113 protein-coding genes, 4 pseudogenes and 3 riboswitches (1 of these 120 cut by a window edge) are annotated in these 115,343 nt (G+C 31.4%); of the genes and pseudogenes, 11 read left to right on the top strand and 106 right to left on the bottom strand.

What is annotated here, in order from left to right:
* Nucleotides 1–5: 5 nt before the first annotated feature.
* The 11 genes from ABDZ93_RS17065 to ABDZ93_RS17115 form a co-directional block, all read right to left on the bottom strand.
* Entirely contained in the window at nucleotides 6–857 is an 852-nt protein-coding gene (locus ABDZ93_RS17065) for a YitT family protein (protein WP_343827711.1), read from the bottom strand.
* A gap of 229 nt (nucleotides 858–1,086) precedes the next feature.
* Nucleotides 1,087–1,269, bottom strand: a riboswitch (cobalamin riboswitch).
* 229 nt (nucleotides 1,270–1,498) lie between these two features.
* Nucleotides 1,499–2,287, bottom strand: coding sequence for a pseudouridine synthase (locus ABDZ93_RS17070; protein ID WP_343827712.1), 789 nt, complete (start codon nucleotides 2,285–2,287; stop codon nucleotides 1,499–1,501).
* A 332-nt stretch (nucleotides 2,288–2,619) separates the two neighbouring features.
* Nucleotides 2,620–3,390, bottom strand: a complete 771-nt coding sequence (locus ABDZ93_RS17075; protein WP_343827713.1) for a CsxC family protein — start codon at nucleotides 3,388–3,390, stop codon at nucleotides 2,620–2,622.
* A gap of 769 nt (nucleotides 3,391–4,159) precedes the next feature.
* A complete protein-coding gene (locus ABDZ93_RS17080) occupies nucleotides 4,160–4,945 on the bottom strand; it encodes a CsxC family protein (protein WP_343827714.1) in 786 nt (261 codons plus the stop codon).
* Nucleotides 4,946–5,258: 313 nt separating this feature from the next.
* Nucleotides 5,259–6,050: a CsxC family protein gene (locus ABDZ93_RS17085; RefSeq protein ID WP_343827715.1), complete on the bottom strand. Its 792-nt coding sequence runs from the start codon at nucleotides 6,048–6,050 to the stop codon at nucleotides 5,259–5,261.
* Nucleotides 6,051–6,341: 291 nt separating this feature from the next.
* Nucleotides 6,342–6,956: a GNAT family N-acetyltransferase gene (locus ABDZ93_RS17090; protein ID WP_343827716.1), complete on the bottom strand. Its 615-nt coding sequence runs from the start codon at nucleotides 6,954–6,956 to the stop codon at nucleotides 6,342–6,344.
* 24 nt (nucleotides 6,957–6,980) lie between these two features.
* Nucleotides 6,981–7,544 (bottom strand): GNAT family N-acetyltransferase, encoded by a 564-nt coding sequence (locus tag ABDZ93_RS17095; RefSeq protein WP_343827717.1) that lies wholly within the window; start codon nucleotides 7,542–7,544, stop codon nucleotides 6,981–6,983.
* A gap of 873 nt (nucleotides 7,545–8,417) precedes the next feature.
* On the bottom strand, nucleotides 8,418–9,023 hold the full coding sequence (locus tag ABDZ93_RS17100; protein WP_343827718.1) for a methyltransferase family protein: 606 nt from the start codon (nucleotides 9,021–9,023) through the stop codon (nucleotides 8,418–8,420).
* Between the two features lie 201 nt (nucleotides 9,024–9,224).
* Nucleotides 9,225–10,358, bottom strand: coding sequence for a PQQ-dependent sugar dehydrogenase (locus ABDZ93_RS17105; RefSeq protein WP_343827719.1), 1,134 nt, complete (start codon nucleotides 10,356–10,358; stop codon nucleotides 9,225–9,227).
* 156 nt (nucleotides 10,359–10,514) lie between these two features.
* Complete coding sequence (locus ABDZ93_RS17110) at nucleotides 10,515–10,889, bottom strand: phage holin family protein (RefSeq protein WP_343827720.1); 375 nt, start codon at nucleotides 10,887–10,889, stop codon at nucleotides 10,515–10,517.
* A 127-nt stretch (nucleotides 10,890–11,016) separates the two neighbouring features.
* Nucleotides 11,017–11,952, bottom strand: a complete 936-nt coding sequence (locus ABDZ93_RS17115) for a DUF5692 family protein (RefSeq protein WP_343827721.1) — start codon at nucleotides 11,950–11,952, stop codon at nucleotides 11,017–11,019.
* Nucleotides 11,953–12,523: 571 nt separating this feature from the next.
* Between ABDZ93_RS17115 and ABDZ93_RS17120 the strand changes: the two genes are divergently transcribed.
* A complete protein-coding gene (locus ABDZ93_RS17120; protein ID WP_343827722.1) occupies nucleotides 12,524–13,849 on the top strand; it encodes an MATE family efflux transporter in 1,326 nt (441 codons plus the stop codon).
* 216 nt (nucleotides 13,850–14,065) lie between these two features.
* On the opposite strand, the gene ABDZ93_RS17125 is transcribed toward ABDZ93_RS17120, so the two are convergent.
* The 20 genes and pseudogenes from ABDZ93_RS17125 to hypB form a co-directional block, all read right to left on the bottom strand.
* On the bottom strand, nucleotides 14,066–15,502 hold the full coding sequence (locus ABDZ93_RS17125; RefSeq protein WP_343827723.1) for a carbon starvation CstA family protein: 1,437 nt from the start codon (nucleotides 15,500–15,502) through the stop codon (nucleotides 14,066–14,068).
* A gap of 105 nt (nucleotides 15,503–15,607) precedes the next feature.
* Nucleotides 15,608–16,309, bottom strand: a complete 702-nt coding sequence (locus tag ABDZ93_RS17130; RefSeq protein WP_343827724.1) for a LytR/AlgR family response regulator transcription factor — start codon at nucleotides 16,307–16,309, stop codon at nucleotides 15,608–15,610.
* A gap of 4 nt (nucleotides 16,310–16,313) precedes the next feature.
* Nucleotides 16,314–17,987 (bottom strand): LytS/YhcK type 5TM receptor domain-containing protein, encoded by a 1,674-nt coding sequence (locus tag ABDZ93_RS17135; RefSeq protein ID WP_343827725.1) that lies wholly within the window; start codon nucleotides 17,985–17,987, stop codon nucleotides 16,314–16,316.
* Nucleotides 17,988–18,198: 211 nt separating this feature from the next.
* On the bottom strand, nucleotides 18,199–19,713 hold the full coding sequence (xylB, locus tag ABDZ93_RS17140) for a xylulokinase (RefSeq protein WP_343827726.1): 1,515 nt from the start codon (nucleotides 19,711–19,713) through the stop codon (nucleotides 18,199–18,201).
* A 25-nt stretch (nucleotides 19,714–19,738) separates the two neighbouring features.
* Nucleotides 19,739–20,776, bottom strand: coding sequence for an NAD(P)-dependent alcohol dehydrogenase (locus tag ABDZ93_RS17145; RefSeq protein WP_343827728.1), 1,038 nt, complete (start codon nucleotides 20,774–20,776; stop codon nucleotides 19,739–19,741).
* A gap of 229 nt (nucleotides 20,777–21,005) precedes the next feature.
* Nucleotides 21,006–21,992, bottom strand: coding sequence for a sugar ABC transporter substrate-binding protein (locus ABDZ93_RS17150; protein ID WP_343827729.1), 987 nt, complete (start codon nucleotides 21,990–21,992; stop codon nucleotides 21,006–21,008).
* 68 nt (nucleotides 21,993–22,060) lie between these two features.
* Nucleotides 22,061–23,077 (bottom strand): ABC transporter permease, encoded by a 1,017-nt coding sequence (locus ABDZ93_RS17155; protein WP_343827905.1) that lies wholly within the window; start codon nucleotides 23,075–23,077, stop codon nucleotides 22,061–22,063.
* 13 nt (nucleotides 23,078–23,090) lie between these two features.
* Nucleotides 23,091–24,587, bottom strand: a complete 1,497-nt coding sequence (locus ABDZ93_RS17160; RefSeq protein WP_343827730.1) for a sugar ABC transporter ATP-binding protein — start codon at nucleotides 24,585–24,587, stop codon at nucleotides 23,091–23,093.
* Between the two features lie 280 nt (nucleotides 24,588–24,867).
* Nucleotides 24,868–26,472: a response regulator transcription factor gene (locus tag ABDZ93_RS17165; protein ID WP_343827731.1), complete on the bottom strand. Its 1,605-nt coding sequence runs from the start codon at nucleotides 26,470–26,472 to the stop codon at nucleotides 24,868–24,870.
* The gene (locus tag ABDZ93_RS17170; RefSeq protein WP_343827732.1) at nucleotides 26,459–28,279 is read right to left on the bottom strand and encodes a sensor histidine kinase; all 1,821 of its coding nucleotides are present in this window, start codon (nucleotides 28,277–28,279) and stop codon (nucleotides 26,459–26,461) included. The genes ABDZ93_RS17165 and ABDZ93_RS17170 overlap by 14 nt, the downstream gene beginning before the upstream one ends.
* Nucleotides 28,276–29,805, bottom strand: a complete 1,530-nt coding sequence (locus ABDZ93_RS17175; RefSeq protein WP_343827735.1) for an ABC transporter substrate-binding protein — start codon at nucleotides 29,803–29,805, stop codon at nucleotides 28,276–28,278. Before ABDZ93_RS17175 ends, ABDZ93_RS17170 begins: the two co-directional genes overlap by 4 nt.
* A gap of 284 nt (nucleotides 29,806–30,089) precedes the next feature.
* Nucleotides 30,090–30,461 (bottom strand): PH domain-containing protein, encoded by a 372-nt coding sequence (locus ABDZ93_RS17180; protein ID WP_343827736.1) that lies wholly within the window; start codon nucleotides 30,459–30,461, stop codon nucleotides 30,090–30,092.
* A gap of 300 nt (nucleotides 30,462–30,761) precedes the next feature.
* Entirely contained in the window at nucleotides 30,762–31,499 is a 738-nt protein-coding gene (locus ABDZ93_RS17185) for a ferritin-like domain-containing protein (protein ID WP_343827737.1), read from the bottom strand.
* A gap of 167 nt (nucleotides 31,500–31,666) precedes the next feature.
* The gene (locus ABDZ93_RS17190) at nucleotides 31,667–31,858 is read right to left on the bottom strand and encodes a CooT family nickel-binding protein (RefSeq protein WP_343827738.1); all 192 of its coding nucleotides are present in this window, start codon (nucleotides 31,856–31,858) and stop codon (nucleotides 31,667–31,669) included.
* Between the two features lies 1 nt (nucleotide 31,859).
* Nucleotides 31,860–32,273: a DUF3842 family protein gene (locus ABDZ93_RS17195; protein WP_343827740.1), complete on the bottom strand. Its 414-nt coding sequence runs from the start codon at nucleotides 32,271–32,273 to the stop codon at nucleotides 31,860–31,862.
* A gap of 128 nt (nucleotides 32,274–32,401) precedes the next feature.
* On the bottom strand, nucleotides 32,402–32,911 hold the full coding sequence (locus ABDZ93_RS17200; protein WP_343827741.1) for an energy-coupling factor transporter transmembrane component T family protein: 510 nt from the start codon (nucleotides 32,909–32,911) through the stop codon (nucleotides 32,402–32,404).
* Nucleotides 32,907–33,466 (bottom strand): annotated as a pseudogene (locus ABDZ93_RS17205) (energy-coupling factor ABC transporter permease); the annotation flags it as partial. The pseudogene ABDZ93_RS17205 and the gene ABDZ93_RS17200, both read right to left, overlap by 5 nt.
* A gap of 173 nt (nucleotides 33,467–33,639) precedes the next feature.
* Nucleotides 33,640–34,626, bottom strand: coding sequence for a DUF5692 family protein (locus ABDZ93_RS17210; RefSeq protein WP_343827742.1), 987 nt, complete (start codon nucleotides 34,624–34,626; stop codon nucleotides 33,640–33,642).
* 67 nt (nucleotides 34,627–34,693) lie between these two features.
* Nucleotides 34,694–37,372 (bottom strand): FAD-dependent oxidoreductase, encoded by a 2,679-nt coding sequence (locus ABDZ93_RS17215; protein ID WP_343827743.1) that lies wholly within the window; start codon nucleotides 37,370–37,372, stop codon nucleotides 34,694–34,696.
* A 240-nt stretch (nucleotides 37,373–37,612) separates the two neighbouring features.
* A complete protein-coding gene (gene hypB / locus ABDZ93_RS17220) occupies nucleotides 37,613–38,284 on the bottom strand; it encodes a hydrogenase nickel incorporation protein HypB (RefSeq protein ID WP_343827744.1) in 672 nt (223 codons plus the stop codon).
* Nucleotides 38,285–38,551: 267 nt separating this feature from the next.
* On the opposite strand from hypB, the gene ABDZ93_RS17225 reads away from it, so the two are divergent.
* On the top strand, nucleotides 38,552–39,154 hold the full coding sequence (locus ABDZ93_RS17225) for a TetR/AcrR family transcriptional regulator (RefSeq protein WP_343827745.1): 603 nt from the start codon (nucleotides 38,552–38,554) through the stop codon (nucleotides 39,152–39,154).
* Nucleotides 39,155–39,223: 69 nt separating this feature from the next.
* Here the strand turns inward: ABDZ93_RS17225 and ABDZ93_RS17230 are convergent, their stop codons facing one another.
* The 4 genes from ABDZ93_RS17230 to ABDZ93_RS17245 all read right to left on the bottom strand — a co-directional run bounded on the left by ABDZ93_RS17230 (nucleotide 39,224) and on the right by ABDZ93_RS17245 (nucleotide 41,975).
* The gene (locus tag ABDZ93_RS17230; protein WP_343827746.1) at nucleotides 39,224–40,150 is read right to left on the bottom strand and encodes a diguanylate cyclase domain-containing protein; all 927 of its coding nucleotides are present in this window, start codon (nucleotides 40,148–40,150) and stop codon (nucleotides 39,224–39,226) included.
* A complete protein-coding gene (locus ABDZ93_RS17235; protein ID WP_343827747.1) occupies nucleotides 40,143–40,778 on the bottom strand; it encodes a chemotaxis protein CheC in 636 nt (211 codons plus the stop codon). Before ABDZ93_RS17235 ends, ABDZ93_RS17230 begins: the two co-directional genes overlap by 8 nt.
* Complete coding sequence (locus ABDZ93_RS17240) at nucleotides 40,771–41,142, bottom strand: response regulator (RefSeq protein ID WP_343827748.1); 372 nt, start codon at nucleotides 41,140–41,142, stop codon at nucleotides 40,771–40,773. The genes ABDZ93_RS17235 and ABDZ93_RS17240 overlap by 8 nt, the downstream gene beginning before the upstream one ends.
* A 78-nt stretch (nucleotides 41,143–41,220) precedes the next feature.
* Nucleotides 41,221–41,303: riboswitch (cyclic di-GMP riboswitch) on the bottom strand.
* 138 nt (nucleotides 41,304–41,441) lie between these two features.
* The gene (locus ABDZ93_RS17245) at nucleotides 41,442–41,975 is read right to left on the bottom strand and encodes a GNAT family N-acetyltransferase (RefSeq protein ID WP_343827749.1); all 534 of its coding nucleotides are present in this window, start codon (nucleotides 41,973–41,975) and stop codon (nucleotides 41,442–41,444) included.
* 609 nt (nucleotides 41,976–42,584) lie between these two features.
* Here ABDZ93_RS17245 and sstT point away from each other — a divergent pair.
* Nucleotides 42,585–43,817 carry a serine/threonine transporter SstT gene (gene sstT / locus ABDZ93_RS17250; protein ID WP_343827750.1) on the top strand — a complete coding sequence of 411 codons (1,233 nt, stop codon included), beginning with the start codon at nucleotides 42,585–42,587 and terminating at the stop codon, nucleotides 43,815–43,817.
* A 161-nt stretch (nucleotides 43,818–43,978) separates the two neighbouring features.
* Here the strand turns inward: sstT and ABDZ93_RS17255 are convergent, their stop codons facing one another.
* From ABDZ93_RS17255 to ABDZ93_RS17280, 6 genes are all read right to left on the bottom strand, one after another.
* Complete coding sequence (locus ABDZ93_RS17255; protein ID WP_343827751.1) at nucleotides 43,979–44,587, bottom strand: acetate uptake transporter; 609 nt, start codon at nucleotides 44,585–44,587, stop codon at nucleotides 43,979–43,981.
* Nucleotides 44,588–44,706: 119 nt separating this feature from the next.
* Nucleotides 44,707–45,822 (bottom strand): hypothetical protein, encoded by a 1,116-nt coding sequence (locus ABDZ93_RS17260; protein ID WP_343827753.1) that lies wholly within the window; start codon nucleotides 45,820–45,822, stop codon nucleotides 44,707–44,709.
* Between the two features lie 4 nt (nucleotides 45,823–45,826).
* Nucleotides 45,827–47,038: an ABC transporter permease gene (locus ABDZ93_RS17265; protein ID WP_343827755.1), complete on the bottom strand. Its 1,212-nt coding sequence runs from the start codon at nucleotides 47,036–47,038 to the stop codon at nucleotides 45,827–45,829.
* Nucleotides 47,038–47,904, bottom strand: a complete 867-nt coding sequence (locus tag ABDZ93_RS17270) for an ATP-binding cassette domain-containing protein (protein WP_343827756.1) — start codon at nucleotides 47,902–47,904, stop codon at nucleotides 47,038–47,040. Before ABDZ93_RS17270 ends, ABDZ93_RS17265 begins: the two co-directional genes overlap by 1 nt.
* Before the next feature lie 101 nt (nucleotides 47,905–48,005).
* Nucleotides 48,006–49,121: a sensor histidine kinase gene (locus ABDZ93_RS17275; protein ID WP_343827757.1), complete on the bottom strand. Its 1,116-nt coding sequence runs from the start codon at nucleotides 49,119–49,121 to the stop codon at nucleotides 48,006–48,008.
* Nucleotides 49,111–49,800: a response regulator transcription factor gene (locus ABDZ93_RS17280; protein ID WP_425544802.1), complete on the bottom strand. Its 690-nt coding sequence runs from the start codon at nucleotides 49,798–49,800 to the stop codon at nucleotides 49,111–49,113. Before ABDZ93_RS17280 ends, ABDZ93_RS17275 begins: the two co-directional genes overlap by 11 nt.
* Nucleotides 49,801–50,022: 222 nt before the next feature.
* Here ABDZ93_RS17280 and ABDZ93_RS17285 point away from each other — a divergent pair, with 222 nt between their 5' ends.
* Complete coding sequence (locus ABDZ93_RS17285) at nucleotides 50,023–50,391, top strand: YmaF family protein (protein ID WP_343827759.1); 369 nt, start codon at nucleotides 50,023–50,025, stop codon at nucleotides 50,389–50,391.
* A gap of 75 nt (nucleotides 50,392–50,466) precedes the next feature.
* Here the strand turns inward: ABDZ93_RS17285 and ABDZ93_RS17290 are convergent, their stop codons facing one another.
* The 26 genes from ABDZ93_RS17290 to pdxR all read right to left on the bottom strand — a co-directional run bounded on the left by ABDZ93_RS17290 (nucleotide 50,467) and on the right by pdxR (nucleotide 76,809).
* Nucleotides 50,467–51,225, bottom strand: a complete 759-nt coding sequence (locus tag ABDZ93_RS17290) for a class I SAM-dependent methyltransferase (protein WP_343827760.1) — start codon at nucleotides 51,223–51,225, stop codon at nucleotides 50,467–50,469.
* Between the two features lie 215 nt (nucleotides 51,226–51,440).
* Nucleotides 51,441–52,184: an ABC transporter permease gene (locus ABDZ93_RS17295; RefSeq protein ID WP_343827906.1), complete on the bottom strand. Its 744-nt coding sequence runs from the start codon at nucleotides 52,182–52,184 to the stop codon at nucleotides 51,441–51,443.
* On the bottom strand, nucleotides 52,171–52,902 hold the full coding sequence (locus ABDZ93_RS17300) for an ABC transporter ATP-binding protein (protein ID WP_343827761.1): 732 nt from the start codon (nucleotides 52,900–52,902) through the stop codon (nucleotides 52,171–52,173). The genes ABDZ93_RS17295 and ABDZ93_RS17300 overlap by 14 nt, the downstream gene beginning before the upstream one ends.
* Before the next feature lie 60 nt (nucleotides 52,903–52,962).
* Nucleotides 52,963–53,727 carry a MerR family transcriptional regulator gene (locus ABDZ93_RS17305; RefSeq protein WP_343827762.1) on the bottom strand — a complete coding sequence of 255 codons (765 nt, stop codon included), beginning with the start codon at nucleotides 53,725–53,727 and terminating at the stop codon, nucleotides 52,963–52,965.
* Between the two features lie 361 nt (nucleotides 53,728–54,088).
* Nucleotides 54,089–54,673, bottom strand: a complete 585-nt coding sequence (gene clpP / locus ABDZ93_RS17310) for an ATP-dependent Clp endopeptidase proteolytic subunit ClpP (protein WP_343827763.1) — start codon at nucleotides 54,671–54,673, stop codon at nucleotides 54,089–54,091.
* Nucleotides 54,670–55,104: a helix-turn-helix transcriptional regulator gene (locus tag ABDZ93_RS17315; RefSeq protein ID WP_343827764.1), complete on the bottom strand. Its 435-nt coding sequence runs from the start codon at nucleotides 55,102–55,104 to the stop codon at nucleotides 54,670–54,672. The genes clpP and ABDZ93_RS17315 overlap by 4 nt, the downstream gene beginning before the upstream one ends.
* A gap of 290 nt (nucleotides 55,105–55,394) precedes the next feature.
* Complete coding sequence (locus tag ABDZ93_RS17320; RefSeq protein ID WP_343827765.1) at nucleotides 55,395–55,706, bottom strand: hypothetical protein; 312 nt, start codon at nucleotides 55,704–55,706, stop codon at nucleotides 55,395–55,397.
* Between the two features lie 188 nt (nucleotides 55,707–55,894).
* Nucleotides 55,895–56,863 carry an alpha/beta hydrolase gene (locus ABDZ93_RS17325; protein WP_343827766.1) on the bottom strand — a complete coding sequence of 323 codons (969 nt, stop codon included), beginning with the start codon at nucleotides 56,861–56,863 and terminating at the stop codon, nucleotides 55,895–55,897.
* 363 nt (nucleotides 56,864–57,226) lie between these two features.
* A complete protein-coding gene (locus ABDZ93_RS17330; protein WP_343827907.1) occupies nucleotides 57,227–58,132 on the bottom strand; it encodes a helix-turn-helix domain-containing protein in 906 nt (301 codons plus the stop codon).
* A 364-nt stretch (nucleotides 58,133–58,496) separates the two neighbouring features.
* Nucleotides 58,497–60,293, bottom strand: coding sequence for an ASKHA domain-containing protein (locus tag ABDZ93_RS17335; protein WP_343827767.1), 1,797 nt, complete (start codon nucleotides 60,291–60,293; stop codon nucleotides 58,497–58,499).
* Nucleotides 60,294–60,295: 2 nt separating this feature from the next.
* Nucleotides 60,296–61,315, bottom strand: coding sequence for a methylcobamide:CoM methyltransferase MtbA (locus ABDZ93_RS17340; RefSeq protein ID WP_343827768.1), 1,020 nt, complete (start codon nucleotides 61,313–61,315; stop codon nucleotides 60,296–60,298).
* Nucleotides 61,316–61,330: 15 nt separating this feature from the next.
* Nucleotides 61,331–61,987: a corrinoid protein gene (locus tag ABDZ93_RS17345; protein WP_343827769.1), complete on the bottom strand. Its 657-nt coding sequence runs from the start codon at nucleotides 61,985–61,987 to the stop codon at nucleotides 61,331–61,333.
* Nucleotides 61,988–62,043: 56 nt separating this feature from the next.
* Nucleotides 62,044–63,114 (bottom strand): uroporphyrinogen decarboxylase family protein, encoded by a 1,071-nt coding sequence (locus ABDZ93_RS17350; RefSeq protein ID WP_343827770.1) that lies wholly within the window; start codon nucleotides 63,112–63,114, stop codon nucleotides 62,044–62,046.
* 35 nt (nucleotides 63,115–63,149) lie between these two features.
* On the bottom strand, nucleotides 63,150–64,019 hold the full coding sequence (locus ABDZ93_RS17355; RefSeq protein WP_343827772.1) for a uroporphyrinogen decarboxylase family protein: 870 nt from the start codon (nucleotides 64,017–64,019) through the stop codon (nucleotides 63,150–63,152).
* Nucleotides 64,020–64,037: 18 nt separating this feature from the next.
* Nucleotides 64,038–64,949, bottom strand: coding sequence for a CobW family GTP-binding protein (locus tag ABDZ93_RS17360; protein ID WP_343827773.1), 912 nt, complete (start codon nucleotides 64,947–64,949; stop codon nucleotides 64,038–64,040).
* 601 nt (nucleotides 64,950–65,550) lie between these two features.
* Complete coding sequence (locus ABDZ93_RS17365) at nucleotides 65,551–65,826, bottom strand: helix-turn-helix domain-containing protein (RefSeq protein ID WP_343827774.1); 276 nt, start codon at nucleotides 65,824–65,826, stop codon at nucleotides 65,551–65,553.
* Nucleotides 65,827–65,909: 83 nt separating this feature from the next.
* A complete protein-coding gene (locus ABDZ93_RS17370) occupies nucleotides 65,910–66,641 on the bottom strand; it encodes a Type 1 glutamine amidotransferase-like domain-containing protein (RefSeq protein ID WP_343827775.1) in 732 nt (243 codons plus the stop codon).
* Between the two features lie 615 nt (nucleotides 66,642–67,256).
* Nucleotides 67,257–68,126: a cation diffusion facilitator family transporter gene (locus ABDZ93_RS17375; protein WP_343827776.1), complete on the bottom strand. Its 870-nt coding sequence runs from the start codon at nucleotides 68,124–68,126 to the stop codon at nucleotides 67,257–67,259.
* Between the two features lie 116 nt (nucleotides 68,127–68,242).
* Nucleotides 68,243–69,253: a DUF4037 domain-containing protein gene (locus ABDZ93_RS17380; protein WP_343827777.1), complete on the bottom strand. Its 1,011-nt coding sequence runs from the start codon at nucleotides 69,251–69,253 to the stop codon at nucleotides 68,243–68,245.
* Between the two features lie 385 nt (nucleotides 69,254–69,638).
* Entirely contained in the window at nucleotides 69,639–70,211 is a 573-nt protein-coding gene (locus ABDZ93_RS17385) for a GNAT family N-acetyltransferase (protein ID WP_343827778.1), read from the bottom strand.
* A gap of 47 nt (nucleotides 70,212–70,258) precedes the next feature.
* Entirely contained in the window at nucleotides 70,259–71,482 is a 1,224-nt protein-coding gene (locus ABDZ93_RS17390) for an alpha/beta hydrolase-fold protein (protein WP_343827779.1), read from the bottom strand.
* A gap of 20 nt (nucleotides 71,483–71,502) precedes the next feature.
* Entirely contained in the window at nucleotides 71,503–71,664 is a 162-nt protein-coding gene (locus ABDZ93_RS17395) for a hypothetical protein (protein WP_343827780.1), read from the bottom strand.
* 75 nt (nucleotides 71,665–71,739) lie between these two features.
* A complete protein-coding gene (locus ABDZ93_RS17400) occupies nucleotides 71,740–72,585 on the bottom strand; it encodes a GNAT family N-acetyltransferase (protein ID WP_343827781.1) in 846 nt (281 codons plus the stop codon).
* Nucleotides 72,586–72,675: 90 nt separating this feature from the next.
* A complete protein-coding gene (locus ABDZ93_RS17405) occupies nucleotides 72,676–73,362 on the bottom strand; it encodes a phosphatase PAP2 family protein (RefSeq protein WP_343827783.1) in 687 nt (228 codons plus the stop codon).
* Between the two features lie 357 nt (nucleotides 73,363–73,719).
* Nucleotides 73,720–75,027: a Na+/H+ antiporter NhaC family protein gene (locus ABDZ93_RS17410; protein WP_343827784.1), complete on the bottom strand. Its 1,308-nt coding sequence runs from the start codon at nucleotides 75,025–75,027 to the stop codon at nucleotides 73,720–73,722.
* Nucleotides 75,028–75,152: 125 nt separating this feature from the next.
* Nucleotides 75,153–75,262, bottom strand: a riboswitch (SAM riboswitch).
* Nucleotides 75,263–75,390: 128 nt separating this feature from the next.
* Nucleotides 75,391–76,809, bottom strand: a complete 1,419-nt coding sequence (gene pdxR, locus ABDZ93_RS17415) for a MocR-like pyridoxine biosynthesis transcription factor PdxR (protein WP_343827786.1) — start codon at nucleotides 76,807–76,809, stop codon at nucleotides 75,391–75,393.
* A gap of 161 nt (nucleotides 76,810–76,970) precedes the next feature.
* Between pdxR and ABDZ93_RS17420 the strand changes: the two genes are divergently transcribed.
* Nucleotides 76,971–77,444 (top strand): pyridoxamine 5'-phosphate oxidase family protein, encoded by a 474-nt coding sequence (locus ABDZ93_RS17420; RefSeq protein WP_343827788.1) that lies wholly within the window; start codon nucleotides 76,971–76,973, stop codon nucleotides 77,442–77,444.
* Nucleotides 77,445–77,709: 265 nt separating this feature from the next.
* Here ABDZ93_RS17420 and ABDZ93_RS17425 read toward each other — a convergent pair whose 3' ends face one another.
* The 22 genes and pseudogenes from ABDZ93_RS17425 to ABDZ93_RS17530 all read right to left on the bottom strand — a co-directional run bounded on the left by ABDZ93_RS17425 (nucleotide 77,710) and on the right by ABDZ93_RS17530 (nucleotide 96,963).
* Nucleotides 77,710–78,564 (bottom strand): AAA family ATPase, encoded by an 855-nt coding sequence (locus ABDZ93_RS17425; RefSeq protein WP_343827790.1) that lies wholly within the window; start codon nucleotides 78,562–78,564, stop codon nucleotides 77,710–77,712.
* Nucleotides 78,565–78,799: 235 nt separating this feature from the next.
* A complete protein-coding gene (locus ABDZ93_RS17430; protein WP_343827792.1) occupies nucleotides 78,800–79,084 on the bottom strand; it encodes a sigma factor in 285 nt (94 codons plus the stop codon).
* A 68-nt stretch (nucleotides 79,085–79,152) separates the two neighbouring features.
* Entirely contained in the window at nucleotides 79,153–79,395 is a 243-nt protein-coding gene (locus ABDZ93_RS17435; RefSeq protein WP_343827793.1) for a hypothetical protein, read from the bottom strand.
* A gap of 788 nt (nucleotides 79,396–80,183) precedes the next feature.
* The gene (locus ABDZ93_RS17440) at nucleotides 80,184–80,684 is read right to left on the bottom strand and encodes a hypothetical protein (protein WP_343827794.1); all 501 of its coding nucleotides are present in this window, start codon (nucleotides 80,682–80,684) and stop codon (nucleotides 80,184–80,186) included.
* A gap of 230 nt (nucleotides 80,685–80,914) precedes the next feature.
* Nucleotides 80,915–81,772 carry an AraC family transcriptional regulator gene (locus ABDZ93_RS17445; protein WP_343827795.1) on the bottom strand — a complete coding sequence of 286 codons (858 nt, stop codon included), beginning with the start codon at nucleotides 81,770–81,772 and terminating at the stop codon, nucleotides 80,915–80,917.
* A gap of 111 nt (nucleotides 81,773–81,883) precedes the next feature.
* Complete coding sequence (locus ABDZ93_RS17450; protein ID WP_343827797.1) at nucleotides 81,884–82,576, bottom strand: radical SAM protein; 693 nt, start codon at nucleotides 82,574–82,576, stop codon at nucleotides 81,884–81,886.
* Between the two features lie 102 nt (nucleotides 82,577–82,678).
* Nucleotides 82,679–83,215 (bottom strand): hypothetical protein, encoded by a 537-nt coding sequence (locus ABDZ93_RS17455; RefSeq protein ID WP_343827798.1) that lies wholly within the window; start codon nucleotides 83,213–83,215, stop codon nucleotides 82,679–82,681.
* A gap of 29 nt (nucleotides 83,216–83,244) precedes the next feature.
* Complete coding sequence (locus ABDZ93_RS17460; protein ID WP_343827800.1) at nucleotides 83,245–83,514, bottom strand: hypothetical protein; 270 nt, start codon at nucleotides 83,512–83,514, stop codon at nucleotides 83,245–83,247.
* A 328-nt stretch (nucleotides 83,515–83,842) separates the two neighbouring features.
* On the bottom strand, nucleotides 83,843–84,043 hold the full coding sequence (locus ABDZ93_RS17465) for a hypothetical protein (RefSeq protein WP_343827801.1): 201 nt from the start codon (nucleotides 84,041–84,043) through the stop codon (nucleotides 83,843–83,845).
* A 326-nt stretch (nucleotides 84,044–84,369) separates the two neighbouring features.
* The gene (locus tag ABDZ93_RS17470) at nucleotides 84,370–85,188 is read right to left on the bottom strand and encodes a protein-glutamine gamma-glutamyltransferase (RefSeq protein ID WP_343827802.1); all 819 of its coding nucleotides are present in this window, start codon (nucleotides 85,186–85,188) and stop codon (nucleotides 84,370–84,372) included.
* Nucleotides 85,185–86,180: a hypothetical protein gene (locus ABDZ93_RS17475; RefSeq protein WP_343827803.1), complete on the bottom strand. Its 996-nt coding sequence runs from the start codon at nucleotides 86,178–86,180 to the stop codon at nucleotides 85,185–85,187. Before ABDZ93_RS17475 ends, ABDZ93_RS17470 begins: the two co-directional genes overlap by 4 nt.
* Before the next feature lie 335 nt (nucleotides 86,181–86,515).
* Nucleotides 86,516–86,629, bottom strand: a pseudogene (locus tag ABDZ93_RS17480) (TetR family transcriptional regulator); the annotation flags it as partial.
* Between the two features lie 227 nt (nucleotides 86,630–86,856).
* The gene (locus tag ABDZ93_RS17485) at nucleotides 86,857–87,699 is read right to left on the bottom strand and encodes an EFR1 family ferrodoxin (protein WP_343827804.1); all 843 of its coding nucleotides are present in this window, start codon (nucleotides 87,697–87,699) and stop codon (nucleotides 86,857–86,859) included.
* Between the two features lie 56 nt (nucleotides 87,700–87,755).
* On the bottom strand, nucleotides 87,756–88,901 hold the full coding sequence (gene hgdB, locus ABDZ93_RS17490) for a (R)-2-hydroxyglutaryl-CoA dehydratase subunit beta (RefSeq protein WP_343827805.1): 1,146 nt from the start codon (nucleotides 88,899–88,901) through the stop codon (nucleotides 87,756–87,758).
* A gap of 2 nt (nucleotides 88,902–88,903) precedes the next feature.
* Entirely contained in the window at nucleotides 88,904–90,385 is a 1,482-nt protein-coding gene (hgdA, locus tag ABDZ93_RS17495) for a (R)-2-hydroxyglutaryl-CoA dehydratase subunit alpha (RefSeq protein ID WP_343827806.1), read from the bottom strand.
* A gap of 109 nt (nucleotides 90,386–90,494) precedes the next feature.
* Nucleotides 90,495–91,277 (bottom strand): (R)-2-hydroxyglutaryl-CoA dehydratase activase HgdC, encoded by a 783-nt coding sequence (gene hgdC / locus ABDZ93_RS17500; protein ID WP_343827807.1) that lies wholly within the window; start codon nucleotides 91,275–91,277, stop codon nucleotides 90,495–90,497.
* A 15-nt stretch (nucleotides 91,278–91,292) separates the two neighbouring features.
* A complete protein-coding gene (locus tag ABDZ93_RS17505) occupies nucleotides 91,293–93,083 on the bottom strand; it encodes an acyl-CoA carboxylase subunit beta (RefSeq protein ID WP_343827808.1) in 1,791 nt (596 codons plus the stop codon).
* A gap of 55 nt (nucleotides 93,084–93,138) precedes the next feature.
* Entirely contained in the window at nucleotides 93,139–93,942 is an 804-nt protein-coding gene (gene gctB / locus ABDZ93_RS17510) for a glutaconate CoA-transferase subunit B (protein ID WP_343827809.1), read from the bottom strand.
* 14 nt (nucleotides 93,943–93,956) lie between these two features.
* Nucleotides 93,957–94,985, bottom strand: coding sequence for a glutaconate CoA-transferase subunit A (gene gctA, locus ABDZ93_RS17515; protein WP_343827811.1), 1,029 nt, complete (start codon nucleotides 94,983–94,985; stop codon nucleotides 93,957–93,959).
* Between the two features lie 77 nt (nucleotides 94,986–95,062).
* Nucleotides 95,063–96,211 carry a sodium ion-translocating decarboxylase subunit beta gene (locus tag ABDZ93_RS17520; RefSeq protein ID WP_150845107.1) on the bottom strand — a complete coding sequence of 383 codons (1,149 nt, stop codon included), beginning with the start codon at nucleotides 96,209–96,211 and terminating at the stop codon, nucleotides 95,063–95,065.
* Between the two features lie 15 nt (nucleotides 96,212–96,226).
* Nucleotides 96,227–96,634, bottom strand: coding sequence for a biotin/lipoyl-containing protein (locus tag ABDZ93_RS17525; protein WP_343827812.1), 408 nt, complete (start codon nucleotides 96,632–96,634; stop codon nucleotides 96,227–96,229).
* Between the two features lie 44 nt (nucleotides 96,635–96,678).
* Nucleotides 96,679–96,963: an OadG family protein gene (locus ABDZ93_RS17530; RefSeq protein WP_343827813.1), complete on the bottom strand. Its 285-nt coding sequence runs from the start codon at nucleotides 96,961–96,963 to the stop codon at nucleotides 96,679–96,681.
* 503 nt (nucleotides 96,964–97,466) lie between these two features.
* Between ABDZ93_RS17530 and ABDZ93_RS17535 the strand changes: the two genes are divergently transcribed.
* Nucleotides 97,467–98,342 (top strand): AraC family transcriptional regulator, encoded by an 876-nt coding sequence (locus ABDZ93_RS17535; protein WP_343827814.1) that lies wholly within the window; start codon nucleotides 97,467–97,469, stop codon nucleotides 98,340–98,342.
* A 106-nt stretch (nucleotides 98,343–98,448) separates the two neighbouring features.
* Nucleotides 98,449–98,859 (top strand): PaaI family thioesterase, encoded by a 411-nt coding sequence (locus ABDZ93_RS17540; RefSeq protein WP_343827815.1) that lies wholly within the window; start codon nucleotides 98,449–98,451, stop codon nucleotides 98,857–98,859.
* A 107-nt stretch (nucleotides 98,860–98,966) separates the two neighbouring features.
* Here ABDZ93_RS17540 and ABDZ93_RS17545 read toward each other — a convergent pair whose 3' ends face one another.
* Both ABDZ93_RS17545 and ABDZ93_RS17550 read right to left on the bottom strand, forming a co-directional pair.
* A complete protein-coding gene (locus tag ABDZ93_RS17545; RefSeq protein ID WP_343827816.1) occupies nucleotides 98,967–100,214 on the bottom strand; it encodes a sodium/glutamate symporter in 1,248 nt (415 codons plus the stop codon).
* Between the two features lie 270 nt (nucleotides 100,215–100,484).
* Nucleotides 100,485–100,832: a helix-turn-helix transcriptional regulator gene (locus ABDZ93_RS17550; protein WP_343827817.1), complete on the bottom strand. Its 348-nt coding sequence runs from the start codon at nucleotides 100,830–100,832 to the stop codon at nucleotides 100,485–100,487.
* A 435-nt stretch (nucleotides 100,833–101,267) separates the two neighbouring features.
* Here ABDZ93_RS17550 and ABDZ93_RS17555 point away from each other — a divergent pair, with 435 nt between their 5' ends.
* Complete coding sequence (locus ABDZ93_RS17555) at nucleotides 101,268–101,906, top strand: CPBP family glutamic-type intramembrane protease (protein ID WP_343827818.1); 639 nt, start codon at nucleotides 101,268–101,270, stop codon at nucleotides 101,904–101,906.
* 277 nt (nucleotides 101,907–102,183) lie between these two features.
* Here ABDZ93_RS17555 and ABDZ93_RS17560 read toward each other — a convergent pair whose 3' ends face one another.
* From ABDZ93_RS17560 to ABDZ93_RS17605, 10 genes and pseudogenes are all read right to left on the bottom strand, one after another.
* Nucleotides 102,184–103,308: a radical SAM protein gene (locus ABDZ93_RS17560; RefSeq protein ID WP_343827819.1), complete on the bottom strand. Its 1,125-nt coding sequence runs from the start codon at nucleotides 103,306–103,308 to the stop codon at nucleotides 102,184–102,186.
* Between the two features lie 249 nt (nucleotides 103,309–103,557).
* Nucleotides 103,558–104,454, bottom strand: a complete 897-nt coding sequence (locus tag ABDZ93_RS17565; RefSeq protein ID WP_343827820.1) for an ATP-binding cassette domain-containing protein — start codon at nucleotides 104,452–104,454, stop codon at nucleotides 103,558–103,560.
* Nucleotides 104,451–105,476 (bottom strand): ABC transporter ATP-binding protein, encoded by a 1,026-nt coding sequence (locus tag ABDZ93_RS17570; RefSeq protein ID WP_343827821.1) that lies wholly within the window; start codon nucleotides 105,474–105,476, stop codon nucleotides 104,451–104,453. The genes ABDZ93_RS17565 and ABDZ93_RS17570 overlap by 4 nt, the downstream gene beginning before the upstream one ends.
* A gap of 71 nt (nucleotides 105,477–105,547) precedes the next feature.
* Complete coding sequence (locus tag ABDZ93_RS17575) at nucleotides 105,548–107,095, bottom strand: ABC transporter substrate-binding protein (RefSeq protein WP_343827822.1); 1,548 nt, start codon at nucleotides 107,093–107,095, stop codon at nucleotides 105,548–105,550.
* Nucleotides 107,096–107,183: 88 nt separating this feature from the next.
* Entirely contained in the window at nucleotides 107,184–108,095 is a 912-nt protein-coding gene (locus ABDZ93_RS17580) for an ABC transporter permease (protein ID WP_343827823.1), read from the bottom strand.
* A complete protein-coding gene (locus ABDZ93_RS17585; RefSeq protein ID WP_343827824.1) occupies nucleotides 108,064–109,071 on the bottom strand; it encodes an ABC transporter permease in 1,008 nt (335 codons plus the stop codon). The genes ABDZ93_RS17580 and ABDZ93_RS17585 overlap by 32 nt, the downstream gene beginning before the upstream one ends.
* A 419-nt stretch (nucleotides 109,072–109,490) precedes the next feature.
* Nucleotides 109,491–110,133, bottom strand: a pseudogene (locus ABDZ93_RS17590) (phage portal protein); the annotation flags it as partial.
* A complete protein-coding gene (locus ABDZ93_RS17595) occupies nucleotides 110,106–110,831 on the bottom strand; it encodes a hypothetical protein (RefSeq protein WP_343827825.1) in 726 nt (241 codons plus the stop codon). The gene ABDZ93_RS17595 and the pseudogene ABDZ93_RS17590, both read right to left, overlap by 28 nt.
* Nucleotides 110,832–111,257: 426 nt before the next feature.
* The gene (locus ABDZ93_RS17600; RefSeq protein ID WP_343827826.1) at nucleotides 111,258–112,046 is read right to left on the bottom strand and encodes a PhzF family phenazine biosynthesis protein; all 789 of its coding nucleotides are present in this window, start codon (nucleotides 112,044–112,046) and stop codon (nucleotides 111,258–111,260) included.
* Between the two features lie 70 nt (nucleotides 112,047–112,116).
* Nucleotides 112,117–112,578: a GNAT family N-acetyltransferase gene (locus tag ABDZ93_RS17605; protein WP_343827827.1), complete on the bottom strand. Its 462-nt coding sequence runs from the start codon at nucleotides 112,576–112,578 to the stop codon at nucleotides 112,117–112,119.
* Between the two features lie 249 nt (nucleotides 112,579–112,827).
* Here ABDZ93_RS17605 and ABDZ93_RS17610 point away from each other — a divergent pair, with 249 nt between their 5' ends.
* Both ABDZ93_RS17610 and ABDZ93_RS17615 read left to right on the top strand, forming a co-directional pair.
* Complete coding sequence (locus ABDZ93_RS17610) at nucleotides 112,828–113,154, top strand: hypothetical protein (protein ID WP_343827828.1); 327 nt, start codon at nucleotides 112,828–112,830, stop codon at nucleotides 113,152–113,154.
* A gap of 98 nt (nucleotides 113,155–113,252) precedes the next feature.
* Complete coding sequence (locus tag ABDZ93_RS17615; RefSeq protein ID WP_343827830.1) at nucleotides 113,253–113,579, top strand: hypothetical protein; 327 nt, start codon at nucleotides 113,253–113,255, stop codon at nucleotides 113,577–113,579.
* A gap of 76 nt (nucleotides 113,580–113,655) precedes the next feature.
* Here ABDZ93_RS17615 and ABDZ93_RS17620 read toward each other — a convergent pair whose 3' ends face one another.
* Both ABDZ93_RS17620 and ABDZ93_RS17625 read right to left on the bottom strand, forming a co-directional pair.
* Nucleotides 113,656–113,847 (bottom strand): hypothetical protein, encoded by a 192-nt coding sequence (locus ABDZ93_RS17620; RefSeq protein WP_343827831.1) that lies wholly within the window; start codon nucleotides 113,845–113,847, stop codon nucleotides 113,656–113,658.
* Between the two features lie 189 nt (nucleotides 113,848–114,036).
* Nucleotides 114,037–114,198 carry a hypothetical protein gene (locus tag ABDZ93_RS17625; protein WP_343827832.1) on the bottom strand — a complete coding sequence of 54 codons (162 nt, stop codon included), beginning with the start codon at nucleotides 114,196–114,198 and terminating at the stop codon, nucleotides 114,037–114,039.
* A gap of 23 nt (nucleotides 114,199–114,221) precedes the next feature.
* Here ABDZ93_RS17625 and ABDZ93_RS17630 point away from each other — a divergent pair, with 23 nt between their 5' ends.
* Nucleotides 114,222–114,350, top strand: a complete 129-nt coding sequence (locus ABDZ93_RS17630; RefSeq protein WP_343827908.1) for an Arm DNA-binding domain-containing protein — start codon at nucleotides 114,222–114,224, stop codon at nucleotides 114,348–114,350.
* Here the strand turns inward: ABDZ93_RS17630 and ABDZ93_RS17635 are convergent.
* The 3 genes and pseudogenes from ABDZ93_RS17635 to ABDZ93_RS17645 form a co-directional block, all read right to left on the bottom strand.
* Complete coding sequence (locus ABDZ93_RS17635) at nucleotides 114,303–114,425, bottom strand: hypothetical protein (protein WP_343827833.1); 123 nt, start codon at nucleotides 114,423–114,425, stop codon at nucleotides 114,303–114,305. The two genes, ABDZ93_RS17630 and ABDZ93_RS17635, sit on opposite strands and share 48 nt — an antisense overlap.
* 52 nt (nucleotides 114,426–114,477) lie before the next feature.
* A pseudogene (locus ABDZ93_RS17640) lies at nucleotides 114,478–114,768 on the bottom strand (ATPase); the annotation flags it as partial.
* A gap of 234 nt (nucleotides 114,769–115,002) precedes the next feature.
* On the bottom strand, nucleotides 115,003–115,343 hold the 3' portion of the coding sequence (locus ABDZ93_RS17645; protein WP_343827909.1) for a recombinase family protein. Its footprint extends 283 nt past the window's final position; the window shows 341 of its 624 coding nt (coding positions 284–624); the start codon falls outside the window, past its right edge — the gene reads right to left on this strand; its stop codon occupies nucleotides 115,003–115,005.

Below are 115,343 nucleotides of genomic sequence, written 5' to 3' on the forward strand. Positions count from 1 at the left end.
CTCACTTAATAACTTATACTTTTAAATCCATAGCCAAATACTTCACATATATTATTTACTGTAATAAAGGCCTTTTTATCTATTTCATTAATATACTTTCTTAGTCGTATAAACTCCCTTCTTCCTATTACTACAACAATTATATTTTTATCATCTTCTGTAAATCCACCCTTGCCATGATAAACAGTAACACCTCTATCAAGCTCTGTAATAATGAATTCTTTGATTTTCATATATTCCTCACTAATTATGGTAACTTCTTTACTCATGTTAATGCCTTCTATTATCCTATCAATAACGAAACCATTTATAATTACACCTAACATTGCATACAAAGAGAGCTTAGGACCAAAAGCAAAAGCAGCCATAAAAGTAATACTTAAATCTGACAATAATACTCCCTTACCTAGATCAATGTGAAAAAATTTATTTAATACCTTTGCTATAATATCCGTACCACCTGTAGAAGCATTCTGATTAAACACAATTCCCATTCCTGCGCCGGAGATAAGAATTCCAAAAATAAGTTCCAAAAATAAATCTCCAGTAATCGATTGCTTTATCATTACTGTTTTCTCAAAAGTTAGAACCATAAAAGATATACCAAAGCTTGCATATATAGTCTTAGCTCCAAAGCCTCCTCCTATAAAAACAAATGCTACAATAAAAAGAATAATATTAATTATAATCATGATTACACCAACTGGAATAGAAGGTATAAAGTTATTTAGAACAATAGCTAAACCATTTGCACCACCTGTGGCTAGATTATTAGGCATTAGGAAGAAGTACATTCCCGCAGCTACCATAATCATTCCTATATTAATCAATAAAAACTCTTTAAATTTTTTTTTCATATTAAAAATCCTCCTTTAAATTCTAAAAAAGTACTAATAAAATTTATTAAACACTTGAATTTTTATTGATACTTAGCCATAGTGCTTGAGTACTATTCTTCCTATCCAAAGAAAAAAGCCTCTTAACTCAATTGTTAAGAGGCACAAGAAACAAACTAAAAATTTTGTATGAAAATTATACTTTACATACAATTGTCTCATTATGACACCCCCTATCTACCGTAGAGCTAACGATGTATTAATAAAGGCAGGTCTTCTGACTTTGGTTCATAGTTGCTTCAGCCTTCCCAACATAAGTCAGTGGCACTAAATGAAGCTTCTCCCCATTACAGCGGCGGGACCGTCCAGGATTTTCACCTGCTTCCCTTTTAAACAAAGTGCAAAACTTTGTACCTCTATTTATTATATTTATTTTTCACTCTATTCTAATATATACTGTATTTCAATTTATTTCAATATTGTAAATTTATAAAAAATGAAAATGTCTTTAGATAAATATCTACAAGACTAAAATACTTCCTCCACTTAATCTGTATGATCTGAATTCTGTTTATTTGCTACTATCCACCATAAGATGTTAGCACTATCATGATATCATAAAATCCTTCCTCTAGAAATAATTGCCTTGTTTTTTAACAATCTTAATTTAACTTTCCCAATACTTTTTGAATTTCCTCTTCTGTCAACATTCTATATTGTCCCTTTTTAAGTGTTTCATCTAACATTAATCCACCTATGGAAATTCTCTTTAGATATACCACATGACAGCCTACTCCTTTTAACATACGTTTAACTTGGTGTTTACGTCCTTCAGAAATTGTAAGATATCCAGAGACAACTGGCTGATCATAACGGCTTGAATCCATATTATAAAATTCTCTAATATTAGTCTCCAGTTCTAGCTCTTTGTAATTTCCGCATTTAACTACTTCTATTTTTGCTGGTTTCGTTAATGCTTCATTTTCTCCAATGGAAATTCCCTTTTCTAGCAGCTCTCTACCTTCTTTATCTAAAGAACCCAATGCCCAGAAAAAATATGTCTTTTCAACATGTTTTTGTGGATACATTAACTGATGATCAAAACTTCCATCGTTAGTAAGCAACAATAATCCTTCTGTATCTTTATCTAATCTACCAACATGAAATACTCCATTCATGTTAACCTCATGAAAAAAGTCAAACACTGTTTTATTATCAGCATCCTTTCTTGCAGTAATACATCCTGCAGGTTTATGAAACATATAATACACCTTTTCTCTATAAGCAACTACTTTATGAAGATACTCAATAATATCAGTACTCTCCTTAATTTCTATTGCAGGTTCTGTTATCACTTCCCCATTTACTTTAACCTTACCTTCTTTAATATAATCCCTACTTTTTTTACGTGTCTCAACGAATGACCCTGCTAAAAATTTATCTAATCTCATGTTTATCCTCTTCTTTTCGTTTGTAAAATTATTTTAGTTCCCTTATCCTAAGTAAAATAGTAACTATATTAATATATAATACTTTCATCTATGAGTAAAGATGTTCATTTCTTAATTGAATCATTTTTGCACTATCATAGCATTCAATTACAATGTAGATTTTAAATCAATATGCAATATAAATTAATGAATATTTATCTCTTCTTAAAAACAGACCCAAAACCTCTCTTAGTAGGCTTTAGGTCTGTTTTATATTATCAAATAATAGAGTGAATTTTTAGATCTATATCTATTTAATAATATTAAACTTTTAGATTTATATTATTTAATAATTATAGTGCTGTAATTTTTACCTGTTGTTCTTGTAATACTTTTAGTGTTAAATTTACTACTACTTTTTCTGTAAGTTGAGTGAATATTTGCTCTGTAGGAACTATGCAACTTAAAGTTGGATTTGTGTAAATATCAACTTCAGCAATATCTGCTCTTACTAATTCAGCAAAAGGTTTTTCATTAAAGAATTCTGTAGAGAAAAAACTCTGATCGCAATGATTACGTCCAATTACTGGATCTGAACAAGCATCGCAACCTTGAAGTTTAGCTGTAAAAAATGCCAATTCACTTGGAGTGGTATTTTCAACAAAAATCGGTTCTCTAATGAAATTAATTCTTGTTGTAAAATTAAAAGGAACTTCAACTGTGCAATATCTTATATCTCCACAAACATTTGGAGTTTCAATTATACTACAAGTTTTGGTTGCATACTCAATATTATTTCTTATAAAACCTTCTATAAATAGTATTCCAGTATCAGGTTGACACTCTTGAAAAAATGGAATAATACGAGATTGAGTTAAAAATACATTCTTTTTAATTCGTTTAATTTCCATAGCTGGTTGGTCTAATGTGATAGTAGCTTCAACAGGAATGGTTATGTTTATCTCTGCTAATACAACTGGAATCTTAACAAATACAGGTCCAGATTTAATAACAACAGGTGTTACAGGAATTTGTTTAGTTAATAATTGTACTTTAGAAGTAATAGTTACACAAGGATCTGCTACCCATTCATAATCACTAGTATTTTTTTGGCTATCATTCATTATAAGATTTCCTCCTTCTCTATATAATTGTCAGTGTAAAGCTTTTTACACTAATTCTTTTTTAAATTATTTTTTAAATCTATATATCAATGGCTCTATTGTTTTTTGTATAAAAAAACAACGTCCCTTTTTTTGTTATAATTGAATCGCAAAACAAATCAAAACATCCAAAGGAAAGGACATTGTTATGGATTCAATTATAACTTATTTATTTACTTATAATCAACATTTAATTTTAATTATTTTCAATTAATTACTTTTATAGCTAATCATATTCCCTTGAAGCAGTTAGTCTTCGATGATTCCGTCAGTCCAGAATATCAGAAGTTTAAGATTGATAGACTTCCTAAAATAATTCAATTTGAAAAAGTAGACTATAAACTACTCTTGTTTACTACGAATATAAGTACAATAAAGTAATTAAGCCAGTAAATCGTAGAAATTGAGTTACAATTCCAAAGGAAAATTGCTGTTCTAAATGCAGTGCTACTCATCATTATATCTATGATGACAACGACAATAATGGTCAATATCAGTGTAAAGTGCGTGGACAAACCTTCAGTCAAGATTTAGCTCCAAAGCTTATAAAACTTCAATGCCCTTGAAATGAAAAAGACCATAAGCACTTTCGTTTACATAAGTGTATTAACAGATAACTTTTCTCTTAAAAACAGACCCAAAACCTCTCTTAGTAAGCTTTAGGTCTGCAATATATCATTTAATAAGATTAATTTTTTTATTCAATTCTTAGATTTACAATTTTTTATAGTTATAGTGCTGTAACTTCTACCTGTTGTTCTTGTAATACTTTTAGTGTTAAATTTACTACTACTTTTTCTGTAAGCTTAGTAAACATTTGCTCTGTAGGAACTGTACAACTTAAAGTTGGATTTGTGTGAATATCAACTTCAGCAATATCTGCTCTTACTAATTCAGTAAAAGGTTTTTCATTAAAGAATTCTGTAGAGAAGAAACTCTGATCGCAAGGATTACGTCCAATTACTGGATCTGAACAAACATCGCAGCCGTGAAGTTTATCTGTAAAGAATTCTAATTCACTCGGAATTGTATTTTCAATAAAAATTGGTGGTCTAAGGAAAGCAATTCTTGTTGTGAAATTAAAAGGTACTTCAACTGTACAATGTCTTATATCTCCACAAACATTTGGAGTTCCAGCTGTCCTACAAGTTTGAGTTGCATACTCAATATTCTTTCTTATAAAACCTGCTATAAATAATATTCCAGTATTAAATTGATCATCTTGAGAAAATGGAATAATACGAGATTGAGTTAAAAATACGTTCTTTTTAATTCGTTTAATTTCCATAGCTGGTTGATCTAATGTGATAGTAGCTTCAACCGGAATAGTTATATTTACTTCTGCTAATACAACTGGAATCTTAACAACTGCAGGTCCAGGTGCAATAACAATAGGAGTTACAGGAAGTTGTTCAGTTAGTGATTCTACTTGAGTAGTAACAGTTGCACAAGGATCTGTTGCACAATGATCTGTTACACATCTATTATTATTTATATTTATTTTATTATCATTCATAATAACATTTCCCCCATTTTTATTTAATTAAACTATAGTTAGTGAGACCTTATACTACATAATATACGAATTTCTACTTTCTGTTCATATATAAATAAAAAAGTTTCTTCTATCTAATAAATGGAGTTGCAATTATCAAGTTATATCTATTTACCTTATAAGGCAAAAGCTCCTCGATAACACTAATATTAAGTATTGTCGAGAACATGCTGGTAGAGATAACTTTTCTCTTAAAAACAGACCCAAAACCTCTTTTAGTAGGCTTTAGGTCTGCAATATATCATTTAATAAGATTAATTTTTTAATTCAATTCCTAACATGTTGCTTGTGTTGCTTGTGTTGCTGTAATTTCTACCTGTTGTTCTTGTAATACTTTTAGTGTTAAATTTACTACTACTTTTTCTGTAAGTCGAGTAAACATTTGTTCTGTAGGAAGTGTACAACTTAAAGTTGGATTTGTGTGAATATCAACTTCAGCAATATCTGCTCTTACTAATTCAGTAAAAGGTTTTTCATTAAAGAATTCTGTAGAGAAGAAACTCTGATCGCAAGGATTACGTCCAATTACTGGATCTGAACAAGCATCGCAACCTTTAAGTTTATCTGTAAAGAATTCTAATTCACTCGGAATGGTATTTTCAATAAAAATTGGTGGTCTAAGGAAAGCAATTCTTGTTGTAAAATTAAAAGGTACTTCAACTGTACAATGTCTTATATCTCCACAAATATTTGGAGTTCCAGCTGTCCTACAAGTTTTAGTTGCATACTCAATATTCTTTCTTATAAAACCTGCTATAAATAGTATTCCAGTATTAAATTGATCATCTTGAGAAAATGGAATAATACGAGATTGAGTTAAAAATACATTCTTTTTAATTCGTTTAATTTCTATAGCTGGTTGATCTAATGTGATAGTAGCTTCAACCGGAATGGTTATATTTACTTCTGATAATACAACTGGAATCTTAACAACTGCAGGTCCAGGTGCAATAACAATAGGAGTTACAGGAAGTTGTTCAGTTAGTGATTCTACTTGAGTAGTAACAGTTGCACAAGGATCTGTTACACATCTATTATTATTTATATTTATTTTATTATCATTCATAATAACATTTCCCCCATTTTTATCTAATTAAACTATAGTTATTGAGACTTTATATACTACATAATATACGAATTTCTACTTTCTGTTCATGTATGAATAAAAAACACTTATGATAAATCTCTGTTATAATTGATTTCTCACACAACAATTACATCAAGGAGATATGCATAGATGTTTCAGAATTCAATTATATAAGACGAACTATCAATAATTAAGCGTTTAGTTTCAATTATATATCTTTAAACATAAAAATCCCTTTCTATAATAACTTAATCAATAAATTTATTAATATTACTTAATTTTATTTCCTTGTTCATTTTTACTGAGTTTATAATAATAATATTCTTTATTTTCAATCTCTATATTACCCATTAACCTAAATCCACATTTCTGTATTACCCTATTTGAAGGTGTATTATATGTCAATGCTGTTGCATTTAACACATCAATATTAGTATTCTCAAACATATATTTAATTAATCCTTGTACCGCTTGAGTTGTATACCCCTTACATCTGTAATATTTTGAAATAGCATAACCTATCTCTCTATTTGGTGGTGGCAATTCATCTTTTAAACCAGAACAAATCCAACCGATAAGCTCATTTGTCTCCTTTAATATAATTCCTAATCGTAGAGCATGTCCTTTAATATTAGGAACATTGGGTACCGCTTCTAAAAACTCATTATTCTCATTAAGTTCATAGTTAATTAACCATTCTCTACGTTTCTCTTTTGTTGCTATCCAATCAGGTAAAAATTCTGTTATCTCAGGCTGTAAGGTAAGAGCATATATTTCATCCAAATCCTCCAATTGAAACTCTCTTAATATAATATCCTTGCATTCTATCGTAAAGACCTTTTTTGAACTTATATTTTCGTAATTTGTAACTTTATTTTCATACATATAATTATCATTCCTTCCTTGTTATTATCTTTCCATTTCTAAATATTCTTCTTTTGTAAGTAAATAATATGGTTCTCCATTATAGAAATCGAACTCTTCAGATAATCCACTAACTAAATGTTGAAATTTAAATCCGAGCTTTTGTATAACTTTATTTGAAGCTATATTTTCTGGCTTTGCTAAAGCAATAATTCTTTGAAGTCTAATTGTATTAAAGCAATAATCAATTAATGCAGTCATAGCTTCAGTTGCATACCCATTCCCCCAGTAATCTTGCCCAATCAAATAATATATCTCCTTTTCTGGATAGAAACAATCAAGAATTCCAACTCCACACCAACCAATAAATTTACCTGTATCTTTCAAAAATATTGCAAAAGAATATTTAAAGTCATCCTTAAAGCCAGTTTTATAAGAATCAATCAGCCATTTAAATAACCCTTCATATTCTTCAAAAGACATAACATCCATATCCAGATATTTAAATAACTCTTTATTCTGCATTAATTGAAAAGATCCTAATAAATCATTCTCAATATAGGGTCTAATTACTAATCTATTTGTTTCAATTCTCATTTTTTTAATCATATTAAAAAACTCCCTTTTATTATTTTTTGTTATTCTCCTATTTAAAAATTTATTGGCATAAACTCACCCCTTACAAAAAATAAAAAGGCTGTAATGAAATTAGATTTCATTTACAACCTTAGTAGAATTATTATTATTCTATGCAATATAGATAGATAAAAGCTTATTTATTGCATAGAAAAGCCATACGTTAAGTATGGCATTTAATAACAAACAACTATAAAAATATGCATATTAAAAGAATATAAATAAATCACTATATTTCTTTTAATAATATAAATTTATAAAAGGTATAAACGCAAAAACTATTCCTTAACATTGTTTATCTCAAAAATGTAACCTTAATAGACCTATTCATAATACAAATTTATATGCATAATAATTAAAACTGTAGTAAATAAAAACAGTAATAATAAATTACATCCTAAATAAACTTGTATAACCAACAAGCAAAAAACATTTTTAAGATTGGTATTAAATTATATTACCTTACAACGTTTAGAATTAGTTTTTTCATACAATTGTCCTCATATAAATATATTAAGTATATTTTACATTATTATACTTATATTGTCAACAAACCTGTATATTTAATCTATGCAATTCACATTGAATATGCATGACTATTATTTCGTATTTTCTTAGTTATTATATATAAATCTCACCGCATTTGATCTTCATCCTGGGTCCTTTCTCAAAAGTCACAACATGATTCTTCATCCTTGTTTTTAACATTATATCCATAAAAATTGACCTTTCATTAAAATCTATTATTTAATAAATGAAAAAAGAGATTAGATTACTCTAATCTCCATATAACTGACTGATAACATTAACCTTATTCCTCTTCATCACCAAATACCCTTATGCTTCTCAAAACAATAGATACCTTGGTGTCTTATTTACATATTCATTATATTCATTTTTAAATACTTCTTTCATATGCTTTTCTTCTTGAAGTATTTGTAGATGTATACCAGTTACAACTAATATAGCCACAACTACTGTCATAAGATTTAAATGGGTAATTGCAGTTCCGATAAACATCAAGTCCATTCCAACAAAGTCTGGATTCCTGCTAAATCTGTAAAGCCCTGAAGTTACAAGTGAGGTTTTTGTTGATTTATCTATACCTGCTCTCCAAGAAGTTTTCATGAAAACCATAGCCAATATAAAAAGTGAAACTCCTATTAATGTAATAACCACTCCAAGAATGCTTACTGTAAAACTTTTACCAAGTCCAACAAACCACTTTTCTGTAAATGATGAAAATAGGGCACTAAAAGTCCAAATCCCTATCCCTGCAAAAGTCACTGCTTTTAGAAACTTTTCAATAATAAGAATTTCTTTACTTTTTATACCTTTCCCAAAAACATTGGCTTTAATGTTGTTTTTCTTTGATAATATTATTAATTTTCCTATATATGAAATTCCAAATATACATAGTAATACAAATGAAACGCTCTCTATTAACCCCATAATTATTCCCACCTTAAAAATTACTTTTTACTACTATTATTTATATGAATATATATTCATTTGTTCATATATAACATTATATTCTCAACTATAATTTGTGTCAATAAATTTTAGTAAAAATTTATTATATAAAGGAAAAACACCCTGTAAAACAATAGGTGAAAACTATACATTACATTGTCAAGGGTAGAGTTAAAATTGTTATGCGTCTTTTGGCTCATTTTTACTTGTTTCCTTAATTGGAATGAGATGAATAATTCTATCATCACCTATATTAGGATTACCTCTACCATCTCTATTACTTGTTGTTAGGTAAATTGATCCATCTTTCCCCTGAATAATATCACGTAAGCGTCCATACCTATTCTTTAACCATGACTCTACACTGTTTACTTTCGTTCCTTTTCCATTCAATGAAATAGTAAGTAGTTGTTCTCCACGCAAAGTAGCAACTAGTAATCTTCCTTGCCAAATTCCTTGATCTACAAAGGCTATACCAGAAGGTGCCCATGTCTCTTCTTCGCTGTGTATTAATGGCTTTTGCACTATAACTTCCTTAGAGTCTTCATTTCCTTGAACCAGAGGCCATCCATAATTAGCTCCTGGCTGTATAATATTTATTTCATCATGAGCCGTCTGCCCATGCTCAGATGCATACAAGATATTTCTTGGATTCCACGTTAAGCCTTGAGGGTTTCTATGACCTAAGCTATAAATAGGTGAATTGACAATCGGATTATCTTCAGGAATGCTACCATCTAATTCTATTCGTAGTATTTTCCCTGCTGTACTTGTGATATTTTGAGCCAATGCAGAATTACCTGCATCCCCCGTTGTAATATATAATTTACGATCTGGACCTATCTTTATTCTTCCTCCATTATGAATACGACCACCAGGAATTTTATCTATAAGAACTCTGTCAATAGATGCCTTGTTATTCTTTTCAACCAATCTTACAACACGGTTATAAATTTGATTACCTTCTTCATATGAATGCATAACATACATATAATGATTTTGGGAATAATTTGGATCTAGTGCAATTCCCATCAAACCACCTTCTCCTTGACTTACAAATGGTGCACTAAATATAATCAGTGGTTGTGGAAGAAGTTTACCATCTTCAATGATTCTAATTGCTCCAGACCGCTCTGTAAAATATAGTTTACCTTCATTGCTTATATCTATAGCCCAAGGCACATATAAATTTTCAGCAACAACTTCAATTTCATATGGAAATTCCCTTGATATAACTCCCTTTGATTTCACTTTGGATGCATTACTACCACGCAATATCATATTAGATAAAACATTGTAAATCTTTCTTTTCATACCCCTATCCTCCAAAATTAAATAAATGACATCTCAATACACACTTTATTTATATTATTATATATTTGTCTTAATGATCTATTTTTTTACATAAATAAAAAGAACCCTATTTCTAGAGTTCTTCCCTTAGTCATTTTAATAAAATGTACTTAAAAATTACATTGCTCTTGATGGAAATACAGCGTCTAATACTCCAATAACTAGAGCTGCTAATATTGCTCCTATGATGGATACTCTCATATGTGGCACCAAAAATTGCGCAAAATATATTATTACAGCTGCAATAATAAAACCTTTTACACCCTTTCCAAAAGGTGATGCATCAACTCCCATAAATGCTTCTACAAGATAATCTATTCCCGTTATTACAACTGCTGCAATTAAATATGACCATAAACCATAAATGCTAAATCCTGGAGTTAAAAATGATGTTATCCCTAAAATAATTGCAACTAATATCAATCTTCCTATCCATCTTAAAATACTATTTCCACTTGAACTTTCTTTTTTTGTCTCATTATTATCTGTCATATGAATTCCTCCTTTAATAGAAATTATTATTAATTAAAGGTATTATGCCCATAAATTTTAAAAATCATTCAAGAAAGTCTAGTTATAAAAAAATTGCCGCCATATAAATTTTATGGCGACAAATCTATTATCTATTTTCTTCAACGACCTTCTTATACGCTTTTGTTTCTACAAAGATTTCATTTTTTAGTGGATTAAGTTTATTTTTGTGAATCTTATTAAACTGATAAACTACTAATCCAACATTTGCTATTAAGGATAATAAACTTAAAACAAAAAACGCTTTTGGATTATGTGTAGTAGCTACGGGCGCTATACGATCCGCAAAGGAAGGTACTGTCATAATAAACATAATCCACAAGGCAAGTGTCTGTGCACGATGTTGGAGCCATGCTCCTTTTTTGATAAAGAAAGCAGGTATGGTGCAGGAAAGCAACAATGCCAATCCACAATAAAATGAATGATCTGCTATACAATTATATGTGTATGCAAAATTCCACAAATCATAAGCTATGATCCAAGGCCAGATCATGTCAGGCCAAATCATATCTTTTGTTTTGTCTTTAGAAATAAAAATGCCAACCCATCCGCAGATGGCGATGATGTTAAGTAATCCAGCTATACCATTCATAATATTCCATGGTCCTGACATTACCCAAAGATTATCTACATATGCTCCATTCCATGCTCCATATGTAAAGCATTGAAAATCACGTATAGCTGCTTCAAGGATGTTAATTGCTAAAATAAGTGGTGGAAAGCATAATACCCACTTCTTTTTAGCAAGTGATGGAATATAGCGAATGGCCATAAATCCAAGACAACCTGCCAGTGCTGAATATGTTTTTACCCAGTTAAACCAAGTGCCCGTGCCATATTCATTTCCTGGAGCTGCAGTTGTTGGCCAAACAAAAATGGTTAGACCTATAGGAACAATTAAAAAAAGTATAATTCCGCCCCATTTTGTTGAACGACCAAGCTCATTAAAAGCCATTAAAGCAAAAAGAATAAAAAGCCAAATGGCCCAACCTGTAAAACTGGTTGTTTCATAAAAAAGACCCATAGTATTTCCCCCCTAAAAATAATACTTGACATAACTCTAATATGTATGTCCATCACAAACAATTCAACATGTATATATTTGTAATTATCATGTCTTTACTTGTTATCTAAGTAATTATATTACATATTGACTCTTTGGTCAAACATTTGTAAAGTTCTCAACTATTCCCACCACACCTAAAAAACTTAACTACATAAATTGGTATACCTTATCAATTGCTTCTGTTATCAATTGTATTGTTTTAAAAAGCCTTCAAACCGCATGAACAAAACAACTATTTAAATAGTTTCATATTTTTATATATAAATAGTTCCCTATATAAATATTTATATATATACCTAGTTTCATATATGTCTTTTTCTCTATATAACTATGAGCATATTTACCTTGGTTACCCATTATTTATGAGATTCATGTAGATTATTAATCCTATATACTTCAATTATTTGATTTATATGCTAATCTATAATACTATAATATTAAAATAAAATTAATTAAGGAGATGATCCCATGATTTTTGCAGATAGTTTATCCCTTCTTTTTTAGATTATAAAAAAAGAAGGGTGATAAAATGATATATGAAAAATTTAATAATATAGATTCAAAAAAGTTTAATAAAATGGCTTTACCGTTAATCTTAAACTCTGTAACAGCTATGATAATTGGACTATGTGACCAAGCTATGGTTGGAAGAATATCCTTAGAATCCTTTGGTGCAGTTGCTCTCATTACATCTACAATAAACAGTATTACTGGTGTTCTTGGTATGACTTCTATTGCTTTTAACATCTTAGGTTCTAAATACAAGGGGAAAAAAGATACAATAGCCCTATATGAGAGTTTTGCTATAAACTTGATAATTAGCTTAGTTACTGGTTTAGCCTTTTTTATTCTAACCTTATTATTTGGCAGAACTATTCTTCAAAATCTTTATAACCTAAAAGGTACAATATTGAATGAAGGTGTAAACTATCTTTATATATTCAGTCTTTCTGTAGGACTTAATATGATACTTTTTACATTTTCATCTTATTTGAAAATTGTTAACAACACAAAATATATACTTTATGCAAATGTTACATCCTCTGTTTTGAATGTAGTATTTGATTATATATTTATCTTTGGACATCTTGGTTTCCCTAAAATGGGTATGAAGGGAAATGCATTTGGTTCTGTTCTCGCACTTGCTGTAGGAATTGTAATTTATTTAATTAAAACTAAACCTTTAAAGCTCTTAAAAGATTTACACATAAATTTAAAAGAAGTTGTTAATGATACTTTAAAAGTTTCCATGCCTCTTATGGGGCAAGAAATATTAGAATCAACCTTAGTTATAATAATTATAAATTCAATACTATCTCATATAGGCATCTTAGAAGTTTCTGTCTATAACCTGTTATCCTTAATAATAAGTATAGCCTTAATGCCAATGTACTCCTATTCCCAAACTTCACTAACATTTGTTAGCGAAAGCTTGGGAGCATGTGACAAAACCTCAATTAATAAGACGCCCAAAATATGCATGATTTTTACGTTGATTTTATACTTTATAATTGCAATAATAGTATTTTCATTAAATCATTGGATTTTTAGAATTATAACTAATGATTTAATTTTAATTAAATCATCATCTAATTATATAGGTCTTGCCTTGATTGTTAACGTTTTTAATATACCAAACACTATTTATAAGTATAGTCTTCAAGGCATAAGGTATGAAAGATGGGTGTTTATTTCATCAATGCTTATTAATTTTATTGGAATAAGTCTAATATTTATATTTTCAATATTATTGAAGTTAAATTTATATGGTATCTACCTTGGTTTACTGATAAATTTCATAATTCTCTCAATCACTTTCTACAATAAATATAATAAAGCATATATTACAATATAAAAATATAAACCATAAATTAAAGCTCACATAATTGGAAATTCAAATATGTGAGCTTTAAACTAAGTAAACTGTTTTATTTATTGTAATATAATCTAAAACATAAATAGTATTATAAAAGTGCGTAAAAAAGTACCTACAAACTAAACACTTATTATGTGTCTATTCTATAGGTACCAGTTTACTACATTAGTAGCCTTTTTTATTTTATAAGGAATTCTACATTTTTCCTTTTACTTTTGTTTCTACTTTTTTTGCTGCCATTAAGAAAATTACCATTGCTACAATTGCACCTATAATTCCTATTGGATATGAAATACCTTGAGAAAGCTTAAAGCCTTCTGGTGCAATTAAAATATAAGATGTACATACCGCTGTCATAAATGTAGCTGGTATAGTGGCAATCCAATGTTTTTTACCTTTAGTAACCAAGTACATACCTGCTGTCCATAATACTATAGTAGCTAAAGCTTGATTAGACCATCCGAAATATCTCCATACTATTCCAAAATCCATCTTAGTTAATATAAACCCAATCACAAATAAAGGAATACTAATTATAAATCTATTTTTAATTGGTCCTTGATCAAATTTAAATATATCAGCTATAGTTAATCTTGCACTTCTGAAAGCTGTATCACCAGAAGTTATAGGACATGCCACAACTCCAAGTATAGCTAGTAATCCACCAACTTTTCCAAGTAAGCTTCCACAAATTTCATTTACTACCCAAGCTGATGTATGACCGTCTATTGCCATGGTAGCATTTAATTCTGCTACTCCACCAAAGAAGCTCATTGCTGCAGCTGCCCAAATTAATGCAACTACACCTTCTGCTATCATTGAACCATAGAATATTTTTCTACCCTGTTTTTCACTAGTTATACATCTTGCCATTAAAGGTGATTGTGTCGCATGGAACCCTGAAATAGCTCCACAAGCAATAGTTATAAATAACATTGGGAATATTGGGTTTTTATCTGGGTTTGAATGCATATTAATCAAATTAGCTGGTATTACTTCTGGTATATTATATCCCCCGAAAATTAGGGCGCCACCAACACCAATAGCCATAACTAATAAGCAAATTCCAAATATAGGATATATCTTTCCTATAAGCTTATCTATAGGAACTATTGTTGCAATAATGTAATATGCAAATATAATGTATATTAATAATGTAATGTTTAATCCTGTTAATCCTTTTAAAATACTTGCTGGTCCAGTTACAAATACAACTCCTACAAGAACTAAAAGTATTACTGAAAACACTCTCATAAAATTTTTAAAGCCTTTTCCAAGATATTGACCTACAACTTCAGGAATGCTTGTCCCATCATGCCTTACAGAAAGCATACCAGAAAAATAATCATGAACTCCGCCTGCAAATATACATCCAAAGACAATCCACAAAAATGCTGATGGACCCCACATTGCCCCTGCAATTGCACCAAATATAGGACCTAAACCTGCTATGTTAAGAAATTGAATTAAGAAAATCTTGTATGCAGGCATTTTAACAAAATCTACTCCATCCTCTAACCTTACAGCAGGAGTTTGAATTTTTTCATCTGCCCCAAAAACTTTTTCTACAATTGCACCATAAATAAAATAACCTATAATAAGAGCAATAATCGCTAAAATAAATGATACCATTTGGACCCCTCCTAATTAATTATTTATTAACAAAATTATAATATGTTTTTTAGGAGTTAATACGATTTCATACATGAAAAAACAAAAAAAGCACATCAAGTGCTTTTATATGCCCATTATTTGCTTAAACTCACCTATATTGTTTCTACTTACGGGTATATCAACTTTCTCGCCTTGTAGTTTTAACATAAAAGTGTTATTAAACCATGGAACTATCTCTGTAATTTTATTAGTATTAATTATGTATGATCTATGACTTCTATAGAAGTGTTCTTTGGGAAGTCTTTTGTAAAAATCTGAAATACTACAATTTACACTGTATTGTACTCCATTTATATAAATTAAAGTTTCTCGTTCCTTTGCTTCACAATATGAAATATCCATTATATTTTTTACAATCATCTTATTATCTTTCCAAAGGGTTATTTTATTGTTTATACTTTTTTTATCTGAAAGTTTCTCAATTTTCTTTAATGTACTAACTATACGTTCTTCTGAATAAGGCTTTAATATATAGTCATAAGCCTGAATTTCAAAGGCATCTACAGCATAATCTTTATGCGCTGTAATAAAAATGATAAGAGATTGCTTTGGAAAGTGATTAATAATTTTACATAATGCAATGCCATCTAGTTTTGGCATATTAATATCCAAAAAAATAATGTCTGGTTTATTTTCTTCAATGTATTCTAAAGCTTTAATGGAATCATCAAATTCACTAACTATTTTAATATTACTAAAATTATTTATGAAATACTTTAGTTCTTCTCTTGAAGGCGATTCATCATCAACAATAATACAGTTCATATTATCACTCCCTTATTTTACTCACATTGAAACTGATTCTAGTACCACTTTGCAATGTTTCTATTTTTAATCCTTCACCATAAATGTATTTTAATCTATTATGAACATTTGAGATGCCAATTTTATTTTCCTCCATTTTACCTTCATAGACTTTTTCTATAATCTCTTTTGAAATTCCAACTCCATCATCTTCAATCGCTATCATAATGTTGTTCCCGCAAATTTTTTTGATTTCAATTGTCACTGTACCTTCGCCTTTACCTTTCAAAATACCATGTTTTATGGAATTTTCAACTATTGGCTGAATAATAAGACTTGGAATCTTAACATCTAAATCATCTTCAATATTATAAATTATCTGAAGTTTTTCTCCAAACCTTGCCTTTTCTATCTCTACATATGCTTTAACCTGCTCTAATTCTTTATATATATCTACAGGATTTTCTCCTATATCTAAATTATACCTTAAGTAGGTAGATAAATTTATAATTAACTCTCTTGCTCTATTTGGATTAAATCTGATAAATGAGATTATAGTATTTAAAGCATTAAATAAAAAATGAGGATTAATTTGAGATTGTAGTGCCCTTATTTCAGCCTTATTCGCCATATTTTTCAGCTCTCCAAGTTTACTTATTTCTAGTTGAGTAGAAATAATTTGGGATAAGCCTAGAGCTAAATTTATATTTCTAAAGGAAATAGCATTGTCAGTACAGTAATATATTTTTAATGTACCTATTACTTCATCCCCTTCCTTCAAAGGAGCAATAATTGCAGATTTCAAACTGCAATTCAAGTTAGGACACTCTATCTGCTTTGCATTTGTTAAAGAAAGCAAATTTCCTTCTTTAATAACTTTTTTTGTTGCTTCTGTTATAATCCTCTGCCCTTTTATATGGTGGTCAGATCCTACACCTACATGAGCTAATATTTTCTCTTTGTTCGTTATAGATACAGCATCTGCATGGATTGATTCCTTTATTATTCCACATATCTGTTCTAATGAATTTTCATTCATTTCTCTAAAATAAGGTAAGGTCTTATTTGCTATCTCTAAAGCAATTTGTGCTTGCTTTGCTGCAATTTCTTCCTTTTCTTTAAGTATTTTTTGAATTATCAATATTAAAATTGCAATTCCAATAGCATTAGCAAAACTCATAGGAAAATATATACTCTTTACAATGGTTAAAGCACTGCTAAACGGATGTGCCATTGTAAGAATTAAAATCATTTCTAAAATTTCAATTAAAAGTCCTCCAAATAACCCATAAAACCACTTGTTATTTTCATTTGATTTACTATATATTGTGCCTGCAACTATTCCTGAAATTATAGTGGTTATTGTACATGGTATCGATGTAATACCTCCAATATCTACAAGCAATCTATGAATTCCAGCTATAATACCCGCCATTGTCCCTACAAAAGGCCCACATAGTATTCCCCCTGTCATTACCCCAATAATTCTAGTATTAGCAATGGCCCCATTAACCTCTGTTCCTGTGTAGGTTCCTAAAATTCCAAAGGCTCCAAAAATAATTGAAAGCACAATTAAATCTTGCTTTTTAAATCTATCCTTTTGCACAATTTTCTTAAAGCTTCCTACCCTTGAAACAAAAAAAGCAATAAGAATTATATAACCTAAGTTGTTAGTAAGATTTCTTAGCAATTCAACCATTAATATTAACTCCATTCCACTAAATACATATTGTAAAAATGTCTCTTACATATTTCACTAATTATTTTTTCAAATATCTAAATAAGTTTCTATAAATATTATATACAACATTCCACAATATATAAAGATATTAAAAGGTTAATCAAATAAGAAGGAGCACCCCTAAGAGGTACTCCTTCTTAAATTCTTAAGATATAGGACAATTAATGTATTATAATAATTCAAAAGTTCCCTTGAGATCATTATATATCTTCTTGTAAATCTCATAATACCTTTTATATACTAGGGAATTTTCTTCTTTTGGATATTGTATGCTATTTTCAGAAATTGCTATGCTACAAGCCTCGTTTATATCCTTGTATACGCCTGTTCCAACTCCTGCAAGCAATGCTACCCCTAAGGCTGGTCCTTCTGATGACTTATTTGTAGATACTTTACAGTTAAACATATCTGCTAATATTTGACGCCAAAGCTCACTTTTTCCGCCTCCACCTGATACCATCACATTGGTAGGATTCATTCCTGTGTCTTTAATGATTTCCATACAATCTAAAAGTGAATAGGATACTCCTTCAATTACAGCTCTTAGCATCTCATTTTTTGTATGAGCAGCTGAAAGTCCAAAGAATACACCCTTTGCCTTAGGATTCAAGTGTGGTGTACGTTCTCCCATTAGATATGGAAGATATATTACTCCCCTTGAACCTGCAGGTACTTTTTCTGCTTCTTTAGTCATTAGTACATAAGGATCAATTCCCATATATTTTGCCACTTCAATTTCATTAGTACAAAAATTATCCCTAAACCATTTTAGTGAAAGTCCTGCACCTTGAGTTACTCCCATCATATGCCATGCACCTGGTACCGCATGACAAAAGGTGTGTACTCTTCCTTTTTCATCAATTATAGGTTCATCTAAATGAGCAAATACTACTCCTGAAGTACCTATAGTTGAAGATATTTGTCCACTTTTTATAATACCATTTCCTATTGCACCGGCTGCTTGATCTCCTGCTCCACCTACTACAGGTGTATTCTCTTTAAGACCAGTAAGCTCAGCAGCTTTTTTATGAACCTTTCCACTGACTACAATTGATTCATGTACATCCCCTAAATACTCTATAGGAATATCTAAAGCATTAAGAACTTCCTTAGACCAGCACCTATTTTTAATATCTAAAAGCTGCATACCTGAAGCATCAGATACCTCCGTAGCAAATTCACCTGTAAGCATATATCTTATATAATCTTTTGGTAATAATATTTTCCTACATTTTTCATATATTTCAGGTTCATTATTTTTAACCCAAAGTATTTTAGATGCTGTAAATCCTGTAAGGGCAGGATTTGCTGTAATATCTATTAATCTTTTTTCTCCAACTTTTTCTGTAATCTCAACACATTCTTTAGCTGTACGTTGATCACACCATATAATAGATTTTCTTAATACATTGCCATCTCCATCTAACATAACTAAACCGTGCATTTGCCCAGATAAACCAATACCACTGATGGATTCCGGATTTATATTACTATCTTTTATAACCTGATTAATTGTTATACAAACTGCCTTCCACCAATCTAATGGATCTTGTTCTGCCCAACCAATCTCTGGCTGATATAATGGATATTCTGCTGTAGAAGAGGAAATAGGATTTCCTCCCCTATCAAATAGCACTGTTTTAGTACCCGAGGTTCCAATATCTATGCCTAATAAGTACTTCATATTCTAGCCACTCCAATCAAAACTATTATAGCTTAATAACTGCCTTTACTACATCATTTTTATTTTCTATAACATAGTCAAAGGCTTCCTTTGTCTCACTAAAATCAAATTCATGAGTAACTATTCCATTAACATCAATTTTTCCATCAGAAATTGCTCCTATAGCTGCTGGATATATATTTCTATATCTGAATACACTTTTTATTTCAACTTCTTTAGTCATAATTTGCATGAAATCAAACTCAATTATATCCTTTGGTGCAAGTCCTACTAATACGATAGTTCCACCTCTTTTTACTAAGTAAGGTGTCTGCTTTATTGTGTGCTCTGATCCTGCTGTTTCAATAACAACATTTGCACCAGCATTATTTGTTATCTCATTTATTACAGCTAATACATCTTGATTTTTAGCATTTATAACTTTAGTTGCACCTAATTTTAGGGCATAGTCTAATCTCTTATCTATAACATCTACAACAATAACATTTGTAGCGCCATATGCCTTACAAGCTAATAAAGTTACTAGACCTATACAGCCTGCACCTAAAATTACAACTGTATCCCCTAATTTCACACTTCCTTGTGATACAGCATGTAATCCTACTGCTAAAGGCTCAACTAAAGCACCCTCCTTAGTTGATACATTGTCTGGTAGTTTAAAACACATATTTTCTGGATATGTTATATAGTTCATTAAAGAACCATGATATGGTGGTGTTGCTAGGAACTCCACGTCTGGGCATAGATTATATTTACCACTTTTACAAAATTCACATTGACCACAAGTTTGACCTGGCTCTAATGCAACTCTATCTCCAACTTTTAAATTCTTAACTCCAGGACCTACCTGAACTATTTCTCCAGCACATTCATGACCTAAAATAAAGTCTCCATCTACTATGAAGTCTCCTATTCTACCATGCTCATAGTAATGTACATCTGAACCACAAATTCCTACATATTCTAATTTTATAAGTACTTCTTTATCCTTTGGAGCTGAAACCTCAATATCTCTTGTTTCCATATTATGAGTTCCACACATATATACTGCCTTGTTTATCATCTTTATTCCTCCTAAAGCATCTGAAAATAAATAATAAGTCAAAGATTGGAAGTATATTTTGAGTTAGACAATGAAACAGGTTCCGCAGATAGTAGCACTATCTAAGGGTTCTGTTGACGCAGTATAACACAAAATAGACGAGCATTCCGGTTTATTTATTTTTTGAAAATGCCTAAATTAATTTCAACTATAGACCTTGCACAAAGCTGTACAAGGTCTACATTTTTTATTAGTCTATATTACCTGCTTTTTTATGAATTTCTATAAACTCATCAGCGTTATCCTTTGTGATTAATGGACAATCTACCATTATAGTATCACGCTCTACTTTACCAGTCATAACATCATATGTTAGCTTAACAGCTTTTTCTGCAAGCTCGTAAGCACTTTGAAGGGTAGTTGATGTCATTTCACCATTTTTTATAGCTAAGCAAGCTTCAGCTGTTCCATCAACACCATAAGATAATATATTTGTCTTTCCAGCTGCTTTAGCTGCTTCAAGAGCTCCTACACACATGTTATCATTCATAGATATTATTGCATCAATTTCTCCATGAGTTTGAATCCAGTCTTCCATTAATCTCATTGCTTCATCTTTGTTCCAGTTTGCAATTTGCTCATCTAAGATTTTAACGTCTGGTCTCTTAGCAAAGAACTCTTTTTCCCATCCTTCACGTCTCTTATCAGAATGCATGTTACCTGCTGGTCCCATAAGAACTACAACTTTTCCATTTTTAGGGACCTGTTCTAAAGCTAGCTTTGCATTTTTAGCAGCTTGATCAACTGGATCTGCATCTACTGCAGCTGCTCTATCATTATCATTAATACGGTTATTTACTGTAATAACCTTAACCCCTTTGTCCATAGCTGCCATAGCTGGTGCTACTTGTGCTTCAGAATCAAATGGTTGAAGAAGAATCGCATCATATTGTTTTGTAACTGCATTCTCAATATGAGATGCTATAACTTCATTCTTACTATCTCCATCAAATATATCTACCTGTACGTCCTTATAGTTTGCAGCTACTTCATCCTTTACTGCATTTGCAAGCCAGGCAGCAAAAGAATCTCCTTGTGCTCTTGCAATATATGCAACCTTATAAGTCTTTTCACCATCTGCAGCTGACTCTTTCTTTGTAGTATTAGAACATCCTACCGTAAGTGATAGTGCCAATATTGATGACATGGCTAAAGCTAATATTTTTTTTGTTTTCATAGCAATTGTCTCCCCCTAATAATATTATTTTTGATTTTATTTTAATTTTTACTTTAACTTGATTTAGATTAAACAGAAGTTGCTTTGCTTTCTACTACGTTTTTACCTTTGGTTTTATCATCAATACTGCCTAGTTTTCTGCTTTCTCTTTTGTTTTTAGATTTTATATCGTAAATTACTGCAAAAGCAATAATTACTCCCTTTACTACTTGTTGCATATAAGATTGTATTCCTACTAGGTTCATTATATTGTTTAAGAATCCCATAATGAATGCCCCTGCAAGAGTTCCACCTGCAGTTCCAATTCCCCCAGTGAAGCTTGTTCCACCAATTATTGCGGCTGTCATTCCTTCAAATTCTGCTCCTATACCTGCATTAGGAAGTCCAGCGTTAACACGAGACATAAATAATACTCCTGCAATTCCAACAAATATACCATTTATAAGATAAGCTTTCATCTTAGTTTTATTTACATCTATTCCTGAAGCTCTTGAAGCCTCTTCACTACCACCTACAGCATAAACACATCTACCTAGCTTTGTATGTTTTAAAATGTACCAAGTCAAAAGAGTAATTCCAGCCATGAATATTACAGGAATCGGAATAAACCCTATAGAATTTTGTCCTAGGACAATAAAGTCTCCTATTTGATAAATATTTTGTCCATTAGTAAATAAAAGAGCTGCACCTCTTGCTACAGTTTGCATAGCTAATGTGGCAATAAATGGAGGTGCTTTAAACTTAGTTACCATTATCCCATTAATAAAGTTACAAAGAACACCTACAAGTACTCCAACTAGCACTGCTATTTCTAAAGAACCCGTAGCCTTAAAAGCAGCAACGGAAAGCAAACCTGACAAAGCCAGAACTGAACCTGCTGATAAATCTATAAGACCACATATAATTAGAATTGTTTCACCAAAAGCAATAATAGTTGTTATAGATATTTGTCTTGATATATTTGTTAAGTTTTCTGTTGATAAAAATACAGGACTGATTAAAGAACATGCCATAAACATAGCAAGTAATACAATGTAAATACTATATTTACTTGAGGTTCTTGACCATTTATGTCTAACATCTATCATCTTCATCCTTCTATTCCCCCCTTGTAGCTAATTTCATAATAGCTTCTTGTGTTGCGTTTTCTCTATCTATTTCTCCAGTTATTTTTCCAGATGCCATAACATAGATTCTATCGCACATACCTATAAGTTCTGGCAATTCGGAACTTATTATTAATACTGCTCTGTTTTCTTTTGCAAGTTCTGTTATAAGTTTATATATTTCGTACTTTGCTCCTACATCGATTCCTCTTGTTGGCTCATCAAGTATAAGAACATCTGGATTTCTAAGCATCCACTTTGCAAATATTACCTTTTGCTGATTTCCTCCACTTAGAGAATCAATGGAGGTTTCTAAATTAGGACTTTTAACCTTCATTCTTTCACATATATTTGATACACTACTAATCTCTTTTTTACTATGGAGATGACCCTTATAAAAGAATTTCTCTAAATTAGATATGGATACATTTTCAGTTATACTTCTAATTCCTACAATTCCATATCTCTTACGATCTTCTGACAGCATAACAATGCCATTATTAATACTATCTTTTACATTTTTAATTTTTACTTCCTTACCCTTGACTTTAATTTCACCTGAAAGGTATGGATCTAGTCCAAATATTGTTCTAGCCACTTCACTTCTACCTGCTCCCATAAGACCTGCGAAACCTACAATTTCTCCTCTTTTTACATGGAAATTGATATCATCAAAATACTTACCATCAGTTAATCCTTTAACCTCTAACATGGTTTCTCCAATTTTAATATCTTCCTTAGGGTAAGCATTAGTAATTTTACGACCTACCATAAGAGAAATAACCTTGTCTATATCTAGTTCACTGGCTGGCTTAGTATCAATAACAACTCCATCTCTTATAACTGTTATTTCATCAGCTATTTTAAAGATTTCTTCCATCTTATGGGATATGTATATTATACTAACACCTTTACTTTTTAACTCAGCAATTTTTTCAAATAGAACTCCTACCTCTTTTCTAGTAATTGCAGATGTAGGCTCATCCATAATAATAACCTCTGAATTATAGGACATAGCCTTTAGTATCTCTAGCATCTGTATATCTGACACTGTAAGATCTTTAAACTGAGTTGTTGGAGAATATGGTAAATTTTCTTGTTTTAGTAGTTCTTCTGTATCTTTTCTAATCTTCTTCCAATTGATTTTCCCCAGTTTATTTACTGGCTCTCTTCCTAAAAATATACTTTCTTCTATGGTGATTTCAGGTATATAATTTAACTCTTGAAATATCATAGAAATACCATGCTTACGAGCTTCAATAGGATTCTGTATCTTAACTTCTTTACCATCTATATGAATGCTTCCACCATCAGGCTGGTATATTCCATTTATTATCTTCATAAGTGTAGATTTTCCTGCTCCATTTTCTCCACAAAGCACATGAACTGTTCCCTTTTTAACGGAAAAACTTACATTAGCTAATGCAGTTACCCCAGGAAAAAATTTCTGTATACCTTTTAATTCTAGCTTTGGTATATTGCTCTCCACCTTTATCCCCCCTTGTAAACTTTTAATTTCAATCTATGGCTTAATTATAATAAAAAAGTTATTAACCCATAATGGAAAATAACCTTGGTTTTGTGTAAATTATTCTTACCTAATTTTTCACAAAGTTTTTTGTGCAATATATTAATTTTTTTGTGTAATATATTAATATAGTTGTGTAACATATTTATATATTTTTCAACATTTTTCTCGCTAATACTACTATTTTATAAAAAAAACACTACTTAACATAGTTAAATAGTATTTATGTGCTACACTTTATTTATTTTTGTATGCTATCTTTGTATTGACCTACAGTTAATCCTGTTACCTTTTTAAAAGTCTTATAAAAATACTGTTGATCCGTAAATCCTACCTTTTGATAAATCACTTTCATACTATCTTCACCTTTAATAATCATTTCCTTTGCCTTATCTATACGAAGATTGATAATATAAGAAGAAATATTTATCCCTGTCTCCTTTTTAAATAAAAATGATATATATTGTTTAGATAGATTAATATGAACAGCTATATCTTCTAATGTAACTTTGCTTGAATAATTTTTCTCAATATACTCAACAACTTTATTTATTATATATTTAGAGTTCTGATCATCCCTTATTCGTAAAACTAACTGAGATATCTCATCTATAAACTTACACATTAATTCTGATATAAACATAATTTTAGTAGAATCCATAATTTTATTGTAATACCCCTGATATAAAGTCTCATAATCATTTCCTTCAAAGTACTCCTCATACTTCTCTAGTATACTAACAACAATATTGCAGTACATAAGCTTACATGTTAACTCTGATATTTTACAACTTTTTATTTCCTTCTCTATATAAAGAATATAATTTTTGCCTTCCTCTATGCTTCCTTCTTCTATAAAATTTATAAGAACACCCTTGGAATGCTTTTCGAATTTCAACATATTTATATCCTTAAGTTCTCTATTTGCCCTTGTTTCTAATGTAGAACTTAAGGGTAAATAGAATATGTCTTTACTTCTTTCCACAGATTCCTTAAATTTATTTGGAAATTCCCTAAGATTATCAAATATAGGCGTATAGATTACATCTAACTTAATATTAAAGTATTGAATTACAGTGGCTTTTATATATTTAATTACCTCCTGTACCTCACTATTTTTAATATCTTCCTTGGAAATGAAATATAAAAACCCATCTCCCTGTCCCTTTACAAGACATTGTATTTTCTCTTTAGAAAATATCCATGTTATAATCTCTATCATAGCATTTTTCACATTTTTACTTTCTTTTCCTTCAATAGAAATAGCTATATCCGTTGATTCAGGAAACAAACCTAAAATAGAATATTTCCCTCCATTAATATTAAAATCCACCTGTTTAAACCCCTCAAGGTCTATCTCTTCAAAGGAACTTGAACCATCTATAAGATACTCTATAAGCTGATTTTTAGTCTTCATTAAAGTTTCACTAGCCTTATCCTTACCTAACTCTCCATTATCCATATCATCTAAATTTCTCTTTACCTCTAGCATGGTACTTATTAGTTCCTCATCCTCTACCTCTGACTTAAGAATATAATTATTAGCTCCGCACTTTAATGCTTGTCTTACATTTGTAAAATCATCATAGCAGGTCAACACAAGTATTTGAGTTAAGCTATCTTCTTTCCTTACTTCTTTGGTTAACCATAAGCCATCCTTCTTAGGCATTTTTATATCTGTTATAATCACATCTGGGTTATATAGCTTATACATCTCATATGCCTTTTCACCATTTGGAGCCTCACCTATAACTGTAAAGCCTATGCTATTCCAATCTATTGTGGATTTTAACCCTACTCTCACAAGAACCTCATCATCTACAATTAAAACCTTATATACTTTCATCACCCTCTTTATCTATTAAAAAGTCACCAGCAGATTTACTCATTATAATTCTAGGAACCTCTACCTTAACGTAAGTACCTAGTTTACTTCTATTTCCTATGTTAATTCCATATTCTTCGCCACAATAGAGCTTTATTCTTTGATTTACATTATTTAATCCAACTTTACTAAATTTGTTTACATCCTTTTCTTTACTAAAGATTTTTTCTATATCCTCATCACTAATTCCTGGTCCATTATCTTTTACAAGAATAATTAAATTATCCTCTTCTATACATGCTTTTATAGATATTTCTAATGGTTCCTCTTCTTCATCTTCCCTAATACCATATATCAAGGAATTTTCTACAATGGGCTGTAAAATTAGTTTAGGTATTGTACACTTAAGGCATTCTTCATCAATGTTATAGATAATGTTAACTTTTTCATTAAACCTTAAGTTTTGTATGTTTATATAATTTCTAACATAATCTATCTCATCCTCTAAAGTGATCATTTCCTTTCCTAAGTTTATACTTACCCTTAAGAGTTTTATTAGAGAAGTTACTGCATTACTTACAGATTTATCACCCTGTATCTTAGCCATCCATTTTATAGTATTTAAAGTGTTATATAAGAAATGTGGATTAATTTGTGCATGCAATGTCTCAAGTTCTAATTCTTTTTTAAATCTTTCCTCTTCCACTAGCTTATCAACAACTTCATTCATCTTTCCAATCATATTATTAAAACTATTTCCAAGTTCCCCTAGCTCATCAGTTCTATCCACATTTATGCGTACATTTAGATCTCCATCTTCAGCCTTCTTCATCATATTTTTCATACTCACCATAGGCCTTGAAATTTGTGACGAAAAGAATAAACAAATTAGTATAGTTATAATTACATAGATTGTTCCACCTATAAGCATATATCGTTGCATATTTGTAATTTCTTTGTATAGATATTCTTTAGATATAATCTTTACAATTTTCCAATTCGCCGAGGGAATATTTGAATATATACATACCTTTTCAATATTATCATCGGTAAACTCTATTGAACCCACATCTTTATTGGATGATAGCACTTCTAATGCATAATTTTTATCTCCAATATTCTTCCCTATGATTTCCTTATTGGAATGACTAATAATCTGACCTTTGGAATTACAAATAAATAATTCGCTACTTTCTTCTGTGATAAGACTTTTATAAGAATCCTCTAATATTGTTTCATCCATATCTATAAATATTATTCCCATGTCCATTAAGCTATTTAAATCTATTACCTTTCTTCCTAAAGAAAAATAATTCTTAGGAATTTCTCCCGACAATATCTTAACTCTAACAGGAATTGTATCAAACCAAACTAACTCTCCATGTGTTTTATTAATATTATTAATATCAATTTCCTCTTGCACATAAGTTTTAATAGCACCCACATCATAAGTTTTATCTTTAGTTATAAGGGTTATACTTTCCACCTCTTCATTTGTAGTACAAAAATTCCTCAGTATATTATTTACGTCCTCATGACTTTGCATTGATGAATCTTTCAAGTTTTCTATAAAATCTCTATTATTAACAACCATATCTGATAAGTCTGCAATGCTATCAATTATGAAATCAATATTACTTCCTGCCTCATATACAGATTGTTTTGCAGATTCACTATACTTTGTAGTAATAATAGATTTCATCACATTGTTATAAATAATATATATAAATCCAATAGGTATAAATATTAATAGAATAAAAATAACTAATAACTTATTTCTAAAGCTCTTTTTAATCCAAGAGGCTTTCATTTTATCTCCACTCTTCATTGTAGTAAACTCAACTCTTCAAATATTTTATCTGCTACCACCTTAGGATCCAAATCATTGTTAACCATATCTCTTACGTTGTTAATAATTATTTGTTCTACAAAATAGAAATTACTTATCTTAGATCTAAAATATACATTATCCTCTTTCCAAACCTCTAATAGTGCAGGTAAGTGATTTAAATTACTTATTTCATTTGTACTACTTTTTACATTCTCTATGATGTTCTGTACATCCTTGCTATTATATACAGATTTTCTTGGTGGCATGCTTCCACCCTCAGGTTCCCATAAAACCATACTTTGTGTCTGCGGAGCTGTAGCCCAAACTATAAATAACCAGGCAGCCTTCTTTTCAATTTCTGTAGCATTGCTATTAATACCTATGCCTGCTCCTCCATATATATTTGCACTTCTTACATCTCCATAGGGCAATATGCTATAGCCAACCTTACCTGCCACCTTAGATATATTAGGATTTTCCACTACAGCCCCATTCTCATCCCAGTTTGCCATCATTGCAATTTCACCATTTTTAAATGCCTCTGCAGTATCTGTCCAATTCCAATTAATGCTCTCTGGTGCCCCTACTTCTACCATTTGCTTGTACATACTTAATCCATCTTCAAATCTATCATTTTGTACTGAAATCATTTTAGGGTTTTCTACTCCTAATGTATTAACATAGGGATCATCAAAATAATTTCCTCCATAGGATGCAAGGACATTAGAAAAATCACAATATACTGAATTATGCAGTTGAGCCATCTGTGCACTTCCATATTTAACTTCTTCATCTGGAACATTTTCATCGATCCACTTGGAAACAATGCAATATCTTTCCCAAGTAAAATCTTTTCCTCCTGGAGTCCAATCAAATCCATTCGCAGCCATAAATTGATCTCTATATTTTTCAAAAATATCTTTTCTATAAAAGAAAATCATAGTTGTAGTATCAAAAGGTATAGCACATAACTTAGTCTTATCACCAAAATAGGATAAAATATTTACTTGATTATCAAAGAAATCCTCCATTCCACCTGGTATATGAGGCATCTTAGGATCATTATTATATAAATTTAAATCCTCTAGATTATTGTAAAACCTGTTAAGAGTTTGATATGGATCTACATAAACAAGTTGAAACTTTCCTCTCTCAGATATAAAATCATTGTTTATCTTTTTTATCATTGTAGTATAATCCATTGGTCTAATATTTACTCTAATACCAGTTTTCTCGGTAAAGTTTCTACATTCCCTAGAAAGAATATTAGCATTTATATTATTTTCTACCACAAAATTTAAGGTAGTACCTTGAAATTCTCTCCAATCAAATCCTTCTGGTGTTTCTATATTAGGTAATTCATTATCCCATGGATAAAAAGGCGCTTTAAGCTTATTATTAATTAATTCATCATCTTTAGCCTTAGCCATTATTATGTTTTCGCTATAAGTAGTAAAGCAAATCATCACTGCAACCATAATTACAATGAAAATATATATTCCTTTATTCCTAATAATAATCACCTTCCTCTTCCGTTGTTATATGAAATACTATTCCATTTAGCTACATTATACATAATAATTCTACATATTTAAATGATTAAATCACTATTTTTTTATAAAAATGCTACTCAATTAAAAAATATTTAAAAAGAACCCCCTTAATGAGAGTTCTTAAATTAACTTATTTTCTTTTAATGAATCTAGTAATAATTCTTCAATTTTGTTTAAAGGTATACCATTTCTAAATTTAACATACATAGCAAAAACTGCAGCATAAAACCTAGCATATACCTGTCGAATTTCTTCTATTTCAAAAGTGCATTTGCTATTAACATATCCAATTTACGAATATCTACTCCCTTTTGAAGGTTTACTTTGATTTGACCTGCTCTAGTCCATAATTCAACTTCAGCATTAAGATCAAAAAGCTTCCCTGCATTTTCAGTAGACCACATATTAATAGAAGAATAAGGTAAAGAATAAACCTCTACTTTTTTACCTGTAAGCCCTTGTGCATCTCTTACAATTAGTCTTTTATTAGTAAAAATTGCGCTGTCACGGAATGTTTTATAAGCAGCAACTGCCACTTCTCCTTCCACCAATAAATTGTTAACGTCATTTGGAATTGGGCATTCAGATACTAGTGTCCATGTTAATATGCTTTGTGTTTCTGCCATTTTGTTTACCTCCTATATGTAAATCATTATCTATATTTACTATTCTACTTACACTTAAAAAACCCTTCCTCAATAAATCTTTTTTTATCAATGTTTATTGAAAGTATAAGGATTGTATTTCATCGACTTATCTATTTTTATTTATAAAAATAATAGTACTATTAACAAAAGCCTCCAAACCTGCATGAACAGAACAACTAGCTTAATATATTAAAACCAGCTTGCATTTCAAATCATCAAAAAATAAAATGCGATAACTTAAATACTAAGATATCACATTTTACTTTTTAGCTTCATACTCTAGTAATAATAGTAACCTCTTGCCATTTTACTTTCTGCAAGCAGTTTAGATACACCTGTCCTTTCCCACTCTTCTACCTGTTCAATGGCTTCCTGAGGAGTTTTTCCCAGACCAACAAGGACACCTGATAGGATAAATTCTTGATATAAGTGTTCAGGATTAATCCCTTCTCTAGCTTCTGCTAAAGCACGAGTTACTAATGGAGTTATATACCTTACCCAGTCGTCTGGCGTAAATTTAGAAGTATCCTGCATTGAGCGTCTATTCATAGATGGAATCTCCATACTTCTGTTTAAAGTAAACAGATAATTATATTTTGAAGAGTGCTTTATTTCATCTGTAATTATATCAAATAAGACATCCCTGTATGGTCCCATCCCCAAATTTTTTCTAATATCCCTATATCTTTCTACTGCTCTTAGCTCTCCAAATAAAGCTTTTTTAATACCATCTATATACGACTCTGGTCTTTCAAAGGTTTCATTCTCTACGGTCGGAACATCCATACCTGTAAAGTCCCTATAAATTTTTCTAAACTCTCTATTATGTCTACGTTCATCATCTCTTATAGAAGTTATAATATCTTTTTCTTCCATAGTAGGTGCTACACTTATAAGATAATCATAAAAAAGTTCATCTTCCCTTTCACCTTGAACTGCTTCTTTTATTCCCTCAAGTGCCTCTTGTAACTGAGGGCTATACATCATTGGTTCCTCTACTCTAGGTTTAATATACACTGAAATTTCCTCCAGAAATAATAATTCAATAATATATTATGTTATATATATATTATTGTGAATTTAATTTGAACTTTTTAGATTTTATATCACCTTATACACTTTTAATTTTAGTAGGCTGTGTAACTCTTTAAATAAAAGAACATCTTTATAAATAAACAAAATTCTTACTCTTCCTCGAGAACAATACGATGCTCAACAAGAGCCATTTCCTTTATTTTTGCTTTTACAATTTTTCTCTCACTGAATATATTTTCAAGTAAAATACCATATTCACTTGGTACAACCTTATCTACAGATTCTAACAATAACTTCTCTTTTCCTTCCTTGTCAATAAAATAAACATTTGCTTCACACATATCATTCACCTCTCCAAGCTTTAATTATTTCAATGGCATCATCTATGTAATGTGGAAGTGGCTTATTTTCAATACCAGTAACTACTACATTACATCTGTTCAATGGAATTAGTACTTTTTTCACAGGACTTTCTGCTATAGCTTTCGCCATAGATGGTGTCAGTTCACCCAGTAATGAATTTGCACATATTATACCTATTGGTCCCAAGATTACATCCACCTTGGAAACATTATAAACAATAGCATTTTCACCTGTGGCACCCTCGTTAGCACCAGCTTTCATCATTAACGAAGTTGCCAACGAGTTTGTTCCCAATGCAACAATTTCAATTCTATCTTCAAATTCTCTCCTGAATTTTTCAACAATAGCTTTACCTATTCCCCCACCTTGTCCATCTATAACTGCAATTCGCATTTTATCCCCCCAATTATAAGACTTACATTTACATTATACCAAATAAATAGGCATAATTGTTGGGTTTATATGGTATAGAAATCATTTTTTGAAGCTCCACAGATAGGACAATTCTGAAGATGACTCATCTATTTAATCACCCCCGTAATTAATGAACCTATAAGCATAGGTATATTGTAAATTCTTGCTGTAATGAAAAATAAACTCCATCCTGCTAAATAAGCAAAGTCATTAAAGTTTAATTTTGCGACATCTCCAGTATTATACTCACCTGTAAAGCCCCTCAAATTCATAGACTGATACACCCGTTGTCCCCTATCCAATGTCCTAAGTATCAACTGTCCTACAAAAGAGCCCAAAACACTTCGATGTATGCCCTTTTGCCCAGGTGACCTAAGGGAATATGCTCTCATCATTCTAGAAACTTCTTCTACCAGCATGGATATATATCTGTATGTTAATAATAGCTGCAATACAAATATTTTAGGAATTTTCAGCATACGTAATGCCACAGCCAACTTATCCATTCCTGTAGTTGTAATTAATAAAATACTAACCATCACTGTTAATCCACATTTTATAAAAATAGATAAAAATGTTACCCATCCTCTTGAAATAACAACCCCTCCCAAAACCATTGTATTTTGAAGATGCAAACCAAGAAAGTGCACTACCTACTAATACTACTCCAATTACAAGTCTTATTATTATCTTTTTCATGGATATATTCCCAAGAGCTTCTCCTTTAGCTTCCTTTTCTATAATTTCTGGTCTAGCTCTCCATACAAAAGTAACAATTTCTGATGTGACAAGCCCTTCCGCCACTCCTATCGCTAGGTGTATTGGTTGCATTAACAATAAAAAGGTTCCAAAAGGCAATTCAGTCTTTCCTGATAAAAGTGTCTGAAGTATAACGCTGAAAGCTCCTATTTGCAAACCAACCAAAGTAGATGCCATTGAGGCTCCAAAAATTTTCTTAGAAGTAATCCCTTTGCGTGTAAACCATTTATAAATTAAAGGATATGCTATAAAGCATATATAAAATCCAAGGTAAATACATTACTCCCATCAAAGGAATTTTCTTTTCATCCATATCATTTGAATTTTTTAATTGAATAAGTTGTAACTCCTGTTGTGGCAGCTAACATAGTTCCTCCCACCACCGGCAAAATCAAAGCATCAACCATGTGCATAATATCCGCTCTTTTACAAAATAAAATGACCCAAAAAGGTAAGTATATATACTTAGCCCTTCATGGGTCTGATTTTCATTAATTCTTAAAATTTTTATTAATATTTTGAAACCTTCATGGTTTCTATTCATGTATTAATATAACATATTATACTAATTCTGTAAATAATTACTTTACATCATCATCTTGATTTCTTTGAACTTATCAAGGTCAGTGTAGAGCTCCTCCTTATAAGGATTTCTCCTAGTTTTCTTCATTTTATATATCATATAAATAAATACTGCTATATTACTTGCAAGGGCTATTGCACCTAAAATTGTGTAAATTGTAGGATTGTAAGTTGATTTAACTACAAACATTCCTGTATCCTGAAAATTTGGAAAAGTCTGAGCGAACATACACCATATAGCTAAAGTTTGAGCTCTATGCTGTAGCCAAGCTCCCTTTCCAACTGTAAAAGCACAAAGAGTTGGTGCAAGAAGTAATGCAAAACCTGCATACCAAGAATGAGTAGGTATGCAATTATAAGTGTATACAAAATTCCATAAATCATATGCTATAATCCAGAACCATAGCATATCAGGCCATAGCATATCCTTACTTTTGTCCTTTTTAGTTTCTTTCCTAATTACTATTCCAAACCAACCAGTTATGGCAATAATATTTAGTATACCTGCAACTGCATTCATATAGTTCCATGGACCGCCCATTACACCTATTACTTCCCCTTCAATAGCACCGGAATTCATCATCCAATAGGTGGATCCTACCTCAATATCCCTTACAACTGCCTCTAGAATATTAATAGCAAGAATTAGTGGTGGAAAACATAAGGCAATTTTATTATCAGCTAGTCTCCAAACAACCTCACCAGTGATTTTATCTTTTTTCTCAATATGACGAATGCACCAAAAACCAATACATCCTGCTGTTGCAGAATAAACTTTAGCTAAATGGAACCAGTCAGTATAGGTAACATCTTTTAAAACAGTCATCCAAATAATTGTTAAAATAATTGGCAAAATAACAAAGCTAAAAAATCCTGCCCATTTCTGTCTTCTAGAAAATTCATTAAATAGAAACAAGCCTGCAAAAACAACAAACCACATTCCCCATGCAGTAAAAAATGTTGCTCCTTCAACGTAATTAAATTCAAACATTTTATTCACCCTCTACCCCTTTTAAAATTAAAAATTACTTTATTAACTTTTCTATTACCCAAATAAATTATTTAAAGAGTTTTTTTACCTTTTTAGTTGTAATTTTTACCTTACGCTTAAGAACTTGTTTTATAACTACTGGTTTTAGATCCTCATAGGCTACACCCTCACCATCATATTTTCTTACAAGGGAAATAGCATCAAACTTACATTTAGTTGTACATTGACCACATCCTACACAAAGGAATTCATCTACAACCGTTGCACCACAGCTAAGACAACGTTCTGTTTCCTTTTTAATCTGATCTTCAGTAAAGGTTCCACGTAAATCTTTGAAGGTTTTTCTTGATTTGCTTCCATCCACATGACCTATGCTTTGTCTAGGAGTACAGTCATATCCTTGAAGTTCTAGGTTATCTTTATTTAAAGCATGATATTCTTTTCTGTCACGACCAATAATCAAACTTTGTCCTGGCTGAACATAACGATGAATTGAAATTGCACCTTCTTTACCTAAGGCAATAGCATCGATGGCAAACTTTGGTCCTGTTAATGCATCACCACCAGCAAAAACATCAGGCTCACCTGTCTGTAATGTAACTGAATCTGCCTTAATGGTATTATTTCTATTAAGTTCAATTTTGCTATCTGCTAAAAGTTCACCCCAATCCATTCCTTGCCCTATTGAAAGCAATATAGTATCAGCTTTAACTATTACAGTATTATTTTCATCATAAGATGGATTAAATCTTCCATTTTCATCAAATACAGAAACACATTTTTTGAATTCTACCCCAGTAGCACGACCATTTTCAACAATAACTCTCTTTGGCCCCCAAGAATTATTGATTTCAATATCCTCTGATAATGCTTCTTCAATTTCTTCTGGAAGGGCAGGCATTTGTTCACGACTTTCTAGACAGTACATTTTAACTTGTATATCCCCAATTCTAGTAGCTGTTCTTGCAACATCAATAGCAACGTTACCTCCACCGATTACGATTACATTACCTTCAAGTTTTAGTTCCTTACCTAAGTTTACATCTCTCATGAAGTCGATCCCTGTAATAACATTTTCCGAATTTTCACCTTCTATACCAAGCTTTCTTCCAGTGCAAGCACCTATTGCAATATAAAAAGCTTTAAATCCTTGATTTCTTAACTCATTAAGACCTACATCTTTTCCAACCTCAACGCCTGTCTTAAATTCAACACCTAATTCTTTCAATATATTGATTTCTGCATTTATAACTTCTTTTTCAAGTCTGAAAGCAGGTATTCCCAGGGTCAACATTCCACCAAGAACCTCTTCTTTCTCAAACACAGTTACATTATAACCATCAATAGCTAAGTAGTATGCACAGCTAAGGCCTGAAGGACCAGCTCCTACTACTGCAATTTTTTTACCATACTCGTGTCTACGCTTAGGCACATATCGGTGATCAATATTTAAATCTTGGTCTGCAATAAATTTTTTGATTTCATCAATAGCAACTGGATCATCAATATCCCCTCTAGTACAATCTGTTTCACATTTTCTTGGACAAATACGTCCGCATACTGCTGGAAATGGATTTTCTTGTTTGATAAGCTCAAGAGCTTCCCTATACCTTCCCTGAGATGCAAGTTTAACATAGCCTTGAACAGCAATATGAGCTGGGCAATTGGTTTTACAAGGACTTGTACCCGTATCAACTACATCTTTCCTATTTATTCGATAATCAGGATTCCATTTATCAGGACCCCAATCTGTATCCCTAGGGGTTTCTGTTCTTTTTATCTCAGTAGTAACTGGTGTTTTGGAACATAATTTTTGACCTAATTGTAGTGCATTAACAGGACAATTTTGAACACATTCTCCACAAGCAACGCATTTATCTTTGTCCACTTTAGAAACATAGTTTGAGCGTACCATATCAGCATTAATGAACATACTAGCAGTTCTTAAAGATAGACATGAACATCCACAGCAATTACAAATAGCATGAGTTTTACCTGAACCATCCAAATTAGGTATCTGATGCATTAAACCATTTTCCTCTGCTCTCTTAATAATTTCAAAGGCTTCTTCTCGAGTAATCTGTCGACCTCTCTTTGTACGTATATAATATTCTGCAGCATGCCCCATCTGAATACAAATATCTTCCTTCAGGTGACCGCAACCTTCTCCCATAGCTTCTCTTGCTGTACGACATGAACAATCAGCAACTGAGAAAATATCATTGTCATTAAGATATTTAGAAACTTCCTCATAGGATGCTCTTCTTGTTTCACCTTCAATAGCATGTTCTATAGGAATAACACGCATAAGACCTACCCCTACAGGAAAACTACCCGCTGTCTTAGGTCCTCTTACTCTTCCATAAGCTTCAAAAGCTCTGGGAATTTGAGGATACTTTTCAACATTCTTTTTATTGTTAACCATCATTTCCATGATGCCGGGAACCCATGTCTCATACCAAAATGTATCTACTCCATCAATTTCATTTACAAAACAAACACCTGCATCTGCTAATTCTAACAAAAGTTCTGTTGTTCTTTCTACAGATTTGCCACATAAAGGAGCAACATCTTTAGCTGTAACTTTTTTACGTATTTCCATACAAAGTACTACTTCGGCCATTTCCTCTGTAACAACAGGTTCAAGAATCATATACTCCGGATCTGTAGTTTTTATTTCATTTTTCGAGCCACGTTTCTTATTGCTGATGTGATTTGCAAGATCAAGTACCTTTTCCTTGACCATATATTATCCCTCCCAATAATAATTATATGTGAGCCATAACCCAAAATATAAACACTAATGTTACAATATATTATAAGTATGGCAAGTTTCTTTATTAGTAATAAGTATATGAAAATAGTCAGCACTTTTAGGTTTATTAAGTTATTAAAACAAAAGTAACTGAAATGAGCTGATTATTATCTATGGTCAAAATCACACAAAAATCGTTTTACATTTTTAATATTATGAATATTAAAAAAATTATTTATCCTTCCAACTATTTACTTGTGTACGTATCCAGTCAACCCATTCACCAATTCCATCTCCATTTTTAGCTGAGATTGGAATAACTTTAATATTGGGATTCAGTTTTTTTACTCTCTCTTTTACTGCCTCTAAATCAAATTCAAAATAGTCTGCTGCATCCATTTTATTAACTAATAAAACATCAACTATAGAAAACATTAAAGGATATTTTAAAGGTTTATCATCCCCCTCAGGTATGCTTAGAATCATAGCATTTTTAGATGCACCAGTGTCAAATTCCGCTGGACACACCAAATTACCGACATTCTCTAATATTACAAAATCAACATTTTCAGTTCCAAGCCCCTCTAAACCTTGTCTAGTCATATCAGCATCAAGATGACACATTCCTCCTGTGTGCAACTGAATTACTTTAGCACCAGTCTGTGAAACCTTATGTGCATCAACATCTGAATCAATATCAGCTTCTAAAATACCAATATTCATTTCATTTTTCAAAGCCTCAATTGTTCTTAAAACGGTCGTCGTTTTCCCAGAACCAGGTGATGACATGAGATTTAATAAAAAGACCCCATCTTTTTTTAAATCCTCTCTAAGTAGTTCTGCCTGACGGTCATTGTTGTCAAAAACATTTTGCTTGATTTCTAAAACTTTATATGCCTCCATATAACCTCTCCCCCATTTCATACTTAATTTAGGTTATTTTATTGAAGTAGCCTCTAATATATAATTACCAGCTATCCCACAATATAACATAACAGTTGTTATGTTTATGATATAATACATATTTTCCTTTGTCAATGAATTAACATTCAAAATAATAAATATATTGCGAAAATATTAAATGCTATATTCTTTAAACAATAGTACTGTGATAAAGGAAAACCTATATTGTAAAATTATGATATACTATTTATAAATGGGGTGAATAATATGGACGCTAATCAACAAAATCAAAAAAAACAACGTATTTTAGATGCCGCAATTAGTGTATTTATAGAAAATGGCTTTGAAGAAACAAGTTTGCGTGAAATAGCCTCAGCTGCTGGTCTTACTACTGGTGCCATATACCATCATTTTAAGAATAAGGACGAGCTATTCTACCATGCAGTAAAGGAAGCTACGTACTTTGCTCAAAAGCTCTCTGAAAAAGATGAAAGTAGTAATCTTAAAAGCACTGAAAATATGTTAAATGAAATTAGTAATAAAGTTAGAGAACGTATGTCAAAAGTTAATGAGCAACGCCTTTTAGTTCTATTAATAGGTTATGTGTTATCAAAAGGTGGATCTCTTAGTGAAAGCCTTAAACAAGATTATAATGAAATAATCAACAAAGTAGCAGATATGTACTTTTACGCATTTGGTATTGAAAATGAAGACTATAAAAAAAGTCTTGCTACTATTTTAATAGCAGCACTAGATGGTATTGCAATGCAATATTCCCTTGGGGTATTAAAGCAGGAAGATGAAAAGTTTAAGGACACCTTTGTTAATTTTTTTGTAGAAAGCATTCCTGCATTTATGCAAAAAAAATAAACTCTAAGCTAAGTTACATAAAACAAGGATACTTGTAATCTCTACACAGTACCCTTGTTTTTACTATTATTAAAAGAAATAGTATCCATCCCCACCTAGTTTTTTAGCTTTATACATTGCTCTATCTGCTTCTAATATTAGTTCATCAATATCATTAGCCTCATCGGGTAATATACTAATACCTATGCTTAAAGATATTTTTATTTGCTCTTCTTTACAATATAAAATTTCAGTACTATTATTAATTCTGGAGGCTACAGCTTCGCAATCATGGTAACTCTTTATAGAATGTAGCAATATTAAAAATTCATCTCCACCAAATCTAGCAATTATATCCCCATTTCTAGTAGATTCTTTTAATATTTTAGCTACATGAATGAGAACCTCGTCACCTTTTTTATGTCCATATGTATCATTTATATATTTGAATTTATCAACATCTATAAACATAAGCCCTAAAAGACTATTATTTCTTTTAGCATTATTATAAAATTCATCTGCCATTTTATAAAATAATGTTCTATTTGCTACACCTGTTAGTCCATCATAATAAGCTAATTTATTAATAGTTTTTTCCTTTTCCTTTAATTCTTTATTTAAAATATATAATTCATTCACATATTTTTTTAGTTGATCGATACGTAAAAATTGATTAGTCACATCAATAAATTCAATAAGTATAAAATTCAAATTATCTTTCTCTATTCTACTTATCTTTAAATTTAAATTTTTATTATTACTTAGCAAATCTTTATGCATTGCTGCTGAAAAAAATATTTTTCTTCCATCATTGACTATGCACTTCATTGTATCTTTAAAATAACCTTTATTCAGACTTGGAATAATATCATATATACAGCTATTTATTACCTTATCCTCACTAATATGAGTTAAACATTCCATATAGCTATTCCAAAATAAAACTTTTAAATCTTCGTCTAATATTATTATTCCTTCATCTATACTATCTAATATATTATATAAAATTCTATCCACAGAAATCATCTTCTATCATTCCTACTTTATTTAATAATTGACTTAATGAACTTAAAGTAAGATTAATTATTATAGCACCTGCTATTTCTGAATTGTCTATTTTAAAGGTTATATATAGCATCAAAATATGCTCATACTCTTTGCTCTTTATATTTTTTTCAAAATCTACTTTATTAAATACGTTAACTTCTGGTAAAGTATAATTTAATCTTAATTTTAGATAATTTCCTATTTCTCCAATTATTGAATTTAATATTATATTACCAATTTCCTTTATAATATCAAAATCTATATCAGTAAAATTCATATTACTTAGTTGATTTTCATCATTTTCATTTAAACACAGGTCTATAAATGTTCTCATTTTATCTGCTGGAAATATTAAACTTGCCTTTCCTCTCAGTTCATCTTCAAATGCTATAGAGGATACCATTATAGTTCCTTGCATTACTTGTGGAAGATAATCATCTATTGCTATTGTTTTTTCATTTAAACTTAAAATTTTCAAATTTGGTACATTTAATAATATTTTTTTATTTATTATTTCAGACAGTATACTCGCTGATTTACCAACACTTATATTAAATAACTCTTTTAATATATCTTCTCTTTCTACTCTATTATTCATTTCGAACATTCCTTATTATCTCACATATAGATTTGGCTTTTTCTTCAGTAAAGGGCTTGTTTATAAATTCTATTACCCCATATGATTCTATTTCTTCTTTTATACTTTTTTGAACATCTGCAGAAACTACAATTATTTTTGCATTAGAATCATACTCATTTATTAGTTTTATCAGTTCTCCTCCATTTAATTTAGGCATTAATAAATCCACAAATGTATAATCAGGTTTAATACTTTTGTACTTTTCTAATCCTTCTTCTCCATCCTTTGCAAAATAAGTGTTTACACCATCTAAATATTTTACAATTAAGTTACCTATTATTTTTTGAGAAAAAGTAGAATCATCAATAATTAAAATATTCATTTTTACATATACCTCCTATGTTTAGTTATGTAATAATTCATCAAATATAAAATTAAAACCCTATATTCATAAAATTATGAATATAGGGTCGGTTGCATCACTAACTCCATACATATAAGATGCCCAAACTAAATATGTATTTCACAGTTTCCCTTGTATTTTAATCCAATTTAAATTATAACATTTAAATATTATCATTTAATATAAACTGTTTCAATAGTTATTTATCTTAATTTTCAAAGTTATACTTTAATTGGGTTAGTTGACTAATCTTTTATTTGCTCATGCATGTGTCATTTTTATAATGAAAACTCTAATTGATAATCTCTTGTGTCATTTTCATATAGTTCTTGATTTATTTCCTCCGCTTCTTTACATCCTATTGAAAAATAAAAAGCAATTGTTTCTTCAGCAGAACCTGCACAAATATAAATTTTATCTGCTTTCCACTCTCTTGCAACATTTGCAGAAAGTATGAATAACCTTTTGCCTATTCCTTTATTTCTACATTCTAAAGTTATGAAAAGTTGATCTAATAAAACATAATTAAATTTTTCACCAAAAAATTTACGGTTAACTGTTGAAAATCCCAATAATTTGTTATTCGTATCAAAAGCACCAATGGCACTTCCACCACTTAAAATAGTTTTTTTCAACTCTCTAAGATGGTATTCATACCCATTTGGCCAATCACAATCATGATAATTGATTTCCACTAATTTACGGTTTCCATCCACCTCTCTCCATGCCTTTCCTATATATTGAGATGGATTCATTTTGTTTATATGCTCACATTCTCCTAATTCTAATTTTCTATATATAACATTTGACATACTTTTACCTCCCCATATTTATGTATAGTAACCTTGACTATATAATACTTTGAACTCTTTAGAAATTACCTTTTTCTATTAAGTTCTTTACAATAACTCTACTTTTTCATCTTTTATTTACATAATACACATATTCAAGTAAAAAGCCAATAACTCAAGCTTTAATGCTTGAATTTATTTTTCCTGCATACTTTAGTAAAATCTTCGTTTTCGATTAAAGTTTTATTTTGAGTGAATAATTAACGAAGTACTATCCTAAAATAGTATTGATATAGGTAACTATATGTTTTAATAATGCTTGTCTAAAGGTAAATTCCTGCATTCAAAGTGATTTTATTAAAATTTTGAATTTAATCATATTCACCTTTAGATTAGATTTACACTAATTTTAATGATAATTTCAAAATAAATTATACTTTCAAATTATTTATTTTATAGGACATTTATGTAAAGGTGTCCATTAATTAATTGAAAATTCATATGCTTTTCCACTTCACATTAGTGAAGATTCATGATAAACTTATTTTTACCAAAGTATTTCCTAGTAACAAATTTAAATTCACTTCACCTTACTTAGTTTTTATCTTACGTAATAGGAGGAAAAATATTATGAAAAATCTAATGAAGAAATGGAATAAATTAAGTTTAGTAAAAAGAATAATTATAGGCCTAATCATTGGTATTATATTGGCGGTAACCATTCCTGATGTTGCAAAGCCATTATCAATTTTTGGTTCTTTATTTGTCGGTGCTTTAAAAGCCATTGCACCTATACTAGTATTATTTTTGGTAACGGGAGCCATTTCACAACACAAAAGTGGTCATGAAACCAATATGAAAACTGTTATCATTCTTTATCTTTTAGGAACATTCTTAGCAGGACTTGTTGCTGTTATTGCAAGCTTTATGTTCCCAGTAAGCCTAACCCTTGTAGCTGGTGTTGAAAACATCACGCCTCCTGGTGGTGTGGTGGAAGTTCTTAAGGCATTACTATTAAACTTAGTTGATAATCCAGTAAAAGCACTTTTTAATGCAAATTACATCGGTATATTAGCTTGGGCAGTAATTCTAGGATTCGCTTTGAAAAATGCAGCTAATTCTACAAAATTAATTATTTCTAATATTTCTGATGCATTATCTCAAATGGTTGTATGGGTTATAAGCTTTGCACCCTTAGGAATCATGGGTCTAGTAGTTGATACTATTGTTACAAGTGGAATAGCTTCACTACTTAGCTATGGAAAATTACTTTTACTTCTGCTTGGTTGTATGGTCTTTGTAGCTCTTGTTGTAAACCCAATTATGGTGTACGTAGCTATTCGTCAAAACCCATACCCACTTGTATTTAAATGCTTAAAAGAAAGTGGAATTACAGCATTCTTTACACGTAGTTCAGCTGCTAACATTCCTGTAAATATGAGTTTATGTGAAGAACTAGGTTTAGATAAAGATACTTACTCAGTATCAATTCCATTAGGTGCTACCATCAACATGGCTGGTGCAGCTATTACAATTTCTGTTTTGACTCTTGCAGCTGTTCATACTCTTGGTATCCAAGTAGATGTTGGTACAGCAATAATTCTTAGTGTACTTTCTGCTGTAAGTGCTTGTGGTGCTTCCGGAGTTGCTGGTGGATCACTATTACTTGTTCCTCTAGCATGTAGCTTATTCGGAGTTCCAGGTGACATTGCTATGCAGGTAGTTGGTGTAGGATTTATCGTAGGTGTTATACAAGATTCAGCCGAAACTGCACTTAACTCATCCACAGATGCACTGTTCACAGCAACAGCTGAATTTAGTAAATGGCGTAAAGAAGGTAAAAAAATTAATATTACTAAATAAAATTTAAATGTAGTGCAATTTTTACACTTATAAGTAAAAAAGCCTCCTAAGAATAGTCTATAACCTATCCTAGGAGGCTTTAAAACCTTATAAACAACTAAATTCCACTTAACATATCAATAATATATAAAAAGGTGATGAAAAAATTCATCGCCTAAATATTACTTCTTAAATATTCCAAAAGGTTTTCCAACAGGTAAAAATACTCTTCCAAAATGAGTATTTAATACTGCAGCTGCTGAACCATAGAATGATACTAAAGCTATTCCTAACTCTGAATAAGCAGCTAGTATATGTGTTCCATGTTCCATTATTCCAAAAGTCGTTAGCGTAAGTCCTAAGAATAGGAAATCTATCAACACAAATATTGTAAATAATACCTTATGAGTTTCCATAGCTCCTATAGTCATAAATATTGTAAATATTAAATAACCTAAATAAGCAACTCCTAATTGATTTATGTCAGCTTTAGCCGCTAACTCTGGTCCAAATACTCCATTTTGAATTAACCAGGTAAAACCTACTGCATACCAGAAAAATGCATAAGCTCCGAAAGCTGTTGCTCCAAAAGTATTATTGTGCTTAAAATCATTTATACAAGCAAATAATTGTGCTGTTGCTCCTAAAAATATTGCCCATGGTAATACTAAAGATACTCCATCTGTTAATCCTAACTTTTGAGATGATGCTACTAATGTTACCATTGCTAGTCCAAATAAACCTAGTGCCGACGGATCAGCTACCACTACTTTAACCTTTGTTTCCTGCATAATACCCTCCTAATTTACGTTCACATAAATTTCATACTTTAAAACAATAACAAATATATTGGGTATTGTCAATAAAAATAAAGTTAGTGATTATGTGTTTATTTTCTTTGCATTTATTTCTAAACTTCTTTTTTATTAATAGCAATGCTTAGTGCTATTACAGATAATATAAATGTAATTGACACTCCCACCATAATGCCGTATGGTTCCCAGATTCCAAAATCAATGGAAAATCCTGTCATGCTAAGTGGTATCTGAGAGCTTGCCATAGGTATTGAATTTAGTAAAAATTTTATAAAGTTTGTTGATAGTGATTCAAATTTACTTGCAACCATAAAAAATATGCTTAAACTAACACCTGAAGCTATAGCTATGGTAGTTTTCTTTGTTTTGAGAGAAATATATCCCATTAAAGTTGACAAAGCAAGAATCCCAAGGATTTCTGCTAGTACCATCACCATGATGGCTTGTCCTATGGAAAAATTTCCAAAAGAAAATAGGCTAATCATCTTAAAACTACTTTTTAATGCTTTTAATCCCACAGTAGAACTGATGATTCCTACTGTTCCCAAAGTAACAATCAGAGTCAATAAAATCCCATAAAAAATTACTGGTAAAATTCTAATAATCATATTCTTTTTATAAGCTTTAGTAGTTTTAATAATTTCCATACTCTCATCTTCAAAACTATCAGAATAAGTTTCTGAGGCAAAGAATGTTACCAAAAATAAAATGATTGTAAAAATTATTTGTATATTGCTAATAGCAATTGAATAAGTGTGGTATCCAAAATATTGCACAAAGGGAATTTTCACTTCATTTAATTTGCTCATTCCTGCTTCTTGTTCTTCTATTGGAAACCTTTTAAGTAAGGTTTTAAATTTATTTCTCCAGCAATTATAGAATTCCTTAGCATATTTATCAGGGTAATTTGAGATTTTACTTTCTGTGTATAAAACTCCTTGATAACTATTTACGAGACTGTCAATTATCGAAATTTGTGATTCATAATAGTAATCTTGAGATTTTTCATCTCTCACTTTCTCTAAGACTAAAAAAAGATTCTTCTCTGTAATGTCTCCCTCATAGGAAACCTCTCCTTTTAAATTAGAAACAATATCTTTTTCATCATTTACTATTATAAAATTCAAACCTAAAGTTATAATTAAAATACCTAATATAGAAAACAATACGTATTTTGTACATAAGCGACGCTTCATTTCTAGTAAAAACATAACTTTACCTCCTAACGTACTTCAATGAACTCATTATCCAACTGATAAGGAACGTCAACAAGCTAATGATCAAACTAAATGTTAAAGACAAAATCACTTTACCAAATGCGGAAACTACAGGAACCATAGTAAATTTAGAGAATGAAAATACCAAACTGCCTGGTAATATTAAACTCATTGCTTTCAATATTGGATTATTTAAATTCATCATAGCAGATAATAAAAATCCACTTACAAGGACTAGCACGGAAATGCTCATTGCTGTTGATTTTTTCTTACTTATAGATGAAATTAAAGTCGCAAATGCAGAAAATGTAATTATTCCAATTAGTCCCAACCTAATCATCTTTCCCATTACTTCACCTAAATTATAGGGTACAATAGTTGTTGTCCATAACTGAGCTGATGTTTCAAGGGCATTTGCTGGAAGATAATGCTTTAAAATTGCTATATATGTTCCCATTCCAACCATATATATTAAAAGCCCCATAATAATTGGTATGAAAAGTTTAGCAGATAATAGTTTATTTCTTCCCCCTTTTGTTGTAGATATGATTTCATCCAATCCACATTCCTTATCTTTTGCAATGATTCCACTGGAAAAAAAACCTACCATGATTAAGAGCACAAAAGCAAAGAGCTGAATATGTTCAATGCCATTTCTCCATGCTTCAAAACCACCGTAGTAAGTATATGGTTTTTCTACATCCTCCCACATTTTATAAGCTAACTCTCTTTCAGCTTCATTTTTTGTATTTCCATAAATTAAATTTTTATAATATAAATTTTCATTTTCATAAAAACGAGAACCAAAATCCACAGAAAATTTTTCAGCTTCGGGAATGTCATCTCCTGACATTTTTTTAAGTCTATAATTTTGCATAACTAATGTATCTGCATAAACTGCTAATTTCAACAAATCATCATTCATAATAATTTCATTTTCATCATTTATGGAGTTCAAAAAAACTTCACCACTTCTTTGAAAATTATCAACAGTCATTTTTCCTGCATATACATTTCTGTCATTTGCAGCAACTTCTATAGCTGCTGTCCCTTTAAGACCTTTATAGCATCCGGTCATCATGAATCCTTCCGTTTGTCCTCCTATAATAAACCATGACCATAATCCCCCAAGAATAATAGAACTTAAAAGGTAACATATAAATCTCTTGGCACTCATTTGACGTTTCAGTTCAGAAATAAATAGATCCATTATTGAACCTCCTTTACTTTTGAAAGATAGAAGTCATTTAAATTAGGCTTCACCTTAGTACTATTTTTAAGTGGTGACTCAGAAATATAACGAATTGTCACTAATCCATTTCCTTCATTACGAAAATTCATGATGCGATATTGGTGTTCTAATCTGTGCATTTCTTCTTCTTTTACAACTGTTTCAAAAACCATACCATCAATAGAATTGATTAAAGTATGACTTTCTCCTGATTCAATGATTATTCCTTTTTCCATGAGTATGAGATAGTTTGCAATAAATTCTACATCGGATACAATATGAGTCGAAAGAATAATAATCTTTTCCTTACTTATTGTTGTTAAATACTGGCGAAATCTTCTTCTTTCTTCAATATCTAAACCCGCTGTGGGCTCATCAACAATTAATATATCTGGATTATTGAGCATAGCTTGGCAAATACCTACTCTTCTTTTCATTCCACCAGAGAGTTTATCTACTTTTTTATGTTTTGCATCAGATAGATTAAATTGTTCAAGCAAATCTGTAATACGTTTATGTCTTGTGGTTTTGTCAATCCCCTTTAGCGAACCTATATAATGTAGAAAATCTTCTACACTTTGACTCTTATCATATCCGAAATGTTGAGGTAAATATCCTATTCTCCCCAAATATTCCCCACCCAAACTAGAGATTGTGTCACCATCAAAATAGATTTCTCCTTGATTAGGCCTTAGATTCCCTACCATCATTCTCATCAATGTTGTTTTTCCAGCACCATTAGGTCCTAAAAGCCCCCATATACCCGGTGTAAAATTAAAATCAACACCTTTTACAGCCTTTAAATCTTTAAATTCTTTTGTTACTTTATTAATCCTTAATTCCATTTTTAGTCCTCCTAAAAAATAAATAAACCCTTGTCTTATCATTAGTCTATCAATGATAGGACAAAGGTTTATTCACCCTTTATATAGGTTTTATAAAGATTTTATAAAGATTTTGGTAAATTAATACTAAAGGTTGTATGACCATTTACGCTTTCTGCATTTAATGTTCCATCATGTCGCTGGACAATCTCTTTGGCAATAGCAAGTCCTAGTCCTGAGCCTGATGATTGACTCCTTGCTTTATCTCTACGATAGAACTTTTCAAATATTAGTTTAAGTTCTTGATCAGATATGATATCTCCATGATTTTCTACAGTTATCCTGGTTATTTCCGGCTCTTCTTTACCTGTAATTTTAATAATAGAATCTTTATTACTATAGCTAATAGCATTTTTTAGAAGATTAGTCAAAACTCTTGCCAAAAGGTTACCATCACCATATATTCTAAACTGTGGTGACACATTTAAATTCATCTGTAATTCTTTTGGCTTGAGCAGAGGATAAACCTCGTCTGTTACCTGCTCTAAAAAAAATTCTCCGTGAATTTCTGTTTTATTTAAAGGAATCTCTTGAAGATTAAATCTTGTAATATCGAAAAACTGATTAGTTAATTCCTCTAAATGATAAGCTTTGTCCAGGACTTTTTTTAAATAATCTTTCCGAACTTCTTCTGTAACTTCAGATTCTTCCAAAATATTCAAATAGCCAATAATACCGGTTAATGGTGTTTTTAAATCATGAGCCAGATATGTTACCAAATCATTTTTCTTTTGGATTTCCATTTCCTTTTCTTGTTCTATTCTTGCTTTTTCATTTAAAATTGATTTAATCTCCACGTCAATAAGCTTTAGCTCTTGAACCTCAGTGGGATTCTTATCATCTTGAAACTGACGGAGTCTCTCCTCCACTTGAGTTACTACTTTCTCATTTTCACGATTTCGGGATATTTTAGATGCTAAATAAATACTAATTTCCACTGTAAAAAAAACTGTAATAGTTATAAATGTTAATATGTCTCTTAATCTATCCCATCTAAAAGTTCCTCTTATTGCAGTATGATTATTATAATTCAATACTTCTTCTCTATCATCAAGCAAACTTCTTACAAAGTATTCCGCAACACTACCTTCCAGGTAAGTATCAATAAACAACAGTATGAGTATAAAAACTATAAATGCGATAATATAATAATTCCATTTCCATTTTTTATGCTTCAATGATATAACCTACCCCCCATACTGTTTTAATATATTCTGGTTTTTCAGAAGAATCTCCCATTTTTTCTCTTAGATTCCGAATGTGAACGGTAATAGTATTTGTCGATTTGGAATAATACTCATCCTCCCAAATAAAATGAAACAATTCCTCTCCACTTAAAACTTCTCCTTTTCTCTGTAATAAAACTTCTAAGACTTTAAATTCCGTTGGTGTAAGCTTAATATCTCTTCCATTTATATTTACTTGTTTGCTTTTTTGATTTAAAGTGAGGCCTTTATGATAAATCCTCTCTGTATCAGTTGTATTTTCAGCATACTCTTTATAACGCCTCAATTGTGCCTTTACCCTAGCAACCACTTCTAATGGATTAAAAGGCTTTGTAATATAATCATCAGCACCATAGCTTAAACCTAATATCTTGTCCTGATCTGCATTTTTAGCTGTAATCATGATAATGGGGTAATGGTATTTTTTGCGAATACTTTTACAAATGCTTAGTCCATCAGTATCCGGAAGCATTAAGTCTAAAATAATAAGATCAGGTTGCTTAACCAGTTGTTTCATGGCTTCAGCTCCATTTTCAGCCTCCCATATCTCATAGGATTGCCCTTCTAAATAAACTCTTAATATATCTCTTATGTCTTCATCATCTTCGATGATTAAAATTTTCTCCATAATATCACCACCTCTTATTATATACTACATAACCTACGTATTTATTAAGAAATAATAAAGATATAGTTTAAGCAATATAAATTATAGCTCAATTTATTCATACTAATTTAGCTGGATTATGGATTATTCTATACAACTTTTCTTAACATTGTAACTTTTTAATTACCTTCTCATACTATATAGTATGACAAGATAACTTGTCCGTTTCAAAAAGGGGGACTCTTTATGTACGAACGAACAGAATATAATGAAGATAATTACGAAGACCGTGATTACAAATGTAAACGTCAGACTCACGTACACGAATATCTAGGTAGTACAAGAATTGCTGAAAGAGAGGAAGATCCGCACAACCATCGTTTTGCTGGAGTTACTGGCGAAGCTGAGCAACGCGGTAATAGCCATGTTCACAGACTTCGAGGAAATTCTGATTTTTATGAAAACCATTTCCATACAGTTGCAGCTACAACTGGTCCAGCTATACCTGTTGGAGGCGGTAGACATGTGCACTTTGTTTCTGGCACAACATCTTGTAACGATGGTCATATGCATAATTTTATTTTTGCTACACTAATTGAAAACCCTATTGGTTAGTGTTATTGTATATTGAGCTGTCATACGTGACAGCTCTTATTTGTATTATTTTAAAATTAATATAACACCCTATTTCTATTTTATAGCAACAGCTTCAAAAGTAATTATCTGTTCAGAGTTTGTTGGATACTGACCAAATTTGTAATCTGAAGAAATCACAATATTTTTAAATCCTATACTTTCAAGTATTAATCTAAACTCTTCTACCCCATACCATCTCAATGGAAAACGCTCTAATTCGGTTTGCAAAAGTACCCCTTCACGCCACTTTTCATATCGACCATGGGAAATAGTATATTGATTTATATAGTCAACTTCTACAATCTTATTTTCTAATGTGATTATATCTCCATTAGAACATTCCAAAGTTTTTGTGGAAACTGTACCTTTTGGAATATCAGTTTGCAAAAATATATCAACAATTAATCTACCACCATTAGACAAATGCTTATAAAAGTTTTGTAATGCTTTTACTGAATCTGCTCTTTTATGTAGTAGCAGAAACGTTCCCGTTGGTACTATAATAGCATCATATTTTGTATCTTGTGAAAAAGACTCCATCTTAGCTTCAAAAAGTTTAGGATTCAAACCTCTTTCTTTACAGTTATTCTCACATATATTTAACATATCTTTTGAAATATCAAATGCATCCACATTTAATCCTTTTTCTAAAAGAGGAATTAATATACGACCAGTTCCTGTTGCAGGTTCAAGAATAGCGCCTTTGCACGACTCTAATCTATTCATGTAAAATTCTACATCTCCAAAAGAATGACCTATAGGCTTATCCATATCATATACTTCTGAAGATAATCTACCATAATAACTTAACATTTTTTATCACCTTTCTTCCTTGATTTATTCTAAATATTTATTTTAGGCTATCCCTTACATTGACCTTTTACTAATACACTTTTAAATATCTTTCCTATAATTCAATGCAAAAACCATCTTCCCTTCCTCCATAGGGTAATTTTATTATAACAACAACTTTAAAAGGAAGCTGTTCCTGTTTTGCTAAATATTGATAATATAATCCCTCTTTAATTTTATTCCCATTTGAAAAATCTAAGGGCTACCCCTGTACATACTATTGCAAGGGCACTCATTACAATAATAGGTATCATCACACTATCTATCATCAAATTAAGAGAAGCAGACTTTAGAAGTTTTATTCCCTGTGTTAAGGGTAAAATATCTGCAATTTTTTGAAGTGCTGTTGGCATAATCTCATAAGGTAGCGTTGCTCCTGAAAAAATCAACATAGGAAAATATAATACACTTGCTACAATACTTGCTACCTTTATATTTGGAGCAATGCCACCTACCATCATGCCTATGCTAAACATGGATACCATTACTAAGAAGTATGAACTTAAAAACTTAAGCCACGAACCTTTAAATTGAAAATCAAAGAAAATCCTTGCTGTAGCATAAATAAGTATAAGGGAAGCAATAGAGTAAAGTGCATAAATAACTACCTGCACCACTAAAATCATAGCAGGACTTATAGGTGTTACCTGAAATCTCTTTAGAATTTTTTTATGACGATAATCAGACACTACTAACGGTAATCCCATCACGCCCCCTGCACATATTGCAATGGTGGTAATGGCTCCGAATGACTGCTCTAAAAATGTATATTCAGCACCATGAAATGCAGGCTTATTTCCATAAATAATACCAAGTAGAATTGTTACAACTATGGGCATACAAATTGCAAATATAAACATATCCATACCTCGCAGTGACAATTTCAACTCAGTTTTTAGCATTGTTCTAAATGCTTTCATCATTAACTTCCTCCTCATCTGCATACCACAAATATGCTTTTTCTAATTTTTCAAAGGGACTGCCTTTAATTGCTTCCTGTACTGTGCCACAGAAAATGCATGTTCCCTTTTTTAGAATACAAATCCTATCACATAATGTTTCTACCTCATCCATAAAATGAGAGGTCAAAAAAATTGTAAGCCCTTTTTCTTTTAAGTCTAATAAACACTTCCATACATCTCTCCTAGCTTTTGCATCCAACCCTGTTGTCAGTTCATCTAAGAACACAACTTCTGGATTAGAAATTAAAGCAAGTATAATGAATAATCGTTGTTTTTGCCCTCCTGAAAGCTCACTCACTTGGCTTTTACATTTATCCGAAATACCAAATTGTTTTAATAATTCTGTGTACTCTAAAGGGTGTTTGTAAAGAGCCTGTGTAACTTCACAAAGTTCTTCCACTGTTATCTTGTCTTGATAATTTGATTCTTGAAATTGAACTCCAACTCGCTGAAATAATTTTTTTCGCTCCCTTTGAGGATTCATTCCTAAAATCGAAATGGATCCATAATCAAATTTCTTTGTACCTAAAATACATTCAATAGTTGTGCTTTTCCCAGCTCCATTTGCACCAAGCAATCCAAACACTTCGCCACGTTTTACTGATAAGCTCACATTATTTATGGCCTGTACATTTCCATATGCTTTGCATAAAGCATCAATTTTAATTGTTTCCATGTCTATAAACCTCCTATTCTTTACTACACAAAAAGAATAACACCAGAAAAAAGTCTGGTGTTAAACTGTAGAGTTCATATTAAGTTTTTCTTGCATTACTTTTAATTGACTTAGAATACAATTTGCATTTGCTTCTGCATTACTTAGTGAAGTAAGAAGCTTATCACAGGCTGTTACAATATCTTCATTTCTTTGAGGCGTATTAATAACTTCTCGTATATCAATTTCTGAGTTACTGTATGTTGCATTTATCATACGTAAAATTGCTGCAAGTGAGTAATTGGCACATCGCAAAGAACGTATTATCTTCAATATTTGAATATCATTTTTCGTATATAGCCTATATCCATTCTGTTTTCTTTTTACAGAAAGTAGTCCATTCATTTCCCAGTTTCTTAATGTATCCATGGTAACTTGAAGATACTCTGCTGTTTGCTTTCTTGTCATAAAAATATCATTTTCTTCACTTCCTATGCCTGAAAGTAGTTTTTTTGTAATTTCAATAGCTTCTTCCGCATTTTTCTGCTCCACATTAACCTGATTTATATAGTCATTGGTACATATGATTGCTTTTCGAAACTCACCCTTAGCAGACAATTTAATAATATTAATTATTTTTTTCCTAAGACCGCTTTGCAATACCTCAACTTCAAGTGCAGTCCTTGCAAGCCTAAATTGTTCAATATGAAAATCTGTAAAAACTCTATATCCATTGGATAGTCTCTGGGTTTTTGGTATTAAATCAAGTTTTTCATACATTCTAACAGTGTTAGGATGTACTCCAATTATTTTTGCTACTTGCGCTGTCTTATATTTATTTCCCATGAAATACTCACCTCCATTTAACTGTATCATAACGCAAATTCAAAGTCTGGTGTTATAGTGGATAGTTTATCCGATGACTACCCACTCTTTACTCCCATCTTCTTCAAAGTGGGAGTAAAGAGCGGCTACGACCCTAGATAACGATTTCCCCTAAAGGACAACGAATTCTAAGTATCGAAAATACTGATACTTAGAATTCTGTTAGTAACCTTCAGAGAGAGTAAAAACTCCCTCTGAAGCAAAGAACTCTGTTTATTGTAATCTTCAAAGTTTTAAAAAAGTTTACTTATGAGGAGAATTAAATGATGCTACACTTAAATAAGAGTGAGTATATTTGTATGCATAAGTCTAATTGCAAATATTATTTTTCCATTTCTATTACTTTATCTATAAGGCCATAAACTATTGCCTCTTCTGCAGACATAAAGTTATCTCTATCTGTATCCTTATCAATTTCTTCTACTGTCTTTCCTGTATTTGCTGAGAGAATACTATTCAATCTTTTTTTATTTCTTAGGACACGCTCTGACGCAATTCTAATATCTGTGGCTTGACCTTGTGCTCCTCCTGATGGTTGGTGAATCATTATTTCTGAATTAGGTAGCGCAAATCTCTTACCCCTTGTTCCACCAGACAGTAAAAAAGCACCCATGCTAGCTGCCCTTCCAATACAAATTGTAGATACATCACATTTAATGTACTTCATGGTGTCATATATAGCAAAACCTGCTGTTACAGAGCCTCCAGGGCTGTTTATATATAAGTAAATATCTTTATCTGGATCATCAGACTCTAAAAATAATAATTGGGCAACCACTAAACTTGCTGTGGTATCATTTACTTCTTCTCCAAGAAATATTATTCTATCTTTTAAAAGTTTTGAATAAATATCGTAGCTTCTCTCTCCAAGACCTGTTTGTTCAATAACATAGGGAATTGAACTCATGCCACCTTCACCTCACATTTTATATTAAAGTTTCCATAGGAAACCTTTCCTTTATGTTGTAATATCTTAGAATTAACTACATACTTCAATTGAATTGGCCAAAATTCCTTATTCCTCCTGTAGCTTTGAGGTGATTCCAAATATAATCGCTTAAAGGCTAGAGAAAAAGCTTGTTGTGACCCATAACCAGTGGCAAAAGCTATTTCAATAATGGTTTTTTCAGTGTAAATAAGTTGTCTAGCAGCATCTGTAAGCCTTCTTCTTTGAATATATTGATGGATTCCACAACCAACTTCATTGGTAAACATTCTACATATATGATATTTTGAATATCTTGAAATCTCCGCAATTCTATCTAAATCTAAATCTTCTGCTATATGATTTTCAATATAATTAACAATTTTTGAAATGATTTCCGAATTGGTACTCATTTATTCACCCTCTTTGTAAAGTTTATATCTTATACCTATTATATCAATTTTAAATATTGATTTCTTAATATAAATTGCTATTTTTATAAATTTATTGAAATATTAAGAGCCGATACTTTGTTTGTATCTGCTCTCTTCTATAGTGTTACACAATATTTTTCTTCTAATTTATTTAGTATTATGTAAATTATGATAGTTTAAACTATTGAAAGCGCCTTAAATCCATAGTATGTCTTTGAAAAAAGGCACTACAAATTAAGACGCTTTTCTTTACATTTTTTTCTATCCTATTAACCTAAAAATTCAAGGTTTTCTATATAGTCTGAACGAATTGCCTTTTGTAGAATAGTAAAATCAATTTCATTCTTCAACTCATCCAGGGACAGTGGATATTTTATTCCACAGGTTTCACATTCTATATATTCCTTGGATATCTCTTTTTCTCGATTATCAAATAAAAAGGGTACTGTTTTCGCCCTTTTAGTAGTTTCATCGAAATTTTGCGAATTAATTTTATAGGTATATAAATAAGTTGCTTCCCGTTTAATAATGAAATTTTCTCCATTACATTTAGGACAAGTTAACGGTTTTTTTAAATCCATTAAAAAACTTCCTTCCACTTGGTTATCTAAATTTATCTAACTATTTAATAGTATTTGAAATAATATGATAACTATTCATAAAAGGTATATAAAAAAAGCAATGGTGTTACTTTTTAAATGTTAAAGGAAAAAGCTTAAGGATGTTGTCCAATCTAATAGTGGACAAGTAACAATTATTGTTATGCAATTTAAAGAACACACTGGCGATTATGTATGAAACTTAATGCCTTATTTAATTTATCAGGTAAGTCTTGTGGAATAGCATGTCCTATTCCTTTATTTACATAGAATTCATAGGGAAGATCAACTTCTTTAAATACTTTAATCATTTCTTCTTGCTCTTTCCATGGTATTATAACTTCTCCTTCCATAAATATACCCCTAACCCCTCTTTCAGCTGCAAGCTTAACATTCTCCTTAATAAATGATTCTGGAAAATCTGGACCTATGGCAATAAATCCTTTTATGGGAATAACATTAGCAAATGTAATATCTAAGGCTGTTATTGCTCCCCCTGAAAATCCTCCAATTATTACACACTCCTCATCAATGGAATATTCCTGTAATATTAAATTATAACATTCTTTGATATCATTCCTTGAAATAAGTGGATTCATTGTCCAACTGAAACCATTATGACGATATAATTGTGAAGATTGAACATATACAACGATAAAATCTTCCTTTAAAAATTCATCAGGCTTCCAGTATTCACTAAATTCACCTATGTTTCCAGGATCACCATGTAATGCAATAAATAATGGATACCTCTTTCTTTCAATGTAATTAATAGGTAGATTGACAGCATATTTAAATCTAGCCTTTTCTCTAGCCTTTGTTAATAATGAATCATTTTTATTCTTAAGATCAACATACCTTATATCTTCTTTCAAATGAACCTCATCAAAAATATCATTATCACATGCAAATCCTTTATTAAGAAGATATGATATCACATTAATAGATTCTTCATACATTTCTTCATGAGAATAGAATTCAGCTTTTGAAATCATTATTTCAAATAAATACTTATCAAATTCCTGCTTGGGAAGATATTCTGATGCATGTTCTAATAAATTTAGGGCTTCTCTGTATTTTTTCTGGTTATAAAGAGTTGTAATTTTACCTTCAAATTCCCAATACTTGTTATATTTCATACTTAATTCTCCTTTGACCGATATCTAAATATTTTGACATTGTTTATATTAATAAATTCTGATATAAATTTCATTACAATACTTATTTATTGTTTCTATAATTTTCATAGGATATTTTTCTTAAGATAACCACGTTGCTGGCAGTTCCTCTAATCCATTATGTATTTTGAATAGTTTAAGGTCCGACATACTATACCTTCCATCGCTGGAAACTTTTTTTAATTCTCTTCTATTATATCACATCCGTATATTTCCTAAATGTATGTGGATTATTTTCTCCCCTATGCATAAACAAATACGTACAACAAAAGCACCAAGATTTTATTATCTTAATGCCTTAAAAGTAGTTGTTGTATCCAATATTTAGTTTATTGCTTTAACAGGACGTGCTTCAATATACCCTCTGTACCCCATTGGTGCAAGCTGAAATCTTGGTGCAGTTTCTGGTGCCCACTGATATCCGTAAACAGCAGGATCAAATTTTTCAATATGATTCCATACTTCACCAATTGCATCCATGAAATCATCATCGTTATAGGATTCACCTTGAAAAATCATTAGTTTACAAGGTGGCAATTCTATGAGTTCATATCCATTTGGAATATCATTTGTGTAGTCAATGGGAACTTCTACACCTTGCACATATTGTGATGTTCCTTCTTTAATAAGATGCTTTGGAAGCCACATTCCAATGGGCTCATATATGGCTTCTTTTACACTTGAAAGTACTGACCATACATCACAACCTACTTCCTCACAGTATTCAAAATAACCAGTTGCTTTTTTCCCTCGCCTTAACAAAACTTTTCGTGAAGGACGCTCAATAACCTGTACAAATACAGATTTGGTGTTATTGTTATCACTCATCTTTTTTCCTCCTTTATGAAATGCTCGGTAGGTATCAAAAACTTTCTGAGGCATAAATAGTTTTATTGGTGGTGTGCATTGACTATATTTACTTGGTGGCATCCCAAATTCCTTTGAAAATGCTCTTGTAAATCCCTCGTGAGAATCAAATACAAAATCCATTGCTACATCTATAATCTTTTCATTACTATCACGCAGTGTTAAAGCCGCTTTAGTAAGTCTTAATGCACGAATGTACTCAAATGGTGCCTTACCAGTAACTTCTTTGAACAGTTTTGCAGCATGCCATGGTGAATATCCTGCTGCAACAGCTAGTTCTTTTAACGTAATTTTTCTTAAAATATTCATATCAATATACTCTTGCATGTGTTGTACCGCCATAATAGTTTCAGCCTCATTCATTCTTCCACCTCCAATATCTAAAGTATATATCATAAAGAATTTTATTTCTTGACCTTCATTGCTAATAAAAAAGAGCATTTTTGCAATTTGGCATGACCACACCCGTATATCACAGTTCTCTTTAAAACTATCAATAGATTTTATTGACTTCATAAATGTTTTTAATAATACTATTTCCTTATTCATCTGTTTTATAGTATTTCTTAGGCATCTGAAAATAAATAACAAGTCAAAGATTGGAAGTATATTTTTAGTTAGACAAGGAAACAGGTTTCGCAGATAGTAGCACTATCTAAGGGTTCTGTTGACACAGTATAACACAAAATAGACGAACATTCTGACTTGTTTATTTTTTGAAGATGCCTTATTTATCTCCAAATATAAGACACTGTGAAAATAATTTTTCATAACCCTCTGAGGCTCCAAGTTCCATGTATTCCATTTCACCTGCTAATACCTCTATTTCTTTCTTAACTTTAACAGACATAAGTGCCATGTATGCTCCAGTTTTAGAAGAATTCCCTACATATACCAGTTTATCCTTTACCTCTTCTGGCAAGATTCCTGTTCCTACAAGGCTATCTGCTGGAAGGTGAGCACCAAATTGTCCAGCTATCATCACCTTATCTAATTCATTCATATCAATCCTAGCCTGTTTTAACAAGGCGTAAAATCCTGAAAGCAGAGCTCCTTTTGCTAATTGTACCTGACGAACATCTCCTTGGGTTATTAGTAGCTGTTCTGGAGTACTTTTTAAAAGAAATTCTCTCTTATTCCCATTTAATTGTATCATTTTATATCTATAATCAGATTCTTCTAGCTGCTCTTTTTTTATAAATGCTCCATTGTTTTTTACAATTCCTGTTCTAAGAAGTTCTTTCACTGCTGCTAGTATACCACTTCCACATATCCCTATAGGGTCTTCCTCTCCTATAACCTTAAGTTCTATTCCACTTTCTGTGATTTCTACATCTTCAATAGCGCCCTCTGCTGCTCTCATCCCTGAACTTATATTCATTCCTTCTAATGCTGGTCCTGCTGCACAGGAACAGGAAAGTAACCTTCCACCCTTAGATAAAACTATCTCTCCATTGGTTCCAATATCTATAAATAGTATATTTTCCTCAGCTTTATGCAATTCACAAACATAGGCACCTGCCACTATATCAGCTCCAATATAAGAGGATACTGAAGGAAGGCAATATACTCTTGCACACTTAGCAGCCTTTATACCAAGGTCACTTGCTGATATGTTTTTTGCCTTTGTAAATAAGGGAGCATAGGGAGATTTTCCAATTGATGTTGCATCAACACCTAAAAGAAAATGCATCATGGTACAGTTTGCAGCAATAGAAATTTCATAAATATTTTCTTTCTTTACTTTTCCCTCACTACATAACTCTTCAACCATTTCGTTAATAGCCTTTACAATAGTTTTCTGTAACTCTTCTTCTGAACCCTCTGGATGTTCTAATTCATAGGTTATTCTAGTTAAAACATCTAACCCAAACTTCTTTTGTGGATTAATTCTTGAAGCTGTCACTAATTCCTCACCATTGTTCATATCAATTAATGCTGCAACCACCGTTGTAGTTCCAATATCAATGGCAACACCATAGAGAAACTCAGTAGTATCCCCTGTTTCAAGGGCAATTAACTCGCTGCCATTAAATACTCCAGTTACAGTTCCATAGCTACTTTCATAGTCCCTTAATAACTTCCAATTAACCTTTTTATATCCAATGGCCTCACATAAAGAATCTTCAAAAGGACTTTGGTTTTCTAACGTAGGTATTTTTATTTCAAAGATTTTTTTACAAAGGGCAGGTTTAAACTCAAATTCAGGTACATACCCAGTAGTAAGTATTTTGTGTTTTCTTTCCTTTTGCAGAATTTCAATTGTAATATCTTCTTCTGGTACTACCAAGCAGGAAAGCCTTATGCCTGCGTTTATTTCATCTTCTTTCAATAACTTTCTTTCCCCTTGAGAAAGTGGAGGAAGATTTCCTTCCAATACCCTGACCTTACATTTCCCGCAAGACCCATTCCCATTACAAGGATTATCTACAAAAATATCATTTTCTAATAAAAGCTGTAGTAAGTTTTTCTTTGGAACATACTCAAAGTGCTTACCTAACGGTTTAATAAAAATCTTAGGCATTTCTATAGCATCTCCTTTTTTAAAGTTTCAAGGATTGCTTTAACATTTGTAAGAGGAGATTTCATTCCTAGTCCACAGGCAGGAGAAATTATATTTACTCCATCTTTAACACATTTTTTAGTCAAATCAGAAACCTTCTTAGGCTCTCCAAATTCAATTGTATAGGTACTTACATTACCCATAAGTAATCTATCTCCTAAATTTTTTCTTGCCTCACTCATACTAACAATGGAGTCAAAGCTTAGAACATCACTTTTTATTTTATTTACCTCTTTATACACACTTTTCATTTGGCCACATATGTGCACAATAGTTTTTCCCTGTACTTCTTGAATACCACTCACTAGCTTATTAATATATTTCACAGCAAATTCTTCAAATAGCTTAGGTCCTAAGATTTCACCAGTTCCACTAGGGTCAGAAATAGCAATTATATCTGCCCCTGCTTCTATTTGCTTCTTTGCAAATAAAATTAATTGATCAGTAATATAATCAAGATATTTATGAGCTTCTTCGTTGTTTTTCCTCAGGTCTTTATAAAATACTACAGGTTCCATAACAGAACTAGAAGTACTTATTGGTCCTGTTAAATTCCCTATAATAGGAACATTGCTTCCCTTTGCTTTTAATAATTTAATTGCATCAATAACTACTTTAGCTCTTCCCTGTTGAAAATTAATCTCATGAAGTTTACTCCATTCCTTTACTGAAGCTATTGCATACTCAACAACATGAGGTTCATAGATGTTTGTCCCCATATTCACTGTTGCTCCAAACTCCTCAGACTCAATGGTCATACAAAAAGGAACTCCATAATTTTCAAAACAGCCCTTTTCATATACTGCAGTAGCTAAATCAGCCATAGTTTGCGCATTACTATGAGCTTTTGAAAAATCTATTCCAAGGTCTTCAATTACTTCTGTTGTAACCATATTCATCATGCCACCAGGACAAATACATGGAACTCTATCAACCTGTTCTCTGTTGAAAACCATATTTAATCGTTCTCTTGGCGATATCATATTACATCCTTCTTTCTAAGCTATATTAAGCATTTTTTTTGCTAGCTTTACTGCCTCCACTGCATTAGAAGTATACCCATCTGCACCAATGGTATCTGCAAATTTTTGAGAAATTGGTCCTCCACCTATAAGAACTTTAACTTGATCTCTAATTCCTGCTTCCTTTAATAATTCAATAACTTTTCCCATTCCTGACATAGTTGTTGTCATTAAGGTTGACATGCATACAAAAGAAGCGTTAACTTCTTTAGCTTTGTCTACAAAACTTTTAAGTGAAACATCCCTTCCTAAATCAATCATTTCAAAACCAGCAGTTTCCATCATAATTTTTACTAGATTCTTTCCTATGTCATGGGTATCCCCTTCTACAACTCCAATAACTCCCTTTGGTTTGCTGTTTCCTTCTTCTTCTATAGGAAGATGAGGTCTTAATATTGATAGCCCTTCATACATTGCATCTGAGCATAGTAGTACATCTGTTACGAAATATTCCTCCTCTTCATATAATTGACTTGCACGGTTCATACCATCTACAAGTCCTTCCATAATACCATCAAAGACTTTATACTTTGCCTCTACATATTCCTCACAGGCTTCTATTACCTCTTCTTCTTCCATTTCTAATACGCTATCTGATAATCTTTTTAATAATTGTTCTTTAGATGCTGTCATTATTTTTTCCTCCATTTTAATTACAAATTAATTATAAAATTCTATAAACATGTCTTTTACATGAAATTTTTCGGATCTATTGGCCACTTTCCATATTTTCTTGTAGAGGCCATAAATTGATCAATATTCTCTAAAGGAACATTTCCTGAAAGGTCGCAACCCGATGCTAAAATATAGCCACAAGGACTATCATAAGCCTTTTGCATGCAAGTTTTCACTGCAGAATCTACCTCCTGTGTACTTCCTAAAATTAAAACTTCTACTGGGTCTACATTACCTAGAATTGGAACTTTATCCCCTACTACTTGTTTTGTATAAGCTAAATCAACTCTATTATCTATACTTAACATATCGCAACCGGACTTTACCATGTCCCCTACTATTGATGTTGTGTCTCCACAAATATGGTAACAAACTAAGCCTTTTGCCTCATGAATATCCTTCATTAAATCTATAGTGTATGGTAATACAAATTCTAAATATTGTTTTCTATTAAGAATTGTTCCTGATGCAATTGGGTCACATAGCAATATAAGAACACCTCGTTTTATAAATTCTCTACATATCATCTTTAATGCTTCTGTGCAAAACTTAACTAACTCATGTACTTTTTCGGGATTTTTTCTAGTTGCTCTTAAAAAATTTTCTGTTTTATAAATACTTGCTGCTGCAGTAAAAGGTCCAGATATTAAAACCCCTGTTGGAACCTCTTTTCCTAACTTATCAATTAATATTTCTGCAGCTTCAATATGTAATTGGAAAATCTTATCATTCTTTAATTCTAACTTTGACATATCAAGTTTATCTATATTATTTAAATCCTCTAAAACATAACTCATAATTGCTGGTACAGATTCCTCTGGATCATTCATCTTACTACCTAATGCAATACCTACCCCATGTAATCCATATTCAACCACTAATAAATCGTTTCCAAACCTTTCATAACAAGCTATCTGTGCTTTAGCTTCATTTAACGCACTACTTCTTTTCTCTTTGTGGGTCATTCCTAATGCTAGCCCAGACATAGAGCAAACTACAGGCATTGCAAGTATTCTGTCCATAGGTTTTCCTGTCATGAAGGCATTTAACCTTTCAATTGGGGTCATTTTATCATCCTTGTGCATATACAACCATCTCCTTTTTCTTTTTAAGGCGCTATTTATAGTAATTCAAGGGTTTTAATAACCCCATCTTTTAACTGAAAGTCTTTATTTTTCATGCATGTTTGTCCAACAAATTTTGCTAGCCCAATAGCCTTTATGCAGCCTTCTTCATAGTTTGAAGGTCCTCCTAAGGAAACATCCTTCCACACTGCTTTATCTGTTCCTAGTAAAGAAAAAGTAGTTTTTGGACAAAGTACTATTATCATTTCTTCATTTATGATTTTATCCATTGTTTTTAATAAAGGATAAGTAAACATTTCCACTACTTGTTCTGCAAACTTAGGTCCAAGAATATTAACTCCCCCAGAAGAGTCTGCATAGCTTATGATGTTTACTCCAGCTTTTTGTGCTTCTTCTATAAATTCAATTATTTCATGTTGAAATTTATTAAAAACTTCTCTGATTAATTCTGGATTCTTTCTTAAGGTTTTAAAAACAGCCCTTGGTTCAATTAAAACATTCATTATTGTAAATGGTCCCGAAACATTTAAAACCACATTTTCACCTTGTTCTCTCAAAGACTTACAAGCTTTTAAAACCTCAGAAATTCTTCCCTTTGAAAAATCAATTTTAGGTAAAGCCAACAGTTCTTCTGTAGTTGTGCAAATATATTCCTTGGCTCTTGGTCCTATGTTCTCATCCCCAAGATTAACTTTTCCCCCTAGTGCCTCCCCTTCCACAGTATGACAGAAGGGTAGTGTACAAACACTGGACTTATAGTATTCCTTAAGCTCTCTTGCAAGTATCACCATACTATCCCTATTTTTATAAGCATCGGGGAATTTCAAATTGTTTTTTTCAATAACTTCTTTACTAATTCCCTGTTCATTACCATATGTACATTTATAATCAATTATTTTCCCCATGGTACTCCCCCTAATTTATTAATAAAAAATTTCTACTATTTTTTCTTTATTCAAGTTACTGCCAATTACGGTTACCTTTGTAGTTTTTATTGTTTCTAAATACTCCCAATGATAATGGTGTGGGGTATAATCAAAGTAAACCAATTTCTTTGTAGAAAGCTGAACAATTCCCTTAGCTCTTACAATGAAACCATACTCCTGTTGATTTAAAGAAAATAATATTTTATCTATTTCTTCCTCTGAAAAAGCCCTTAGTTTATCTATAGAAAAAGTTTGGAACATCTTATTAGCTGCCAGAAAGGCAGGCCTATCCTTTAACTCAATTTCATAGGATTCCATACTATTTATTGTTTCAACAATTTCTTCCCCTGATAAAGAAATCCATGGCTCTTTAAAAATTGTAGCCTTTGGATTTATTAAACTTATTTTCCTGATAATCTCTTCAACTTCACTATCCACTAGATTCTCAAAATGACTTAAAAAAATCATCTGAGCATTTTCGATTTGGTCTAAATAAAAACTTCCAAAGTTCTCACTGTAATCATTGAAGGAATTTACATCTACAATGGTGATTACATCCTTAATCTTTATATTTAAGGTTGAATTTAAGGAAACCCTATTACAAATCTTTAGTATATCTGATAAACTACCTACACCAGAAGGCTCAATAAATATATTATCTGGTTTATACCTTAAGGCTAACTCTTCTAAGGCTTTTTTAAAATTTTCTGTAACAGTACAACAAATACATCCAGAATAAATCTCTTTAATTGGAAGGCTATGTTGTATTAAATCTCCATCAATACCAATATTGCCAAATTCATTTTCAATTAAAGCATTGCTCCCTTGTATATTGGGAATTAACTTATTTAAAAAAGTTGTCTTTCCACAACCTAAAAATCCCGAAATAATATTTATGTTAGTACCCATAATTCTCCTCCGTACATTAGTCCTCTTTATTATATCTTCTACACTTAAAGCAGTCTAATTTCAATTTCAAATAGAAAGTTATCATTTAATTGAATTTACCTATACATTAAACTTCATTATATTTTCAGCTGTAATTTTAATATTAAAGTTAATTACATTAGTTTCTTTGATACATAATTGTTACTCAGTTACACTATTGCAATTATATTTACAAAAAAATAAGAAAAATGACATAAATGAAAAACCCCCTCTCAAATATAAGTCTGAGAGGGGGTATAAAAAACAAAATGCTATTTTTTAATGTAGGTATCATTCCAGCCCTTTTCATTTAGGCTACTCCTTATTAATAATACTCTCATAGCATCTTCTCACTTGTCAGTTTCATCTAGTCATTTCACTAGTTCAATGTTGCATATTCCATTTGTTTATCTCATATATTGATCTATCCAATTTTCAATCACTTTTATTGATATTTTCAAAGTATCTTCTGAAAATTTAATGTTCATCTCGTTTTCAACTTTCGAATTAAGACACCATTTCTTGATATTCCATAGGTATCGAAAACTTTCTGAGGCATAAATAATTTTATTGGCGGAGTGCATTAACTATATTTACTTGCCGGCATTCCAAATTCTTTTGAAAATGCTCTTGTAAATCCATCGTGAGAATCAAAGATAAAATCCATTGCTACATCTATGCTCTTTTCATTACTATCACGCAGTGTTAACGCCACTTTAGTAAGTCTTAATGCACGAAGTGCCTTACCAGTAACTTCTTTGAACAGTTTTTCAGCATGCCATGGTGAATATCCTGCTGCAACAGCTAGTTCTTTTAACGTAAATTTTCTTAAAACATTCACATCAATATACTCTTGCATACGTTATATCGCCATAATAGTTTCAGCATAGTATTTGTAACTTTTTCTTATTGCTGTTACCTCTTTTCAATTTGTTCCATAACTTATGGTACAAGCTCTATGCTCTTATCGTTATCACAAATCTTAGTAATAGTTCCATTATGAACCCAATATCCTTCTCCATATAACGTTGATTTATTATCATCAACAAAAATATATGAACCATCCACCAAAGCATAAAATGGTCTTTTTTTACTATCTGGTAATGAAATGTCCTCTAGAATACGTAACCCATCTACTGTCAGATTTTTTATTTCTTGAAAATGCGGTAAAACATTTATTCTTGTTAAGTTTAATCCCTCTAAATATCTTTGGTATTGCAGATCCATTGCTTCACCATCTAATTCAGGCTGTGCATAAACAACATCAGCACAATTCATTGTCCCAGCACTGATGCCAATTATAATACCTTCATAGCTCCTTAGTAATTCCTTCAAATCAATTCTGCTGAAAAACTGATTCTGGGTAGGAACATGTCCACCTGCCAGCAATACTATATCATAATCATATAATATATCAGCAAGGTTGTTTTCATTCCTTCTATCACAAACATCAATTTTTGATAATGACAAATTACTGATTTTAAACGCTTCTGTAAACACATTCCTAAAGCTGTCATTCATCTCTTCATTTTTCGGGTCAGAACTTAAAATAAGACATTTTGAATTTTCCGGCAAATATTTCTTTAGGTGTTCCAAAAAATGATTTGAACCATCAAGAGCACAAGGTATTCTTATACCATTCTCCTTATAACTTCCTCCAATACTACTTGTCAAAAATAACTTCATACTTTTTTCACCTCATCAAATATAACTTTTTCTGTAAGTTTTCCCAACTGTACTTTATATTTATCTTCCTCATCACTTGGTTCATAGTTATTGAAATGGTCAAACGAGGATAATTCATTACATCCATATTAAGTAAGCTAATTTATGATATCACATCTTAAAATAATATTACCATTACTATGGATAGTATAAGGCGTCAACTTTTTTGTATATTTTTTAAAAATAAGTATATACTCTGTTTAAATATTTTATTTTTGTTTATAATTTAAATATATCTATTCCTAAACCATATTCTGATATAAAAGAAAAAGGCTAGTAAGGATTTTATTCCTTACTAGCCTTTAATACATTTAACTGAAGTTTTTAATAGAATCTATAAACAGAGTTCCTTGCTTCAGAGGGAGTTTTTACTCCATCTGAAGGTTACTAACAGAATTCTAAGTATCAGTATTTTAGATACTTAGAATTCGTTGTCCTTTAGAGGAAATCGTCATCCAGGGTCGTAGCCTCTCTTTACTCCCACTTTAAAGAAGATGGGAGTATTAGAGCAGGTAGTCATCGGATAAATTTTATTATATTAATCAAATTTTACTACCATTGTGTTTAAGTTAATTCAATAGTAGAATGATAGATTCCTTCCTCTTTTAACATTTCTTTTATATTTACTAATATTTTATTTGTAACAATATCTTTATTAGTAGTTATAGAGGTAGTTACAATATGCTCTTCACCATCAAGAGTCCACATATTGAAAGCATTAATGCTTTCAACCCCATCTATCTCCATAATATGCTCTTTGATTTCATCATATAATTCGCTGTCTGGAACAGCTTGCATTATAATATTAATCACATTTACTATATTAGCTACAATATTTCTTCCTATAATTGCACATATTATAAATGTTAAAATTGAATCTAAAATATAAAGCTTTGTAAAGTAAATAACTATACTTACAATAAACACCGCTACCCATCCTAATAAATCCTCTAAGAGGTGCATCATTACTGTCTTATCTAATATGTTCTTAGTTCCACGCATGCGTATTACAGAAAACCCATTAATTAATACTCCAAATATAGCCATTATAAACATTCCTTCTGCCATTACTGGGCTTGGATTAATAAAACTTTCTACCGCTTCCTTAAATACAAATATAGTTCCTACTGAAAGAACTACTATATTAATAATAGCACCTATTACAGAAAGTCTTTTATAACCATAAGTGTATTTATTATTTGATGATCTCTTACCAATCTTTTCAAAGATATAGGATAACCCCAGTGCTAAGCTATCTCCCAAATCATGAACTGCATCTGATAATATAGCTACACTCCCAAAAATGAGTCCACCAATTATTTCAGCTATACTAAATCCAAAATTAAGTAAAAATGCAATGGCCACATTACTTGCTCCATTAATGTCATTATGCGAATGATTATGTGTATGATTATGCTTAATTTTATTACTCATCTCTTATCCCCCTATACATGAATACATGCTCATATGTTCATGTATATTATACCTGATATCCATTTAATTGTAAAGTATTTTTTAGTAAAATAAGGGTAGTAAGGAATTACTACTCCTTATATTTCTGATAATGCTTTTTCTAAAACTTCATAATGCCAGTAATATAAATCCTCAGGCTTTATTGAAAAAGCTTTTTCTTTATCGACAATTATTTTTCCATCTGTAATAGTTACAAAACTAAAAAAAGGTTCTCCTGATAAAAATGATAAACTGGCATTTTCACTCCATTCTTCAACTGTTACAAAATCATTTTTAAATAGTAATTTAAGTAAGTCATAAAAGCTTTTTTGCATAACTCTAAGTTTAAAATGTGGACACTCTTTTTCAACAACATATAAATCTATTTCTTCCCATAACTTTTCAATAACACTTTGCCTAATAATTAAACTTTCTAATGATAAATCTCCTGTACTCATTACTTCAAGGATTCTTGTTTCCCATTGTATTGGTGTCCAAGAAAGAGTTCTACTAAAATGAATAATCCATTTTTCATGGGGAATATAGTCACCATTTACTATAAATAAAGCTTCTACTAATTTAGTAACAGCATTATTCATCATGTAATGACCTTGCACTGTATCTCCCCTATGAATCCATATATCACCTGCTAATCTAAAATACCACCAACAATCAAAAAGTAATCCTTCTGCTTGTAATGATCCAGGTTTATTCTTAAGTTTATAACTTATTAGTTTTTTAATTTCTCCATTTGCATCATATAAAACTTTTGCATAAGATAAATCCCATAAAGCAACACTATCCCACGATTTCTGTTTTTCTTCCTCCAAATTTAATATCTTTATATCGTAAAGATATTTCTCAACCATTGTAATCCCAATTGGTATAGGTGATTTTCCATTATTCCATAGTTCATAATTTTCTTTATCTAAATATATAACTATGTCAATTTCAGATAGATAATCTACATAACCTCGAGACATCCCTCCATTAAGCGTTATTCCAACTACCCCTTCTAAAGATTTAATTTTTTTTATATTATTTTGTAATACTAACATAAAATCATTAATTTTATTTTCACTTTTTAAGTTCACATATGGTCTTTTCATAATAATATCTCCTTCTTAAATTAATCTTTTTATATAAAATATAAATGTAACAGTATAATTTAAATAAAATAAAAAGCCGTAGATTTTACTCTACGACTTCTATCATAAAAAGATAGTTCAATTGCCTAAGAGTAAAATAAAATCATATACTAATAAAATGGTTCACCAAATAAACTGTCACATCAAACAGTTTTACCACTTTATTTTTATAAATGATTCTATCTTACTTCTCCGTGCCAAATTATACTTTTTGATTACATAGCACTAATTTGACCGAATGGCACTCCACCTTTCAAAATTACACTGTTACATATGAAAAATTATACACCTAATTTAAATATTTGTAAACATTATATGTTAACTTTGGGAATCATGTCCTAATGTACTATTTAGCCATATATTCAGCTTTTAAAACAGAATATAGCACCAAATCTACAACCCCTCTACCTTTCCAAAAATATCCCTGTCTTATTGTCCCTTCCTCTATAAAATTGTTTCTTAAAAGCACCTTGCGAGATTTCACATTTTCTGGCATTACAAAGGCTTGGACTCTATTTACGTCAATTTCATTAAATATAAAATCCAAAAGTAACTTTGTAGTTTTAGTTGCTATACCTTTCCCCCAATAATTATAATTCAATGTATATCCTATAGTAACGGAATTAACTTTTGAATCAAAATCAAAAATTTCAGCCACACCAATCATTTTATTGTTCTCTTCTTTAGAATATATTCCAAGATTAATTATTTTCCTTTTTAAAAAATCTCTTTCATGATGTCCTATTATGTTTTCGACTGCTGAAACTGTTTTTCTAGGTTCTCCTGGTTTATATTGGTACAGTCTCTCATCCATATTTATTTCTATATAATCATCTAAATCATATTTTTCAATTTGCTTTAGTAGAATTTCTTCACTTTCGATTTTGGGATAACTTTCAAACAGCTTATTAAAATTCACCTTGTGTTCCTCCTCGTATAATCTGTTAATCCAGTAACTCCATCTATTTAATAGTAAGTTTCTCCTATTAATGAAATTAATCCATTAGCCAATGTTTCACCCCATGATAAGTAATCATGTCCACTATTGAAGTACTCAAAATAGACATCATATCCCTTTTCTATTAAAACATCTTTTAATATATTATTTGTACCAATCATACCTTCTTTATGTTCTAGGACCCCCACATTTAAATAAAACTTAAGTGGTAACTTTTCTATTGTCTTAAATTTAGTACTTATCCAACAATCTGGCTCATAACCATCATAATCTTTTGGTTTGTACCAATAGGAACCTGATTGAGAAAGTACATTTCCAAAAACTTCGGAGTGTTTTAATCCTAAATATGATGCTGTCAATCCACCTAAACTTAATCCTCCAATTATAGCTTCATCAGCTTGACTAGAAATATTATAATTATTTCTAATCCATGGAAGTAGTTCTTTAACAATCATATCTCCAAAGGTATCATCACAACTTAATTCTTTATCTCTCATTCCTATTGATCCAATAAATATTACAACTATAGGTTCAATTTTTTTATCAGCTATTACATTATCTATTACATTTCTAGCTGAAAGAATATTAATGTACTCCTCGGCATCAGTTAAAACTAAAAACCTATAAGGTTTATCATCTTCATCATAACCATAAGGTGTATAAATGGTAACTCTGCGAACACCCTCTACATTTTCACTATAAAACTTGTGTTCATGTATAATTCCTTTATGAATATCACTTCTTTCTTTAACCCAAAATTCTTCCTCTGCATTTGTCATTATTACATATGAATCCACTTCATCTTCTTCATCATTTTCACCTTTAAAAACTAATTTATTTTTGTTTAACTTATCATATTCTAAGTTATCCCATCTCTTTTCACAATTAATATCCAGAGAATCATTAACAGAAAAAGAGTATTGAAAACGTAATTTACTATTAATTTCATAGCTTGCATACCATATATTTGTATCTAAAAGTCTCTCCATTTTATTTTCTACTAAGTTATCTCTCCCTATTGGTAGTATAAGCACTATATTTTCAATATCTTCATTACCCTTATAAACAAAAGTAACTAAACTATTTTCTAAATCACCATCTATATTCTCTATTAACGGAGCATTACCTTTCTCAATGTTATTCCAAAACACTTGTACAGCTTCAGTGTTTCCTAATTCAATCTTTTCTTTTAATTTCATAATTACTGAACTCTCTAGCATCGTTCTTTTCATATTTTTGCACTCCTCTATTTCTATAACTCTATATATCTAAATGACTCCTTTTCCATCCATATATAAACCAAAGTACATGTTAAAGTATTAGTCATAAACGCTACTTCATTGCCTATAACATCAGTTGTATGCATGCTTAAAATCCCTTTAATATATATTTCTATAACCCATTTATTTTTCAATATACACATGCTATAATACCACAACATATTACCCGAGTTGAGTAGCCAGCCTTATATTATGTCAAATCAATAAAATCATATCTTCAAAAGCATTTCATACTGACCAACACTATATTCAAACCCTAATTGGAGTAAAAAATCTTTAGTAGATTTAGATTGATCCTCTACGTTAAGAACGCTAATTTTATATGATTCTGTATTTTTTATCATATCTGTCATTATACTTCTTGCAATTCCCTTACCCCTATAATCCCTATTCACTGCTATTTGGGGAATATCTCCTGTTTTTTTATCAATAATGCCATAGCCAACAATATTGTTATCAAAACGTACAATAGAATATAGGAATGCTTCTGGTATAGCGCTGATAGAATCAATAGAATTCTGCCAAGATGGCTTAAAATCCCAAAATCCTATTAATTGTCTTAAGTTAATTTTGTCAACATGTTCAACCTTATAGGTTGTTATTGGTTTGTATTTATTTTTATCTAGTTGAAAACATTGGAACTCTCTTTGAATCTCGAAGCCTTGTTTTTTATAAAGTTCAACTGCAGATCTATTAGATTTAATTACTTCAAGCAAATATTGCTCTACTTGCTTTTGTTTAAGCTCTTTTTTGATATTTAGAAGCATATTGCTTGTTATACCTTGTCTTCTATATTCAACTGTAACGCCTGTCCCAAGATCATATACTGTTGATTTTCCATTCCAATTCCTAAATCCATTTAAAACGAACCCAACTAACATTTCACTTTTAAATGCACCCATGGACATTTCGGAGACATAACCCCTTCTTTGAAGCATTTGTTTAAACTTCCAAATAGGCAAATCCATCTTAACCTGATAATCAGAAAATGCATCTAAAAATGTTTTATGAAGTATTTCAATACTTGTTTTATCTAATATTTTATAACTAAACATTTCTTATCTTCTCCTTTATATTACATCATCTTTAATTTGACGATAAATTTGTCAATATTCTTTAAAAAATATTACCCTTTCTCCTAAGACTTATTTAAAAGCTTCTACTTTATCATCATTGCTTTTATTTTTAATAAATCCCCTTAAGTAACTTGTATTGTAAAATAAGTATTCTATAAACTTATAAACAGCCTCCACTAAAACTAACCCAGCTAACAAATCTATAATTACATGTTGTTTTACAAATTGAGTTGAGATTATAATTAACCATCCAACTACATTAAATCCAATCTTATATTTTGTTGGCATATTTTTAAGCTTATTTATTCCCTTTAAAGCTGAAAAAGTTGCTGCTACATGAATACTAGGAAAACAATTATAGGGGTTATCCCTACAATAAATAGACTTAACAAAATTGCACAGTAAATCATCATGAGTTATTATTGGCCTTGAAACATAGGTTTGAAAATTCAGATAAATCATAAGACAAATACAATTAACTATATTTAAAGTCAAAAGTGAAATGAAATATCTTTCCTCATCACAATAACACATTATTATAAGTGAGATTATTAAATTTGGCATATACATCATATATGGAATAATGAATACACTTATAAAAGGAATTAAATCATCTATTTCTGTATATAACGAATGCAATTTTTGATTCTGAAAATGGTTTATAAGAAAATAGCATATACTGATTATTCCAATGGAAAATATCCATAAATATGGTCTTATAGTTTTGACGTTATATTTTTCTAGTAACCACTTCATAAATTTCACCTTTCATACGAAAATATTATATATTAATATTATAATATTTGTATTTTTTTCTTTTGTCTACCATAACCTTTCATAATCTATCAGATATTTAACTATAAAATCTTTCCTTTTATTGCATTCATAAACTAAGCTTTTATCATATACTGCTATAATGACATTGACTGTCAGTAAGAATTATAAAATTAATTTATTCTATAAAAAAAGCCTAAGGTTTACCTTAAGCTTATTTCTGTAATTATAAAAATATTGTATTGTTGATGTCTTTATAAATTTATACATTCAACAATATATTCATCACTAACATAAAATCTAGCTATTAATCAGTGATATTTCCAAATTTTATTATTTTTATAGTTTCTGTTTGATTTTTAGTTTTAAGTAAGGTATAAATACAATTGCTATAAGTGCACTTATCCCCATTAAATATGGATAATAAAGATGCTTCATTATGACAAATGGTGACAATTTAGCTAATGCAGATGCTGATAAAAGCTGAGCACCATAAGGAATAATACCTTGAGCCACACAAGAAAACATATCTAATATACCCGCTACTCTTTTAGGTTCAATATCATATTGATTCGATATATCTTTAGCAATAGGTCCTACAGTAACTATAGCTATAGTGTTGTTAGCTGTACATATATCAACTAAACTAACTAATGTTGCAATTCCAACTTCTGCTCCTATTTTACTGTTAACTCTTTTTTTAATAAATCCTAGTATAAACTCAATTCCCCCATTGAATTTTATAATTTCAACCATTCCCCCAATTATAATTGAAATTATTACAAGCTCAGACATTCCCCCAATTCCTTTGCCTATAGCCTGCAATAGACCTATTATATCAAATGCCCCCGTAAATATTCCTATGCTTCCTGCAAATAAGATTCCACCAAGTAGCACCACTAACACATTAACCCCTAAAAGTGCCGCTAGTAATACTCCTACATAAGGTAAAACTTTAACTAAACTATATGAATAATCCGCCGCTACCTTAGAGTCATGTCCCAGTGTTATAAAAGTAAATATTAAAGTTGTTATTATTGCTGCTGGCAATACAACTATAAAATTCATTCTAAATTTATCTCTCATCTCACAGCCTTGAGTCCTCGTAGCTGCTATAGTAGTATCAGAGATCATAGAAAGGTTGTCCCCAAACATTGCTCCACTAACAACAGCTCCAACCACTAAAGCTATAGGTATACCTGTCTTAGCCGCAATTCCAGTAGCTATAGGAACTAATGCTACTATTGTTCCCATAGATGTACCTATAGATATTGCTATAAAACATGCAATTATAAAAACCCCAGCTACTAGTATGTTACTTGGTAAAAATGTTAGTCCTAAATTAACAGTAGATTCTACAGCCCCCATAGTTTTAGCAACCTCTGCAAAAGCCCCTGCCAATATAAATATCAGACACATTAAAATAATGTTGGGTTCTCCTGCTCCCTTGCAGAATACATCTAACTTTTTATCTAGTGATACTTCTCTATTCATAAATAATGCTACCAATGCCGCTAATAAAAATGGTACAGTTACAGGCATAGCATAAAAATCCTTTGTAACTAACGATATCCCCATAAAAACTACTATAAAAATAAATAATGGTAACAAAGCAATAGCACTGCCCTTTTTCAAGTTATCTTTCATTTCTTCCTCCTTAGTTTAATTAATACTTTAATTTTTTGTATATGATTTAGTGATATTAGGCATCTGAAAATAAAAAAGCTTCCTGCCTTACCTAAAAGATAATGCAAGAAGTTATATTCTTCCAATTCTTATCTTCCAGGTTAATCCTGCTGGATTTAGCACCATAAAGTTTAAAATAACTACCTTTGGTTGCCGGGCTTCATAGGGCCAGTCCCTCTGCCTCTCTTGATAAGATGCTATATTCTATTTTTAAATTCTTAATAAGAATAGCATTTGTTTATTATTATGTCAATATAATTTATCAAAAGTATACTTATGTTCTTTGCCAAAGAAGAGTTCAATAATTGCACCATTCAGTTTTCATTATGGTAATGCATCGAACCAGGCAGATTGTAGCAACGCAATACCTTCTCGTATCTGTTGTTCACTCAGTAAGCTATATCCTACAAATATAATATTTCTGGGGCAATCATTCCTATCATTCCAGAATGGAATCATAGAATATACTTTTACTCCGACTTTTTCTGCCTGTTTAATAAGCCAATCTTGTTCTTCACCACCCGGAAACTCCAAAACGAAATGCACCCCTGCTCCACGACCATGTAAGATTACTTTTCTGCCAAACGTTTCAGTCGCTTTCTGTACAAATATATCATGACACCTTTTGTAGGTAATGCACATTTTTCGAATATGACGCTCATAATTTCCCTCTCTCATATATTCAGCTAAAACACGTTGTGTCAACCATGATACAGGAGAATTATGGGAACTGAATAAACTATGATACCTCTTTAGGAGTCGTACTGGCAACACCATATAGTTCACCCGCAGAGAAGGAGAAAGAGACTTTGAAAAAGTTCCGATATAGATAGTACGGTCTTCGGTGTCTAAAGAGTGAAGTGATGGTACTGGATTGGCATCATATCTAAGCTCGCTGTCATAATCGTCCTCAATGATATACGCATCGTTAACATTTGCCCAATTAAGGAGCTCCTTACGCTGAACAATTGGCATCACAGTCCCATAAGGAAATTGATGCGAAGGTGTTACATAAGCAGCACATGTGTTAGAACCATGAATTGATGAGAGGATAAGTCCATCTTTACTAGCTGGGATTGCATGCACATTATAATTATTGTTGATAAATACATCCCTTGCTCCATTATATCCTGGTTCCTCCATTGCAATAGTGTTATTTTCTTTACTCAGAAGAGTGCACAAAATATTTAAGGAGTATTGTAGTCCACAACCGATGATAATTTGTTCCTTACTACAAACCATACCTCTTGATTTGTACAGGTGTTTTCCGATTTCTTCTCTTAATAGTAGATCACCCTGCTTATCTGGATAATGATTAACTACTTCTTTTTGCGATGATAGGAGAATTTGAGAGGTGTATTTTCGCCATAACTTGAAAGGAAATTGCTCATAAGGAAGCGTACCGTACTGAAAATCATATAGAATTACAGGTTTATTCAGTTCTGATTTTTTGATAGATAAGGCATTTATATTCTGCGGCACATAATTCCTCTCCATAAATTCACTTGAAGTATCTAGAACAAAAAAACCTGACCCATGTCTTGCTTGAATATATCCCTCCACAGCAAGCTGGGTATAAGCCTGACTGACAGTATTTCGTGCAATACCTAATGTTTGGGCTAGTGTACGAATACCTGGAAGCCGTTCTCCATGTGCAATATTTCCTTGTTCAATATCTTTTTTGACCTGATTATAAATTTGAAGATACATTGGATCATTTGAATTTTCTTGAATATAAATCATATAATTATAACCATCCTTATACCAAAGTGTATCCTACATTATATCATATAAGTGTATCTTTTAATAGGTTCACTTGTATGCTACAATATGTTTAATTCTATATCAAGTACATATATCTTGAATAGAAATCAAATTTTCATGATTAGGAGGATAATTAAGTTATGCAATATAGAATGAAGAAGTTTCAATTAACGTTGGAGCAGATTGATGAGCTCCTTCATCGTGCGGATACCGGACGATTCGCTACTATTAATGAGAATGGTTATCCATATGTGGTTGCCATGCACTTTGTTTATTACAATAACAAAATTTATATGCATGGCCTACCAAAGGGACAAAAAATCGATAATATAAATCGCAACCCCAAAGTATGCTTTGAGGTTGATGAATTGTTTGGTCTCTTGACTGACAATATCGAGAATGCCTGTGACACCGAGGCAGAGTACAATAGCGTTGTAATTCTTGGAAACGCTTCGCTGCTTGAGGACTTGGATTATAAACATGAAGTGTTGAATAAGCTGGTTGAGAAATACACTCCTCAATTTGCTGGAAAAGAGCTTCCTGATAAGATGATTAAGGGTACAGCTGTGATTGAGCTTGATATGGTAGAGTGTACAGGAAAATATCATAAATAGAGCAAACGATAAGCTTATTTTGTATAATTGCCATAAAAGCCAAATATGATTTTCCAATAGAATTTATCCCGCTTTTTATTGCGGGATGTTTTTTATTATCTTGTTTTAGGATTGAAAATCAATTCCTATTCGTTTTTAGACGTCACTAACTTTTCATTCTTTTGTCTACCATAACTTTTCGTAATCAACCTGATTTTTACTATGAAATCTGCTCCTTTATTACATTGGATATAGAATACTCATCATCTATCTACTCTCAACATCATCAAAACTCCTTTTCATATCTTTTAAAAAATTCATAATATGCCCGCACATTTTCTAATTCCGTCCACTTTTTCACATCAACTGGATTTTCATCAAGATCATATATTTTTGCTCCACTCATGGCAAGGAGAAAAGGGGAATGTGTTGATATAATAAATTGACATCCTAAAAACCGCGCAGAGTCCTCGATAAATTTCATTAATTCCATCTGACGTTTTGGAGAAAGACTGTTTTCAGGTTCATCCAATATGTACAGCCCATTTTCACCAATTTTTTCAATAAAATATCGAAATGCACTTTCCCCATTTGAATACTCCCGTACATTATCCATAACTTCATTTCTCACAAACTTTGACTGAGTTTTACTTCTAGCAGTATTTACTTTTTTTAGTTGCTCATAATCTTCTATAGATTTCATTTGAAAATTGGAATATTTTGCATCTAAGTACTCTTCAAAAAGTTTTTCCCGTTTTTGGTCAATTCCTTCGTTGAGGTTACGAATATTCAACATATAATCAAATACATCATCACTTGTTATAATTCTGCTATTTTGGGGAATGTCATCTTCAAGCTGCATCTCACACATATTGACATAGTCAGAATAAAAATTAGATTTATTATAGATAGAATCTCGATTGATTCCTGTTTTTTCTGCTATCACATTTAATGCCGTTGATTTTCCCGAACCATTTCCACCATATAAAATCGTAACTGGCTCAAAATCAATTCTTTTAAAACCATGTTTTGATAATATCTTAAATGGATAAAAGGAGTCGTAGCACGTTCTTTTTTCCTCTATTATAAAATCAAATTCCATATCATCATTTGGAAATGTAAAAACACTTAAATAAATCATTATCATCTTCCTTATCATAACATTATATATTAACAAAAGCCTCTAAACCCGCATGAACAGAACAACTATTTTACTAGTTCTATATTTAAATAGTTAAATATATCCATATTTTTATATATAAATAGTTTGCTATATACCTATTTCCCTATGTGGATATTTATATAGAGAAATAGGCATATTTAACTTTTGCTTGATTATATTATAATTATTTATTATCATCTATGCACTACTATCACTATGATTTCATTCTAAAGAAAGTTAGATTCTTTAAATTATTTTTTATTGCAGCAGTGGCATAGTTAGAAAAGTTTTCATTGGTTGCATCATAGGCAAGAATTGCTTTAAACAAGGCAATAGCCTCTATTTGAATTAGGTCATCTAAGTCATAGCCATTTGCATAGATATCCCTAGCTTGGATAATAATTAAAGGCTTAAAATGTTTTAATAGCTCTTCAAAGGCAGTATCTTCCCCTGATTTTGACTTTGTCACCAATACCTGAATTTTATCATAATTCTTCATACAAAAACTCCTTCCCTTTAAGACTAGCATTCTGTGTCCCCATGTCCTTGGAACTAAAGGCACACGCTTTATGAGCTATCCTCCTTAATAATTACCTCCTTATAACTATCCTCTAGGACAACTTCAAGGCTATTAATGCCATAATTTTTAAGAAATACCCTAACCTGAGCATTCCTTGTTTTAGCATAGTTTAAATTAGTGTGTATACCCTTAAATCCTACATTTTCCATAACATTCAACTTCTTAGTTGCTAAATATAAAGCATTTATAAGTTCTCTGCATTTAAAAACTATGTTTGTATTAATTTCCATCATGTAAACTCCTTTCAAAAAAGCCCCTATATATATAAGCCACGAGAATCACCAATTCGTAACCACATTTCTAACAACTTACTTATTGTTAACATTTAATATTAATATCTAATTTAAATAAAATCTCTATTTTTTTAATTGTTATACCTAAGCTAATTACATGCTCATTTTTTACGTGTTCATGTGTACATATTTTCCCTATATATACGTATATAGGTATATACATATATATAATTTATATTATTAATATACTCTAATAGATATCATGGACACAATGGACATACCCTAGTCTAGCCCTTGCTATTACAAGGTTTAAGCTATGTCCTTGACTGTGTCCTTGCCAGTATCCTTGGAACCAAAGACAAATCTATTAAGACTTTTTGTTATTAATATTTCTTAAAAATATTTTTTCATAGCTTCAGTTTTACCTAAATCTGCACTTTTTCGTACCCACATTAATGGGTGATACATACCAAGAACACACTTTTTGAAGCAGTTTAATCTGTATTTTCATTATTTCTTAATCCTCCTTGTGTTAATATTTTACATTAATAAACCATTTCAAAAAAACCCCTCTAATATATAGCCTCGTAGAATCACTATTCGTAACTATATTTTCGAAGTTTTCATTTTATTAACAATTGCTCGTTGAAAATAGGTATGGAAAAAGCACCTCATTAATGAGATGCTTTATTAAACTTAATGAATTTTGAACACAATATATATGCTAATTACGTAAAACATAAAAAGCCAGTACTTAATAACACTAAGCATTGGCTTTTTACCTTTTATTTATAACGAGAAATCTTTAATATATTTATAAAAGTGGCTCCTTCGAATAATATTTTTATAAGTATTATGGTAGCGAAAATCCATAGTATTTCAACTTTTATAGTTAATGCTACTACATAAATAGAAATAATTATAATCATAGCTACTTGTAATATGGCTAATATTGAATATAGAACTTTATATATTATCTTATCCTCAGTCTTGAATCTTTCATAGCAATTATTTATTAAATCAAATAAACAAAGAAGTGATAAAAAATACATAGCTAATGGAACTACTCCATTTACAAATATATTAGCTACATGCTGTAAACCATTTGTTTCTTTAGTAATATACTTACCATCATATATAGCCATTGTAAAAATGGTTTCTTCATTAGCTATAGAATACTCTTCATCTATGTAAGGACTACTCAATGTCTGTGCCATAAATATACCAATAATAACAATAATATTAATACTTAATACCAAAACAGCATTTTTAATTCTATACCACATCAAATTATCTCCTTAAAATTTTTAGTAACAGTATTATATATGATTTTATTTGTAGTGTTAGTACTTTATTAGATTATCCTTTTGTACTATACTAATTGGGATACGTTTTGAAATAAAAACAAGGTATTCTGCAACTTTACAATGGCAGGATACCTTGTTTTCTTGTTATGATATATTTTGTTAAACTTGGATTTCCTTGCTTTTTGGTATGCTCATTAGCTAATCAAAAATTATTTTTTCTTAATAGGAATCCAAATTTCGCTGTAATAATTTTCATCCTGATTACCCTGTGGATAATCAGCTATATTTGTATACATTTCAATGTTATAACCAGCTGCAATTTCATAATCTTTACAGTTAGGTAGCCATTCTGAGAAGATTTTTTGGTTTACATCTTGCAATGATTTTGGCATTGCACCCTTGCAGGCAAAAATAGCCCAAGTGTGTTTAGGAATAATCTTTGTAATAAAACCCTCTGGAGTTACTGTGGATGGAATATAATTATCAGCAATCAAATATTCAAATTCATCTGAACCCATGCTCTCATCAATGCATACACCGTACATTCCGCACACAACTTCACCCTTTCCTGTTTGATAATGCTCTGTCCAAAACTGTGGAATTTCTCTAGTTGCACTATCATATTTAAATACCTTTGATACTCCCATAACTGTAAATGAATCTTTTTCAACAATTTTGTAATCCATAATATAACCGCCTTCCAATGAAAATTTAATTTTTAACGAAGCAAAAGATTTAATCATGGCTCCGTCTTTTCGAACAGCAGTAGGTGTGACACCATGAAAACGAGTGAAGGCTTTTGTGAAACTATCTGGTGAGTTATAACCATATTTCACTGCAATATCGATAATTTTCTCATCAGTAGAAACAAGCTCACTGCCGGCAAGAGTAAGCCTGCGTTGTCTAATATACTCTCCAACCGTAAACCCACAAAGCATTGCAAATCCTTTTTGGAAATAAAAAGATGACACCAAAGCCTGTGTTGCAATTTTCTCTATTGTAAGTTCTTCGGTGATATTTTCCTCAATGTAACTAATAGCTTCACCAATACATTCAATCCATCCCATACTCATCACTCCTGTCTACATTTATATCATATTGCTTTTCAATAAGTTAATCCCGACCTTTTTTGTTATATTTTGTCTGGAAGATTAATTTTTGAAGCTTGGCCAACGCCATCACGGGCTAGTTAGTAATGAATTTGAAATTTCCTCAAACTTTTCATCAGATATACCAAGTTCTTTCTTAAATCTTTCATCTTCCACTCTTTCAATAATTACCTTATTAGGAGATATTTCTTTAATAACACTTTTTATCTTCTGAATGGATTCTTCATCATCGTTATATCCCTTTAGAATAGTTACTTCTAATATAAATTTACCTTTATATTGCTCTCTAAAAACTTTCATATTTGAAATATGATTCTCAAAAGTATATCCTTCCATTGGCCTCTGGATTTTTTGGAAATCTTCATTTGAAGCAACCTTTATTTCACCAATAACTTCCTCGCACATGTTAGCAATATCTTTAAATTCTGGCCAATTTAGAATATAACCGTTTGATAGCAGCTTCACTGGCAACCCTTTACCTTTAATAATATTAATTATATCAATAATATTTTCATTCACTAAAGCTTCTCCTTTTGAGTTAATAAAAACTAATTCTGCTTTAGTATTTTCTATCATCCTTTCCAGTTCTTTTAATGAACTATCCATTTTATTAAAGGACTTCTGGGTGTCTACCTTATTTTGCGCTCTTCCAATAGGACAAAATATACAATCAAAGTTACAATGTTTTTCAGGAAGTATGTTCACTTCCAGTACTCTTCTTCCATCTTCACTATAAATATCTTTATAACTAAAACCACTCATTACCTTCTCCTCCACTAATTAATGTATTTTTACTACACTCTATTTTCAAATAAGAAAAACAGGGTTTATCCCCCTGTTACAGTTAAAAATATAAAATTATAACTATATAACTTCATACATAAATAAATTCAATTCATTATCTGTAACAACATTTAAATCAGTTTTAAAAAACTTAGTCTTAATGCTTCTTTTATTTACCAACTTTAAAGGAGCATTATCTCGGATTAGATACCTATGATTTTCCTCATTCTCTCCACCGTAACCTATTATAAATACATATTTTTTACACCCCTGTTCCTTTTGAAGTTTTAAAACATCATTTTTAATACCCTTATCATCATCTTTTATCCAGATTTTAAATTCAATTAGTGAATCTAAAGTTCCATCTTCTTTTAATAATGCAAGATCACAATGATTTTTTGCATTGCTAGGATATGGATATTCCCAATAAACAGTAAATGGATACTCATTTCTTAAAAGTTCCTTAAAAATCAAATAAACAAAAGTAGTTTCATATAGATTGCATACCCCATGATGATTCTTTTTATAGTAGTTTTCGTTTAATTTAAAAAGTTCATTTAATTCATGTTCTTCACGTGAAATGGTTTCAAGAGCAGAATTAAAAAAAGAATTTATCATTGTACTATACCTCCTTATTGTTTATTAAATTATTTTTTAAACACAAATACTTCTACATAGTTGTTCCTATGACTTACCTTTTTAACTGGTGTCATAATAACCGACTCCGTATTAGGATAGATACTTTCTAAAACATTTGAAAGGTTAGATAACCTATTTAAACTTATTTTTATATACTTAATCAAACTTCCCTTTGTCACTGTCTTAATGTCGTTAAAATCAGCCATTCCTATACCATAATCTGCTGGTTCATATTTCTCTATCATATCTAGATAAGACTCAATATAATCCTGACTCATCAAGCTCAAAATCAAGCAATTCTTACACCTCATTTTTGCTTATAACATTATTTGTTATTAGTGTCTTAATTCTCACATTAGCTAATTACCAATTATTAGTTATTTGCTTTATTATACCAAATATTTTCTTGCAATTAAATTAATTTCGTAAAAAAGAATTCATATTGGTTCTATTGATATCATTGGGTAGATTATTCACAATACGTTTCCAACCATTTTAACAATTAAGTTCCAAAAGAAAAATCACCTCTCTATGACTGACCTGCTGATATAGTCAAGTCCTAGAGAGATGATTGCATTTATAATATAATATTGGTGGAATATTACACTACAAATTAATTGAGAAAAGCTCCGGCTCCTTACAGGTGGCTCCGTATTGTTCTTCTAGCTCATGCATATGATAAACATACCCTTGATCATCAAAATATTTTGCCTGCTGTGGACAGCGTTTTATACATGCGCAACATTTAATGCATATTCCTGAAACAAGAGCTAGATCCATTGAATCAATAGCACCTATTGGACACATACCTATATATTTTCCACAAGTGGTAATTTCAATGATTACAATAAATTCTTGTGTTCATCTTAAAAAATCTCTTACTTTTTCTCTTGATTTTGGGATAAGTAAAAAGCTCACAGACAAAGTCTGTGAGCCGTGAAATTAAAACTTTATTTAACCTAATTAAATTCTTTTTTATAAAAAGTAGTGGTTTATTGTTTAGTTACATTTACTTAGACTTACAACAGTTTCAATATGAGGATTATCATGTAATTTGAAATTAAAATATATTAATATAAATAAATATGGATACTTAATGTACATTCTGGGCTTGGATAACTTATTGCTTCTTTTTAATAATATATGTTTCGATAGCTTCTATGAATTTCTCTACACCTCTTTATTTTCATTGTAGAAATAAAACTATAATATTTATCAAATATTTGCTTAGAATTTAAACGCGTTGCAGAATCTGTTAAAAAAGCCGATTCCGCAGCTCCTCTTTTCCTGTTCTCATTTAATGCTTTTATTATTCCATTAGCACTTTTTATACCTATACCATGACCAAAATAAGTTCCATTACCTAAATTAATAACATTTTCTCCCTGCCATTCAGGCGTTGCCGGGTTTACATCAGGGCTTTTAAAATATTGACAATCTCCAGGAAAGAACTCTGTTACATTGCCATATTGTTCTATATAAAGGTTTCTACTTATATATTGCCAGTCTAATAAATATATCCTTGGAAACATTTCATTAAAAACCTCTTCAGGAAGTAGGTTAACAAGTGCCTCATAATAAATAATAACTATTGCAGTGGCACACTCAGTACCATATTCTGAACTATTAATAAAGATATCCTTTATAGCATCAGATGGCTTTATATATTCTTTTAACAAAAAACCACCTTCATCAGTACGCCGCCAGTAATCTGTATTACATTTTGATTTACGAAAGGTCGTAAAACTCATATCATTTCCATCTAATTCCCTAGCTGCTCCAACAATATTTGCTCGTAGTTTTACGGCAAAATTTAATTGATCTAGTGAGTCATATCTATAAACATCTTTACTTGATACTAACTTCTCCGCAATCTTTCTTTCAAGGCTATTTGGTGGATACTCAGCAGCAATTTTATCTCTGGTAACTATATTACCTGAAATTATACTCATCGTATTCCTCCTATTCTAACAAATCTTATTTGTTCCTCTATTGGACACTCTAGCCACTCCTGCCACTTACATATGTTATTATGATGTAACATAACAGAAAAATCTGAAAGTAATTTTTGAGTATTCTTATCTAACCTTTTAAACTCATCTATCAATTTACACTCTTTTCCGCTTAAAATCCTTAATATTTTCCCGGTATCAATTGATACCGGTTCACATAAATACTTTGCTTCTAAAACTACCCTATAAATTACAGGGTTTTTGGTTTGCTGAAAACCTTCCCCTGTAAAGCGCAGAAACAGATTATTTTTTCCGAACCAATCAAGAAAATATAGGTATTGTTTTTTGATATCTACGTTCTCTCGTATACCTATGCCTGGCACAAAACTCAAAAGCTCCTGTGCTAATTCAACATCTTTCAACTCTTTAGATTGTAATCTTTCTGAAATAATGCTTAAACTTATAGGATCACGTGATTCAAAAAAAGCCCAGGCTAAATCATGTATTAGTAATCCTTGTTTATATCTCCTAAAAATCATTTCTGCTATTATCGGCAGTACCGTTTTATCCCTATATATTTTTATTAGAAATATTGCAGTCATATCTAAAATTTCATCATATTGATCATTCAATCCATCGTTAATGCACCCTGTTTCTAGCATCCACTTTAAAGCAGAATGAACTGCTTGTATATAGTCAAAGGAAAGATATTCGACATCTGAAATGTTTTCTTTACTTAACAATATTTCACTTGTAATTTCCAAAGCAATTCTATTTCGTATATTTAACTTCTTAAAGAGCTTTAATTCTTCAATTTCAGGCTTAAGCACAAAAAGTGGAGTAAAATGCAAGTTTTCATCATTAATTAAATTTAGAGCTTCTTTCTCATTAGCTTTGGCTAGTTGATAAAAAAAGGATCTAATACTCTCCACCCAACTATCATCTATTCTTTTATCTAAGAGATTTATGGTGTTTAAATTATAGATATACACATATTCTCCCCCTTCATTTTTATGGTGCTAAACCATATCGTTATTTACACTTGCTGAAAATTATAATTTACTAGCTGAAATGATTCTTATATCTTACCACTTACAAAACATTTGAATATCTAGGTCTGAGAATCTTATGATGTGCTTCACTTTTATTACATACATAAATGTATATGACACCATTTTAAAAAAATCACTCTTTTATTTATTTTTAATTAATAGATATCTTTTAGTAATGCTAATAAATTATACTTATTCATTAGATAAATAAACTGCGATGTTCAGTCATTGAGGTTAAAATGTCTGATAAAAAAGGAATCTCCTATTGCTTTTTACTAGACATGATTTAAACCAGCACTTCGCTTAAGGGATAACTCAATGTTTCCATAGAAGAGGTATCCAATTCGTCTGATGATAATATCAGGGTCCTCCTTCATTCCGGCAGCAATCTAGCGTGGTACCATTTCAGTGATTTACCCTGACTTCTATATCTTCTTTGATTTGAATATAAACATATCTTTTAGCATTTTGTATCATTTTTAAGTAAGAGAGCTTGATTTCAAATAAGAATTTCTATGTAAAATAAAACAATCACCTCTCTATGACTTACCTGCTGATATAGTCAAGTCCTAGAGAGATGATTGCATTTATAATATAATATTGGGGGAATATTACACTACAAATTAATTAAGAAAAGCTCCGGCTCCTTACGGGTGGCTCCGTATTGTTCTTCTAGCTCATGCATATGATAAACATACCCTTGATCATCAAAATATTTTGCTTGTTGTGGACAGCGTTTTAGGCATGCGCAACATTTAATGCATATTCCTGAAACAAGAGCTGGGTCCATTGAATCAATAGCGCCCATTGGACACATATCTATACATTTTCCACAGTTAATACAGTTTTCATTTGTTTTAGGCTTTACCTTGCGTATATCAATAGGATTTCCTTTACGGTCCCTTGGAGTATAATATGCATGTAAAGGCATATTTCCCTTTACCTCAAGCAAATCTTTTATAAGCTCATTATCCCTGGAGAGATGATGGATAATTTGGGCTGTCTTATCTGCGAGGCTGTCTGCAATCCTTAGGTCTTCCGCATCTGGCCTTCCTGCTGCTAACACCTTAGAAAAAGAGTGTTCACCAATAAATGCTCCTGCAGAAATTGCATGAAATTCATTCTTCTCTAACTCTGTTTTTAATTCCATAAGGGCATCATCATAATTTCTATTTCCATATAACACTATGGGAACAGCCATGGATCCATTCCCTTGCATAGTTTTTATATATGGAAGGATAAGATTTGGTAGCCTGCCTGCATAAACAGGTAGACCAATTACTACTAAATCTGTTTCACTAAATACTAATTTTCTCATTCTAGCCTCATAAGCTGTAAAATCAATTTCATTTATTGGAAGGTCTAATGCTGTACTAATTCCTTTCGCAACTTGAGTTACTATTGTTTTTGTAGTTCCTGTACCTGAAAAATACACTGCAAAAATTTTTTCAATCTTCATTATACTACCTCCTTTACTACACACATAGTTCCCATTGTCTAATAAATCACTTAATTTTATACAAATTCCATCATATCAGCAAAGGCTTGTATTGCTGTACGAGCTTGTCCAAAATCCCTCATCTGCTGGTCAATACCTAATTTAATATGTGGAACACCAGCCTTATCAAGGGCTTGCTTCAAGTATGGATATTCCATTTCTTCAGGGTCACAAAATTGCTGCATAAAAAGAATTAATCCATCTGCACCGCTCTTCTTAACTAAATCAGCAATATATTCTCCACGACGGTTTTTATTAGCATGACAATCATATAGTAATACATCGTAATCCTGATTTGCAAACTGTAATGCTAATGCTCTCATAGCGTCATCATCTTCTGGCACATCCACAAGGAAGGAACGGCTTTCATTAGCAACATCATCCGCTACGATTGCAATGTTATTCTCTTCAAAAATCGAAAGCAATGCCGGATTATCGCAGATAATTCCAGATGTAACTACCTTTCTTCCCTGCCAGTCACATACTGTAAGTACTCTTAACGCTTCATTTAATTCATTTAATTTCTGTGTATATTCATCTTTCATCATAAACCATGATGCTTTTAGAACCGAGCTTCGTTTGGTAGGTGTAATCACATCACAATGCTCTGCTGCAAGTTTTACAAACTCTCTGCGTGCTCTGCGGCTGTCATTATATACACTAATTGCATTCTTTATATCATCATTAGAAATTTGCTTCCCGCTTATTTTTTCAAGCTCATTCTTTATATTTGTATATTGAGATATTGTAAATTTAAGTCCATTTTCATCAAAACGATTCTGAGGGTGAGCTAAAAATATAACTTTTAACTTTTCTCCCATGGCAATACGTATATTCTGGCTCATTGGACGAAGTGTATCACAGATTGTAGGTGTTATTACACCATCAAGCATATCCATTGTTCCATCAAGCATCATTTCTAAATCAAGCTGTGCGATTGTACAGTAAAATGTTGCACAGTATTCTTTTGCACGGCTGATAGTCTTCTTGTTTGAACCCCACATTCCAAATGGCATCATGCCAGCTGCATAAACAAGCTCCTCAGGTGCAAAATATGGCATTACTCCAACTGCCTTTTTTCCACTAGCCTTGCAGCTTTCTAATTGTCTTTTAGGATTTTCTGAAACCTCTTTGAAATCCTTTATTAATGCTTCAATCCTCATTACTATTTGCCCTCCTTTGCCTGCTTATTAGCTTCCATAGCTTCCACTAGACCTTGTACACGAGTCTCATACTGCGCTGTATTAAAGTTACGTGGGTCAGCCTGGTCACCATCAAAACCAGTACATGGAATTCCTAAATCTTTTGTAAAGCGTCTCTGCATTTCAGCCATATATCCGCTCCATGGCTTACAGCTTCTGTTATAATGTACTAAAACTCCATCAACTTTGTTTTCAACGCAGATACCCTCTCTCCAAGCAACCCCCTGCTCAAGGCATACTGAATTTGGTGCAGTACAATACGCACGTGCCATAGAATCCATATCGTCATATACAAATCCAAAGGCCGGGGCATAAACAACAGCTGTTACATTTATACCATTTGCCTTTAGAGGTTTAAATAATGCTGGAAGTCCTGGCCAGCAAGGAATTCCTTCAAACATTATACGATGCTTTTCAGGAAATGCCAATGTTGATTCTCCCTTTTTAACATTCTCTTCTAATTCAGTAGCCAAAAGTTCAAATGCTTCTGCTGCCTCAATCTTTCCACGTGCTGTAACTACGTCAGCCATATGGTTAAACAAATCAAATCCGCTCATTGGTGATGGCTTGTACTGAAGATAATTACAAACATTTAACCACGCTTTTGCTGTACGATTTGCATTTGCACAGGCTCTCTTGAATTTTTCTTCATCAAATTTAACTCCACTGATTTTTTCTAATTGTTCAATTGCCTTATCAAACTGTCCACGAACATATGCAACATATGTATCATCTATAGTAACAGTGTTATTATATGGAATATCAATCATAATTAGTGGAATATTATGCATACGTGCTATATTTTCATACCACTTTGTCATGCAGTTACAAATATTATTACAGCAAAGTACAAAATCTGGCTGTGGCATCTGCATCTGTCTGAAACGATGTATAGCAGCTAATGCTCTTTCCTTCTCCTCGCCTTCTTCCATGGCATTAATTTCATTTAAGTCCACAAGCTCTGTATAAGGAGTCATTGTCTTTGGGTCTTTCACTGGTTTTCCAGTTTCAGGGTCTATAACAGCATTCCCATTTTCATCTTTAAGAGGCTTTCCGCTATTAGGATTGATTATATATGCCCCTGTCTCATGATCATATTTGTTAGCACCTCTTTTTCCTGCAGCATATGCAAGGCTTATTCTAGCATAACCACATATATCATTATCATATCCTAACTCTTCTGCCGCTTTACACATTACTTCTCCATCATGTTGTGCAGCAATACCCGCCGCTTGATTTTCTGGATATACAACTTTAAGTCCAAAAGCTTCTGCGAGCTCACAGGGGAACTTTGAAGATGACCATCCTATCGACTCTCCTTGTTTTTTTGCTTCTCTAGCAGCAGCGTAGACATCCTCAACAACTTTTCTTAAAGCCAGTATCCCTGGGCTGGCACCTTTTTTCTTTTTTACTTCAGAAGTTTTTTTATTTTCTATTTCAGACATACTTACACCTCATTATCTTTTTAAATTAACAATGTAAAATCTTATATACACTACAACCCGGGTAATGTGGATTTACACATTACCCGGTATCTTCATTTTTATAGTATTATTATTTTTGAGCCTTTTTCCATGCAAACAGTGCAGCACCAAGAGCTCCAACATATTGAGTCATGGGAGTGGTATGCACTTTGTGGTCCAATGCTTCCTCTAATGACTTTACAACATCTTTGTTCTGTGCAACACCGCCAGTCATAACTATGTCATCCTGCAATCCTACACGGTGTGCTAGTCCCACTACACGAGCAGCCACTGCACGGTGAATTCCATGGATAACATCACATTTGTCACTGCCTGCTGCCAATTGGCTTATGACTTCACTCTCTGCAAATACTGTACATGTTGAACTAATGGAAACCTCTTTGGTAGACTGTGACCCTAACTTTTCTAAATCGTCAACATTTACCTCCAGAGTCCTTGCCATCACATCCAGAAAGCGACCTGTCCCTGCTGCACACTTATCATTCATCTGAAAGTTAATCATACTTCCGTTTTCAATATGCATAACCTTCACATCCTGTCCACCAATATCAATTACCGTATGCACATTAGGAAACAAGAAGTTTGCACCACGGGCATGGCAGCTCAACTCACTCATCTGTTTATCAGCGAAATCCATCAACATGTTCCTGCCATATCCTGTAGCTAGTACACATGCCATGTCCTCTCTTTTCATACCGGTTTCATTCAACACTTGGGCAATTGCACGCTCAGGACCGCTCGTGCCAATTCCCACACCTACTAATGACTTGCCTACAATCTCTTTTCCATTTTTCAAAATCACACATTTTGAAGCTGTTGAACCCACGTCAACGCCAAGAGTATAAATATCCATTTCTTGACCCTCTCACTATTTGTTATTTATAGCATTATAATCACGAATAACTCTTGGAAGAATCATCTGATGTACTGGACAAATTGATTTTGGATTCTGATATGCAGAAGCAGTAAATGCAACCATATATTTTCTAAGCATTGGCATATCAACGATTTCATCAACCATACCTGTTTTTGCACAATACTCTGGTTTAGATTTATCAATATATTGCTGAATCAATTCATTCATTTTATCTATTGTTGGCTGAAGATCCTTTCCTGAATCCTGATCCTTTACAAGACGTCTGCTGTACATAGCACCAGCAGCTGTCTTACCATACATAACGTTGATTTCTGTTGCAGCAGTTCCAATACTGAATACATTATTATCATTGCCTTGTGGTCCACCTAAAACATAGTGAGCTGCAGCTGTTCCTTTTCTTAATGTAATCTCAACCATTGGAAGTCCACTATTTTGGATAGAATAAATCAGGCTCTGTCCAAGACCTAATAATTCTGCCTTTTCAGCTTCATTATCTACATCAATTCCTGTTGTATCTTGAACCCAAATCATTGGTATTCTATCTCTTGAACACATAGTTACGAACTCATTCATTTTGATTAGGCCCTGACGGTAAAGTTTCCCACCCATTCCAATAGCGCCTTTTCCTCTGTATTCTGGATAGTTAGGATATCCTCTCATTGGAAGAGCTCCCTGCTGGTTAGCTACAATACCAACAAGTAATCCATCAATTTTAGCAAGACCTGTAATCATTTCTGGTCCATAACCCTTTTTGAATTCCATGAATTCGCTTCCATCTACAAGTACTTTTAATACATTGTACATATCATATGCTTTTCTTGTATTCATAGGCACAATATTATATAGATTGTTTCCATCTATAGTTGGTGCCTTTGGTTTGTCTACACGGAAGAATTCTGGATTGTAACCTGGAAGATAATCCATATACTTTTTAATAGAATCAAGAACACCAAGCTCTTCACTATAAACTTCACGGAAGAATCCAGTTTCATTGTAATGTATAGTAACAGAACCTGGAGGATCCATCTTCATTTTACGAGTCTGATCAATCATTGCCTGCGCGCCTTCAACATCCACATATGGTTTTGAGTCCATTCCTCCAACTATACCTGCTCCTCCTACTGCCATATTTGCCTTTTCATGTGCAAGCAGAATTGTTGGACTAATGCTGTGATAACCGCCTCCTGCAGGATTTGTTCCGTAAATACCTACAATTACAGGAATTCCAAGCTGATTTAATTGTGCATTTCTGTAGAAAGGTGTACCACCTCCACGACGATTTGGATATACTTTCTCTTGTTCGTCTAGTTTAACTCCAGAGCAATTCAATATGTAAACTAGTGGAATATCAAGCATTTTAGCAGTGTCACTTCCTCTTAGCAGATTATCTGCTTGTCCTGCAACCCATGCACCTGCCATCTTCTTATTATCTGATGCTATTATAACTGCCCATTTTCCATTTACACGACCTAAGCCTTTTACTATTCCAGTACTTACAATGCCAATCTTTGTTTCATTATTATCTTCTGGATTATAAAGACTGTTCAAAGGACAAAAACTTCCCTCATCTACAAGGCTTAAAATACGTTCCATTGAAGTCATCTGACCCTTTGAATGTATCTTCTCATCAGGTGTTCCTGCTGCTAGCATTTCCTTGATTTTTCTATTTATATCTTCCTCTACTGCTTTTAATTCTTTTACATTTTCCGGATTTTCATGAAAGGTATCACCCTTTATAACATTCATAGCTTGAAAATAGCCCGGCATTGAATAATTCCCCATAATTCGTCTCTCCTTTCGCTTCTACCAATCCATTCACTTGTTCATAAAATCACGTCTATTTATTAGCAACCTTTGGCACTTTAATAAATGCCTGACCTGGATCAATCTCTTCACGTATAATTCTTATAATTTCCTCGGATGGTCCTTCCATCAGCTCTGCACGGGAAACATCCACATCAAAGCCTGTATTTTCCTTAACCAATTCTGGTGATGAGAATGGATAGTAGTATGCCAAATACATACGCTTTGTAACTTCATCAAATTTCATGATTCCAAGGTCTGTTACTACCATCAATGGTCCACGGTTACCTGGAACCCCAGCCTTTTCACGTCCTCCTGGACCATCTGCCCATCCAAGGCTTGTAACATAATCTATTTTATCTATAAAACGTCGTTTTTGATGCTGCATCATTATAACTGTATTACAATACGTTGCAATCCCATTAGCTCCACCTGATCCTGTAAAACGTGTTTTAGGATTATGATAATCTCCTATGCATGTAGAATTCACATTGCCATATGGATCTATCTGAGCCCCTCCGATGAAAGCTACTAAACGATCTTTATCATGAAGCCATTCATTTGTTTCAAAACCAACAAAACGAACATTTGGCCACTGTACACCACACTGTGCCATGAAACGGTTGTCTCCTACGCTTCTTGGAACTTCAATTGGAGCACAATCCATAAGACCACTTTCCACGATTAGATGACAGCTTGGACATACTACTCTTTTAGCTAATGAAGCACCAATCAGTGGAAGTCCTGTACCTACAATAACAATCTGGTTTTCGTGTATATTCTTTGCAATGGCATAAGCCTGCATTTCCTGTTTCGTATAATTACTGTAATCAGACATTTTTATAAACCTCCTTATTGCACTTTCCCTGCATAACCAAGTCCTGGAACATTCTTAATTGATACTAGACGAGCACCACCTATTTTGTCTAGAAGTTCATTATGATCCTTCACGCTATATACCCATTTTTTCACAAAGTCTTTAAATGTTTCTGGCTTATTATTTGGATTATACTCAATTCCTTTTTTGATTGCTTGTTTTATAAGTTTATTTTCTGCATCTTCAGCATCTGCATATTTAGATGCCTCATCATATTCTTTAAGCGCCTGTCCATCCACATCATAGTAGTTGTAGCATTGTGAAGGCCATGCCCCGAATGGTGCATGAACAACTGCACTGACACATTCACTGAAAACTTTAGTAAGTGAAGGATCTCTACGTATAAATTCGTCACTAACTAGTTCTTCACAGGTAACGATTACCTTTTTAGCTGCAATTGCAATGTCCACATCGTGGAATTCATCTCCTTCAATAATGCATGTTCCATCTGGTGATGCCTTCTGTACATGTATTATTGCAGTATCTAATCTTGGAACAGGTACAGCAATTACTTTTTCACCTGGATTAAATGGATTTTCAACTTCTACAAACTTATCATTATCCAACTTATCAAGTGTTTTTCTTGCTTCTTTGCTGATTCCCCAGAAGTCTGTTAGTCCAGAGCCCTGCATAAGACGTACTGGCAAATATGGAAGTCCTAATGATGCAGCATGCAATTGAAGCATAATTACATCCTGGCTATAATCTTCGAATGTTAATTCACCTTCCTCGATTGCTGCACGAAATCTACGAGACACATTTGTATACCCTGAGTTAGCTGTATAGCAGTTTATATAAGCTTGCACACGTTTTTCGCCTATCAACATATCCCAGTCTCCACCTGCTGGACCTGCCCATACTGTAAAATCCTTTTGTCCTTGGCGTAAAATTTCATATACTGCAGCATAAGGCTTTCTATTAGTAGTAAATCCTCCAAAACAAATGGAATCACCACTTTCAACATATTTGGCAACAGCATCATGCATAGTCATTACCTTGTTCACAATAATCCCTCCTAAATAACCTGATGTAAACTTTTATATTAACTTTAATTTCAACTCATTTTTTATGAATTCACTTTTTAATGGAATATAGTCATAAAGAATCCCGCCGCAACAGCACTTCCAATTACTCCTGCAACATTAGGTCCCATTGCATGCATTAGAAGGAAATTCGTACGATCAGCCTTCATTCCTTCAGTTTGTGATACACGGGCAGCCATAGGAACTGCGGAAACCCCCGCTGAACCAATTAATGGATTGATACGTCCACCTGTTACTAAACAAAGTAGTTTTCCAAAGAGTAGCCCTCCTGCTGTTGAAAAACAGAATGCCGCAAGCCCCATTGCAATAATTGCAAGTGTCTGTGGACGAAGGAATACCTCTCCCTGAGCTGTAGCTCCAACAGATAATCCAAGCATAATAGTTATCATATTACAAAGAGCATTCTGAGCAACATCTGATAATCTTGCTACCACTCCACATTCCCTTAATAAATTTCCAAACATCAACATACCAATCAACGGTGCAACCGATGGTAAAAGTAATATACAGAATGAAGCAACAAATATTGGGAATATAATTTTTTCTGCCTGACTTACCTTACGTAATTGTTTCATCTTAATTTTACGTTCTTTTTTTGTAGTAAGTGCTCGCATAATAGGTGGCTGAATCATTGGAATCAATGCCATATAGCTGTATGCTGCCACGGCTATTGGTGCAACCAATTCTGGCGCAAGATTATTTGCTATGTATATGGCTGTAGGTCCATCCGCTCCTCCGATGATTCCAATAGCTGCTGCCTGCTGTGGTGTAAAAATCCCTAATCCATTTGCAAAGATAAATGCACAGTATATTCCCAGCTGTGCAGCTGCCCCTAAAAGCAGACTGATTGGATTGGCAATTAATGGTCCAAAATCCGTCATTGCTCCAACTGCCAAAAACATCAGACAAGGAAACAAACTAGATTTCACCCCCGCATACATGACACCAATTACTCCCGCATCATACCAATGCTCCATCTCGTTAAAATATCCAAACACACCTGAATCAGGCATATTTGATAAGAAAATACCAAAGGCAATTGGAAGAAGGAGCATTGGCTCAAATTTCTTTCTTATCGCAAGATAAAACAATATGAAAGAAATTAAAATCATCACACCGGACTCCCATGTCATTTTTGCAAATCCGGATTCCTGTAATAATTGAGAAAGAATCTGTAAAAAATCCAATTTAATTTCCTCCTTCTAATTTAAAGTTGCCAATACCTGATCTGTTTCTGTTACATCACCTGGCTTAGCCGAAATAGATGTTATTGTTCCATCTCCCGAAGCAACAATTTCAGTTTCCATTTTCATAGCCTCCATGATGAAAAGCGTCTGTCCAGATTTAACACTTTGTCCAACTGCCGTCTTAACTTCTAAGATAGTTCCTGGCATCGGACTATTAACTGTAAATCCTGAACTGGAAGCTACTGGGGCTGTTGTCTGAACTGGTGCTGCTGTAGGCTTTGGTGTAACTACAGGGGCTGGCGTTGTAACTGGTTCTGCCTTTTTCCCTGTGGCTACCTCTTCATGGGTAAGCATATGGAATGGAGATACTCTTTCCACTTCTACCTCATACTTTTTTTGATTCATTGTTACAATATACTTCATATCTTTTCTCCTTCACTTGTATGTATTCTAGTTTTTAACGAATCCTATATTTCTCTAATACTAGTTATCCTGATATTTTCAGGTTCGGTGCAAAGATCTTCACATACAACCGAAATAATTGCTGCACCTATTTCTTCATCTGTTAATCCTTCTTGATGCTCACTCTGGGGATTTGCTGGCTTCCCGCTTCTGTTATTTAAAAATTCAAACATTTTTGAAAATAGTGTAATCATAACAGCTAATAACGTCAATGCAATCAAAACAACAACAAGCCCCATTACTGAAATCAACAAGGATTGCGAAACCGACATCGTATCACTTGTCCACAACTGCTCCACCTCCTAAAAAACATTTACCCTTAATCCTATATGCTTCATACCAGAGTAGGTAAGGTTTTATATGTATCACATGCCCTTATTATCCCATACCTCCTAGCAAAATTCTTCCTTAATATTGGTAAAAAATTGACCAATATTGCTATATGTAAACTTTTAAAAATGAGCTAATTATAGATATTTACACTAAATTTATTTTTCTTAAAATCTTACATTGCTAAGATTAACATTGGGAAAATAATAGAAAAATAACTCCGATTATGTATTATCACATTCAATATTGACCATATTTTTTATATATGTTACAATTTTTTTATATTTTTTAATTTTCAGCAATTTCAGTATTAAACTTATTTTACTATGAATAACAGTTCAAACTTGGCTTGGGTTTTATCAAAATATTTTATATGACCCTTGCCATAAATAATGTCATTGCATTATAGTAAACTTTTAAGAAATTTTATAACAATATATTTAAATTATGGGGTGGGATATATATGGAAGTCATGGATATTACCAAAGAATTTTCAATTCAATTAAAAGAGGATTATGGTTGGAATATGCACAAGCTTCACTTTCATGATTATTTGGAGTTTATGCTTGTTTTATCTGATGATGGAGAGTTTTTTCTTCAAAAAAATATTTGTGCAATTAAGCAAAACACACTATTTATTATTAACAGTTCTACGCTTCATCGTACTGTTAATACTTCTAACTTACAGCATTTCAAGCGCTATGTACTGCACATTTCACCACTGCTGCTTTCACAAATCAGCACATCGCGTACAAATTTTTCATCTATGATTTCAGACCATTTTTATTGTATTCCACTAACACCAGAGCAATCTGAACATATCATTAATCTCTCTGAGCAATTAATTAACTTGCCAAAAGACAATTTTGGTGCTGATGTTCGTTGTAAAATAGTATTACTGGAATTCATCCTAGAAGCAATGTCTGCAGCCACTAATAGGCCAACAGCCGTTGAGATGACCAATGGGGATTATAATCGAATTCTTCCTGTACTTCAATATATTGAGGATCATTTTACAGAGCAGATCTCTCTTGAGGACTTATCAAAATATTTTTCAATTAATAAGTATCACCTTTGTCATATGTTTAAAAATGTTACTAGTTTTAGTATATTTGAATATATAATTCAAAAAAGGATACTAAAGGCCAGAGAATTGCTTCGCTCTCCTATATCCGTTCAAGAAGCTGGTGAATTGGCAGGATTTCAAACCAATTCATACTTTATCCGTACATTTCGTAAATACACTGGTCTATCACCACGCAAATATGCTCAGCAGTATATTCAGAGTGAAAATAGTACACTTATTGACATGAAAAAAAGCCAGAAACTTATCAAATAAATCTAATAAAAAATAATCGCCTTAAAGAAGCTAATTACATATTTAATATTTCTAAATAAAGTTTGATATTAAAATAAAATTGAATAAGATTATGGGAGTGAATAATATGAATTATGAAAAATTACGTCAATTTAGAAATAGCCACAACAACTTTGCTGAATTTTTAGGACTGGAAATCACAGAAATCGGACCTGGTTATGCCCGTGCCAAGATGCCTGTACGTAAGGAGTTCCTAAATCCCATCGGTTCAATACATGGTGGGTGCATCTTTACCATTGCTGATGCAGCTGGCTGTTCTGCTGCTAGTTCCTATGGTTACCATATTACAACCATCAGCAACAATTTAAATTTTTTAAATCCTGGAATAAATACAAATATTCTTTATGCAACCACTAGAGAAATTAAGCGTGGAAAAAAAATTCTTGTATATGACGTATCAGTAACTGATGAAAATGACATTCTTCTTGCAGAGGGTATTTTTTCATTTATGTCTCTAAATAAGCCTATCGAATTATAACATGCTATAAAGAATTTACCCCCAATAAAAGCTTTACATTAGCTTTTACTGGGGGTAATTAATAATTAAAATCTAAAAATAAGTTGTCCAAATTTTATTTTTACTAATTATTTGAAAATACTACCTAAAATAGATAAAATAATCGGATTATAGATATCATCTATAATTACTGCAAAAGATGGATATAAAACCCATGCTATTGTATGCCATCCGTATTGATCCATAATGGCTTTTTCATTAGCTACTGCATTTGAACCTGATCCACAAGCCCATCCAACGTTTCCTGCTGCCATAACAGCTGCACCGTAGTTTTTTCCAAACATTCTATAAGAAACAAAAATTGCAAATGCAGCAACTAGTAGACCTTGTGCTAATAATATAACTCCCATTTTACCTGCAACTGGAATTAATGCAGTAATATCAATACTCATAAGTACTAATGCTAAGTACAATTCCAAAAACATGTGCTCAATTGCATCTATTTCTGGAGTATAGAACTTAATATTAAGAGCTTCCATCACATTACGTCCAATAGCACCTGCGAAAATACAACCTATGAATTTAGGCATTTCTATATATGGAATGTTATCAAGCAACGCATATATTGGCATTCCTAAACCAGCAAGTAACAATATCAATGCAAATGCAGAAATCAATCTATTTGCATTTAATTCTACAACTTTTCCTTTTCCTTCGCCTTCTGGTCTATCATTTGGATCTGGCTTTAACTTATTGCGGTTTATTAAGAAAGCTCCAACTGGACCACCAATTAAAGAACCCATAACGTTTCCAAGAGTTGCAGCTGCAACACCTATTGTAACTGCACTAGCAACACCTGCCGCTTCAAAGGTTGCACCAAATGCAGACGCTGTTCCAACACCACCACTCATTGCTGAAGAAGAACATTGTAGAGCAAGTAGTGGATGTAACCCTATTGCCTTTCCTATAAGAAGTCCTAGTATGTTCTGAAGTGTGATTATAAGACAAGCTGCAATTGCAATTTTACCACATAATTTCCCTCCAGCTTTTTTCAGCATTTTTGTACTGAAACCAAAACCTACACACAAGAAGAATATGTTCTGACATAAATCTTGAATAAGTGCTTTATCAAAGCTCAATCCAATAATACCAGCCCCTTTAATGATTGATATTACAATTGACAATAGTAATCCTGACACAACTGGTGCTGGTATAGCATACTTTTTCAGAAACTTAAATTTTCTAACCATCGCTCTCCCCATGAAGATTACGAAAGCAGCAACTAAAAGGGCGGTTAAATACTCAATTTTAAAGGTTGCTACAGCTCCATCAGCTGCCGGGGTATATTTCCCAAAATACTCTAAAAATTTTTCCATAAAGTAATTCCTCCAATTTTAAGAATATCAATTGCTTTATACAGTTAGAAAATGACTAGTATATTTCCAATTGCAAAATATTTTGATAATTAAACTATATCATAATCATTTATTCATTTCTTCAACAATATTGTTTATTTTTTGACCTAAATTGCTTTGTGTAATCGTCCTCAAGATTAATCAAAATTACAAATATGCATTAACGCCTCCCACTTGTAAATAGAAATTTAATGTCTTTCAAAACAAAAAAATCTCCCCTAGAATCAATCTCTAAGGAAGAAAAACAATTGCATGTTTGTTATTTTTCCTATATACACTTAGAGTCACTTCAAACATTTTAGTAAAAGCTCTGGTAAAGGACTCTGGTGTTTCATATTGATATTTATAAGCTAAATCTATTATCTTCCCATCTGTATTCACAAGCTCATAAGCAGAAGAAACTAACCTACGATTTCTAATATATTCTTTTAAAGCTATTCCTGTCATTATGCGAAATACATTGTGAAAATATGAAATTTTATATATTATTAACCTAATACCAATTGATCTGAAACTTGGTACACAATAGTTGCTCTTATATTTTTCGTCTTTTTTCCTATAAATTCTATGAGTGAACATAAAACACACTTCAATATTTACTTAAGGTCCTTTAAAACCTTTGATTTCAGCCTATTTCTTTACTATCTTACTACCGTCTCCACATGCCTTGAGTGTACAAAAAAGATGCCTCTTGAAGCTGGTATCCCCTTGACGTCAATTTAATTGTCCTGCTATTTCCAATTCTTTTTCTGCTGTTTCTTTACTTGGTAACATGATATCATCTCCTAAAATGTAAATAATTATTATTTTATAAAATTTACAAGTTTGTATCGATTATCCTTATAGAATATTATATTAAATATCCTATAATCATGAAAATTATCCTTTATATCAAAAACCACGTAAACGTTAACTTGAGTCACTTGACAGAAATTTAATTGATAAATATAATTAATTTGTCGATTAAATTTAATGATTAATAGTTAAATTTATAATATATTGAGGAGGAGTTTTATGGAAAAATATAAAAGTAACAAATCAGGACTTACGTTAATTTTAGGAATGATAATAATAGCAATATGTTTTCAAGTTCTTCGTATCGTACCAATTAGTTTTAAGATATTAGACGCTATAAGTGTAGTATTTAACGCTATCTTAGCTGGAGGATTTTCTTTCCTTATCTTAAGAGATGAATTTACAGAGTGGTTTAAGCACTTTAGCTTTAAATGGACAATAATAGGTATTCCATTGTTAATAATAACTTCATTAATATTTGGTATTGTATGGAAAACCATTTCAGTTGCTCAGCCTGTTGCAAATGAAATTAATAGTGTATTAACTTGGACCTATGTTGGGTCTCATGTTCCTTTACTTCTAATGGGTGAAGAATTATTATGTATCCCATTATTATATGGAGGATGGAAAAAGCTAGGAATGAAATTCTGGCAAGCTTCACTTTTATGTGCAGTTTTATTTGCAGTATGGCACCTACCTTCATATGGATTTAACTTACTACAAGTTTTAATTACTATCATACCATCTAGATTAATTCTTAATTATCTATTTAAGAAAACTGATTCAATTTGGGTAACTTGGATTGTTCATATTGCATTTGACATTTTTTCTTTCCTTCCAGTATTACTTCTTAAATAAAAAGATGCATTATGTGTCTTTTTTTTATATTCCACATTTTGATATAAAACTAATTAAAAGTCATGAACCACATCTAAGTGCAATTCATGACTTCATCTATCCTATATTCACAATCTTACCTACATCTAATTTGTTAACTCTTCACACAAAAAATGAACTCGTCCATTCCAATCCTATGATACTTTTCCAATCCATAAGCCATCACCAGTAATAAAAATAAGAATTTTCATGACTAAAAGTCACTGCTGTAAGTTCGAAAACAAAATAACAAGATCCTTTAAAAAAACAGTTCTCCTGCTTTATAGCCCTCAGGCAATTCTTCTTCACTTAAAAACTTAAAGTTGTCATCCTTCAGTATTGGTAAAAATACTTCGTATGGTATCCTTGAAAACTCACAGCCATAGCTGCTAGCTCCGAACCACTTACCTTCTTTGCTACTCAAGTTTAAATTTCTCGCAAACTTTGTATGATTTGAGCAATCATGAACTGCTAAATCCCAGTTTTCTTCCTCAGCTATTTTCATGAATTTAAGAGTTAATTCTCTGCTCCAAGTTGGAGAAATATAGCCATGTCTGGAAATATACATGTTTTCGCCTTCATAATTGTGTATATTATTCTCATTTAAATGTAGCTCTGCACAATTCATAAAATCCAGATTTGTGTCTAAAATTGCTTCCTTTTTCTCAAAAAATCCTTCGAAAAACTCAGGAGTCATTGGAGTTTCAATTCCTACATTTTTAATATATTTTTTAGCAAGTCCAATATTTTTTATAACTTTATCTGCACAATTAGTTGCCCCTAGGTTGAATCTTATTTCGTCAAGGCCTGCTTCTGCTAAAGCCTTCAATGTTTCTTCCGTAGCTAAAGTACCATTGGTGTATAAATGTTGATGAACCCCTGCCTCACTAAACTTCTTTATAACAGGATAGTACTTTTCAATTTCCATAAAAGGCTCTAAATAAACATAACATACCCCTGTAGGCTTCTTATGTATGGAAAGAAGTAAATCTATATCCTTCTCATAAAACTTAGTACCTCCAATTTCCCACATACCTTCACCTATGGGCGGCTGATCATCTAATTCTCCATAGTTATAACAGAATTTACACTCTATGTTACATTTGTTGGTTTTTCTAATTGCACTTAAGCCAGTTCCCATAAGACAAGAACGGCATCCCATTGCAAACTTTCTTTCATTTCCCACAAAATAAGTTCTATTCCCTAGAGTTTTTAAGTTTTTAATTTCCGACATTAAGATATTATTTCTATGATCAATTGACTCCTCTATTTGTGCAAAGGTAGCGTATATGATTTCCTGTTGTTTTGTCATAAGCTCCTCATCCTCTGGCAGCATGGCAAAAAACTCAAACCACATCAACGCATCTTCTTTTGAAATTTTCATTATGTATCCTCCTCTAATTTATCGTTAGCGTAAAGTTTTTACAATTTTTATTTTATAAATTCTTTATATATCAAGGTTTCTAGAGTTTTTTGTATAAAAAACAATGGCCCCCTAATTTTAATTATTTTCCAACTTCTTATTTTTATCGCTAAATATATATTTTTAAAACATGCATTGTAACATTTTTTATTATGCAAGATTTCTTTGAATTTGTAAAGTTTTGAGTTTGATGATAAAAAGGCTGAAATCTTAACAATAGACAAAATGCCCTTCTTTTACTTCAACTAATTGACCTTGTTCCTCTGAAATATTGTGTATAGTAGAATTATAGCTCATATAGTTTCTCTTTTCATTACCTTCTGGCTCTGGAACAAGTATTGATGAAAGCAATGCTTTAGTGTAAGGATGAATTGGATTTTTATATAATTCCTTAGTTTCAGCTAACTCAACAATCTTTCCATGATACATAACACCTACTCGATTGCAGACATATCTTACCATCCCTAAGTCATGGGAAATAAATAAACATGTTAGCCCCTTCTCTTTTTGAAGTTTTTTGAATAAATTAATAATTTGAGCTTGAATTGAAACATCTAAAGATGCAATAGGTTCATCAGCAATGATGAATTCCGGATTGAGGCTAAGAGCTCGTGCAATTCCTACACGTTGCCTCTGTCCACCTGAACATTCATATGGGTACTTGTCCTTATAACACTTATCTAGTCCAACTAAGTCCATTAATTCACAAACCTTATTCAATCGCTCTTCTTTATTCCTATACAATTTTTGAATTACAAGTGGTTCCTCAATAATTTCTTTTATTGTCATTCTCGGGTTTAGCGATGAAGTTGAATCTTGAAATATTATTTGCATATTTCTATATATAAATTTTTCTTCAGCTCTATAATTTTTAGTATCTGATATAAGTTTTCCCCTAAAAAAAATTTCTCCAGCTGTTGGCTTATAAATATTAATAATACTTTTACCTGTAGTTGATTTACCTGAAGCTGATTCACCAACCAAGCCAAATATTTCTCCCTTGTAAATATCAAAGGATATATCATTAACTGCTTTAATTACAGTATGTTTATCTAATTTAAAATATTTTTTTAAATTTTTGACTTCTAATATTTTTTCATTTTTCATATTATATCACTCTGCATTCTTGAATAAGCCTTAATAGGAGGCTCTATTTTGGGGGCATCTTTGTGTAAAAGCCAAGTTGCTGCACAATGGGTTTCACTAATACTAAACATAGGCGGTTCCTCAAGATAATCTATCTTTAAAGCATATTTATTTCTTTGTGCAAAGGCATCACCTTTGGGAGGATTTATTAAATTAGGAGGCATTCCTGGAATGTAACTCAAAAACTCCTTACCACAATCTACATCAGGTAAAGAAGACATTAATCCCCAAGTATAAGGATGTCTTGCATCATAAAAAATATCCTTAACTGTCCCAACCTCAACAATTTTTCCAGCATACATAACTGCAATTCTTTGAGCTAAATTAGCAACTACCCCTAAATCATGTGTAATAAAGATTATAGATATTCCAAGCTTTACTTGTAATTCTCGAATAAGGTCTAATATTTGTCTTTGAATAGTTACATCTAAGGCAGTGGTTGGTTCATCAGCAATAAGTACTTTAGGCTTACAGGCAATAGCCATAGCAATAACAATCCTCTGTCTCATACCACCTGAAAAATGATATACATATTGATTAAATCTTTTTTCTGGGTAATCAATTCCAACAAGCTTCAGCAATTCTATACTTCTCTTTTTTGCTTCACTCTTACTCATTTTTTCGTGAATTAGTACTGCCTCCATAATCTGTTCTCCAATAGGAATCGTAGGATTTAAAGAAGCCATAGTGTCTTGAAATATCATAGATATCTCTTTCCCCCTTACCTTATTCATAGATTTTTCCGATAAATTTGTTAAATCTTTGCCATCAAGAATAACCTTTCCACTTTTTATGAACCCATTCTTAGGAAGTACTTGCAATAAACTTTTACATAATACAGATTTTCCACATCCTGATTCACCAAGTATCGCTAAAACTTCTCCTTCTTTCAAAGTAAAGGAAACATCTCTTACCGCTTGTAATTCTCCTTCTTTTGTTATGATGCTTACAGATAAATTATTCACCTGAAATAAATCTCCCATTGTTACACCTGCCTATTAAAAATTACAAAGGCATTGAAATATGCCTCTGTAATTGTATATTTTTAAATTTTCTACTCAATTGTCCAATCTGCTACATTCCAGAACATACCAACACCATGATGTCCTAGTATTGTCTCCTTTGTTATGCCTTTTATATTAGGCTTTCCAACATATTGTGCATCAATATATACAATAAATGTATATGGCATATCTTTAGCTAACTCCATTTGGAATTCACTATAATATTTTTGTCTATCTACCTTTATATCTGTTTCTCTTGCTTTCTTTAACAACTCATCAACCTTAGTATTTGAATAGTAATTGTAATTATTACCCTTTTCTGTTCCAAATACTTTATAAGTATGATCATCTGGATCAAATGGGCTTCCCCATCCAATAAGGTAAGCATCTTGATTCTCCCAATCAATCTTTGATAGTACGGCAACATTCATATCTGCACCAATTGCTTTAAATTGTTGAGCACAGATATTTGCTATATCTACTCTTACCTGGTCTCCTTCGTTACAATTTACAGTAAATGATAATTTTTCACCATTCTTTTCATATATTCCATCCTTTGAAAGCTTCCAACCTGCTTCTTCAAGGATTTGTTTTGCTTTATCTGGATTATAATCAAATTTCTCCATATTCGGATTATCATACTCTCCTGCCTGAAGTGGTGAATATGCTACTTTACCACGTCCTAATATAACGCTATCTAAAATAGCTTTTCTATCAACAGCATAACTTAAAGCATTGGGTAATTCTCTATATTTTTTAAAGAAAGCACTATTAAAATTATACATTATACCTCTGTAATCAGATGTTTTCATATCATAACAAACAAAATCCTTGTTATTTTCAAATTGCACCATATCACTAGGTGTAACCTGAGCTAAATCTAATTCTCCAGATTTTAATTGTAATGCTCTTGCTTTAGTATCTTCCACAATTTTAAATACTATTTTATCAATTTTAGGTTCTTTTTCATAGAAATCTTTATTTTTTACAAGAGCAATACTTTGTCCCTTATCCCAGCTTTCCATTTTAAATGGACCAGTTCCGATTGGAAATTGATTAAACTTATCTGTTGCAATATCCTTTCCTTCTAAAAGATGTTTAGGTAGAATACCGATTGTTAAGTAATCAAGGATTGCTACGTTTGGTGTTTTTAAAGTTATTTTAATAGTAGTCTTATCTACCACTTCAATTTTAGTAATATCCTCATAATTAGATGCAATTTCTGATGCATTATTAGTATCCATAATTGTTTCTAAAGTAAACTTTACATCATCAGCTGAAAAAGCTTCTCCATCATGCCATTTAACATCTTCTCTTAACTTAAAAGTGTATGTATTTGTAGCTTTATCAACTTCCCAGCTTTTTGCCAGGCTAGGAACAACATTATTATTTTCATCATGTATAGTAAGCCCCGTGAAAATCAATGAATTAATTTCTCCATGTTCATATAACGCAGGATTAATACTTGAATAATCCCCACTTCCATAAACTAAAACTTTTTCCTTGGATGTTGTCTCCTTTTGTTTACCACATCCAGACAGTAAACTAATACTCATTACTATTGCTAATCCCCAAATTAACCATTTTTTTAATTTCATAATTATACCCCTCATATAATAAATTTAATTTATATAAAATTGCATTATTTATAATGAATGTTGCAATTAACATTGATAAATTATAGCTTTATAAATTACTAAATTCTTTATTATTTTTCTTCCTAATATAATTCCCTATATTAGTAATACAAACTAATGTAGTCACTAAAAATATTCCAGGAATCAAAATAATCCACCAGTAATTTGATAACAATGCCTTTTCTGATAAAGAAAGCATGCTGCCCCATGAGATGATTTCAAGTGGAAGACCAATTCCTAAAAAACTCAATGTTGATTCTATTCCAATAGCAATACCAACATTAGTTACAACCATAAACATTATTGATGAAATGAAATTTGGAAACAGATGTCTTCTTAAAATATAAAAGAATTTTCCTCCTGTGCACCTAGCTACCCAAATATATTCATTATTTCTAATTTGTCTTACTTCACTTCGTACAATCTTAGAAATATTCATCCAACTAGTTATTCCAATTACAATAGATATGGATACTGGATTTGCTTTCCCTATCATTGCTTGAATAAATATTATAATTAAAATAGATGGTATACTAAGTACAATTTCAGTAAATCTCATCATCATATCATCTACTAATTCAGAAGCAATCCCACTGATACTTCCATATATAACTGCGATGGTAGTTGATATCACCGTAGCAAGTATACCAATAATTAAAGAAATTCTACCACCATACCAAACCATACTAAAAATATCTCTGCCTAAAGAGTCAGTACCAAAATAGAAGGTACTATTAGGAGCAATATTTATATTACTCAAGTCCATATAAGCTGGATCTAGTTTAGTTATTACTCTTGGAAAAATACATCCTAGTATTATTATCAACAACACTCCTATAGATATATAAGGTTTTTCCTTCAGAGCTTTTTTAAAACCTTTTTCTTTAACTACTTCTATCTCATCTAAAATATAATTTTCTCCAACTATTTCAAAGTCGCTGTGACTGTATTGTTGTTCCAATCACCTCACCTCCATCATGCTTCATTCTAGGATCTATCCTATTGTTAATAACTTGAGCCATTATGTTTACAATAACAACTAAAATCCCTGTTATCAAACAAATCACCATTAGCATATTGTAATCATGATATTTAGCACTCTCAAAACAAAGTGTACCAAGTCCAGGGTATGAGAAAACTTTTTCTACAACATAAGTCCCAGCTAAAATATGCGGAAGGGATATTGCCATAATACTAATATAAGAGGGCATTATGTTTCTTAAACAATGTTTATAAATAATTATCTTTTTATCTAACCCTTTAACTTTACATAGTAATACATAATCCTGTCTGATTTCTTCCAACATCTTGTTTCTAATCATGTAAGCATAGTACCAGAGATGACTTAATATCATAACAGTTAAAGGCAGTATAAGGTGTTCTATTCTACTTAAAAGTTCTTTTGATTTTCCAATGGCATATGCACCACTTGAGGGCAGTATTCCCAAATTAATACTAAAAATCAAAATAAGCACAAGGGATACCCAAAAGGCTGGTATACATGTGGTTATAGTACCTATTTTGCAAATAAATTTATCAATTAACTTGTCCTCATGTGTTGCACAAAAAATCCCCAAAAGCAAGGCTAATAAGAAGGTTAAAACAAAACTAAGTCCACCTAAAATAATCGTATTTATATATACATCTCCAATTACAGTGATGACATCCTGCTTATATTTATAAGATATACCAAATTCCCCCTGTGCCGCATTTGATAACCAACTAATATATTGTTCATATATTGGTTTATTAAGTCCCAGTTTTTCCATTGCCTCTAGTTTTTGTGTAGTATTCATTCTTTCAGTGCCTTCTCCATAATAAGATATCAACGGATCACCAGGTGATAATCTTGCCATATAAAAGACAATAATAGACAATAGAAATATAACAGAAATAAACTGTATTACTTTTTTTCCTATATAAATTATATTGTTCACAATATCCTATCCTCTCATAAACTTAAATAAAATATAAAAAACCACGAAAATTAAGCTCCTTCTTAAAAAAAAGATGCATAAACCTTCGTGGTTTAATTTTAATATGGGCTACTTAATAACCCACTATAATTTTTTATATATTATAATATTTTTATATATTCTCATTACCCTATAAACATTTCTAACTTATAATAATTCTAAACATAAGCTATTTCTCAAAAAATAATCTACTGACTATTCTTTACACAAGATTCGTCTTGCATTAGTTAGTTTAAATCATATTTATATTTTTGTCAACTAAATTCATTCTTTTTCGAAAATTCGCAAAAATATTTATACTTTTTTCTGATTTTGTATAAAATAAGCATCAAATTAAATCATAAAAAATGTAAACAAACTCACATAATTCATAGCTCAAGTGTCTGTAAAAATTGTGCTTGTTCTGGTGGAATATCTATACTTTGAAACTTCATTCCTCCTTCTAACACTGCAACTCTATGTGCATTTTTAGTTCCTTGATATACACTATTCCAACTTTCTCTAACCCTAGCTGGGTTCTTTACTATTTCTGGATGTTCAAGAACTCCTCAGGATTTGCTCAATTTGAAAAGAAACTAGCTCCATATTCTTCAGTTGCTACTGCCATACCTATTGCATTTTTAGCAATAGGTATTGGAGAATAACCAATTAAATCATCAAATCCAAGGCCATGAATATGCGAAACTTCATCACTTCTAGCGGACAATCCTCTCCTTCTTTACTATAAATGTAGTAAATATCACCATTCTCAGTTCTATTCACAGCCATTTTATCTGGCATTAACGGATATAAATCCATCACATTGCCTCTTCCATCACGAACTATTTGTGCATAAGCATTTTCCCATAATAAAATATGAACCATAAGTGTTTCTCTAAACACAAATGATGTCATCTCAGGGTTGGGTTCATCTGCTAGGAGATGATATATTAAATAGTCCATATATTTTTCTTTGCCTGTTTTAGTATATTTATAAGTGTGAAGCGGTAATGATGCTATTGTTTCGGCAAATATCCTAAAACACTCTCTAAACCTTGAATAATCTCCTCCATTTCATATACTCCTGTTTCAACTAGGGTTAATAACAACCCAGCAAATGATTTGCTTATGAAACGAATATCACAAGTTCCGAAATTGCTACGAGGTTTAGGAAAGTATTTTTCTCTATCGAAATAATATGAATATTCTTTAATTCTACTATCCATTTGCTTTCTAAGTGTTTTATTTAACTCAATATTATAATTCTCTAAATATTTTCGTGCTAACAATAATATTCTCTCTTTTTCATTGTAGTCGGAAATGTCATATGAGTTCTTAAAAACTAAGCAGTCAATTCCCAATTCAACCCTCTCTTCAACAGTAGTAATTATTTTTTCTTTATCTTCAGTTTTTAATGACAACAAGTAATTAGTAAGAACTAGACGAATCAAATACGGTGCTGTTACACGTTGTAAAGAAAAGGCATCTCTTATTTGTTCTGTTATTATTTGATATTGTTCTCCCTCTATCGTAAATCTAATATGATCAGGCGGTGTTATTTTTCCTTCTCCAATTTTGACTTTAGCGACAATCTGCCAGTCAATGGTGTTATTGAATGCTAATTGCAAGGCTCTTTTTACAATTGCACTACGATCTAGTTCTAGGTGTGTGTCTATCTCCTTGATTTCAGAGAAGAGTGTCATAATTTGATTTGTCGGTCTTAATGATATTACTTTTTCCATATAAACTCCTTTCAAATATAATGTATACATTGTATACCTAACGTCTACACGTTACCATAAGTTGGAGCTCTTGTCAAGAACAAAACTAAATAAATAAAGTCCCCCTTTCATCATAAACACTTCCACAATTTCTTTAATTCCTTATTGCTCTATATTAGGGTTATATCTCCACATTGCCCCACAGACTTTAAATCTGTAGGGTAATTATTTATTTCATTGAGGAAATACATGAGAAAAAAATACCGCACAATTCATTTTTATCTGAATAATACAGTATCTCTATAAATTATTTATTTTTCACTTGTTATCTTGAAATAGACGACTCTTGACAACATTTAATAGTTCTATTCTTTATAACCTAAACGAATATAACGTTATAATAAATTTATAATGTTTAACATTGCAATTTACTTAACAAATTGCAATTTAGATTTCCATAGTTCCACTAAATACTGTTTTTACTTTTCCTTGAAGTATAACTCTATTTTCTTTTAATCTACATTTTACATACCCTGTCCTATTTGAAAATTGGAAGCCTAAAACCTCATCTTTATTTAATTTTTTTATCCAATATGGAGCCAAATAACAGTGAGCTGAACCTGTTACTGGATCCTCATTAACTCCAATTGCAGGGCCGAAAAATCTTGAAACAAAGTCGTACTTTACGCTATTAGATTTGCTTGTTACTATTATCTCTTCTTTTCTCGCTTTTTTAAGCACATTAAAATCAGGGTCTAAAAGAGATATTTCTTTTTCATCATTAAATTCTAACAAATAAACTATATCATCTTCATAAATATTCTGAGGCAATATAGAAAATGCATTAAGTAAAAATTCATCTCCATTAGATTTTTTTAGGTTTCCTTTAGGAAAATCTAATTCTATCCAATCACCTTTCTTTTTTGCAATTAAACTACCACTTAAAGTATTGAAGCTAATTATATTGTTTTTTTCAACTATTTTATTCTCCCATAATATATGAGCACTAGCTAATGTTGCATGTCCACATAATGACACTTCAATTTTAGGAGTAAACCACCTTAAATTAAACTCATTATGAGAAACTTGCTTTATAAATGCTGTTTCTGATAGATTCATTTCCATAGCAATGCTTTGTAGAACTACGTCATCATAATCCTCTTCTAAGATACATATTGCTGCTGGATTTCCTTTGAATAGGCAATCAGTAAATGCATCCGCTTGATAAATCCTCATTCTTTATCCCCCTTACTAAAGGCTTTTCAACTTTAATTAACTATAAATAGTAACCCATAATCTAAAATAACTACAATTTAAGTTCCATCCTTAAATCTGATTCTTCATATTTATTCTTTATAAAAGGAGTTTCTTTAAAATTAAATCTTTTATACAATTCTATAGCTGAGGTTAACTTGTGATTCGTAAAAAGAATTATGCTTTTAGCATTTTTTTCCTTTGCAACATAAAGACATTTCTCCATTAACATTTTTCCTATCTTCAGTCCTTGATACTTTTCGATAACAGCAAGTTTTACTAACTCAAAAATATTTTCATCAACTCTCACTAAAGATGAGGTTCCTATTATTTCTTCACCATATTTAGCAAAAAATATAAACCCACCATTATCTAGTACGACTTCTTTAGGATTGTTTAACATCTTTTCATCTTCTGGTTCTAATAACTCATATTTTTTAAGCCATTCATAAGAAATTTTCTTTAAATCATTATGATATTTGTCCTCATATTCAATAATCTTTATTTTATCCACATTAAGTTCCCCCCTTCTGAATTGAATATTCATCATTATATCTTATTCTTAATAAACCTCATATACAACTCAATATAATATTAAATTATACCATATTTACCAGTTCTCAAATAGGTATGTAAAACAAATTACCTATACTACCGTACTATTTAATTTTCAAAGAACAATTTATCTAACTTACTTCCTAAATCTTAAATTTGCATATTATTATTTCAACTACATAAACTACTGTTGAAAGGTGGTTATGATATGAAGAAATTTACTGTTATGCTATTAATCTTGATAACTTTAACATTTAGTGCATCTGTTACAACCCATGCACTTGCTAAAAATCTATTTACAGAAGGCTCATATAAATTATCAGACTTCGTTCCTTCAAAAAACAATTCTTACTTCGTTCAAAACATTGCATCAGAAGGTAATTGTTACTTTGCAGTTATGGGTAAAAATGATGCCTTATTACAAGTTATACATCTAACTCCAAAATCACCAAAGTATAATCTAATTCGACTTGAACCGGAGTATAAGATTTTTATAATTGGTGATGGTGAGGTATACGTTCAAAGTGTTCAATAATATATCTTATTGCCATGTATTACCCTAACAATCACTACAAAATTTATGTTTTACATTACTTTTGACTGCATAAACTATTATTGAAAGGTGGCTATTATATGAAAAAATTCACTACCACATTAGTAATTTTGATTGCATTAGTACTTAGTACTTCTATTGTATCTTTTGCATCTGACAACACTACTTATAAAGAAGGTATTTACACATTATCAGACTTTACTCCTACAAAAGATAATCTTTATACCATTCAGAACATTTCATCAAAGGATAATTCTTACTTAATAGTTATGGATGAAAATCTTACTTCATTGCAGTTTCTACGTTTAGAGCCTAAATCACCAAAACGTGATTTAATTCCTCTTGCTCCCAAATACAGAATTGTTATATTTGGTGCTGGAGAAGTACTTATAAAACCAGCAAAATAAAATGTATATTTATTATTTGATCGTCATATGATAGTATTGCCTTACAGCAGTACTCTCATATGACCTTATTCCTGGACTAAGATATTATTTTTACATTGTCTAAATCTTCTAATCTAGCCTTTAGATATTCTTTTATATTTCCACTTACTTTTAACAACTTATTTCTATCTTCATTTTCTATAAATGAACCCTGAATCATAATATTAAATCTTTCATGATCTATAAATCTATCTGTTACTATGTCTGGTGTTAATGCATCTGCCACCATAACACATTCTCTTCTTTTATCTGAGATTAATCTCCTCTTTTATATATTTGCTTTCGCCTTCCTCAATTAGTAATTCAATTGCTCCTTTTAATCCTTCACTTATCATTTTTTATTCCTCCTAAAATTTATTTATTTTACTATTTGTAATCCAGCTGATTCTTCTGTATTTGATACTGAACTTGAAATAATTTATCCAATTTCTTCATCAACCTTCATGTAAGTTTGACCTGGTAACTGTTTCTTAAATTCACCAACTAGAACTTTTCCTTCAAGAGTTCTATCAACTGTAATAGTAGTCTTGATATGCTTCTTAGGTGCTAGCTTAGGTTTACATTCAACTGCTACATACATGGAGTTACTATTTCGATCTTGGAATAGTTGAAGGTAAAAGAAAAAGAAAAGAGAAAGGAGGTTTCAAAACTAAAAAAGAAGCCCAGGAAGGTTTAAGAATTGCTTTAAATAAATACGCAAATATATTCCTCTACAATAGAAAAAAGCTCTAACATTACTCTAGACCATATACTTAATCCTGTAATTTCAAGTACCTCTTCTAGTCTCAACACTTTAGTTTTCTTCATACTTTTCCAAAACTTCCTTAAACCATTTAGGGGCATTGGACTCTTTCCATGTTATATAAAACCCTTGCTCTTTAGCCTTTATTATATTTCTACTAATACTTTTTCCACATAATGTTGTTTCCTGATTAAAAGATATTCTTTTTGATAAATATTCTTTTATAGGCTTTACTGCCTCTTTACCACATTGCATTTGAAGATTTTTATTTTCCCATGATCCAAGTCTAGCTACCATTTCATCAGTATTTATTCTCTTTTCATCCTTATTTTCATCATAGTATACAGACTTATATATAGAAGTTTTTCCCGCTCCATTAACGCCAGCAAATATTGTGTAGCTAGGCATATTAATTACCTATTATCCTTTTCTGTATTCATTTCATACCTCCAAACAAAATTTTATATTACTATAACATATATGTATCAATTATTTTTGATTCAAGTTACTATAACTGTAAATACAGCTAAATAAAGATAATAAACAAGTAAGTATGTTGTAATCAGTTGCACTATTAGCAAAAATTTATATTAGTAATATGTATTTTTCATTTGTAAGCATTCTCTGAATTGTACGTTTATATCACTTATATTTTCCTGTATGAGGCTTTATATGGTTAGCTACTAATTTCTTTATAATCATATCTACACTATACCCACTTGAATGCAAATTAAAAATTTTTGTAACTACAACAGCCTGTTCCTCATCAATAACCAATTCACCTGTTTCTGAACATTTATAACCAAAACATTTTCGCATATAAAGTTTTGATTCTCCAGTTTCAAATCCACGCTTCAATCCCCATTTGATGGCTGTACTTAATGACTCACTTTCTGCTTGAGCAAGTGAAGCTGATATCGCCATAACTAAATCACTATCTCTATCTTTGCTGCTCACATTTTCTTGGTTAAATATAACTTCAA

Source organism: Clostridium subterminale (assembly GCF_039521425.1).
GTDB lineage: Bacteria > Bacillota > Clostridia > Clostridiales > Clostridiaceae > Clostridium_J > Clostridium_J subterminale.

Bases quoted from the DNA above. Each gene is read 5' to 3' on its own strand.
- ABDZ93_RS17065 (WP_343827711.1), bottom strand. From the start codon at position 857: ATGAAAAAAAAATTTAAAGAGTTTTTATTGATTAATATAGGAATGATT.
- ABDZ93_RS17070 (WP_343827712.1), bottom strand. From the start codon at position 2,287: ATGAGATTAGATAAATTTTTAGCAGGGTCATTCGTTGAGACACGTAAA.
- ABDZ93_RS17075 (WP_343827713.1), bottom strand. From the start codon at position 3,390: ATGAATGATAGCCAAAAAAATACTAGTGATTATGAATGGGTAGCAGAT.
- ABDZ93_RS17080 (WP_343827714.1), bottom strand. From the start codon at position 4,945: ATGAATGATAATAAAATAAATATAAATAATAATAGATGTGTAACAGAT.
- ABDZ93_RS17085 (WP_343827715.1), bottom strand. From the start codon at position 6,050: ATGAATGATAATAAAATAAATATAAATAATAATAGATGTGTAACAGAT.
- ABDZ93_RS17090 (WP_343827716.1), bottom strand. From the start codon at position 6,956: ATGTATGAAAATAAAGTTACAAATTACGAAAATATAAGTTCAAAAAAG.
- ABDZ93_RS17095 (WP_343827717.1), bottom strand. From the start codon at position 7,544: ATGATTAAAAAAATGAGAATTGAAACAAATAGATTAGTAATTAGACCC.
- ABDZ93_RS17100 (WP_343827718.1), bottom strand. From the start codon at position 9,023: ATGGGGTTAATAGAGAGCGTTTCATTTGTATTACTATGTATATTTGGA.
- ABDZ93_RS17105 (WP_343827719.1), bottom strand. From the start codon at position 10,358: ATGAAAAGAAAGATTTACAATGTTTTATCTAATATGATATTGCGTGGT.
- ABDZ93_RS17110 (WP_343827720.1), bottom strand. From the start codon at position 10,889: ATGACAGATAATAATGAGACAAAAAAAGAAAGTTCAAGTGGAAATAGT.
- ABDZ93_RS17115 (WP_343827721.1), bottom strand. From the start codon at position 11,952: ATGGGTCTTTTTTATGAAACAACCAGTTTTACAGGTTGGGCCATTTGG.
- ABDZ93_RS17120 (WP_343827722.1), top strand. From the start codon at position 12,524: ATGATATATGAAAAATTTAATAATATAGATTCAAAAAAGTTTAATAAA.
- ABDZ93_RS17125 (WP_343827723.1), bottom strand. From the start codon at position 15,502: ATGGTATCATTTATTTTAGCGATTATTGCTCTTATTATAGGTTATTTT.
- ABDZ93_RS17130 (WP_343827724.1), bottom strand. From the start codon at position 16,309: ATGAACTGTATTATTGTTGATGATGAATCGCCTTCAAGAGAAGAACTA.
- ABDZ93_RS17135 (WP_343827725.1), bottom strand. From the start codon at position 17,987: ATGGTTGAATTGCTAAGAAATCTTACTAACAACTTAGGTTATATAATT.
- xylB (WP_343827726.1), bottom strand. From the start codon at position 19,713: ATGAAGTACTTATTAGGCATAGATATTGGAACCTCGGGTACTAAAACA.
- ABDZ93_RS17145 (WP_343827728.1), bottom strand. From the start codon at position 20,776: ATGATAAACAAGGCAGTATATATGTGTGGAACTCATAATATGGAAACA.
- ABDZ93_RS17150 (WP_343827729.1), bottom strand. From the start codon at position 21,992: ATGAAAACAAAAAAAATATTAGCTTTAGCCATGTCATCAATATTGGCA.
- ABDZ93_RS17165 (WP_343827731.1), bottom strand. From the start codon at position 26,472: ATGAAAGTATATAAGGTTTTAATTGTAGATGATGAGGTTCTTGTGAGA.
- ABDZ93_RS17170 (WP_343827732.1), bottom strand. From the start codon at position 28,279: ATGAAGAGTGGAGATAAAATGAAAGCCTCTTGGATTAAAAAGAGCTTT.
- ABDZ93_RS17180 (WP_343827736.1), bottom strand. From the start codon at position 30,461: ATGGCAGAAACACAAAGCATATTAACATGGACACTAGTATCTGAATGC.
- ABDZ93_RS17190 (WP_343827738.1), bottom strand. From the start codon at position 31,858: ATGTGTGAAGCAAATGTTTATTTTATTGACAAGGAAGGAAAAGAGAAG.
- ABDZ93_RS17195 (WP_343827740.1), bottom strand. From the start codon at position 32,273: ATGCGAATTGCAGTTATAGATGGACAAGGTGGGGGAATAGGTAAAGCT.
- ABDZ93_RS17200 (WP_343827741.1), bottom strand. From the start codon at position 32,911: ATGGTTTTGGGAGGGGTTGTTATTTCAAGAGGATGGGTAACATTTTTA.
- ABDZ93_RS17210 (WP_343827742.1), bottom strand. From the start codon at position 34,626: ATGTTTGAATTTAATTACGTTGAAGGAGCAACATTTTTTACTGCATGG.
- ABDZ93_RS17215 (WP_343827743.1), bottom strand. From the start codon at position 37,372: ATGGTCAAGGAAAAGGTACTTGATCTTGCAAATCACATCAGCAATAAG.
- hypB (WP_343827744.1), bottom strand. From the start codon at position 38,284: ATGGAGGCATATAAAGTTTTAGAAATCAAGCAAAATGTTTTTGACAAC.
- ABDZ93_RS17225 (WP_343827745.1), top strand. From the start codon at position 38,552: ATGGACGCTAATCAACAAAATCAAAAAAAACAACGTATTTTAGATGCC.
- ABDZ93_RS17235 (WP_343827747.1), bottom strand. From the start codon at position 40,778: ATGAATAATAGAGTAGAAAGAGAAGATATATTAAAAGAGTTATTTAAT.
- ABDZ93_RS17240 (WP_343827748.1), bottom strand. From the start codon at position 41,142: ATGAATATTTTAATTATTGATGATTCTACTTTTTCTCAAAAAATAATA.
- ABDZ93_RS17245 (WP_343827749.1), bottom strand. From the start codon at position 41,975: ATGTCAAATGTTATATATAGAAAATTAGAATTAGGAGAATGTGAGCAT.
- sstT (WP_343827750.1), top strand. From the start codon at position 42,585: ATGAAAAATCTAATGAAGAAATGGAATAAATTAAGTTTAGTAAAAAGA.
- ABDZ93_RS17255 (WP_343827751.1), bottom strand. From the start codon at position 44,587: ATGCAGGAAACAAAGGTTAAAGTAGTGGTAGCTGATCCGTCGGCACTA.
- ABDZ93_RS17260 (WP_343827753.1), bottom strand. From the start codon at position 45,822: ATGTTTTTACTAGAAATGAAGCGTCGCTTATGTACAAAATACGTATTG.
- ABDZ93_RS17265 (WP_343827755.1), bottom strand. From the start codon at position 47,038: ATGGATCTATTTATTTCTGAACTGAAACGTCAAATGAGTGCCAAGAGA.
- ABDZ93_RS17270 (WP_343827756.1), bottom strand. From the start codon at position 47,904: ATGGAATTAAGGATTAATAAAGTAACAAAAGAATTTAAAGATTTAAAG.
- ABDZ93_RS17285 (WP_343827759.1), top strand. From the start codon at position 50,023: ATGTACGAACGAACAGAATATAATGAAGATAATTACGAAGACCGTGAT.
- ABDZ93_RS17290 (WP_343827760.1), bottom strand. From the start codon at position 51,225: ATGTTAAGTTATTATGGTAGATTATCTTCAGAAGTATATGATATGGAT.
- ABDZ93_RS17295 (WP_343827906.1), bottom strand. From the start codon at position 52,184: ATGAAAGCATTTAGAACAATGCTAAAAACTGAGTTGAAATTGTCACTG.
- ABDZ93_RS17300 (WP_343827761.1), bottom strand. From the start codon at position 52,902: ATGGAAACAATTAAAATTGATGCTTTATGCAAAGCATATGGAAATGTA.
- ABDZ93_RS17305 (WP_343827762.1), bottom strand. From the start codon at position 53,727: ATGGGAAATAAATATAAGACAGCGCAAGTAGCAAAAATAATTGGAGTA.
- clpP (WP_343827763.1), bottom strand. From the start codon at position 54,673: ATGAGTTCAATTCCCTATGTTATTGAACAAACAGGTCTTGGAGAGAGA.
- ABDZ93_RS17315 (WP_343827764.1), bottom strand. From the start codon at position 55,104: ATGAGTACCAATTCGGAAATCATTTCAAAAATTGTTAATTATATTGAA.
- ABDZ93_RS17320 (WP_343827765.1), bottom strand. From the start codon at position 55,706: ATGGATTTAAAAAAACCGTTAACTTGTCCTAAATGTAATGGAGAAAAT.
- ABDZ93_RS17325 (WP_343827766.1), bottom strand. From the start codon at position 56,863: ATGAAATATAACAAGTATTGGGAATTTGAAGGTAAAATTACAACTCTT.
- ABDZ93_RS17330 (WP_343827907.1), bottom strand. From the start codon at position 58,132: ATGAATGAGGCTGAAACTATTATGGCGGTACAACACATGCAAGAGTAT.
- ABDZ93_RS17335 (WP_343827767.1), bottom strand. From the start codon at position 60,293: ATGCCTAAGATTTTTATTAAACCGTTAGGTAAGCACTTTGAGTATGTT.
- ABDZ93_RS17340 (WP_343827768.1), bottom strand. From the start codon at position 61,315: ATGATATCGCCAAGAGAACGATTAAATATGGTTTTCAACAGAGAACAG.
- ABDZ93_RS17345 (WP_343827769.1), bottom strand. From the start codon at position 61,987: ATGACAGCATCTAAAGAACAATTATTAAAAAGATTATCAGATAGCGTA.
- ABDZ93_RS17350 (WP_343827770.1), bottom strand. From the start codon at position 63,114: ATGCACAAGGATGATAAAATGACCCCAATTGAAAGGTTAAATGCCTTC.
- ABDZ93_RS17355 (WP_343827772.1), bottom strand. From the start codon at position 64,019: ATGGGGAAAATAATTGATTATAAATGTACATATGGTAATGAACAGGGA.
- ABDZ93_RS17360 (WP_343827773.1), bottom strand. From the start codon at position 64,949: ATGGGTACTAACATAAATATTATTTCGGGATTTTTAGGTTGTGGAAAG.
- ABDZ93_RS17365 (WP_343827774.1), bottom strand. From the start codon at position 65,826: ATGCAAGAGTATATTGATGTGAATGTTTTAAGAAAATTTACGTTAAAA.
- ABDZ93_RS17375 (WP_343827776.1), bottom strand. From the start codon at position 68,126: ATGAGTAATAAAATTAAGCATAATCATACACATAATCATTCGCATAAT.
- ABDZ93_RS17380 (WP_343827777.1), bottom strand. From the start codon at position 69,253: ATGAAAAGACCATATGTGAACTTAAAAAGTGAAAATAAAATTAATGAT.
- ABDZ93_RS17390 (WP_343827779.1), bottom strand. From the start codon at position 71,482: ATGAAAAGAACGATGCTAGAGAGTTCAGTAATTATGAAATTAAAAGAA.
- ABDZ93_RS17400 (WP_343827781.1), bottom strand. From the start codon at position 72,585: ATGTTTAGTTATAAAATATTAGATAAAACAAGTATTGAAATACTTCAT.
- ABDZ93_RS17405 (WP_343827783.1), bottom strand. From the start codon at position 73,362: ATGAAGTGGTTACTAGAAAAATATAACGTCAAAACTATAAGACCATAT.
- ABDZ93_RS17410 (WP_343827784.1), bottom strand. From the start codon at position 75,027: ATGAAAGATAACTTGAAAAAGGGCAGTGCTATTGCTTTGTTACCATTA.
- pdxR (WP_343827786.1), bottom strand. From the start codon at position 76,809: ATGATTTATATTCAAGAAAATTCAAATGATCCAATGTATCTTCAAATT.
- ABDZ93_RS17420 (WP_343827788.1), top strand. From the start codon at position 76,971: ATGCAATATAGAATGAAGAAGTTTCAATTAACGTTGGAGCAGATTGAT.
- ABDZ93_RS17425 (WP_343827790.1), bottom strand. From the start codon at position 78,564: ATGATTTATTTAAGTGTTTTTACATTTCCAAATGATGATATGGAATTT.
- ABDZ93_RS17430 (WP_343827792.1), bottom strand. From the start codon at position 79,084: ATGAAGAATTATGATAAAATTCAGGTATTGGTGACAAAGTCAAAATCA.
- ABDZ93_RS17435 (WP_343827793.1), bottom strand. From the start codon at position 79,395: ATGGAAATTAATACAAACATAGTTTTTAAATGCAGAGAACTTATAAAT.
- ABDZ93_RS17440 (WP_343827794.1), bottom strand. From the start codon at position 80,684: ATGTGGTATAGAATTAAAAATGCTGTTTTGGTATTAAGTATTAATATT.
- ABDZ93_RS17445 (WP_343827795.1), bottom strand. From the start codon at position 81,772: ATGGGATGGATTGAATGTATTGGTGAAGCTATTAGTTACATTGAGGAA.
- ABDZ93_RS17450 (WP_343827797.1), bottom strand. From the start codon at position 82,576: ATGAGTGGTTTTAGTTATAAAGATATTTATAGTGAAGATGGAAGAAGA.
- ABDZ93_RS17455 (WP_343827798.1), bottom strand. From the start codon at position 83,215: ATGATAAATTCTTTTTTTAATTCTGCTCTTGAAACCATTTCACGTGAA.
- ABDZ93_RS17460 (WP_343827800.1), bottom strand. From the start codon at position 83,514: ATGAGTCAGGATTATATTGAGTCTTATCTAGATATGATAGAGAAATAT.
- ABDZ93_RS17465 (WP_343827801.1), bottom strand. From the start codon at position 84,043: ATGTGTCCAATAGGTGCTATTGATTCAATGGATCTAGCTCTTGTTTCA.
- ABDZ93_RS17470 (WP_343827802.1), bottom strand. From the start codon at position 85,188: ATGAGTATAATTTCAGGTAATATAGTTACCAGAGATAAAATTGCTGCT.
- ABDZ93_RS17485 (WP_343827804.1), bottom strand. From the start codon at position 87,699: ATGAAGATTGAAAAAATTTTTGCAGTGTATTTTTCAGGTACAGGAACT.
- hgdB (WP_343827805.1), bottom strand. From the start codon at position 88,901: ATGAGGATTGAAGCATTAATAAAGGATTTCAAAGAGGTTTCAGAAAAT.
- hgdA (WP_343827806.1), bottom strand. From the start codon at position 90,385: ATGTCTGAAATAGAAAATAAAAAAACTTCTGAAGTAAAAAAGAAAAAA.
- hgdC (WP_343827807.1), bottom strand. From the start codon at position 91,277: ATGGATATTTATACTCTTGGCGTTGACGTGGGTTCAACAGCTTCAAAA.
- ABDZ93_RS17505 (WP_343827808.1), bottom strand. From the start codon at position 93,083: ATGGGGAATTATTCAATGCCGGGCTATTTTCAAGCTATGAATGTTATA.
- gctB (WP_343827809.1), bottom strand. From the start codon at position 93,942: ATGTCTGATTACAGTAATTATACGAAACAGGAAATGCAGGCTTATGCC.
- ABDZ93_RS17525 (WP_343827812.1), bottom strand. From the start codon at position 96,634: ATGAAGTATATTGTAACAATGAATCAAAAAAAGTATGAGGTAGAAGTG.
- ABDZ93_RS17535 (WP_343827814.1), top strand. From the start codon at position 97,467: ATGGAAGTCATGGATATTACCAAAGAATTTTCAATTCAATTAAAAGAG.
- ABDZ93_RS17540 (WP_343827815.1), top strand. From the start codon at position 98,449: ATGAATTATGAAAAATTACGTCAATTTAGAAATAGCCACAACAACTTT.
- ABDZ93_RS17545 (WP_343827816.1), bottom strand. From the start codon at position 100,214: ATGGAAAAATTTTTAGAGTATTTTGGGAAATATACCCCGGCAGCTGAT.
- ABDZ93_RS17550 (WP_343827817.1), bottom strand. From the start codon at position 100,832: ATGTTCACTCATAGAATTTATAGGAAAAAAGACGAAAAATATAAGAGC.
- ABDZ93_RS17555 (WP_343827818.1), top strand. From the start codon at position 101,268: ATGGAAAAATATAAAAGTAACAAATCAGGACTTACGTTAATTTTAGGA.
- ABDZ93_RS17560 (WP_343827819.1), bottom strand. From the start codon at position 103,308: ATGAAAATTTCAAAAGAAGATGCGTTGATGTGGTTTGAGTTTTTTGCC.
- ABDZ93_RS17565 (WP_343827820.1), bottom strand. From the start codon at position 104,454: ATGAAAAATGAAAAAATATTAGAAGTCAAAAATTTAAAAAAATATTTT.
- ABDZ93_RS17570 (WP_343827821.1), bottom strand. From the start codon at position 105,476: ATGGGAGATTTATTTCAGGTGAATAATTTATCTGTAAGCATCATAACA.
- ABDZ93_RS17575 (WP_343827822.1), bottom strand. From the start codon at position 107,095: ATGAAATTAAAAAAATGGTTAATTTGGGGATTAGCAATAGTAATGAGT.
- ABDZ93_RS17595 (WP_343827825.1), bottom strand. From the start codon at position 110,831: ATGGAAAAAGTAATATCATTAAGACCGACAAATCAAATTATGACACTC.
- ABDZ93_RS17600 (WP_343827826.1), bottom strand. From the start codon at position 112,046: ATGAGGATTTATCAAGCGGATGCATTTACTGATTGCCTATTCAAAGGA.
- ABDZ93_RS17610 (WP_343827828.1), top strand. From the start codon at position 112,828: ATGAAGAAATTTACTGTTATGCTATTAATCTTGATAACTTTAACATTT.
- ABDZ93_RS17615 (WP_343827830.1), top strand. From the start codon at position 113,253: ATGAAAAAATTCACTACCACATTAGTAATTTTGATTGCATTAGTACTT.
- ABDZ93_RS17620 (WP_343827831.1), bottom strand. From the start codon at position 113,847: ATGGTGGCAGATGCATTAACACCAGACATAGTAACAGATAGATTTATA.
- ABDZ93_RS17625 (WP_343827832.1), bottom strand. From the start codon at position 114,198: ATGTATGTAGCAGTTGAATGTAAACCTAAGCTAGCACCTAAGAAGCAT.
- ABDZ93_RS17635 (WP_343827833.1), bottom strand. From the start codon at position 114,425: ATGAAGAAAACTAAAGTGTTGAGACTAGAAGAGGTACTTGAAATTACA.